100 protein-coding genes and 1 riboswitch (2 of these 101 only partly in view) are annotated in these 115,343 nt (G+C 50.7%); of the genes, 52 read left to right on the top strand and 48 right to left on the bottom strand.

Going from position 1 to position 115,343, the window contains the following annotated elements; genetic code table 11:
- Positions 1-631, top strand: partial view of a type IX secretion system membrane protein PorP/SprF gene (locus Q0577_RS09680; protein WP_298735432.1) — the 3' portion only. Its footprint begins 344 nt before the window's first position; only the last 631 of its 975 coding nucleotides appear in the window; its start codon lies off the left edge, out of view; it ends in the stop codon at positions 629-631.
- A 10-nt stretch (positions 632-641) separates the two neighbouring features.
- On the opposite strand, the gene Q0577_RS09675 is transcribed toward Q0577_RS09680, so the two are convergent.
- Positions 642-3,632: a gliding motility-associated C-terminal domain-containing protein gene (locus Q0577_RS09675; RefSeq protein ID WP_298735429.1), complete on the bottom strand. Its 2,991-nt coding sequence runs from the start codon at positions 3,630-3,632 to the stop codon at positions 642-644.
- A gap of 64 nt (positions 3,633-3,696) precedes the next feature.
- Positions 3,697-4,272, bottom strand: a complete 576-nt coding sequence (locus Q0577_RS09670; RefSeq protein ID WP_298735427.1) for an STM3941 family protein — start codon at positions 4,270-4,272, stop codon at positions 3,697-3,699.
- Positions 4,273-4,383: 111 nt separating this feature from the next.
- Between Q0577_RS09670 and Q0577_RS09665 the strand changes: the two genes are divergently transcribed.
- From Q0577_RS09665 to Q0577_RS09645, 5 genes are all read left to right on the top strand, one after another.
- Positions 4,384-5,376, top strand: coding sequence for a DUF2157 domain-containing protein (locus Q0577_RS09665; RefSeq protein ID WP_298735426.1), 993 nt, complete (start codon positions 4,384-4,386; stop codon positions 5,374-5,376).
- Positions 5,363-6,529 (top strand): hypothetical protein, encoded by a 1,167-nt coding sequence (locus Q0577_RS09660; protein WP_298735424.1) that lies wholly within the window; start codon positions 5,363-5,365, stop codon positions 6,527-6,529. The genes Q0577_RS09665 and Q0577_RS09660 overlap by 14 nt, the downstream gene beginning before the upstream one ends.
- 176 nt (positions 6,530-6,705) lie before the next feature.
- The gene (locus Q0577_RS09655; protein WP_298735422.1) at positions 6,706-8,292 is read left to right on the top strand and encodes a tetratricopeptide repeat protein; all 1,587 of its coding nucleotides are present in this window, start codon (positions 6,706-6,708) and stop codon (positions 8,290-8,292) included.
- 303 nt (positions 8,293-8,595) lie between these two features.
- Positions 8,596-11,412 carry a TonB-dependent receptor gene (locus tag Q0577_RS09650; RefSeq protein ID WP_298735420.1) on the top strand — a complete coding sequence of 939 codons (2,817 nt, stop codon included), beginning with the start codon at positions 8,596-8,598 and terminating at the stop codon, positions 11,410-11,412.
- Positions 11,413-11,423: 11 nt separating this feature from the next.
- Positions 11,424-12,473: a phytase gene (locus Q0577_RS09645; protein WP_298735418.1), complete on the top strand. Its 1,050-nt coding sequence runs from the start codon at positions 11,424-11,426 to the stop codon at positions 12,471-12,473.
- A 163-nt stretch (positions 12,474-12,636) separates the two neighbouring features.
- On the opposite strand, the gene Q0577_RS09640 is transcribed toward Q0577_RS09645, so the two are convergent.
- Both Q0577_RS09640 and Q0577_RS09635 read right to left on the bottom strand, forming a co-directional pair.
- Positions 12,637-13,236: a hydrolase gene (locus Q0577_RS09640; protein ID WP_298735415.1), complete on the bottom strand. Its 600-nt coding sequence runs from the start codon at positions 13,234-13,236 to the stop codon at positions 12,637-12,639.
- 18 nt (positions 13,237-13,254) lie between these two features.
- On the bottom strand, positions 13,255-14,073 hold the full coding sequence (locus Q0577_RS09635; protein WP_298735413.1) for an alpha/beta hydrolase: 819 nt from the start codon (positions 14,071-14,073) through the stop codon (positions 13,255-13,257).
- Positions 14,074-14,221: 148 nt separating this feature from the next.
- Between Q0577_RS09635 and Q0577_RS09630 the strand changes: the two genes are divergently transcribed.
- A complete protein-coding gene (locus tag Q0577_RS09630; protein ID WP_298735412.1) occupies positions 14,222-14,848 on the top strand; it encodes a DUF4142 domain-containing protein in 627 nt (208 codons plus the stop codon).
- 116 nt (positions 14,849-14,964) lie between these two features.
- Here the strand turns inward: Q0577_RS09630 and Q0577_RS09625 are convergent, their stop codons facing one another.
- A complete protein-coding gene (locus Q0577_RS09625) occupies positions 14,965-15,498 on the bottom strand; it encodes a YceI family protein (protein WP_298735407.1) in 534 nt (177 codons plus the stop codon).
- Between the two features lie 163 nt (positions 15,499-15,661).
- On the opposite strand from Q0577_RS09625, the gene Q0577_RS09620 reads away from it, so the two are divergent.
- Positions 15,662-17,035: an exonuclease domain-containing protein gene (locus Q0577_RS09620; protein WP_298735404.1), complete on the top strand. Its 1,374-nt coding sequence runs from the start codon at positions 15,662-15,664 to the stop codon at positions 17,033-17,035.
- A gap of 242 nt (positions 17,036-17,277) precedes the next feature.
- Here the strand turns inward: Q0577_RS09620 and Q0577_RS09615 are convergent, their stop codons facing one another.
- Both Q0577_RS09615 and Q0577_RS09610 read right to left on the bottom strand, forming a co-directional pair.
- On the bottom strand, positions 17,278-17,901 hold the full coding sequence (locus Q0577_RS09615) for a TonB family protein (protein WP_298735403.1): 624 nt from the start codon (positions 17,899-17,901) through the stop codon (positions 17,278-17,280).
- 85 nt (positions 17,902-17,986) lie between these two features.
- On the bottom strand, positions 17,987-19,117 hold the full coding sequence (locus Q0577_RS09610) for an amidohydrolase family protein (protein ID WP_298735402.1): 1,131 nt from the start codon (positions 19,115-19,117) through the stop codon (positions 17,987-17,989).
- A gap of 356 nt (positions 19,118-19,473) precedes the next feature.
- On the opposite strand from Q0577_RS09610, the gene Q0577_RS09605 reads away from it, so the two are divergent.
- The 3 genes from Q0577_RS09605 to Q0577_RS09595 all read left to right on the top strand — a co-directional run bounded on the left by Q0577_RS09605 (position 19,474) and on the right by Q0577_RS09595 (position 22,990).
- Positions 19,474-20,403, top strand: coding sequence for a phosphoribosylaminoimidazolesuccinocarboxamide synthase (locus Q0577_RS09605; protein ID WP_298735400.1), 930 nt, complete (start codon positions 19,474-19,476; stop codon positions 20,401-20,403).
- Between the two features lie 194 nt (positions 20,404-20,597).
- Positions 20,598-22,394, top strand: a complete 1,797-nt coding sequence (locus tag Q0577_RS09600; protein ID WP_298735398.1) for an ABC transporter ATP-binding protein — start codon at positions 20,598-20,600, stop codon at positions 22,392-22,394.
- Positions 22,395-22,552: 158 nt separating this feature from the next.
- Positions 22,553-22,990: a DUF3276 family protein gene (locus Q0577_RS09595; protein ID WP_298735396.1), complete on the top strand. Its 438-nt coding sequence runs from the start codon at positions 22,553-22,555 to the stop codon at positions 22,988-22,990.
- Positions 22,991-23,271: 281 nt separating this feature from the next.
- Here Q0577_RS09595 and pgi read toward each other — a convergent pair whose 3' ends face one another.
- Entirely contained in the window at positions 23,272-24,924 is a 1,653-nt protein-coding gene (gene pgi, locus Q0577_RS09590) for a glucose-6-phosphate isomerase (protein WP_298735393.1), read from the bottom strand.
- Positions 24,925-25,023: 99 nt separating this feature from the next.
- Complete coding sequence (locus tag Q0577_RS09585) at positions 25,024-25,836, bottom strand: hypothetical protein (protein WP_298735391.1); 813 nt, start codon at positions 25,834-25,836, stop codon at positions 25,024-25,026.
- A 168-nt stretch (positions 25,837-26,004) separates the two neighbouring features.
- Between Q0577_RS09585 and prfB the strand changes: the two genes are divergently transcribed.
- Both prfB and pruA read left to right on the top strand, forming a co-directional pair.
- Positions 26,005-27,094, top strand: a protein-coding gene (gene prfB / locus Q0577_RS09580) for a peptide chain release factor 2 (protein WP_298735388.1) whose coding sequence is annotated in 2 segments (ribosomal slippage) — positions 26,005-26,064 and positions 26,066-27,094 — 1,089 coding nt in all. Because the reading frame shifts where the segments join, the coding sequence is not laid out codon by codon here.
- Between the two features lie 133 nt (positions 27,095-27,227).
- On the top strand, positions 27,228-28,868 hold the full coding sequence (pruA, locus tag Q0577_RS09575) for an L-glutamate gamma-semialdehyde dehydrogenase (protein ID WP_298735385.1): 1,641 nt from the start codon (positions 27,228-27,230) through the stop codon (positions 28,866-28,868).
- Here the strand turns inward: pruA and Q0577_RS09570 are convergent.
- On the bottom strand, positions 28,810-29,661 hold the full coding sequence (locus tag Q0577_RS09570; RefSeq protein WP_298735382.1) for a phosphatase PAP2 family protein: 852 nt from the start codon (positions 29,659-29,661) through the stop codon (positions 28,810-28,812). The genes pruA and Q0577_RS09570 overlap by 59 nt on opposite strands.
- A gap of 167 nt (positions 29,662-29,828) precedes the next feature.
- Between Q0577_RS09570 and Q0577_RS09565 the strand changes: the two genes are divergently transcribed.
- Positions 29,829-30,518: a Sir2 family NAD-dependent protein deacetylase gene (locus Q0577_RS09565; RefSeq protein WP_298735379.1), complete on the top strand. Its 690-nt coding sequence runs from the start codon at positions 29,829-29,831 to the stop codon at positions 30,516-30,518.
- A gap of 19 nt (positions 30,519-30,537) precedes the next feature.
- Here the strand turns inward: Q0577_RS09565 and Q0577_RS09560 are convergent, their stop codons facing one another.
- Positions 30,538-31,863 (bottom strand): saccharopine dehydrogenase C-terminal domain-containing protein, encoded by a 1,326-nt coding sequence (locus Q0577_RS09560; RefSeq protein WP_298735376.1) that lies wholly within the window; start codon positions 31,861-31,863, stop codon positions 30,538-30,540.
- Positions 31,864-32,289: 426 nt separating this feature from the next.
- Here Q0577_RS09560 and gyrA point away from each other — a divergent pair, with 426 nt between their 5' ends.
- The gene (gene gyrA, locus Q0577_RS09555; protein WP_298735373.1) at positions 32,290-34,848 is read left to right on the top strand and encodes a DNA gyrase subunit A; all 2,559 of its coding nucleotides are present in this window, start codon (positions 32,290-32,292) and stop codon (positions 34,846-34,848) included.
- Between the two features lie 122 nt (positions 34,849-34,970).
- Complete coding sequence (locus Q0577_RS09550; protein ID WP_298735370.1) at positions 34,971-36,224, top strand: hypothetical protein; 1,254 nt, start codon at positions 34,971-34,973, stop codon at positions 36,222-36,224.
- Between the two features lie 81 nt (positions 36,225-36,305).
- On the opposite strand, the gene Q0577_RS09545 is transcribed toward Q0577_RS09550, so the two are convergent.
- From Q0577_RS09545 to Q0577_RS09505, 9 genes are all read right to left on the bottom strand, one after another.
- Positions 36,306-36,491 carry a hypothetical protein gene (locus tag Q0577_RS09545; protein WP_298735368.1) on the bottom strand — a complete coding sequence of 62 codons (186 nt, stop codon included), beginning with the start codon at positions 36,489-36,491 and terminating at the stop codon, positions 36,306-36,308.
- Positions 36,492-36,713: 222 nt separating this feature from the next.
- Positions 36,714-38,918: an ATP-binding protein gene (locus Q0577_RS09540; protein WP_298735365.1), complete on the bottom strand. Its 2,205-nt coding sequence runs from the start codon at positions 38,916-38,918 to the stop codon at positions 36,714-36,716.
- Positions 38,919-39,104: 186 nt separating this feature from the next.
- Positions 39,105-39,308, bottom strand: coding sequence for a hypothetical protein (locus tag Q0577_RS09535; RefSeq protein ID WP_298735363.1), 204 nt, complete (start codon positions 39,306-39,308; stop codon positions 39,105-39,107).
- A gap of 130 nt (positions 39,309-39,438) precedes the next feature.
- Positions 39,439-40,134 carry a LytTR family DNA-binding domain-containing protein gene (locus tag Q0577_RS09530; protein ID WP_298735362.1) on the bottom strand — a complete coding sequence of 232 codons (696 nt, stop codon included), beginning with the start codon at positions 40,132-40,134 and terminating at the stop codon, positions 39,439-39,441.
- A 120-nt stretch (positions 40,135-40,254) separates the two neighbouring features.
- A complete protein-coding gene (locus tag Q0577_RS09525; protein WP_298735360.1) occupies positions 40,255-40,896 on the bottom strand; it encodes a hypothetical protein in 642 nt (213 codons plus the stop codon).
- Between the two features lie 97 nt (positions 40,897-40,993).
- Positions 40,994-42,307, bottom strand: coding sequence for a DUF4302 domain-containing protein (locus Q0577_RS09520; protein ID WP_298735357.1), 1,314 nt, complete (start codon positions 42,305-42,307; stop codon positions 40,994-40,996).
- Positions 42,308-42,409: 102 nt separating this feature from the next.
- Complete coding sequence (locus Q0577_RS09515) at positions 42,410-43,312, bottom strand: putative zinc-binding metallopeptidase (RefSeq protein ID WP_298735354.1); 903 nt, start codon at positions 43,310-43,312, stop codon at positions 42,410-42,412.
- Positions 43,313-43,321: 9 nt separating this feature from the next.
- Positions 43,322-44,776, bottom strand: coding sequence for a RagB/SusD family nutrient uptake outer membrane protein (locus Q0577_RS09510; protein WP_366884133.1), 1,455 nt, complete (start codon positions 44,774-44,776; stop codon positions 43,322-43,324).
- Complete coding sequence (locus Q0577_RS09505) at positions 44,776-48,171, bottom strand: SusC/RagA family TonB-linked outer membrane protein (protein WP_298735351.1); 3,396 nt, start codon at positions 48,169-48,171, stop codon at positions 44,776-44,778. The genes Q0577_RS09510 and Q0577_RS09505 overlap by 1 nt, the downstream gene beginning before the upstream one ends.
- Positions 48,172-48,550: 379 nt before the next feature.
- On the opposite strand from Q0577_RS09505, the gene Q0577_RS09500 reads away from it, so the two are divergent.
- Positions 48,551-50,152 carry a hypothetical protein gene (locus Q0577_RS09500; RefSeq protein ID WP_298735348.1) on the top strand — a complete coding sequence of 534 codons (1,602 nt, stop codon included), beginning with the start codon at positions 48,551-48,553 and terminating at the stop codon, positions 50,150-50,152.
- Here the strand turns inward: Q0577_RS09500 and Q0577_RS09495 are convergent.
- On the bottom strand, positions 50,149-50,415 hold the full coding sequence (locus Q0577_RS09495) for a hypothetical protein (protein ID WP_298735345.1): 267 nt from the start codon (positions 50,413-50,415) through the stop codon (positions 50,149-50,151). The two genes, Q0577_RS09500 and Q0577_RS09495, sit on opposite strands and share 4 nt — an antisense overlap.
- 129 nt (positions 50,416-50,544) lie before the next feature.
- On the opposite strand from Q0577_RS09495, the gene Q0577_RS09490 reads away from it, so the two are divergent.
- Positions 50,545-50,736 carry a hypothetical protein gene (locus Q0577_RS09490; RefSeq protein WP_298735342.1) on the top strand — a complete coding sequence of 64 codons (192 nt, stop codon included), beginning with the start codon at positions 50,545-50,547 and terminating at the stop codon, positions 50,734-50,736.
- A gap of 320 nt (positions 50,737-51,056) precedes the next feature.
- Here the strand turns inward: Q0577_RS09490 and Q0577_RS09485 are convergent, their stop codons facing one another.
- On the bottom strand, positions 51,057-51,863 hold the full coding sequence (locus Q0577_RS09485) for a phosphatase PAP2 family protein (RefSeq protein ID WP_298735339.1): 807 nt from the start codon (positions 51,861-51,863) through the stop codon (positions 51,057-51,059).
- Positions 51,864-51,989: 126 nt separating this feature from the next.
- Here Q0577_RS09485 and ureA point away from each other — a divergent pair, with 126 nt between their 5' ends.
- The 9 genes from ureA to Q0577_RS09440 all read left to right on the top strand — a co-directional run bounded on the left by ureA (position 51,990) and on the right by Q0577_RS09440 (position 59,385).
- Positions 51,990-52,292, top strand: a complete 303-nt coding sequence (ureA, locus tag Q0577_RS09480; protein WP_298735336.1) for an urease subunit gamma — start codon at positions 51,990-51,992, stop codon at positions 52,290-52,292.
- An 11-nt stretch (positions 52,293-52,303) separates the two neighbouring features.
- On the top strand, positions 52,304-52,678 hold the full coding sequence (gene ureB / locus Q0577_RS09475) for an urease subunit beta (protein WP_298735333.1): 375 nt from the start codon (positions 52,304-52,306) through the stop codon (positions 52,676-52,678).
- Positions 52,675-54,396 (top strand): urease subunit alpha, encoded by a 1,722-nt coding sequence (gene ureC, locus Q0577_RS09470; protein WP_298735331.1) that lies wholly within the window; start codon positions 52,675-52,677, stop codon positions 54,394-54,396. Before ureB ends, ureC begins: the two co-directional genes overlap by 4 nt.
- A 122-nt stretch (positions 54,397-54,518) precedes the next feature.
- A complete protein-coding gene (ureE, locus tag Q0577_RS09465; protein WP_298735328.1) occupies positions 54,519-55,016 on the top strand; it encodes an urease accessory protein UreE in 498 nt (165 codons plus the stop codon).
- A gap of 103 nt (positions 55,017-55,119) precedes the next feature.
- Positions 55,120-55,800 (top strand): urease accessory protein UreF, encoded by a 681-nt coding sequence (locus Q0577_RS09460; RefSeq protein ID WP_298735325.1) that lies wholly within the window; start codon positions 55,120-55,122, stop codon positions 55,798-55,800.
- 12 nt (positions 55,801-55,812) lie between these two features.
- Positions 55,813-56,445, top strand: a complete 633-nt coding sequence (ureG, locus tag Q0577_RS09455; protein WP_298735322.1) for an urease accessory protein UreG — start codon at positions 55,813-55,815, stop codon at positions 56,443-56,445.
- Complete coding sequence (locus Q0577_RS09450; protein ID WP_298735317.1) at positions 56,442-57,254, top strand: urease accessory protein UreD; 813 nt, start codon at positions 56,442-56,444, stop codon at positions 57,252-57,254. The genes ureG and Q0577_RS09450 overlap by 4 nt, the downstream gene beginning before the upstream one ends.
- Complete coding sequence (locus Q0577_RS09445) at positions 57,251-57,955, top strand: sulfite exporter TauE/SafE family protein (protein WP_298735314.1); 705 nt, start codon at positions 57,251-57,253, stop codon at positions 57,953-57,955. The genes Q0577_RS09450 and Q0577_RS09445 overlap by 4 nt, the downstream gene beginning before the upstream one ends.
- A gap of 31 nt (positions 57,956-57,986) precedes the next feature.
- Positions 57,987-58,057, top strand: a riboswitch (Fluoride riboswitch).
- A gap of 41 nt (positions 58,058-58,098) precedes the next feature.
- Positions 58,099-59,385, top strand: a complete 1,287-nt coding sequence (locus tag Q0577_RS09440) for a voltage-gated chloride channel family protein (RefSeq protein WP_298735311.1) — start codon at positions 58,099-58,101, stop codon at positions 59,383-59,385.
- Here the strand turns inward: Q0577_RS09440 and Q0577_RS09435 are convergent.
- Together Q0577_RS09435 and Q0577_RS09430 are read right to left on the bottom strand one after the other, a co-directional pair.
- Positions 59,382-60,335: a nitrilase family protein gene (locus tag Q0577_RS09435; RefSeq protein WP_298735309.1), complete on the bottom strand. Its 954-nt coding sequence runs from the start codon at positions 60,333-60,335 to the stop codon at positions 59,382-59,384. The genes Q0577_RS09440 and Q0577_RS09435 overlap by 4 nt on opposite strands.
- Before the next feature lie 63 nt (positions 60,336-60,398).
- Positions 60,399-61,193 carry a helix-turn-helix domain-containing protein gene (locus tag Q0577_RS09430; RefSeq protein WP_298735306.1) on the bottom strand — a complete coding sequence of 265 codons (795 nt, stop codon included), beginning with the start codon at positions 61,191-61,193 and terminating at the stop codon, positions 60,399-60,401.
- A 122-nt stretch (positions 61,194-61,315) separates the two neighbouring features.
- On the opposite strand from Q0577_RS09430, the gene Q0577_RS09425 reads away from it, so the two are divergent.
- On the top strand, positions 61,316-62,272 hold the full coding sequence (locus Q0577_RS09425; protein ID WP_298735304.1) for an NADP-dependent oxidoreductase: 957 nt from the start codon (positions 61,316-61,318) through the stop codon (positions 62,270-62,272).
- Positions 62,273-62,301: 29 nt separating this feature from the next.
- On the opposite strand, the gene Q0577_RS09420 is transcribed toward Q0577_RS09425, so the two are convergent.
- Positions 62,302-63,249, bottom strand: a complete 948-nt coding sequence (locus tag Q0577_RS09420) for an aldo/keto reductase (RefSeq protein WP_298735301.1) — start codon at positions 63,247-63,249, stop codon at positions 62,302-62,304.
- Positions 63,250-63,603: 354 nt separating this feature from the next.
- Between Q0577_RS09420 and Q0577_RS09415 the strand changes: the two genes are divergently transcribed.
- Positions 63,604-65,775, top strand: a complete 2,172-nt coding sequence (locus Q0577_RS09415) for a bifunctional alpha,alpha-trehalose-phosphate synthase (UDP-forming)/trehalose-phosphatase (RefSeq protein ID WP_298735298.1) — start codon at positions 63,604-63,606, stop codon at positions 65,773-65,775.
- Between the two features lie 90 nt (positions 65,776-65,865).
- Here Q0577_RS09415 and Q0577_RS09410 read toward each other — a convergent pair whose 3' ends face one another.
- A complete protein-coding gene (locus Q0577_RS09410; RefSeq protein WP_298735295.1) occupies positions 65,866-67,647 on the bottom strand; it encodes a glycoside hydrolase family 15 protein in 1,782 nt (593 codons plus the stop codon).
- 183 nt (positions 67,648-67,830) lie between these two features.
- Here Q0577_RS09410 and glk point away from each other — a divergent pair, with 183 nt between their 5' ends.
- The 3 genes from glk (at position 67,831) to Q0577_RS09395 (ending at position 71,871) form a co-directional block, all read left to right on the top strand.
- On the top strand, positions 67,831-68,889 hold the full coding sequence (gene glk, locus Q0577_RS09405; protein WP_298735292.1) for a glucokinase: 1,059 nt from the start codon (positions 67,831-67,833) through the stop codon (positions 68,887-68,889).
- A 45-nt stretch (positions 68,890-68,934) separates the two neighbouring features.
- Positions 68,935-71,358: an AsmA-like C-terminal region-containing protein gene (locus Q0577_RS09400; protein WP_298735289.1), complete on the top strand. Its 2,424-nt coding sequence runs from the start codon at positions 68,935-68,937 to the stop codon at positions 71,356-71,358.
- A gap of 84 nt (positions 71,359-71,442) precedes the next feature.
- Complete coding sequence (locus Q0577_RS09395) at positions 71,443-71,871, top strand: hypothetical protein (protein WP_298735285.1); 429 nt, start codon at positions 71,443-71,445, stop codon at positions 71,869-71,871.
- Positions 71,872-72,304: 433 nt separating this feature from the next.
- Here the strand turns inward: Q0577_RS09395 and Q0577_RS09390 are convergent, their stop codons facing one another.
- The gene (locus Q0577_RS09390; protein WP_298735283.1) at positions 72,305-72,550 is read right to left on the bottom strand and encodes a hypothetical protein; all 246 of its coding nucleotides are present in this window, start codon (positions 72,548-72,550) and stop codon (positions 72,305-72,307) included.
- Between the two features lie 251 nt (positions 72,551-72,801).
- Here Q0577_RS09390 and Q0577_RS09385 point away from each other — a divergent pair, with 251 nt between their 5' ends.
- Together Q0577_RS09385 and Q0577_RS09380 are read left to right on the top strand one after the other, a co-directional pair.
- Entirely contained in the window at positions 72,802-74,991 is a 2,190-nt protein-coding gene (locus Q0577_RS09385; RefSeq protein WP_298735280.1) for a S9 family peptidase, read from the top strand.
- A gap of 299 nt (positions 74,992-75,290) precedes the next feature.
- Entirely contained in the window at positions 75,291-75,767 is a 477-nt protein-coding gene (locus Q0577_RS09380) for a DinB family protein (protein WP_298735277.1), read from the top strand.
- 17 nt (positions 75,768-75,784) lie between these two features.
- On the opposite strand, the gene Q0577_RS09375 is transcribed toward Q0577_RS09380, so the two are convergent.
- The 5 genes from Q0577_RS09375 to Q0577_RS09355 form a co-directional block, all read right to left on the bottom strand.
- The gene (locus Q0577_RS09375) at positions 75,785-76,783 is read right to left on the bottom strand and encodes an L-histidine N(alpha)-methyltransferase (RefSeq protein WP_298735274.1); all 999 of its coding nucleotides are present in this window, start codon (positions 76,781-76,783) and stop codon (positions 75,785-75,787) included.
- Positions 76,784-76,865: 82 nt separating this feature from the next.
- A complete protein-coding gene (gene egtB, locus Q0577_RS09370) occupies positions 76,866-78,026 on the bottom strand; it encodes an ergothioneine biosynthesis protein EgtB (protein WP_298735272.1) in 1,161 nt (386 codons plus the stop codon).
- Positions 78,027-78,083: 57 nt separating this feature from the next.
- Positions 78,084-79,649, bottom strand: coding sequence for an ABC transporter permease/substrate-binding protein (locus Q0577_RS09365; protein ID WP_298735270.1), 1,566 nt, complete (start codon positions 79,647-79,649; stop codon positions 78,084-78,086).
- Positions 79,627-80,613, bottom strand: coding sequence for an ABC transporter ATP-binding protein (locus Q0577_RS09360; protein WP_298735268.1), 987 nt, complete (start codon positions 80,611-80,613; stop codon positions 79,627-79,629). The genes Q0577_RS09365 and Q0577_RS09360 overlap by 23 nt, the downstream gene beginning before the upstream one ends.
- A 213-nt stretch (positions 80,614-80,826) precedes the next feature.
- The gene (locus Q0577_RS09355) at positions 80,827-82,206 is read right to left on the bottom strand and encodes a mercuric reductase (RefSeq protein ID WP_298735265.1); all 1,380 of its coding nucleotides are present in this window, start codon (positions 82,204-82,206) and stop codon (positions 80,827-80,829) included.
- 54 nt (positions 82,207-82,260) lie between these two features.
- On the opposite strand from Q0577_RS09355, the gene Q0577_RS09350 reads away from it, so the two are divergent.
- The gene (locus Q0577_RS09350) at positions 82,261-82,641 is read left to right on the top strand and encodes a hypothetical protein (protein ID WP_298735262.1); all 381 of its coding nucleotides are present in this window, start codon (positions 82,261-82,263) and stop codon (positions 82,639-82,641) included.
- Between the two features lie 75 nt (positions 82,642-82,716).
- Here the strand turns inward: Q0577_RS09350 and Q0577_RS09345 are convergent, their stop codons facing one another.
- From Q0577_RS09345 to Q0577_RS09335, 3 genes are all read right to left on the bottom strand, one after another.
- Positions 82,717-83,364, bottom strand: coding sequence for a VIT1/CCC1 transporter family protein (locus Q0577_RS09345; RefSeq protein ID WP_298735260.1), 648 nt, complete (start codon positions 83,362-83,364; stop codon positions 82,717-82,719).
- Positions 83,365-83,500: 136 nt separating this feature from the next.
- Positions 83,501-84,733, bottom strand: coding sequence for an ornithine--oxo-acid transaminase (gene rocD, locus Q0577_RS09340; RefSeq protein WP_298735257.1), 1,233 nt, complete (start codon positions 84,731-84,733; stop codon positions 83,501-83,503).
- Positions 84,734-84,794: 61 nt separating this feature from the next.
- The gene (locus tag Q0577_RS09335) at positions 84,795-85,055 is read right to left on the bottom strand and encodes an acyl-CoA-binding protein (protein WP_298735253.1); all 261 of its coding nucleotides are present in this window, start codon (positions 85,053-85,055) and stop codon (positions 84,795-84,797) included.
- A gap of 59 nt (positions 85,056-85,114) precedes the next feature.
- Between Q0577_RS09335 and lepA the strand changes: the two genes are divergently transcribed.
- Positions 85,115-86,902, top strand: coding sequence for a translation elongation factor 4 (lepA, locus tag Q0577_RS09330; RefSeq protein WP_298735250.1), 1,788 nt, complete (start codon positions 85,115-85,117; stop codon positions 86,900-86,902).
- Between the two features lie 61 nt (positions 86,903-86,963).
- Entirely contained in the window at positions 86,964-87,608 is a 645-nt protein-coding gene (locus tag Q0577_RS09325) for a diphthine--ammonia ligase (RefSeq protein ID WP_298735247.1), read from the top strand.
- A 138-nt stretch (positions 87,609-87,746) separates the two neighbouring features.
- Here Q0577_RS09325 and Q0577_RS09320 read toward each other — a convergent pair whose 3' ends face one another.
- On the bottom strand, positions 87,747-88,331 hold the full coding sequence (locus Q0577_RS09320; RefSeq protein WP_298735244.1) for a DUF6580 family putative transport protein: 585 nt from the start codon (positions 88,329-88,331) through the stop codon (positions 87,747-87,749).
- A gap of 79 nt (positions 88,332-88,410) precedes the next feature.
- Positions 88,411-89,622 carry a mannose-6-phosphate isomerase, class I gene (manA, locus tag Q0577_RS09315; RefSeq protein ID WP_298735242.1) on the bottom strand — a complete coding sequence of 404 codons (1,212 nt, stop codon included), beginning with the start codon at positions 89,620-89,622 and terminating at the stop codon, positions 88,411-88,413.
- A gap of 55 nt (positions 89,623-89,677) precedes the next feature.
- Between manA and Q0577_RS09310 the strand changes: the two genes are divergently transcribed.
- Positions 89,678-90,034, top strand: a complete 357-nt coding sequence (locus tag Q0577_RS09310; protein ID WP_298735239.1) for a YraN family protein — start codon at positions 89,678-89,680, stop codon at positions 90,032-90,034.
- A 50-nt stretch (positions 90,035-90,084) separates the two neighbouring features.
- Here Q0577_RS09310 and purB read toward each other — a convergent pair whose 3' ends face one another.
- Positions 90,085-91,425, bottom strand: a complete 1,341-nt coding sequence (purB, locus tag Q0577_RS09305) for an adenylosuccinate lyase (protein ID WP_298735238.1) — start codon at positions 91,423-91,425, stop codon at positions 90,085-90,087.
- Positions 91,426-91,573: 148 nt separating this feature from the next.
- Between purB and Q0577_RS09300 the strand changes: the two genes are divergently transcribed.
- The gene (locus Q0577_RS09300; protein WP_298735236.1) at positions 91,574-92,311 is read left to right on the top strand and encodes a menaquinone biosynthetic enzyme MqnA/MqnD family protein; all 738 of its coding nucleotides are present in this window, start codon (positions 91,574-91,576) and stop codon (positions 92,309-92,311) included.
- Between the two features lie 65 nt (positions 92,312-92,376).
- Positions 92,377-93,048: an NAD(P)-binding domain-containing protein gene (locus tag Q0577_RS09295; RefSeq protein WP_298735233.1), complete on the top strand. Its 672-nt coding sequence runs from the start codon at positions 92,377-92,379 to the stop codon at positions 93,046-93,048.
- A gap of 57 nt (positions 93,049-93,105) precedes the next feature.
- Here Q0577_RS09295 and Q0577_RS09290 read toward each other — a convergent pair whose 3' ends face one another.
- Both Q0577_RS09290 and Q0577_RS09285 read right to left on the bottom strand, forming a co-directional pair.
- The gene (locus Q0577_RS09290; protein ID WP_298735230.1) at positions 93,106-93,297 is read right to left on the bottom strand and encodes a hypothetical protein; all 192 of its coding nucleotides are present in this window, start codon (positions 93,295-93,297) and stop codon (positions 93,106-93,108) included.
- A 142-nt stretch (positions 93,298-93,439) separates the two neighbouring features.
- A complete protein-coding gene (locus Q0577_RS09285) occupies positions 93,440-95,179 on the bottom strand; it encodes a M1 family metallopeptidase (protein WP_298735227.1) in 1,740 nt (579 codons plus the stop codon).
- 68 nt (positions 95,180-95,247) lie between these two features.
- Here Q0577_RS09285 and Q0577_RS09280 point away from each other — a divergent pair, with 68 nt between their 5' ends.
- Both Q0577_RS09280 and Q0577_RS09275 read left to right on the top strand, forming a co-directional pair.
- Positions 95,248-96,921 (top strand): ABC transporter substrate-binding protein, encoded by a 1,674-nt coding sequence (locus Q0577_RS09280; RefSeq protein WP_298735224.1) that lies wholly within the window; start codon positions 95,248-95,250, stop codon positions 96,919-96,921.
- Positions 96,922-97,055: 134 nt separating this feature from the next.
- Positions 97,056-97,823: an acyl-CoA desaturase gene (locus Q0577_RS09275; protein WP_298735221.1), complete on the top strand. Its 768-nt coding sequence runs from the start codon at positions 97,056-97,058 to the stop codon at positions 97,821-97,823.
- Between the two features lie 379 nt (positions 97,824-98,202).
- Here the strand turns inward: Q0577_RS09275 and Q0577_RS09270 are convergent, their stop codons facing one another.
- The 4 genes from Q0577_RS09270 to Q0577_RS09255 all read right to left on the bottom strand — a co-directional run bounded on the left by Q0577_RS09270 (position 98,203) and on the right by Q0577_RS09255 (position 101,960).
- Positions 98,203-98,799 carry an HAD-IB family hydrolase gene (locus tag Q0577_RS09270; protein WP_298735218.1) on the bottom strand — a complete coding sequence of 199 codons (597 nt, stop codon included), beginning with the start codon at positions 98,797-98,799 and terminating at the stop codon, positions 98,203-98,205.
- 113 nt (positions 98,800-98,912) lie between these two features.
- Positions 98,913-99,644 (bottom strand): SDR family oxidoreductase, encoded by a 732-nt coding sequence (locus Q0577_RS09265; protein WP_298735216.1) that lies wholly within the window; start codon positions 99,642-99,644, stop codon positions 98,913-98,915.
- Positions 99,645-99,672: 28 nt separating this feature from the next.
- Positions 99,673-101,073 (bottom strand): FAD-binding oxidoreductase, encoded by a 1,401-nt coding sequence (locus tag Q0577_RS09260; RefSeq protein ID WP_298735214.1) that lies wholly within the window; start codon positions 101,071-101,073, stop codon positions 99,673-99,675.
- On the bottom strand, positions 101,073-101,960 hold the full coding sequence (locus Q0577_RS09255; protein ID WP_298735212.1) for a decaprenyl-phosphate phosphoribosyltransferase: 888 nt from the start codon (positions 101,958-101,960) through the stop codon (positions 101,073-101,075). The genes Q0577_RS09260 and Q0577_RS09255 overlap by 1 nt, the downstream gene beginning before the upstream one ends.
- Positions 101,961-102,105: 145 nt before the next feature.
- Here Q0577_RS09255 and Q0577_RS09250 point away from each other — a divergent pair, with 145 nt between their 5' ends.
- The 6 genes from Q0577_RS09250 (at position 102,106) to Q0577_RS09225 (ending at position 109,216) form a co-directional block, all read left to right on the top strand.
- Entirely contained in the window at positions 102,106-103,755 is a 1,650-nt protein-coding gene (locus Q0577_RS09250; protein ID WP_298735210.1) for a hypothetical protein, read from the top strand.
- Positions 103,756-103,953: 198 nt separating this feature from the next.
- A complete protein-coding gene (locus Q0577_RS09245) occupies positions 103,954-104,550 on the top strand; it encodes an RNA polymerase sigma factor (RefSeq protein WP_366884154.1) in 597 nt (198 codons plus the stop codon).
- Between the two features lie 4 nt (positions 104,551-104,554).
- Entirely contained in the window at positions 104,555-106,228 is a 1,674-nt protein-coding gene (locus Q0577_RS09240; protein ID WP_298735207.1) for a hypothetical protein, read from the top strand.
- Positions 106,229-106,296: 68 nt separating this feature from the next.
- Positions 106,297-106,635, top strand: coding sequence for a hypothetical protein (locus tag Q0577_RS09235; protein WP_298735205.1), 339 nt, complete (start codon positions 106,297-106,299; stop codon positions 106,633-106,635).
- Between the two features lie 144 nt (positions 106,636-106,779).
- Positions 106,780-107,499 carry a glycosyltransferase family 2 protein gene (locus Q0577_RS09230; protein WP_298735202.1) on the top strand — a complete coding sequence of 240 codons (720 nt, stop codon included), beginning with the start codon at positions 106,780-106,782 and terminating at the stop codon, positions 107,497-107,499.
- Positions 107,500-107,524: 25 nt separating this feature from the next.
- Complete coding sequence (locus Q0577_RS09225; RefSeq protein ID WP_298735199.1) at positions 107,525-109,216, top strand: hypothetical protein; 1,692 nt, start codon at positions 107,525-107,527, stop codon at positions 109,214-109,216.
- 6 nt (positions 109,217-109,222) lie between these two features.
- Here Q0577_RS09225 and Q0577_RS09220 read toward each other — a convergent pair whose 3' ends face one another.
- Positions 109,223-109,864 carry a MarR family winged helix-turn-helix transcriptional regulator gene (locus Q0577_RS09220; RefSeq protein WP_298735197.1) on the bottom strand — a complete coding sequence of 214 codons (642 nt, stop codon included), beginning with the start codon at positions 109,862-109,864 and terminating at the stop codon, positions 109,223-109,225.
- Positions 109,865-110,040: 176 nt separating this feature from the next.
- On the opposite strand from Q0577_RS09220, the gene Q0577_RS09215 reads away from it, so the two are divergent.
- Together Q0577_RS09215 and Q0577_RS09210 are read left to right on the top strand one after the other, a co-directional pair.
- Positions 110,041-110,163, top strand: coding sequence for a hypothetical protein (locus Q0577_RS09215; RefSeq protein WP_298735194.1), 123 nt, complete (start codon positions 110,041-110,043; stop codon positions 110,161-110,163).
- 17 nt (positions 110,164-110,180) lie between these two features.
- The gene (locus tag Q0577_RS09210; protein WP_298735182.1) at positions 110,181-110,663 is read left to right on the top strand and encodes a DUF2214 family protein; all 483 of its coding nucleotides are present in this window, start codon (positions 110,181-110,183) and stop codon (positions 110,661-110,663) included.
- Between the two features lie 174 nt (positions 110,664-110,837).
- Here Q0577_RS09210 and Q0577_RS09205 read toward each other — a convergent pair whose 3' ends face one another.
- From Q0577_RS09205 to Q0577_RS09195, 3 genes are all read right to left on the bottom strand, one after another.
- Positions 110,838-112,787: a M1 family metallopeptidase gene (locus Q0577_RS09205; protein ID WP_298735179.1), complete on the bottom strand. Its 1,950-nt coding sequence runs from the start codon at positions 112,785-112,787 to the stop codon at positions 110,838-110,840.
- Positions 112,788-112,850: 63 nt separating this feature from the next.
- Positions 112,851-113,351 carry an FUSC family protein gene (locus Q0577_RS09200; RefSeq protein WP_298735177.1) on the bottom strand — a complete coding sequence of 167 codons (501 nt, stop codon included), beginning with the start codon at positions 113,349-113,351 and terminating at the stop codon, positions 112,851-112,853.
- A 31-nt stretch (positions 113,352-113,382) separates the two neighbouring features.
- On the bottom strand, positions 113,383-114,180 hold the full coding sequence (locus Q0577_RS09195; protein WP_298735174.1) for a hypothetical protein: 798 nt from the start codon (positions 114,178-114,180) through the stop codon (positions 113,383-113,385).
- Between the two features lie 237 nt (positions 114,181-114,417).
- On the opposite strand from Q0577_RS09195, the gene Q0577_RS09190 reads away from it, so the two are divergent.
- Both Q0577_RS09190 and Q0577_RS09185 read left to right on the top strand, forming a co-directional pair.
- Complete coding sequence (locus tag Q0577_RS09190; RefSeq protein WP_298735171.1) at positions 114,418-114,888, top strand: (2Fe-2S)-binding protein; 471 nt, start codon at positions 114,418-114,420, stop codon at positions 114,886-114,888.
- Positions 114,885-115,343 carry the 5' end (the start) of a xanthine dehydrogenase family protein molybdopterin-binding subunit gene (locus tag Q0577_RS09185; protein ID WP_298735169.1) on the top strand. The gene runs 1,722 nt beyond the window's last position, so the window shows 459 of its 2,181 coding nt (coding positions 1-459); its start codon is at positions 114,885-114,887; the stop codon falls past the right edge of the window. Before Q0577_RS09190 ends, Q0577_RS09185 begins: the two co-directional genes overlap by 4 nt.

The following is a 115,343-nucleotide window of genomic DNA, read 5'->3' as shown; positions in this document are numbered from 1 at the left end:
CCGTTTGTCCTTCGGCCTCAGCGGCGGTCTGGTACAGCTGGGTGTTAACGGTACGCTGCTGGAAACACTGGATCCCGAACTGGACATGCCGGGTGGTAATCAAAGCACCATTGTGCCAGACGCCAGGGCAGGTGTTTACTATGCGGATGAGCTTTTTTATGCCGGTTTTTCGGTAGATAATCTTCTTACTCCGCATATCAATAAATCGCGTTACGTATACATTCCCCGCCCCAGGCCGCATTATTATGTCACAGCGGGGATGCTGCTGCCTATAGCAGCGGATATTCAGCTGAAACCATCCTTTCTCCTGAAAGATGACCGTGGCGGCCCCACCAGTCTGGACCTTACCGCCTTCCTGCTTTTTTCAGAGAAGATCTGGGTGGGCGGGTCTTACCGTACGGGTGTACGGTTATATCAGAAAGACAACCTGCAAAAATCACTGAAGAATCGCAACGCGGCCGTAGCTGCCGTACAGGTATTTCCTGCGGAAAATGTACGTATCGGTTATGCCTATGATTTTTCTGCAGGCCAGTTTGAAACTTACAGCCACGGATCACATGAACTATCCGTAGGCATTTCCTTCCCGTCATCAAAACGGGATTACCAGCTACCCTGTCCGAAGTTCTTTTAACAGCCGGTGTTTATCTTACCAGGGTCACAACGCCTCTTCTCACCTTTGCCTGGCCCTTGTAGTCGGTATACCTTACCATCCATACATAGGTGCCGCCGGACAGCTGCTTTCCTTTGAATGCACCGTCCCAGCCGCTTTCAGGGTCCCTGCCCGCAAATACCAGGTTCCCCCAGGCATTGAACACTTCCAGCTGGTATTGACTGATGTTGCCATACAATGCAGGGCGGAATATATCATTGCGCCCGTCTCCGTTGGGAGAAAAGCCGCTGGGCATGGTTAGCTCGCACCCTTCATCGCGCAGCTTAATATCAAATTGCTGGCTGGCAATACAGCCATTCTGATCTTTTACAACTGCCTGGTAGGCGCCGTTATCAAGACCCGGAATATTCAAAGAAGGGACGGCTTTGCCATTCAGCTCATACTGATAAGGCGCAATACCGCCCTTGGCTGTTAACATCACACTGCCTTTATGGATGCCGTCGCATTGCATATCTGTTTTGGCGTTCATGTTCAGGTACAGCGGAGGTGATACTATGATATCTACAGGGTCCAGCTGATCAACGCAGCCGTTCATATCTGTCACCATGATGGCGTAGCTGCCTGTCTGCAGTTCCGAAAAGCGTCCGTCTGTACTCCGGATACTGTCTGCTGTCGTGTACAGATAGGGCAGGGTGCCGCCTGTTGCTTTTACCTGTATTTGTCCGCCGGCGTAAGCGCAGCCATTGGCATAGCTCTCCAGGCGCATTTGCAGTAGCGCGGGTTCTGTTACCGCCACATCCGCCTGTCTTATACAACCATTAACATCCTGCACGGCGATTGCATACTTATCTGCGCGCAGGTGGTCAAAGGTGCCTGTTTCCTCCCATCCGTCCATGTTCATGCGATAACGGTAAGGCGCGGTACCGCCCTGTGCCCCAATGGTAATACGGCCATCATCGCCGCCATAACAGCTTACCTGGTGGGTGCCGGCGGTAAATGCAAGGGGCAGTGGCGATCTTACCTGGGTGCTGACGCTGTCGGTACAACCTTTGGCGTCTCTTATCAGTACAAAATGCCTGCCGGCGGATAGCCCGGAGAACAGGGCGCTGTTCTGCCAGTGTTGGCTGCCGTCTATGCTGTATTGGTAGGGTGAGGTACCGCCGGTAGTGCTAATGCGGATACTGCCGTCTGATCGGTCGTGACAGCTGACGCTGTCGCTTTGCACGGTGTTGGTCAGCGTTGCGGGTTCCTGTACTTCGGCAGATAAGCTGGTGCTGCAGCCGTAACTATCTTTTACCAGCACTATATAATTACCTCCGGGCAAACCATCAATGGCGGGCTTGCTTTGCCAGTTAGCTCCGTTGTTGATACTGTATTTGTAGGGAGGAGCGCCTCCGTTAGCCGTTACCGTTATCGTGCCGTTGGATGCGCCATGGCAGCTGACGTCTGTGCTTTGCACACTGGCGGTCAGCAGTGTGGGTTGTCCCAGTGTGACCGTTAATGTGCCCTGGTTCCCCGCCTTGTCTTCAACCAGCACTGTGTAAGTTCCTGCGGGCTGGCGAAAATTGTTCTGTGTCTGCCAGCTGGCCCCATTATTAATGCTGAACCGGTAAGGCGGGGTGCCTCCCTGCGCTTTGACATTGATGGCGCCGTTGGCAGCTCCATAGCAGGAAGCGCCCCAAATGTCGGCAAACAGTTCCAGTGGCCTGGAAACGGCCATTACCACTGTAAGTCCGCGGCTGCAACCATTACGATCCTTCATCGTTACATGCTGCGTTCCCGTTTTGATATGACGGAAAACACCGCTGTCCTGCCAGTTTTTGCCAGCGTCAATGCTGAAAGCATAAGCAGGAACTCCACCACTTACATAAATGCTAAGGCTGCAATCAGTAGCGCTGTCAAAGCTGGCTGCCGAACTTGCAATAGACAGTGCAGCCGGTTCAGTTAAAGTGATTGGTCTGCGGATCATACACCCGTTGCTGTCTTTTACTGCCAGCTGATACACGCCTGCAGAAATACCTGCAAATTCCGGGTGCTGCTGCCAGGTCAATCCTGCGTTGTTGCTGTACTGATAGGGAGCCGTGCCACCCCGGGGCTGTATAACAATGCGGCCATTACAGGCGCCGTAGCAGGGAATATCATTTTGCCGGGTGGTCATGTCTAAGGCCAGTGGCGCCGTAATATCAACGGTAGCGCTGGCCACGCAGCCATTACGGTCTCTGACCTGAACGAGGTGTTCTCCCGGTGCCAGTTGTGTAAAAGCGGGCGACGTCTGCCAGCTGACACCTTTATCAACACTGTACTGGTAAGGTGTTGTTCCGCCGGATGCTTCTACTGTGATACGGCCGTCTTTTCCCTGGCTGCAGGTAACATCTTCGTGTTTGGAGCTGAGGCTCAGCGGGGGCGGCGCAGTAATGCTGGCGTTTACCTGGATCATGCATTCACGCTGATCCCTGATGTAAACCGTGTGGTTGCCGCTTTGTAATTCGTTGAAGCGGGCATCGTACTGCCAGTTTGGGCCATTGTCCAGGAAGTATTGGTAGGGTGGTGTTCCGCCGGATGTTGCTATGCTGATGCTGCCATTACCGAGGTCATAACAGCTGGCTGCAAATGGTTGTGCCACGGCCTTCAGGGCTGCAGGCGCAGTGAGTGTAATGTTTGCATTGGCTTTAACGCCCTCATTATCTTTTACGATGATCGTGTAACGGCCCGGACCTAAGTGCTCAAAATACCGGTCTGCCTGCCAGCTTTTGCCATCGTCCTTGCTGAACAGGTAAGGAGCGGTACCGCCGCTGGCCTGTGCGCTGATACTGCCGTCTGTACCACCAAAGCAGGAGATGGATCTTTGCGAAAGAGTGAGCGTCAGCATGGAGTCCTGCGTGGCTGCATCGGCAATCAGCGACATGGTACTGGAGGCTTTAAGAGGTATTTGTATGGCTGGCAGTAAAAGCATCAATACCGATAATATCCCTGAAAATATGCTGCTGAACACCACTGGTCTTGGCATAGGATCGTTACACATGAGGGTTTTTCATAGGCTTTTCAAAAATAGATAAAGTGTTTACGGTGGCAATCACCCATTCGTATCAAATCGGGTACGCTGCACCTGCTCTTTTGTAAGCAGACAATTTTCTTTCAATCAACTGCTCCAGCTCTCCCGCAGTGCATTGCAGTCCGCTGGCGCTGATACAGACCGGTGATCCGTAATTTTTAAAGTTCATACGCATTCCTTTCCTCGCAATGATATTCTTCTGTTGCAGGATGTAAGCTTCTGCATTCCTGATGATCAGCAGGATCAGTTTCTGGTTTACAACCGTTGTGGTGGTAATGAGCTGAACATCGCTCCAGGGAATATATCCGGCGGCTACGGGGCTGGAATGATCCGTAATGCCCTCATCATCTATCATCAGAGCAGGTTGATGCTGCAATAGTTTTCTGATGGCGAGGCCTGTTCCCAGCAACCCGAGTAGCAAAGCGCACAAGGCAGATCCGTTCCTGATAATGGGATGGTTGAGCAGGCCGGTGCCTTCATTGATGGGCGTCAGCAATATCCAGCATCCCAATACGGCAAATACAGCTGAAATAATAAGTAACCGGGATAGTTTTTTCCTGCTGAAGGGGATGGCAATACGGCCGGAACCGGTGTTATTCACAGGGATCATAGGATAGGTTTATATACACTAAAATACGCGAACGGCTTTTTCCGTGCAAATTATTTTAGCTCCTTATTTTACATATTATTAATATTGCAGGGTATTAATCCCCGGTATACCATGAACCTGCAGATATTCAGGAAATTATACGAGGAAGGGCTGATCTCCGGCAGCGCCTTTGAAAAGGTGAAGACAGCAGAAGAGCACCGGCATTTTTCCGTTCACTGGGAGCTGAAGGCATTGCTGTACCTGGGAGTATTACTGCTCAGCGGCGGGCTCGGGATCCTCATCTACAAGAACATTGATACCATTGGCCACCAGGCCATACTGGCTTTCATGGCCCTTATCTGCGCCGGGTGTTTTTACTACTGCTACAGGAAGAAAGCGCCTTTTTCGCACGTTAGGGTGGCATCGCCCGATGCTTTTTTTGATTACCTGCTGTTGCTGGCCTGCCTCACATTTATCAGCTTTATAGCTTACCTGCAATACCAGTATACCATCTTTGGCGATCATCTCAAACTGGCCAGCTTTGTGCCTATGATAGTGCTTTTTTTCTGCGCCTACTACTTTGATCATCTCGGTGTACTGAGCATGGCCATCACCAACCTGGCCGCCTGGATGGGTATTGTGGTTACACCCACCCGTATATTGAAACAGAACGATTTTCACAGCGGCGATCTTATTTATACGGCACTTTTGCTGGGCCTGATCCTGGTAGCGGCAGGAGAGATCAGCAGGTGGAAGAACATCAAACAGCACTTCAGGTTCACCTATATTAATTTCGGTGCGCACGTTCTGTTCATCGCCGCGATAGCGGGAATGTTCCATTTCAGGAGCCTGTACCTGCTCTGGTTCCTGCTGCTGCTGGGTGTTGCCGCTTATTTTTACCGGCTTTCCAACCGGGAGCGCTCTTTCTATTTTCTATTGATACTTACCTTGTATTCGTATATCGGTATCGTTTATGTTGCATCAGACCTGCTATTTGTGCAGTTCAGGGCTTCCGATATGGGACCGTTATACCTGGCCCTTGGATTTTATATCTGTTCTGCCATCGCTATGATCCGTTTCCTCATTCACCACAACAAAAAGTTTAAAGCTGATGATCGCCTATAACAGGGAATGGCTGGATAATGCCGCATTACAGGAGGAAGCTGAATATGCTCATAAAGAAGGATGCATTTCTGCAGAAGAAAAAGCGCGTATTGCTGCGGCATATCCGTCGGGGTTTTACACACCCAATCCTTTTATCCGCAGTGGCCTTTTCCTCCTCACTGCTGTGATCGTACTGTTTTCGCTGGCTTTCTGTTGTCTCATTTTTATGGCGGGGATCGAGAAAGCCTGGCGTGTATTGGTGTTCATGTTCGGCCTCGGCGTTTACACGGTACTGGAAATTTTTATAAAAGATAAGCAACATCATCGATCCGGCGTAGACGATGGTTTATTGTGGATGAGCGCCATACTGCTGTTGGGTGTCTTCAACATTGATGTCGACATACCTGCCTGGATGCATTGCGGCATGATCTTCCTGGCAGCCGGATATGCTACCCTGCGCTTTGCCGATATGATGATGTCTGCCTGCGCCGTTCTCGCTTTCCTCGGCGTGCTGTTTTACCTCTATCTCGAAACCGGCAGCATAGCCCGCGTCACGGTACCTTTTGTTGTGATGATCGCCTCCCTGCTGATCTATCAACTGGCGCGGCGATGGTGCCGCAATGAAAAGTGGCGTCACTATACCAACTGTTTCGCTGCTGCTGAGATCAGCTCACTCATCACCCTTTACCTCGCCGGTAACTACTTTGTAGTCCGCGAAGTGTCCAACGAGATGTTCGGCCTTCACCTGCTTCCCGGTCAGTCTATTCCTGCCGGCTGGCTGTTCTGGACAACCACCATCCTCATTCCCATCATCTATCTGGTCCTGGGAATCCGTCAGAAGAACATCAGCCTCCTGCGTATAGGCCTGTTGCTCGCTGCCGCTTCCATCTATACCATCCGTTACTACTACAGCATTTTATCCATCGAAGCAGCTATGACCCTTTGCGGCGGACTGCTCATCGCCGTTGCCTATACGCTGATCCGCTATCTGCATACGCCTAAACACGGCTTCACCTATCAGCCGGTGAATCACGCACAACTCTTTGAACGCCTACAGGCAGAATCCCTTATCATCACAGAAACCTTTTCTACTCCGCAGGCGCCCGCCCGCAATACTGACTTTAAGTTTGGTGGCGGTACTGGTGGCGGCGGGGGAGCGGAAGGGGCGTGGTGAGGGCCAGCGGGGCGGATGCTTAATGCTTACTCTTACAGCCAGCCGCTCTGCCCGCTTTGAAATTCCGCTAAAAAACATTCAGCAAACAACAATAGCTAAGACAAGACAGCAGGAACGTTTACAACGCTAACCACGTAACAATAAGATAACATTAAACTGCTTCCTTTGCAGTCAATATGAACTTGTTACGTCTTTTCCTGATCATTGCCTGGTTTCCGCTGCCAGTGTTCGCGCAGCAGGAGCGCTCACTGAAACTTCGCCAGTTTGAGCCAGGTACTCATCTTCAGCAAACGCAATTCACCGATGCTGGTTTTTTGCAGCTGAAAGCGGCTTACAACAAAGCCATCGCGCAGCAAGACCTGGCGTCCGCGGCTGCCAGTCTGCAGCAGATGGGCCGCCGCTGTTTTCACCTGGGGCATTATCCCCAGTCGCTCGACTTTTACCTGCAGGCGGGCGAACTATTCCGCCAGACAGGCCGCATGAACGCCCTGGCCGGGAACCTGGACGACATCGGCACCTTGTATTACTACAACCGGCAACCCGCGATGGCCAAAAAGCAGTATGAAGGGGCCCTGCTGATTTACAGCCGTGAGAAGAACAAAGCAGGTATGGCCGCCACCCTTGGGAAGATCGGCCACCTGTATGAAAAACAGCAATCCTATGATAGCGCGTTCCTTTTTCAACGCCAGGCGCTGGCACAATACCTGCAGCTGGATGATCGGCAGGGCATGGCCAAGATCTATGAAAATATAGGCAGCATACACGAAGACCTGGCCCGTTATGATTCTGCAGGATATTACTTTCAACAGGCCCTGCAGTTGAACAGGGCTATTGCCGATGATACCGCCAGTATTGAAGTGCTCAACAACCTGGGCGATGTACTGCGTAAAACAGGCCGCTACCGCGAAGGGTTATATCAGACACAGCAGGCCCTGGTCCTGGCCCGGAAAGTGAATGAGCCCTACCAGGTGAGCGGCGCCTACCGCGACATGGCCAAAGCCTACCACCTGCTTGGCAGCCACGATAGCGCCTACTATTACCTGGAACTTAGCCGCAGTCACCTGCTGGACATCTATTCAAAGGAAAGCAGCAGGCAGGTGGCACTGCTGCAAACCATGTATGAACTGGAGAAAAAGAACCGCGAGATAGACGGGTTCACCAACACCCGCAGGGTTACCCGCATTACTACCCTGGCAGTGATCATTGTAGTTGTGCTGCTCATTGTGCTGGGCACCGTCATCATCAGCCGGCAGCGCCTGAAGATCAGGCATGCGGAGATACTGGCCCGGCAGGATAAACAGCAATTCGAATCGCAGAAAGAGAAGATGCAGACAGAGCTGGAACACCGGAAAATGGAGCTCTCCGCCCATACGCTGCACATCATACAGAAGAACCAGCTGCTGGAACAACTGCAGCAGCGCCTGGACGAACTGGTGAAAGATGACCGCCGCGACCAAAAAAAGCAACTGAGGCAATTACAGCAACAGATCAACCACAGCTTCCATCATGATCACTACTGGGAGGAGTTCAGCAACATGTTTGAACAGGTTCATCACGCCTTCTATAATAACCTGAAAAAATACTGCGATAAACTAACACCTGCAGATCTGCGCCTGGTAGCCCTGCTGAAAATGAACCTGCCTTCCGGAGACATTGCCACCCTGCTGAGCGTTTCGCAGGACAGCCTCCGGGTAATGCGCTACCGCCTCAGGAAAAAACTGAATATAGATGAGAACCTCACTGCGTTTATTCAGTCGCTTTAAAGTTAGTTTGAGGTTTGAGGTTTGAGGTTTGATGCAGGTTACAGGTTCTCAGCAGGTCAACAGCCTGAACATCTAATTTCTAACAAACCTCAAGCCTCATATTTTCAGACGCTTAACAATTCCTTAATGGCTTTTTTGTTACGGAACCCTGAATTGATAATCAGATAATTATGGCTTATTTGTTCACGTTGTTGCCACTATGTATATGCTTACTGTAACGCTGTTTCCTTTTTGTTACGCCCCGGATCTTGGCAGTGGGTCCGCAGCTTTGCACTTTTGCCCGGGATAAAAAACATACAAGCAATGAAACGATTATTACTATTGTCTGTAATGACCCTGTTATTAAAGACGCTCACCTTTGCGCAGGATGCAGGCCTGGTAACAGGTACGGTGACAGATAAGAACCAGGGGCTTTCACTGCCGGGCGCTACGCTCAAGCTCAGCCCCGGTAATCATTATACGGTATCCAACCAGTTCGGGAGATATGAGTTCCTGGATGTACCGGCGGGCAGCTATACCATTACGATCACTTACCTGGGTTATCAGCAGGCCAGCCAGCAGGTTACAGTAAGCGCCGGTAAAACATCGGAAGTGGATTTCCGGCTGGCAGACCGCCAGATTGCAGGTAAGGAAGTGGTGATCATGGGTGACCGTCTTCGCGGCCAGGCACGCGCCCTGAACCAGCAGAAGAATAACCCGAATATTACCAATATCGTTTCTGCCGACCAGATAGGCCGTTTCCCGGATGCCAATATCGGCGATGCAATAAAACGTATTCCCGGTATCACCATGCAGAATGACCAGGGTGAAGCAAGGAATATCATTATCCGCGGACTGGCCCCGGAGCTCAATTCCGTTACCATGAACGGAGACCGTATCCCTTCTGCAGAAGGGGACAACCGCCGCGTACAGATGGACCTTATTCCCTCAGACATGATCCAGACCATTGAAGTAAATAAAACGCTTACGCCCGATATGGATGCTGATGCCATTGGTGGATCCGTGAACCTGGTTACCCGCGCCGCGCCTAATGGTCCTCGCCTGTCGGCTACTCTGTCTGGCGGCTTCAATCCCATTCGCAGCAAACCGCTGTATACCGGCTCCCTGGTGCTGGGCAACCGTTTCTTTAACAGCAAGCTGGGCGCAGTGCTCAGCGCCTCTTACAATAACAATGATTACGGTTCTGACAATATCGAGGGGGCCTGGCTGAAGGATGATCACGGCAATGTGTACCTGGAAGAAATGGAAATACGCAAATATGATGTACAGCGCATCCGCAGAAGCGCTGCTGCTGCACTGGATTATAAGATCAACTCCCGTCATACGCTTTACCTCAACGGGATGTACTCCTGGCGGGATGATCGTGAGAACCGCTTTGCCTATCGCCTGAAAGATATTGAGCCCGTGTATGACGATAATGAGCAGCTAACTGCTTATACCGGTTCGCTCAGCCGCCAGAACAAGGGAGGCATCAACGGTGGCCGTAATAAGGGCCGGCGACTGGAAGACCAGCGCGTGCAGAATTATTCTCTCAGGGGAGAACACCTGCTGAGTCCCAAGGTAGACCTCGACTGGGCAGTGTCTTACTCCATAGCAGGAGAGCGCCGTCCGCATGAACGGTATATGGAATTTGTGGCGGAAGATGTGCCCATCACCCTGCAGCTGGCAGACTCCCGTCATCCCTTTGCTTCATCCAATGCTAATACGCCTGAGAACTTTGCGTTTGACGGTCTTACAGAGAACAATGATGATACGAAGGACAAAGAGCTGGGTATGAAACTGAACCTGCGCTTCCCTTTCAGCGTGATCGGCGGACAGAAAGGCCGTTTCCGTTCGGGCGTCCGCGTTCGTATCAAAGACAAGGAAAGGAACAACAATTTCTTCGAATACGATCCGCTGTCGCCTGTCGGCAATTTATCCACCCTGCCCGGTGTAACCTGGGATGGTCAGCATTTCCAGCCGGGATCGCAGTATGTACCCGGGGCCTTTGTCAGTAAGGATTACCTGGGCGGCCTTGACCTGAAAAATCCCGCCGTGTTTGAAGAAAAGGAGGAACCTTCCGAATACCTGGCCGTTAACTATCACGCAAGAGAAACCATAACGGCAGGGTATATACGCTGGGATCAGGACTTCTCAGCGAAGCTGTCGATGATTGCCGGTGTGCGGCTTGAGAACACCCATACGGATTATACAGGTAACGTGGTGCAGGAAGAAGAAGAGCTGGCAGGCGAGCGCAGTATAAAGAACAGTTATCTGAACGTGTTGCCCGGACTAACCTTCAGGTATAAGGCTTCCAATGATCTTGTGCTCAGGGCGGCTGTTACCACGTCTATTGCCCGTCCCAACTATTACGATCTTGCACCTTATGTAAGCAGCGTGGCAGACGATGAGCAGCTCAATGCCGGTAACCCGCAGTTAAAGGCGGCTTATGCCTGGAACTTTGACTGGATGGGCGAATACTACTTCAGATCCGTTGGCATCCTTTCCGGTGGTGTTTTCTATAAGCGTATTAATGATTTCATCTACGTGTTCCGGGATCAGCAATACACTACGGAGAAATTCGCGGCAGACTATCCCAAACTGGCTAATCCCGTGCCCGGTGGATCAAATTGGGTGTATATCCAGTCCCGCAATGGTGATAACGTGAACGTATATGGTTTTGAACTGGCCCTGCAGCGTCAGCTGGATTTTCTGCCCGGCCTGCTGAAAGGCATTGGGGTGTATCTTAACTATACTTACACCAAATCCAGCGCGGACGGTATCTATAACGGGGACGGTGAAAAGCGCAGTGGAACAGCCCTCCCGGGTACTGCGCCTCATATGTTTAACGCATCTCTCTCTTATGAGAACCCGCGTTTTACAATCAGGCTCTCAGGCAACTATACTGCTGCCTACCTGGATGAACTGGGCGGTGATGATTTCGCCGACCGTTACTACGACCAGCAGTTCTTTCTTGATGCCAATGCATCGTACAGGATAGTGCAGCGTTTGCGCATTTTCGGGGAAGCGAACAACCTTACTAACCAGCCCTTACGTTACTACCAGGGTGTTGCTTCGCGTACGGCTCAATTGGAGTACTACCGGCCCAGGTATAATTTCGGACTTAAGTTTGACCTTTAATCAGCGGGGATATGAATAACAAACATGTAAAATGTGCGGCCGCATGGTGGATGTGCGCAGCCGCTGCAGCTTGTAATCCAGGCCATACCGCGCCCCAGGCAGATGCACTTAAACCCGTGGTGGTTACGGCAGCGGTGCGACACGACAGCGATGATCCGGCTATCTGGATCAACCCCGCAGATACGGCCGCCAGCCTGGTGCTGGGTACCGACAAAGATTCAGATGGTGCATTGTATGTATTTGACCTCCAGGGAAAAGTGCTGCGTAAAGTAAGCGGGCTTAAACGCCCGAATAACGTAGATGTAGCCTACGGTTTAAGGGTCAATGGCCAGTTTCTTGATATCGCCGTTACCACGGAGCGTGAGACCAACAGTCTGCGTGTTTTCCGCCTGCCGGATATGCAGCCGCTGGATGCCGGTGGCATACCTGTGTTCGAAGGCGAGCAGGATCGTTTGCCGATGGGCGTTGCATTATACACGCGTCCTGCTGATACAGCGATCTTTGCCATCGTAAGCCGTAAAACCGGCCCGGCGGATGGATACCTCTTCCAATACCGTTTGCAGGACAATGGTAAAGGAGGTGTAACGGCAATGCTTGTACGGAAATTCGGACAATACAGCGGTAAAAAGGAAATAGAAAGTATTGCGGTAGATAATGAGCTGGGCTTTGTCTATTATTCTGATGAACAGGCAGGCGTTCGCAAGTATTATGCAGACCCGGACAGGGGAGGGGCGCAGCTGGCTTTTTTTGGCCGCCAGGATTTTATGCTGGACAATGAAGGGATCAGCATCTATAAAACAAGCGATAGCAGCGGTTATATTCTGGTATCAGACCAGGAGGCCAACGCTTTCAATGTATATCGCCGTGAAGGCGATTCCGGCGCTCCTCACCAGCATACCTTGCTGAAGAAGATACCTGTATCTGCCATCAACAGCGATGGATCTGAGGTAACGAATATTCCCCTGGGAACTGATTTTCCCAGCGGCCTGTTTGTGGCCATGAGTACGGACCATACCTTTCATTACTATGACTGGAGACAGTTGGAACGCCTGATCAGATAAAGCGCTGGCACTGGTCCTTGTCTTACTGATTAAAAAAGCCGTTTGCCCTGGTTATGGCCAGCAGGCAAACGGCTCTTTGGCGGTTTCGATAGTATTTTTAGCAGCGCTCTCTTTGCGCGCTCTATGCTTTCGGTATGCTTCTGGCGTATTTGTTAAAAAAGTATCAGCCCTGCAACTGGTTGGCGATGATGAAGTTGATCAGCTCATCCTGCTGAATGGCCGCCCGCTGGCAGGCATCCTGGATATCCTCGCGGGATACGTTGGCTGCAAAGGATTTTTCCTTCAGCCTTTTTTTAACGCCCTTGAGGTCCATGCCATCATAGCCACCCGGCCGCATAAGAGAGTAGGCGTGTATCAGGCCCGATAGCTCATCAAAGGCATAGAGCATCTTATCCATCTTGCTGACGGGTTCCACCCCGAAATACCGGGGGCCATGGGAGGCAATGGCGCGGATCACTTCGGGGCAAACGGCGCGTGCTTCCAGCTCTTTAATGATCTTGTGGCAATGCTGTTCGGGCCAGAGGTCCCAGTCGGCATCGTGGAGCAGTCCTGCCAGCTCCCATCGCCACTGTGCGGCAGCGTCCAGACCTTCTTTCTCTGCTGCCCAGCGGCCCATGAGCCGGGCCACCTGCCGCATGTGCAGCTGCAGCCTTTCATTTTTCACCCAATCCTGTAACAGGGCTTCCGCTTCTTCCCGGCTGAGGGAATTGCCTGAATTGGCCGGGCTGCCGAATTCAGTCCTTCCTAAAGGTATTATTTCCATGACATATGTTTTATGCGCTTAATGTTTTTTCAGCCATTTTTCGAGTAGTCCCGGCCAGGCTTCTGCGGCAGCATTACCGGACCGGAGCCCATATCCATGTCCGCCCTGGGCGTAAAAATGCAGCTCTACCGGTACTTTAGCGTCCCTAAGGGCGCCCGCCATTACCAATGCACTGTTGCCATAGGGATCATCTGCTGTGGCAAACAGGAACATAGGCGGCGTTTGGGCATTCACCTTCAGTTCAGGAGTGAGACTGCGTGAGGGCCCCTGGTCCAGGTAGGCAGGATAGATCAGTACGGCAAAAGCAGGTTTGCAGGACAGCTTATCCGCGTCATCTACCGGTGGATAGGTGTTTTGATCGTATAGCGTGCTTACTCTCGCGCTCAGGCTGCCGCCGGCAGAAAAGCCCATTACCCCTGTGCGTTCCGGCTGCAGCTGCCATTGCGCAGCCCGCTGGCGTACCAGCCGTATGGCCCGTTGTACGTCCTGCAGGGCGCCTGCCTCTTTCTTAGGCACGCGGTATTGCAGCACAAAGGCTGTATAACCCAGGCTGCAGAGCCATTGCGCTATTTCTTCACCTTCCAGGTTAATGGCCAGGATATTATAACCGCCGCCCGGGCATACCACGATACCGGTATGCAGGTTAGCAACACCGGCCTTTGGCGTATATACACTGAGGATAGGATCCGTTACATCGCTCAGGCGCGTAACGCCCCGGCTGCTATCGGGCGTTTGTACTGCGGGGTGTTTAGGCGCCGTTTCTCCGGGAACGCTTCCCGGCCATAAATGAATGGTAGAGGATGCTGTGGGTGTCTGTGCGAATGCTGACAGGTTCATTATGATGCAAAATAGCCATAAAGGGTGTTTCATAAAGTGGAATTTTTTCCATGCCTAAAATACAAATAAAGGTGAAACATGCTCCCGGTACCCTTTTTGTTCTACATCTGCTGTAAACATTATTACAGGACCAAAACAAACAACGGTTATGAAATTACCAATGGCAAGTTTCGTAAATACAGCAGGCAGGCTGTGCCTGGTAGCACTCACGGCGTGGACACTCCAGGCCTGTGGCAGTGGCGCCGGTACACGGGATGCTGTAGACAGCGCTCAGGATGTTAACGACACCACCGCTGCGGTGGATGATGAGTCAGCAGATTTTGCTGTGAAAGCAGCCAGTGGCGGATTAATGGAAGTACAGCTGGGCGATATTGCACAACAGCAGGCAGCTGGTACCCGCGTAAAAGACTTCGGCAACATGATGGTGCGCGATCACTCTAAAGCCAATGACGAGCTGAAATCGCTGGCAGTCACTAAAAATATTACCCTTCCTGACAGCGTAGGTGCTGAGCATAAACAACATATAGACGACCTGAAGAAGAAGAAACGCGGTGAATTTGACCAGGCTTATATCGACATGATGGTTAACGACCACAAGGAAGACGTAGACATGTTTGAAAAGGCCGCCAACAACCTGAAAGACCCGGATCTGAAGGCCTTTGCTGCCCGCACCTTACCCATTCTGAGGGGACACCTTGACTCTGCCAGAGCCATCCAGGAGACACAGAAAAAGCAGATGAACAATAGCAACCGGCCGGAGGCACTCGGCAAATAAATGAATAATGAATAATTAGTAAAGTTTCCGCTTATTAATAATGAATAGTTAATAATTAAAGCCACCAGTATCTCTCTGGCCCCGCCCTTAATTATTAATTATTCATTATTAATTAATTACTGTTTGACCAGTTCAATCTCACAACTCACCCTTACATCCTCCGCCACCACCAGACCCCCGGCTTCAGTGAGGGCGCTCCAATTGAGACCAAAATCTTTACGGTTGATCTTGCCGTTGACGGTGAATCCTGCACGGGTATTGCCCCAGGGATCCTTGATGACGCCGCCGAATTCCACACCGAAGGTGACAGACCTGGTAGTATTGCGAATGGTAAGGTCGCCTGTTACATTGTAGGAGCCATCATTATCTACCGATTCATATTGTTTTGGCACAAACCGGATCCTGGGAAAGGCATGATCATCAAAGAAATCAGGAGAGCGCAGGTGGCGGTCTCGCTCGTCATTACCTGTATAGACGCTGGCGGTATCTGCCGTGAAAACACCTTTGGCTGTGGTAAAATCTTCGCCTTCAGTTTCCACCTGCAGGTCAAACTTCCCGAAGTGGCCGGAAACATTGGTGATCATAAGATGTTTCACCTTAAAACCAATAGTGCTGTGTGCAGGGTCGATAATCCATTTATTGGTTGCCATACAATTACTTTTTAATGAATTTACTTATCAAATCCCACATACCAAATTCCAAATACCAGATTCCAAAGTGGAAAAAGCGTGTAACTCCATTGGGTAGCGTAAAACCTGAGTTTTGGATTTTGGAATTTGGTATTTGGATTTTCATAAGTAATTTCATTTCCGAATGTATGCCATCGTTGATATCGAGACTACCGGCGGACATGCCAGTGCCAATGCCATTACTGAGGTTGCCATATTTGTGTATGATGGTGCAGAAGTGGTAGAGGAGTACCATACACTGGTGAATCCCGGCAGGTCTATCCCGTATTATATTCAGTCGCTCACCGGCATTACGGATGAAATGGTAGCAACAGCGCCGGATTTCGGGTCGGTAGCTCCGGAGATCTACCGGCTGTTGCATGATAAGATCTTCGTTGCGCATAATGTCAATTTTGACTACTCTTTTCTTCAGTATCACCTGGCTGCCTGCGGTTATGAGATGCGGTGTAAGAAGCTGTGTACGGTAAGGCTGGGACGTAAGATCGTACCCGGACTGCCATCTTACAGCCTGGGTAATCTTTGCCGCTCGCTGGAGATACCGGTGCAGCAACGTCACCGGGCGGCGGGGGACGCCGCCGCAACTGTACGCCTGTTTGCCTTGCTATTACAGCGCGATACGAAAGACGCCATTGCAAACGCCCTGAAGGTCGGTTCCAAGGAGCAGTTTCTGCCGCCTAATTTACCACCGGAGCAGGTGATCCAGTTGCCAGGCACTCCGGGCGTATATTATTTTCATGACCAGAAGGGAAAGGTGGTATATGTAGGCAAGGCCCGTAACCTGCGTAAACGGGTGAACAGCCATTTTACCGGTAATAATGCCGGGCCTAAACGGCAGGAGTTCCTGCGTAATATTTATAGCATTTCCTACGAAGTAACGGCTACAGAGTTGATGGCCAATATACTGGAGTCTGTGGAGATAAAACGGCTATGGCCCATATATAACTACGCCCAGAAACATGTGGAGTTCAGTTATGGGTTTTATTGTTTTGAAGACCAGGAGGGGTATCTGCGCCTGGCAATAGAGAAGAAAAGAAAGTACACCACGCCGATGCATGTGTTTAAGCTGCTGGTAGAAGGGCACCAGCTGCTGCGTAACCTGATCAGGCGTTTTGAGCTGTGTCCGCGCCTGTGTTTTTTACAGAAAGGTAACGGGCCATGTATCCCGCTGCAGGAACATACCTGCCATGGTGCATGCGAAAAGAAGGAAGCCCCTGACCTGTATAATCAACGGGTACAGGAAGCAGTGGTTTGGTTGCAGGAACAACAGCCCTCTTTTGTGATCCTGGATCACGGAAGGGATGCAGATGAGCAAAGTTGTATCCTTATGGAAAAAGGGCGGTTCTACGGCATGGGATACGTTCCCCGGGACATTGCCGTTACAGGCAGCCATCAACTGAAAGAATGGCTTACCCCTTATCCCGAAAATGAATACATTCTAAACCTGCTCCGGCAATATGCTGCCGGTAAAACCACCCGTTTAATGTCTTTGGATACTTAACGTTGCACGTTGAACGCTCAATGCGTAACGCTTAACACGCTGATAGCGTTCAGCGTTTAGCTTTCAGCCTTCAGCGTAAAAAAGGTTAAAGGCAATGCGGTTTGACCGTATCTACATTCCTTTCATGCCTCGCTTTCACAAATAGGTTGCCTCGCTATAATAATATGATTGTCCCTTACTTAGTGAAAAACCGCAATGCCTTACTTACCTGTTTGTTTGGCCAAGCGCCTGATGTTAACCGATTACTGTTGCTGTAAAAGGAACTTCACAGGCAGCTCATAGTACACGTTTACAACGCGGCCTTCGTACTCTACCGGGGAGAATTTCAGCTGAGCAGCTGCATCGAGTGCGGCTTCTTCCAGTCCGTAACCCAGTTTGGTCAGGGCCTGCAGTTCGCTGATCTTACCTTTGGTGTCAACGATAAAGGATACATACACCGTACCGGTGATACCGTTCTCTTTCGCTTTGAAGGGATACTTCAGGTTAGCGTACAGGGAAGCGGTAGCATCCGCCAGTTGCTGTCTCTGTGCAGAAGTGTAGGTTACTACACTGAACACAGTGTCAGGCTTGCTGTTGCGTGAACGGATGTAGTAAGCGTCGGCAACGATGTTGTCCTGGATGGTGTAGCCATGTTGTACCTGCTTTGAATCGAAGTAGGTATAAGACCACCGGCCGGGTTTCAACAGGTTTTCGCCGCCTTCACCGTTCAGTTGCAGGAAGGTGTTGGTTCCGTTTTCAGCCTTGTTGATAATAAAACGAATCGCACCGTTCTTGTAATAAACGGTATCATTAGACGCCTTCAATTGTAGGGAGCAGCAAAGCGTCATAATAAATAAAACGGCTGCTCCTGAAAATTGCTTCTTCATAGGTCGTTTGTTTTATTGATAAAGGATTTGTTATACATACATAAACAATCAATTAAAGTGCGTTTTCTCTGATACCGTGCTGTTGCTATTCCGGGAAAGCGCTTTTATCAATCCCCGGTATGATCCTCAACGCATTCTTATAGTATATCTTTTTTAAGATCCCATCTGGCAACTCCATCCCGTACAACCGCCAAAAGGCATGGTATTTCTTGTGGTATGGAAAATATTCGTCCCCTGTTTCGAGCACCCGGAAATACGTGGCATATTCCGAGGGCACCCATGAATCTTTCCCGAACAGGATGCGGTCCTGGTATTTTTCGAAGAACTGACGGGCCATTTTGGGTTGTCTTCCCAGTTCTGCTATGATAGCCCCGAATTCTACATACATGTTCGGTATCTCCTCCATCAACGAGCTCAGTTTGGACAGGTCATTTGCATACCAGCCAAAATGTGCATTTATATAAGTTGTGCGCGGATGTTTTTTAAACATCCTGTGCTGTTCTTCAATGATCTGTTCCCAGGGCGCGGGGTTATCTGCACCGCGCTGTCTGCCGGGATGTGTAGCCAGCTCCAGCCACCTTTCATTATGCTCATCCATAGCGTCCCAGAAAGGAGCGGGGTCTGCTGCATGGATCAGTACGGGTATGCCGAGCGCACCGCATTTGTCCCATATAGCGTCCAGCCGTGGGTCATCTATAGCTACCCGTTTACCGGTATTATCCTTAACGCTCAGCCCAAGGTTCTTAAAGATCTTCAATCCGCCGGCGCCATTCTTCACATCCTCTTCCAGCTGCTGTACGGCTTTTTCGGTCCAGCCATTGCTCCCGATGCCTTTGAAGTCAATATTGGCAAACACAATGAAGCGTTTGGGTGCATGGGCCTTAATATTGTCGGTCATCTTTTTGAGCGAGCTGCCGTTGCCGCCGCTCAGATTGACCATCACCTGCATGTGCAGTTGATCCATTTCTTTTGTCAGCGAGGACAGGTCCTGGGAGCTCATGCCCCATTGGTGGTTGTGAACATCTATAAACGGGTACCTGGCTCTGCTGAGCGGATGTTCCGGCACCTTTAAGGTGGAAACCGGCTCATATTTTTCAAAGTCCATGTGGGCGTTATTGCCCGCCTGTCCTTGAGCGCAGCCTGCAGCGACCATACCCGCCCATACCAATAATGTCTGCCTTCGCATCATCCGGTTGAATACAAATTCACGTCTCAAATTACAAATATTTAATGAATAAGAATAATTTATATACTTTTTTTTCATTTTTTATTTATTTATGCCATATGAAAACCTGCCGTTTATGGAGGTAAGTGACTTGTAATCATATATTTTTGTATGTAATATATCATGCGTAAAAATTTTTTTTAGGGCTTCAAGTGAAAAAGTAATCCCCATTCCATAATAATATAGGTTCCTGCGTTATTTTTGCGCTTCATCGCAGTCATTAGTTATTAGCTGTCAGTCATTAATAAATGATCCTGGAGGGGTCTCCACTATAATCAGCTAAGGGCTATTAATTGACGATTAACGATTTACAACTTATTTTACTTAATTCATAATTTTTCTAACTGATGTTGACATCCGATTTCAAATTTCCGGGACAAACCGCCTTTTATAAGGGGAAAGTACGCGACGTGTACACCATCGATGATAAGTGGATGGTAATGCTGGTAAGCGACCGTATCTCAGCATTTGATGTGGTGCTGCCGAGACCCATCCCTTACAAGGGGCAGGTACTGAACCAGGTGGCTGCTATTATGCTGGAAGCTACGAAGGACATTGTGCCTAACTGGGTAAAGTCTGTACCCTTACCAAATGTAACCATAGGGGTGAAATGTGAAACCTTCCCCGTGGAAATGGTAGTACGTGGCAACCTTACCGGCCATGCCTGGAGAACTTACAAGAGTGGTAAACGGGAACTTTGCGGTGTACCGCTGCCCGAAGGCATGAAAGAGAACGACTTTTTCCCTTCTCCTATCATTACGCCAACTACCAAAGCGCATGAAGGCCATGATGAGGATATCAGCCGGGAAGAGATCATCAAACAAGGCCTGGTAAGCGAAGCGGATTACAGCAGGCTGGAAAAATATACCCTGGCGCTGTTTGAACGTGGCAAGCAACTGGCCGCAGAACGCGGACTGATACTGGTAGATACCAAGTATGAATTTGGCAAGATCGGAGATACCATCTACGTGATAGACGAAGTGCATACCCCGGATTCTTCCCGCTACTTCTACGCCGAAGGGTATGAAGAGAACCAGCGCGCCGGCAAACAACAACGCCAGCTGAGCAAGGAGTTCGTACGGGAATGGCTGATGGAAAATGGTTTCCAGGGTAAAGACGGCCAGCAGGTACCCGAGATGACCGACGAGTTCGTCAACAGCGTGAGCGAACGCTATATCGAGCTGTTCGAGAACATCACCGGCCGGAAATTTGTGAAGGAGAATGTGACGAAGGAAGAAACGGAGCAGAAGATCATTGAGACCTTAAAGACGTTGTAGTGGCTTATTGCCGCAAGTACCCCGGCCTTAAGTCTCCCATGACTTAATCAGGGGCGTGGCACAATAAGCTATTCACAGTGCGGGGCTATGGGGTAATCTTCCGGCATCATCTTTCGGGAGATCGCATCATCGCCCCGCTCTTTTTTCCCTACCTTTGCTGCTGTAATTATACATGTAATTAAACCTGTAATCCATTGAGGCATCTCGCAGCGCTTAATATATATTTTGTAAAATATAAATGGCTTTTTACACTGGGGCTGTTATTTACGTCGATCTCCATTGTATTCAGTGTATTCCAGCCTGTTATGGTAAGGCAGATCTTTGACCTGCTGGCCCAGAACTTAGACAACTACCGTATCATCGGGGATACCGGTATCAAAGGTATTTTCCGTGCGGATTTCTCCCGTGTACTGGCCTTTTACGGCATCACCATCCTGCTTTCCGCCCTGCTCAGTGGCTTTTTTATGTTCCTGCAGCGGCAAACACTTATCGTGATGAGCCGCCATATAGAATACGACCTTAAGAACGATATTTATCAGCATTACCAGATTCTGGACCTTAATTTCTTTAAAATGCACCGTACCGGCGACCTGATGAGCCGGATCACGGAAGACGTGTCACGCGTACGGATGTACGTAGGACCTGCCATCATGTACGCCGCCCGTACCGTTATCATGATGGTCATCATTATTTACCTGATGGTGAAGGTGAATCTTACCCTTACCTTATATACATTGTCGCCGCTGCCCTTGCTTGCGCTCACCATTTATTATGTAAATCACATCATACATCGCAAAAGCGAGCGGATCCAGGCCCAGCTTTCCAACCTGACCTCCATTGCCCAGGAATCCTACTCCGGTATCCGGGTGATTAAGTCCTACGTACAGGAAGAATCTACCACCCGGCATTTTGAACAGGCCAGCGAAGAATACAAGCGCAGCACTGTCAGCCTGGCAAAAACAGACGCCCTGTATCAGCCCGCCATGTCGCTCATGATCGGGCTCAGTGTGATCCTTACCATTTTTATTGGCGGCTGGCAGGTAATCCGCGGAAATATCACCGTGGGCAACCTGGCTGAGTTCGTGATCTATGTGAACATGCTCATCTTTCCCTTCTTTTCTATTGGATGGGTGGCTTCCATGATCCAGCGTGCGGCGGCCTCACAGCAGCGCCTGAATGAATTCCTGCAAACCAGGCCGGAGATCAGGGACAGTGCAGATGCCAGGGAAATCAGCCTGCAGGGGGATATCCGTTTTGAGCACGTGTCTTTTACCTACCCGCATACAGGTATACAGGCCATTAAGGATTTTAATCTGAGTATCAGGCCGGGGCAGAAAGTGGCGGTGATAGGCCGTACCGGTTCCGGGAAATCCACGCTGGCGCAGCTACTATTGCGCATGTACGACCCGCAGGAGGGAAGGGTATTGCTGGATGGGCACAATATCCGCGAACTGAAGCTGGAAAACCTTCGCAGCCAGATCAGCTATGTACCGCAGGATGTATTCCTGTTCTCAGATAATGTTGCCAATAATATCAGTTTCGGAGCGCCTGCCGCCACCCGTGAAATGGTGCAGAAGGCTGCCCGCCAGGCTTCTGTGGAAAAAGACATCCTTGGTTTCCGGGAAGGTTTTGACACAGTAATAGGGGAGCGGGGAGTAACTTTGAGCGGTGGCCAGAAACAGCGTATCTCCATTGCCAGGGCGCTGATCATGGATCCGAACATTTTGGTGTTCGACGATTGCCTGTCTGCCGTAGACGCCCGTACTGAAAAAGAGATTATCGGTAACCTGTACGCCTATCTGAAGGATAAGACGGCTATTATTATTACGCACCGCATATTTGCACTGTTTGAATTTGACAAGATCATTGTGCTGGATGATGGCAGGATCGTGGAAACGGGTACGCATGAAGAATTAATGTCATTGAACGGATATTATGCAGAGCTGTATACACGCCAGCAATCGGGAGAAGAAGAATCTGTAAGTGAATAGTACTCATTTTTTTATATATACCGGTAACCCCTTATCGCCCAGAGTTTTCCATCTGTTGATAAAATCATTTAAAATTATTTTGATATTTGTAAAACAATAGTATATTTGTTGCTTATTGAATAACAGGATTGATTCGTTAACACTTAAATCTATCAACTGTGGCGTACGAAAACAACAATCAACAGGAAAGAAACAACGACAGCATCTTTTCTAAACGATTGAAAGCGGGTAAAAGAAGAACGTACTTCTTTGATGTAAAGACCACTCGGGGGAACGACTACTTTCTGACGATCACAGAAAGTAAGAAGCGTTTCAATGACAACGGTTACGACAGGCATAAAGTATTCCTGTACAAGGAAGACTTTAACAAATTCCTGAACGCATTGACAGAAACCATCAACTACGTAAAGACCGAGTTGATGCCCGATTTCGACTTTGATGCTTACAACCACGATTATGTGAGAGAAGACGGAGAGGATGACAACGAGGTAGTAGTAGACAGCGCTGCCGCTGAAAGCACGCCGGTAGTAGAAGCTGCTGTTACAACGCCCGCTGCAGCCGCCGCATCTCACAGCGATGATGTAGACAAATGGTAAGATTTTTACGTTTTTTTTCACGGATAGGACCTCCGGATTTTTCCGGGGGTTTTTTGTTTTTATAGGGGTCTTCATCCCCGTCATTGCGGGGAGCCGCGACGAAGCAATCTTTTTAACCAGTAAACGAGTTTTCTTTGAGGAGCCGTGTAGAAAAAGCGTGCGGGGCGACAAAGCAATCCTTTAAATGTCAAACGGTAACCAATAAACGTTATTACCATTTGTTATTTAAAGGATTGCTTCGTCGCCCCGCGCACATTAAGCTTGGCTGCTCCTCTGTAACCTTACTCTTTCATCTTCTTCCACTCATTGATCAATCCATTCGTGCTCGCATCATGCCCTGTCACTTTATCTGCGTTTTGCAGCTCGGGTAATATCTTATTGGCCAGCTGTTTACCTAACTCCACACCCCACTGGTCAAACGTGTATATATTCCAGATCACTCCCTGCACAAATATCTTGTGTTCGTACAGGGCTGTCAGTGAGCCCAGTGAACGGGGTGTGATCTCTTTTACCAGGAAAGAGTTGGTAGGGCGGTTGCCGGTAAATACTTTATACGGCGTTAATTTTGCTATTTCATCAGCAGTCAGCCCTGACTTTTCGAGTTCGGCCTTTACCTCTTCCGCTGTTTTGCCGTTCATCAGCGCCTCCGTTTGTGCGAAGAAGTTAGAGAGCAGTTTTACATGATGATCGCTGGTAGGATTGTGGCTGATGGCAGGTGCAATAAAATCACAGGGGATCAGTTTGGTGCCCTGGTGGATCAGCTGGTAGAAGGCGTGCTGTCCGTTGGTACCAGGCTCGCCCCATACGATCGGACCAGTCTGGTAGCTGACCGGCTGTCCGTTACGGTCTACATATTTACCATTGCTTTCCATATTTCCCTGCTGGAAATAAGCGGCAAAGCGGTGCATGTATTGATCATATGGCAGAATGGCTTCTGTATGTGCATCAAAGAAATTACCGTACCACAGGCCAACCAGTGCCATAATAACCGGTATATTCTTTTCCAGCGGCGTTTCCCTGAAGTGTTTATCAACCGCATGTGCACCTTCTAACAATTGTTTGAAGTTGTCAAAGCCGATGGTAAGGGCAATGCTCAGGCCGATGGCAGACCACAGCGAGTAGCGGCCGCCTACCCAGTCCCAAAACTCAAACATGTTCTTCGGGTTGATGCCAAATGCCGTTACTGCTTTCTCATTGGTAGAAAGCGCTGCAAAGTGCAGGGCAATATGCGCCTCGTCTTTGGCATGCTCCAGGAACCACTGTCTGGCCGTAAGCGCATTAGTCATGGTCTCCTGGGTGGTAAAGGTCTTGGAAGCTATCAGGAACAACGTTTCATCCGGTGTTACTTTCTTCAGGGTCTCAGCAATGTGGGTGCCATCCACATTGGAAACAAAGTAAGGCTGCATGCCTTTTACCCAGTAGGGACGGAGGGCTTCCGTTACCATTACGGGGCCAAGATCGGAGCCGCCGATACCGATGTTAACGATATAACGTATAGGCTTGCCGGTATATCCTTTCAGCTCGCCGGTATGGATCTGTTTGCAGTATTGTTCCATCTTCTGCAGTACGGCATTCACATCTTCCATTACATTCTTTCCATCCAGCACCACCGGTTCGTTGCTCACATTGCGCAGGGCAGTATGCAGCACGGCCCTGTTCTCGGTAGCATTGATCTTTTCCGCCCCGAACATGGCCTCCCTGCCTGCTTCCACCTGGCATTCGCGTGCAAGGTCCAGCAGCAGTCCGATCGTTTCCTTTGTTATCAGATTCTTGGAGTAGTCGAACAGTATATCTTCAAAACGCAGGGAAAATTGCTCGAAACGTTGCGCATCTTCGGCAAAGAGCTTGCGCATATGTACCTGCTTCATGCCGGCGGCATGCTGTTGCAGTTGCTGCCAGGCTTTCGTGGTGGTAGGATTCGTCGATGGGAACATATAGCTTGTGTATTTATGCTGACCAAAAATAATCGATACAATCCAGATTTGCCAGATAAGATTAAGCTAATACGGAAACCATACATGTAAAACCGTAAATTATACATCTGGGCGCCGCACCCGGTACAGCTTCCAGGAAATAGCCACGGCGATGAGCCCGATAGCAATGATGGCCGCTTGTATGACCAGGTGCTCGGAGATTACATCCGTCTGTTTTCGTTTCATGATGATGCCGTAAAAGGCCCAGGCGTTTACCAGTCCGTAGGTGATGCTGTGATGCTGCAGGATCATGTACGCCGATACGCCGGCGCTGAGGCCGATCATCAGAACCGCCCATACCACCTGCGAAACGCCCTGTCCATTCCATCCCCAATATACCATCAGGGCGGTGATATTAACAACAGTGGCAATGCTGATCCAGCCCAGGTACAGGCTGAAGGGAAAGTGTACGAACAATTTTTCGCGCAGCGGCGCCGCAGGATTGCCGATGGAGAAATTGTGCCGGATGGCGATGAGGGAGATCAGCAACAGCAGCATAATGAACACGGACAGTGGTACAAGTTCATAATGCCAGGCAAAAAGCCAGCAGGCATTGGCTACGCAGCTGATCATCCACCAATATCGCATGCGGGTCATCAACCTGCTCAGTTCCTGAGGATGTTTTCCCCAGAATGCCAGCCAGAGTTGGTAAATAGTAAAGGTCAGCAGGGCCAGGTAAATCAATGTCCAGATAATGCTGAAAGTAAAGCCCGCAGGCACCAGCAGATTAGGATATTTATCAGCAACCATTCCGGTTTGCTGCCCGTTGATAGGCAGCCATACCGCCATGATATTTACTGCGATTACCAGCACAAACCCGATGACGTGGAAGACCGACTGGTTTTTGTAATGGAGCGTCTCATCGGTAATCATGGCAATAGTTAGGTTTGGACAGTACTGTTAAAAAACTGCAAATATTATGCTAAAGCGTCCATGCGCAATGGCCCATGGTCCACTGCATGCCGGGATCAGTAAGTAAGGGGGAATGGAGAAGGACTACCGGCTATGGACTATCGACTTTTTTCCATACATTTGCGCCCTATGACAGCAGAGCAACTTAAAGCTATGAGGGACCGTCTCCACGTCCTGGGAGGTTTTCTTTAACGTCCCTGACCGCATAGCCAAAATGGAAAATGACAAACAGCTTACCCTTGCGCCCGGTTTTTGGGACGATAATGCCCGGGCAACTTCCATTCTGAAAGAGATCAAGGTTAACAAATTCTGGGTAGACCTCTACGAGCAGGTGCAAACCGCTATTGAGGACAGCGCAGTGTTAAACGATTTCCAGAAAGAAGGCGAAGCCTCTGAACAGGAAGTGCAGGAAGCGTATGAAAAAGCGCTGAACGCCCTGGATGAGCTGGAATTTAAATCCACCCTGAACCAGCCGGAAGACGAAATGCCGGCAGTATTGACCATCAATTCCGGCGCCGGTGGCACCGAAAGCCAGGATTGGGCAGAAATGCTGCTGCGTATGTATCGCATGTACGGCGAAAAGCAGGGCTGGAAAGTATCAGAAATTGATGTACAGTACGGCGACGGCGCAGGTATTAAATCTGCTACGCTGGAGTTTGACGGCGAATTTGCCTATGGACTGCTTAAGGCAGAGAGCGGTGTGCACCGCCTGGTGCGTATCTCGCCTTTTGATGCCAATGCGCGGCGTCATACCTCTTTCGCCTCCGTATTTGTTTACCCGCTGGTAGACGACACCATCGAAATTGCGGTCAACCCGGCCGATCTGGAATGGGAATTCTACCGTTCCGGTGGCAAGGGCGGACAAAACGTAAACAAGGTGGAAACCGCCGTACGTTTAAAGCATATCCCTTCCGGCATCATCATCGAATGCCAGCAGGCCCGGACACAAGGGGAGAACCGCGAAAAGGCCCTCACCATGTTAAAATCCCGCCTGTACGAAGAAGAGATACGCAAACGCGAAGAACTGAAGAATGCGGCCAACGCCAACAAACGCAAGATTGAATGGGGCTCCCAGATCCGCTCTTATGTATTCCATCCCTACAAGATGATCAAAGACCACCGCACAGATTTTGAGGTGGGCAACGTACAACCCGTAATGGATGGTGAACTGGGCGGCTTTATAAAGGCCTATTTGATGATGGCGAAGGAAGAAGCATAGTACACAGTCCATGGTTAATGGTCTGTAGTCCATAGCAGCTCCGGTCGATCCGGGTTTACTATGGACTACGGATCATGGACTATAGACTCCGAACGCTCCAACAACAAAATCGTAAACCAAAACTTACTTGAGGATGCATAACGCTTATTTTCAATTTGCAGCACCCCAGAACGAGCCGGTATACAGCTACGCGCCAGGCTCTCCCGAAAGGGCAGCATTAAAAAAACAACTGGCTGCTTTCAAATCCGAAACTGCAGATATTCCCATGTACATTGGCGGTAAAGAGGTACGTACCGGTAAAACGGTAGATATCCATCCCCCGCACGAAATAAAACACAAGCTGGGGCATTTCCACATGGGAGATGACAGCCATGTAAAATCAGCCATTGATGCGGCGCTGGCAGCTCAGGCGCAATGGGCCGCCACCCCCTGGGAACAGCGTGCCGCCATTTTCCTGCGTGCAGCCGAGCTCATTGCCACCAAGTACCGCTACCACATGAACGCGGCTACCATGCTGGGCCAGAGCAAGAACGCCTACCAGGCCGAAATAGACAGCGCCTGTGAGCTGATAGACTTCCTGCGGTTTAACGTGCATTACCTGAGCGATATCTATAAACAACAGCCTTACAGCCCCGCCGGCATCCATAACAGAACGGAATACCGCCCCCTGGAAGGTTTTGTACTGGCAGTAACGCCTTTCAACTTCACCGCCATTGGTGGCAACCTGCCTACGGCGCCTGCCATGTGCGGCAACGTAGTGGTATGGAAACCTGCCAATACGCAGGTGTATTCCGCCAGTATGTTTATGAAGATCCTGCTAGAAGCAGGTCTGCCTGACGGCGTAATCAACCTGGTATATGCAGATGGCCCCGTATTAGGCGATGTTTGTTTTGCGCACCGCGATTTTGCCGGTATCCACTTCACCGGTTCTACCGGGGTGTTCCAGCAGATGTGGAAGACCATTGGTACTAACATCAGCAAATACAGGTCTTACCCGCGCATTGTTGGTGAAACCGGTGGTAAAGACTTTGTGGTAGCACACCCATCTGCCCAGGTAGATGTTGTGGTGACTGCCCTGGCCCGTGGTGCATTTGAATACCAGGGGCAAAAATGTTCCGCAGCTTCCCGTGCCTACCTGCCTTCCAACCTGGCAGAAGAGGTACTGTCTAAACTGACGGCTACATTGGGTACGATGAAAATGGGTACTGTAGAGGATTTTGGCAACTTCGTCAACGCGGTGATCGATGAGCGTTCATTCGACAAGATCGCTGCGTATATAGACCAGGCTAAAAAGGACCATAGCACAAAGATCATTGCCGGTGGCGGTTACAGTAAAACAGAGGGTTACTTTGTTGAACCTACCGTGATCGTTACCACAGACGCTAAGTACCGGAGTATGTGTGAAGAGATCTTCGGCCCGGTGCTGACCATCTTCGTATACGATGCGGAGAAATTTGAAGAGATCCTGGAACTGGTAGACAGTACTTCCGATTATGCACTTACCGGTTCTATCCTTTCCCAGGACCGTTACGCTATTGAACTGGCTACCCGGAAACTGGTAAACAGTGCAGGCAATTTTTACATCAACGATAAACCGACCGGTGCAGTAGTAGGCCAGCAGCCTTTTGGCGGCGCCAGGGCTTCCGGTACCAACGACAAGGCCGGCTCCATGCTGAACCTCTATCGCTGGTTAAATGCAAGGACCATCAAAGAAACTATGGTACCGCCGGTAGATTATAGGTACCCCTTTTTGAGCGCTGACGCTGGTGCTTGAAAACCGTCTTGGTAACAAAATAGCCAAGGGATGCGCCGATCCAGACGTCGCTTGACCAGTGGCGGTTATGATATAGCCTTGACAGGCCTGTAAGCCCGGCAACGCTGTATGCAACCCAGGGCACCCAGGGATGGTCTTCCCCATAAATTTCTGAAAGGGCAGTGGCCACCGTAGTAACCGTAAGCATATGTCCGGATGGAAAGGAGGTATGCTTACGGTCTGCCGTAAAGGGCGGATCATAATTGGCGGTGTTATCGGTAAAGGAAGGCCTTTCCCTTCGAATGATCACTTTAGCGGTAGTATAGAGCAGGGTAGAAATGAGCAGGGATTTGGTGGTCATCAGCGAAGCATGTTCCAGGTTGCGGTTCTTTGTTACCACCCCAACAGCGTACATGCCCAGTATCAGGTAAGGGGAGTAAGCATTGCCGAAAGGTTCTATCTCATGCGCAACACTGTTCAGGAATTTAGTCTGATTCAGCTGAAAGGCCCGTTTGATCTCATAGTCAGCCAGCATTAAGCCCCCGGTAACCCCAAATACAATTCCCAGGCGTGTAAAATCTTTTTTATGCCAGTGCGCCGGACGGCTCACCGTATAACCCAGGTCTTCGAAAATACTTTTCAGGTAAGTACCATTAATACGGTATCTGATCATGCTGTCCGTTGGGGCATGTGTGGTGTCTGTAGAACTCAGTTGCAGGCTGTCACTGTTTACGCGGCTGCTGTCTGTTTGTGCGCTGGCAAGCATGGGAATCAGCAGTGTCAGGCAGTAGCTGAGATATCGGGATGTACGCAAAAGGATATTAGTTTTCTGTAAACAATTTTTTGACAAATATAAAAGAAAAGTCGATAGCCGATAGTCCATCGTCCATAGCACGTTAAGTGTCCAGTTGTGTTTTTTGTGGTAACTTGATTGGCGGAACAGGCTATGGATTATCGACCATAGACTAAAACATCAACCGTATGAAACCTCGTTTAGTTGTTCTTTCAGGTGCGGGCATCAGCGCTGAAAGCGGATTAAAGACCTTCAGGGATAGTAATGGCCTTTGGGAAGAACATGATATTTATGAAGTGGCGTCTCCGCAGGGTTGGCAGAAGAACCCCGGCCTGGTGCTGGAGTTTTATAACATGCGCCGCAGGGATGCCAGAACGGCGCAGCCAAATGCTGCCCATATCGGCCTGGCTAAGTTGCAGGAGCATTTTGATGTACGCATCATCACCCAGAACATAGATGACCTGCATGAACGCGCCGGATCAGAAAAGGTGATCCACCTGCATGGTGAAATATTCAAGATGCGCAGCGTATTGGACGAGCACCTTATTTACCCGGCGGATGGAGATATCAAACTAGGCGACCTGGCGGCAGACGGTGGGCAGTTACGTCCGCATATCGTTTGGTTCGGAGAGGCGGTGCCTATGATAGAGGTGGCACTGGCCGAAGTACTGGAAGCAGACATCTTTGTAGTAATAGGCACCTCCCTTAACGTATACCCTGCAGCCGGCCTCCTGAATTACGTAGGGGAAACCGTACCTAAGTATGTCATTGATAAAAACATCCCTCTTGTTGGAGATATAAAAGGACTACACCTGATAGAGAAACCCGCTACTGAAGGAGTAGCTGAACTGATAAAGCTGCTAGTTGCCGGCTTCTAGCAGCCGTTGGCTAACAACTCTACTCAAAACTCTCTTCAAATCTTATATCGTGTTCTTCCAGTTCTTTCAGCACGGGGTTGTATACTTCGGGCATGACGGGTATGTGTAAACCGGTGAGGGTGATCTTTTCCTGCAGCAGCAGCTTGGCGGTAATGCCCAGGGGCAGGCCAACGGTTTTAGCCATGGCGGTACGCAGGTTATCTTCGCCCTGTACGATCATGTAACTATGCATGCGGGTGGCGATATTCCGTCTTTCAAACTCTATTTCATGCATCATGACGATCATGTCTTTGTCGTTGGGCGACATACCCAGGCGGGATTCCATCACCTGTTGCAGCACGGCGGCATTGGTTTGTTCGCCCTGGTTGATCACTTCGCCGTTTAAGAGCCCCAGGTATTTCAGTTGCCGGATCACTTTCGACTTGCTGCTGACGCCCAGGAACAGGGCCACGTTCTCTTCATTGCTCAGTTGCTTGTCTGTTTTCACATGCTGGGTAGCCCACTTAAAATAGCTCAGATTATCCGTCTGTATCTTACGGCTGTCGTCTGTAAGTCCCAGCCGTATAACGGCGCTCCATCCCTCACAGAAATCCGGGTAACGCAGGGTGGCCCGCATGAAAGTGGGAATGTTGTCCAGGTTATAGGAAGACATGTAGGTCAATGAGTCGCGGTTGGGATAAAAGGCCAGTTTGCCCAGCCCGGGAATGACAATGGTTTTGGACTGGTCAAACAGCTGCTCATGGTTCAGTTCCTTCACTTTGCCTTTATCCTTGTAGGTAGCGCCTGACTGGCCCGCGAGTACAACATTTCGGGCATTCCAGGTGATCTTGTATTGCCAGGGATTATCATTGCTTTCAGGGGAGATCAGTCCGCCGCAGTAAGATTTAAAAGAGTAGATCAGCCCGCCCTTCTTTTCGATGGAATGGATCACCTTCATGGCAGACATATGGTCAATGCCGGGGTCCAGTCCCATTTCGTACATAAACAGCAAGCCGGCTTGCCGGATGTCTTTTTCCAGCTTTTTTACATCCGGGTCTGTATAAGAAGCAGTGAGCAGGTGCCTGCGGTATTGAAGGCAGTCTTTAGCCACCAGTATATGCAGGGAGGGAGGAAGCAGTGAAATGACCAGGTCTGTTTCTTCTACCAGGGTCTGCCGCGCCTGCTGATCACGTATGTCAATAGCTACCGGGGTCACATAATAGGATTTTCCGGTCTTGGATTTTATTAACATTAAGTCGCTGTCCACCACAGTCACATGCCATTTCTGTCGCGGTGCATTGGTCAACAGATAATCAATCAGGCAGGTAGCTGATCTTCCGGCGCCAAACAACAGGATGTTTTTCATATTTGCTTTACAACTTTAGATTTAACTGGTTAATAGTTAGGGGAAATAACAGCGGTAATCTTAGATATGTTCGGAAATTCCCGGAAATCCGATTCAAATGTCCCAAAATTATTTGACTCTTTCCCGTGAATCTTTGATTATCATTTCGTTAGGAACAAATACTTTGCCAATAATTTATTTATTCTATATGGGAATATTTAAATATAACAACAAATTTGAAATTCCAAATGCCAATTTCCAAATCACAAACAGGGAATAATAATTGAAACCTAATGGACACGACAGCAATTCCGGCAACCGGGAATGTGCATCCGGTATTTGGAGTTTAGGTTCCTGATTTTGGTATTTAGCCTCGGAATAACGGCTGAAAAAGCGTATATTTGCGCTTCTGTGTTTTTAACAGAAAAAACTGTAAACCAATAACTAATGGCAGAAAATACGGAAAATCAGCAGGACGGCAGGATTATCCAGATCAACATCGAGGAGCAGATGAAAACGGCGTACATAGACTACTCCATGTCTGTGATTGTGGGCCGTGCCTTACCCGATGTACGGGACGGTTTAAAGCCGGTGCACCGCCGTGTTTTATTCGGAATGAATGAGCTGGGCAATAACAGTAATAAGCCCTACAAGAAATCGGCCCGTGTGGTGGGTGAGGTAATGGGTAAATTCCATCCCCACGGCGATAAGGCCATCTATGACACCATTGCACGCCTGGTGCAGCCGTGGACCATGCGTTATCCCCTGGTAGACGGTCAGGGTAACTTCGGTTCTGTGGATGGTGACGATCCGGCAGCCATGCGTTATACGGAGGTGCGTATGCAGCGTATAGCGGAAGCCATGCTGGAAGATATTGAAAAAGAAACGGTAGACTTCACCCTCAACTTTGACGATACCCTGGAAGAGCCTACGGTATTGCCCACCCGGATACCTAACCTCCTGGTGAACGGCGCCTCCGGTATCGCGGTAGGTATGGCCACCAACATCATGCCCCACAACCTCAGCGAGGTGGTAGATGGCCTGGTGGCATATATCGACGACCGTGAGATCACGATAGAAGACCTGATCAAACATGTAAAAGCCCCTGATTTTCCCACCGGCGGTATCATTTACGGCTACGAAGGCGTAAAGCAAGGTTTTGAAACCGGCCGCGGAAGGGTAGTGGTGCGCGGTAAAATCAACGTAGAAACCACTAAAGCCGGACGTGAAAGGCTGGTGATCTATGAGCTGCCTTACCAGATCAATAAGGCAGTATTACACCAGAAAATAGCCCAGCTGGCAGACGATAAGATCATTGAAGGCATTTCCGAAGTGCGCGACGAAAGCGACCGCGAAGGGATGCGCCTGGTGATCGACCTGAAACGCGAAGCCATTGCCAACGTGGTGGTGAACCAGCTGTATAAATACTCTGAGCTGCAAACCTCTTATGGTATCAATAACGTGGCCCTTGTAAAAGGCAGACCCCGTATCCTGAACCTGAAAGAGCTGCTGTCTGAATTCGTAGAGTTCCGCCATGAAGTAGTACTTCGCAGAACCCGCTACGACCTCCGTAAGGCAGAAGAGAAAGCACACATACTGGAAGGCTACCTCATCGCCCTTGATCACCTGGACGAAGTGATTGCGCTGATCCGCGCATCCCGTACGCCGGATGAAGCAAAAGAAGGCCTGATGTCGAAATTCGGCCTTACAGAGATACAGTCCAAAGCCATCCTCGAACTGCGCCTGCAACGCCTTACCGGCATGGAGCGCGATAAGATCAAGGAAGAATACGATGAGATCATGAAACTGATCGCTTACCTGAAAGATGTTCTGGCGGATGAAGGCCTGCGCTTCAAGATCATTAAGGATGAGCTGCTGGAAGTGAAGAAGAAGTTCGGTGACGAGCGCAAGACCGAGATCCAGTATCTGGCCAGCGAAATGCGAATTGAAGATATCATCGCAGAAGAAGACGTGGTGATCACCATTTCCCACCTGGGTTATATCAAACGTACTTCTGCGTACGATTATCGCCAGCAGAAACGCGGCGGCCGCGGCGCTATCGGGGGGAAGACCCGCGAGGAGGACTATATCGAGCACCTCTTCGTCGCATCCACGCACCACACCATGCTGTTCTTTACTGAAAAAGGCCGCTGTTTCTGGCTGAAGGTGTACGAGATCCCCGAAGGCGAAAAACAGAGCAAGGGCCGCGCTATACAGAACCTGATCACTCTGCCTACAGACGATAAGATCCGGGCAATTATCGATATCAAGGACCTGGGAGATAAAGATTTTATCAATTCCCATTATATTGTGCTCTGCACCAAGAATGGTATCATTAAGAAAACTTTGCTGGAAGAGTTCTCCCGCCCCCGACAGAACGGTGTGAACGCCATCACGATCAATGAAGGCGACCAACTGCTGGAGGCCAGGCTCACAGACGGCAACAGCGAAATAATGATGGCCATCCAGAGTGGCAGGGCCATCCGCTTCCCCGAAAATACCGTACGCGACACAGGCCGTGGCGCCATCGGTGTGCGCGGCATCGAGGTGGATAACGCGAATGATGAGGTGGTTGGTATGATTTGTGTTAATAAGGATGATGAGTCCCGAACCGTACTTGTTGTATCTGAAAAAGGTTTTGGAAAGCGAACCAGCATAGAAGAGTACCGTATCACCAACCGGGGGGGAAAAGGGGTAAAAACCATCAACATTACGGAGAAAACAGGTAACTTGATCGCTGTTCTGGATGTGACCGAGAAAGATGACCTGATGATCACCTGTAAATCCGGTATAACCATCCGCATGGCAGTAGCAGATATCCGCGAAGCCGGCCGGGCCACCCAGGGTGTACGCCTGATCCGCTTGGATGATAACGACGAGATAGCAGCCGTAGCCAGACTGGATGAACAGGAGGAAGAGGAAACTGCCAACGGAGCCGACTCAGAGAGCACAAGCGGTGAGGCCGCCGACACCACCGGGACTACTGAACAAGGAAATAATGAATAATTAATAATTAACCGTTAACAATGCCTGCTCCGGTTGATGTCAGGCTGGACAGAAGTCGTGGTAATTGTTAATTATTAATTAAACCATATTTATATTGTTATCAGCAACTAAAAATTGAGCTCATGAAAAAACTATTGGTATCTTTTCTTTTTTGCAGTGCCGGATTTGCTGCTGTAGCGCAACGAGGTAAGGTGAACAGCGCCGAAGACGCGCTGAAAAACCAGGATCTTGCTAAAGCAAAGGCAGACATAGACGAGGCCCTGCAACATGAGAAAACGAAGGACGATGCCAAAACCTGGTTTGTAAAAGGCAAGGTGCTGGAAGCCATGGCCACCAAGGATAAAAGCGCCGCACTGGCACAGGAAGCATTCCAGGCCTACAAAACCGCGCTGGACAAAAACGCCAAAATGCCCGAGGCGCTGCTGACCATGAACCAGAGCATGTATAACCTTTATGCCACCATTGGTAATGCCGGTTATGCCAACCTGAATGATCAGAAATGGGATTCTGCATACACCAATTTCAAATCCGCATTTGAAGTAGCAGATTACTACAACAGCAAAGATCTGGGTGGTAAACTGCCTACCGATACTTCCATGACATTCTACCTGGGATACGCTGCCCAGCAGGCTGGCCAGAAAGAAGCTGCCCTGCAGTACCTGCAAAAAGCTGCTGACCTTCAGTTCAAAGGCGAACCCGCCCTCTACGTGATCCTGGCACAGGCTTACGAAGAAAAAGGCGATAACGCCGGCTGGCTGAAAACCATTGAAGAAGGCAAAAAAGTATTCCCGAAAGATAAGCGCTTCAATGACATGGAGATGATCTATTACTCCAAAACGGGTAAAACAGCAGAACTCCTGACCATGCTGGAAAAGAAAGTTGAGGAAAATCCGAACGATTTCCAAACACAGCTGGACTATGCCATCCGTGTAGACAATATGGCCAATCCCCGTGATGAGCAGGGTAATGATCTGCCCAAACCGGATAACTACGAAGAGCTGATGAACAAAGCGGAAGCTGCCTACAAGAAATCTGTTGAACTGAATGCAACAGATCCTACCGCCAACTTCCAGCTGGGTGCTTTATATTTTAACCGCGCCGTAGGTTTCAACAAACAGCTGAACGAACTGCCCAGCAAGGAGCAGAGCTCTCCTAAAGCAAAAGAACTGCAAACCAAAGTAGAAGGCCTGATGAACACAGCGCTGCCTTACTTTGAAAAAGCAGATGCCAGCTTTACAGCTAAAGGCGCCGGCCTGGAAGCAGGAGACAAGCAGACTTTCGAAAGCTGCCTATACGCCCTGCAGAAAATATACGCCATCAAGAACCAGAACGATAAAGTAGAAGAAGTGAAGAAGAAACTGGACGGCTTGAAATAATTGATGTCAGGCATCATAAGCAAATCCCTCCCGGAATACCCGGGAGGGATTTTTGTTTGAATCCAATCCTATCTGATGTTATTAACCTTTTTTAGCGCCTTCTTTCATCTTCTTTACATGGTGGTGGTGTGCAGCTTTCATGGAAGTATCTGCGGTAGCTTTTGCTTCCTTAGTGGCTTTGGCCGGTTTAGCGGGCTGTTGCGCAAAAGTAATTGCGCTTACGCTCATAAAAACGGCGGCTACGATCAGGCTTTTCTTGATGTTCATGATGTTTGTCATTTTGAATTGAGTGAATAATAGGATAAACTGCTTTTAGCTTTGCTGATTCAAAATTACGTGCTGTATCAAGGGATCTGGACCCGCTTTCGGTGAATGGGGTTGAACTGTCGTTGAAAACAAAAACCTGATAGTTTAAGCGATTGAGGGTTTGAATGCTGGAGGGCGGCATACCCCTGTAGGACCCCCTCAAACTTTCAAATCCTTAAACTATCAAACTATCAGGTCTATTGCCTCTTTCAGCGCCTGCAGGGAGATCTGTTTCAGGTTATCAAACTGCCCGGCGGTGCGCTGTGGGTTGTAATGATCTGCCTGTAGCTGTTCCATAGGATCAAGGTAGGTATACAGCGGATCTTCCAGGCCGATAAAGGAGATAGTAGTTTTAATATTATGGGCGGTGCTGCGTATGGCGGCGATGTCTTCTGTGGTAATGGCATCCTTCAGACGGTTAAGGTCTTCCGGCAGCTGTGCAACGAACTGCTGCAGCATGGTACGTTCAAAGTCTTTGTCACCTTTGGAGAGCTCATGCAGGTATTGCAGCCGGATTAATTGCTGAGAGGAGGATTCTTCCCGGGCAGGTGTATGTACCGTCAGCCACTCCGGCAGCCCTGTCTTGCCCGTGAATACCTGTATAATGCGGTACAGCTCTTCTTCCCGTATCGGTTTGGCTATATACTCATTCATGCCATAGCCCAGGCATTTTTCCCGCTCTCCGGCCATGGCGTGGGCCGTCATGGCCACAATAGGAATATTTGAATGCAATTCCTGCCTGATTTTCTGAGCGGCCGTATATCCGTCCATTTCAGGCATCTGTATATCCATCAGCACCAGGTCAAAATGTTGCTTTTCCAGTGCTGACAGTACTTCGCGGCCATTATTCACCATCTGGAAGCGCAGGTGCCAGTTCTTCAGCAGATGACGCAGCAGATCCTGGTTCATGCGATTATCTTCTGCCACCAGCAGGTGAGCGTCTTCGTGCAGCGCATGGCCGTTATGCCCATTACTATAGCTTTCCGTTACGGTTTCCGGTATAACTTCGCCTGGCAGGTAGGGCAGTGTTACCTTAAACGCAGTCCCTTTACCGGGCTGGCTTTCTACCGTAATAGTGCCGTGCTGCATTTCCACCAGCTGCTTTACAATGGCCAGTCCAAGGCCGGTGCCGCCGTATTTCCGCGTAGTATTGGCTTCTGCCTGGTTAAAACGGTCAAAGATATACGGTAATTTATCAGGAGAGATACCGATGCCGGTATCTTTAACTATGAACTGCAGCAGCACGTTGTTATCCGTTGCGGGCAGCTGGTTAATCCGGATACTTACTGAGCCGGTGTTAGTAAACTTAATGGCATTGTTGGTAAGGTTTACCAGCACCTGGGTAAGGCGCAGTACATCACCGTAAAGTAAGTCGGGAATATGCTCTTCTATCTGAACAGACAGGCCCAGGTGTTTTTCCGCTGTTTTGTGCTGGAACATGGTCTGCAGGGAATGCAGGGTGCTACGCAGGCTGAAAGACACTGGTTCCAGGCGCATCATGCCTGATTCTATCTTGGAAATATCCAGTATATCGTTGATGATATCCAGCAGGTTCTCGCCGGCGCTCTGGATGGCCCCCACGTATTCCTTTGACTTTTCGGTGAGGGGTTGCCCCTGCAGCAGGCGGGTAAATCCCAGTACAGCGTTCATTGGTGTACGTATCTCGTGGCTCATGTTGGCCAGGAACTGCTCTTTAATGGCAGACAGTTTGCGCTCCTTTTGTTGTGACTCGTCCAGTGCATCTATCAGCTGTTCCTGCCGGTGAATACGGCTGATGATATATAAGAATCCCAGCAGGCTGGCCAGGCAGGCGCAGCATACCAGGATGGTGCCCCAGTTCTGGGCTTTTTGGCCGCTGCTGTCTATCACATGCACTGCCCGGTTCACCGCTGCTTCCCGGGTGCTGTCCAGCGAGTGTAAGATGATATTGATCGCTTCTGTTAAGCGCCGTCCCTTCTGATTGTTGATCATCCTTTCTGCGGCATGCTTGCCCTGTCCGTAGAAAGTATCCAGCACCTGCACGTTGAAGTTATTCTTTTCATCCACCAGGTAGCCCAGCTGGGTCAGCAGCTTTTCTGTGCTGTCATCCAGCATCATCTTGCTGATAGTGTTCAGGTCAGAACGTATAGTGGCAATTTCTCCCTCTATGCCCGTTATGTGCAGCGTATCCTGTGAGATAACTGTACCTCTTACCTTGCTGTCGGTACGGGCCATGTCGGTCTGCAGTTTCTGCAGCTCGTTCTTGACATTCAGTTCCTGCAGCAGCTGTTCATTGCCGGAAATCAGGATGCGGATATGTTTGGAGGAGTTGAACTGCAGTACGATGAACAGGATCATACCCGTCAGGAAAAGGCCCAGTAAGTAGTATTTGATCCGTTTTGACTGCATGACTTGTAAGTAACACCTTTGCTGAAAGGCGATTCTAAATTACGACTTTAACAGCATGATCTGATGCCTGGCAGCATCCTGTCTTTGCCGGGAAAAATAAAATCCGGTCCGATACGAACATCGGACCAGATGGTTTCCGTTTAACGTACTAGTACATTAAACTTATGGTGCTTACCTCAACGAGCCTTACGCTTTGGGAGCTGTTGCTGATTTACTTTTTGCCTGGGCAGCGTGATGTTTGCCATGAGCCTTATGGGTGCTTTTCTTCTGTGTGGCACTGGCTTCTTTCTTGGTTTCCTGTTTTACTGATTTAGCGGGTGTGCTGTTGGCAAATGCCCTTGCTCCAACGAATAACATTGCTGCGGCCATCAGTATTCCTAATTTTTTCATTGTTTTAATTTTTGATAAGTGATCAAATGATTAACAACCCAAAGGTAGGGCGGGCAGGCAGGCGCTTACGGTGTAAATGGCCCAAAAGGCGGTAGCTGTCGTTGGAAAAGGTAAAAGTGTAGGTGAAGGGTCAGAGCAGGTTCAGGCGGTTGTTCAGCTGGCCCCTGTAGGCGTCTGCAACCGGGATGGCGTTGTGCTGCATGGCAATGGTGCCGTCCTCTATAGATTCTATTTTGTCCAGTGCAACAATATAGGATCGGTGTACGCGCATGAAACGGCTGGCGGGTAGTTTTTCTTCTACCGATTTCAGCGTGGTATGTATGGCGTGGAACTTCTGCGCGGTGTGCAGCTTCACATAATCGCCCATGGCTTCCAGGAAAAGGATCTCATCCATCCGGATGCGTTTCAGTACGCCGCTGTCGCGGATAAATACAAACTCGTTATCACCTACCTGCAGTTCACGTCCGTTGCTGTCCTGTATTTCTTTTACTTTCTCCACGGCCTGTATAAAACGGGCGGGACTTACAGGTTTAATGAGATAGTCGGCTACATTCAGCTCAAAGGCTTCTACCGCATAGTCTTTCTTAACGGTGGTGAAAATGATCAGCGGCCGTTTTTTGCCCAGGTTTTTGGTCAGTTCAATACCGCTCATGCCGGGCATTTCTATGTCCAGCAGCAAAAGGTCTATTTTTTCTTTCTGGAGAACGTTGTAGGCTTCAATGGCGCTGCTGCATTCGGCGACAACCTGCAGGCCGTTCACATGACTGGTCAGTTGTTTCATGGCCGTACGGGCCAGCTTGTTGTCGTCTACGATCAGGCAGTTCATGGCTGCTAAGGTAGAAAAAAAAGTCCATGATTAATGGTCCATAGTCCATAGCCTGTCAGGCCTGATAAGCCAGCCAAACCAGCCTGACATGCTATGGACCATCGGCCATGAACTTCCCAACTAATCCTTCAGTTTCAGGAATGCTTTCACTTCGTTATAGTTGTTCCAGTTGACGGTCTGTTTTGTACGCGCTGCCACGCCGCCGGGTATCAGTACATACCGGTATTGCTGGTATTTAAGCCCGTCACCATCGTCTATATAAGTGCCTACATTAACATTGGAGGTCAGGAATATGGAGCCTGCGGCAAAGTCCACATTGATATTGATACCATTATACACGGAGAAATAGGGTAGTGGCACAATATTAGGATCCGCAGCGTTGTTCAGGTTAATGTATACTTTAATTTCGCCGGTATTCAGGATCTCATTGGTAAGCTTGGGCGCGTCAATGCCGCCGAAGGAGATAAAGGTGGTGTCGGTGATATCATTGGGGTTCACGCTGAATGTGTCCAGGTAGGCTACATCCAGCCACTCTGAATAGATCACGTTGGCAACGCCGGTATCCCCTTTTTCACCTGCCGGTCCTCCCGGACCTGCGGGGCCTGCCGGTCCTGCCGGTCCTGCCGGGCCCTGATCACCCGCGGGGCCCTGGGAGCCATCTTTACCGCAGGATGCAATAAGCAGGGCGGCTGCCATTACCAGTAGATACAAATAACCTGCACCATTGCGAAAGAGCTTTGAGCTGTTGAGAAGTTGTTTCATATAGTTTTCGGTTTTTATAATTAATAATGACTAATTACAGTTTACGCATTACAGGTTCCGCATACTACCAGGACACCTGTGCACTAATTATTAATTATCATCGCTCCCACGTGATCCACGACCTCGCGTCCCTGGCGCTTACCATATCATAGCGGCTGTTGCCAGTCTGTACCAGGTAAAAGCCATTGGCATCGGCCAATACAGTATTGGTGTTATTGAATGCAGTGGTGGCAGCTACCGGAACATCGCCCAGCGTACCATAGATCCGGAAGATGATCCGCCCGTCTGTTGTGAACAGCGGCGGCATCCAGGCAGAACCAAAGTCCAGCGAAAGTCCGCCTTGTGCCTGGGATACATAACCCTGCAGGTCATAGGTTACGCCTGCCTGGCTGCCGAAAGCCGGCCAGAACAGCAGAAAGGCAAAGCCTGGAATGCTCCTTACATGAAAGGCATCGTCCACGCCGTTCACATGAAAGCCTTCGAGCGATACCCAATAGCTGTCCTGCTGGTACACGGTCTGCCACCAGCGTGTGGGCGCGTCCAGGTCTGGCTTTACCGGTTTGGTGGCGCCGCTGATCGTAGCAGGGAGGTCATCGTTCACGCTTACACGCATCACGCCATTAGTGGCATCCCAGCCATTGCTGCTGATAGTGTTAATACCGGCGTTACCGTTATTCAGCGGTCTTGCCAGTACCAACCCTTTGCTGTCATAATAATAGGCGCTGGTAAAGCTGTGCATGGCGCCTGCGCCGTCTGTCCATAAAAAGGTAATGCTGCGGGCCAACTGGTTAAAATGGATCTCATAGGTAGTGCCATTCACCGGCAGACGCTTAAAATATTCCAGGATGCGGCTCATGTACTGGAAGGACAGCGCATTACGCCATTCGCCGTTTTGCCAGGCGCCAGCATCTGCCTGCGTGGCTTTGTACAGCGTTACCCGGGTGTTGTTAAAGCGGCCGGTCAGCAGGATGCTGTCTGCCGCTACGGTATCAATGGAGTATTCAAAATCCCCTTTTAAACCTTCTCCGTATTCGCCGCCGTTCACAACTGCATCAGGGTCTGACAGTATGTGCAGGTAGGAATAGGTGTCAAAAATTAGTGCAGGCTGTTGCAGGGCTTTCAGGCGGTAGCTGCTTTCACGCGCCGTACCGGCAGTAGTTGTATCAATATCTGCGTACATGCTTACCCGGTTGCCTTCATTGAACCTGAAATGGAACTGGAAGATGCTGCCCGTGCTCGTCACTATCCTGGCATTCCATCCGTATGCGGCTCCCTTTAAGGCTGTGTCAGCCTTAGCGATCGCCTCGTTGATCCGCACATCGGGCGCCTGGTCAAAGACGCTGTCATCATCTTTGCTGCAGCCGGAGAAAATAAGCAGCGCGAGTATAAAAAATATAAGTGTGTTCCTCATTTGTTTCATTTTTTGTTTGAAGGTTAGCGCGTTTGAATGTTTCAGCTGCTCATGGAGTGTTGAAGTTGTGCGCTTATACCTTCAGGCGTTTTAACTTTCTAATCACCTGATCAGTTGTACAATGGACGCCCTCGTACGGGCCTGCAGGTTATAGAAATCAATGTTCCAGGTATCCTTGAAATAATTGACAACGATGGTCTCTTTCTGCCGCAGCCTGTTTTTGGCTTCTTCCGCAGTAATGCCATTGGGACTGGTGCCGGTGATGCTGTTCACGATCACGTCAAAACCGCCTTTGCCTTCAGTCAGCATCATCGATATCATCTCAACAAAATCCTCGTCTGGCGCCGCCATTGCGTAGGCGGTTACAAAGCCATCTGCCCGTGCTTCCGCATCTGATACGTTGTTCCAGTTGGAGGTATACATCCCTACAGAGATCCGTTTGAAATCAGGCGTATAGAGCACCGTCTGGTGCAGGATGTGGCCAAACTCATGTTCAATTGTATGGAACATCTCTTTTACATTCAGGGAATCCTGCGGCACATAATCGCTCATGCCCCTGATCCGGAAATCATTCAGCACGTATAAGAGTATCCTGCGCCCGCCTTCCGCGGTGCCCAGCGTAATAGTGCCGTCAGGGTTGTAGCTGGCGCTACCCACCAGCACAAAGAATTTAGGACTGTAGCGTTTCATGAACAGGTCTCCTGCTACAGCTACATAGTTATCGATCCAAACCTTTTTGATGGCGCTCAGCACAGGGATGATCTTTTCCTCTTTGGGGGGAACAAGTGTCCGGTTAAATTCCAGCTCGCCCTGGTCCCATTTGTATTTGGCGGTGATGTTAAAGGGTGTGGTAAGGCTGTCACGTATCCAGAAATCGATCGGGCCGGGTTCCCATGTATCCCCGCCAAGGCCGGGAATATTGTCTACATTTTCCGGCTGGTCTTTGCTGCAGGAACCGAGTATCGCCAGCAAACAAATGAAGATGTATATTTTCAGTCTGTTCATAATGCGTTGTTATCTTGGGTTTAGTTGTAATCCTGCCTGCTGTGCGCTTTGCGGCAGCTGGAACACCCTTCTGGGATCGTCGCCGGCCAGGTCCAGTACATTGCCTTCGGCGGTAAAGTGCACCACAGGCACGTTGTAACGGATCAGATCAAGCCAGCGCATCCCTTCCTGCACAAACTCAGCCCTTTTGAAAGAGAACAGGGTGGTGAGAATGGCGGTACGCAGGTCATTGGTGCCGTAGAAGTTCCTGAGCCGGCTGGCAGTAATGGTATGCTGGGCGGCATCGTAATTCATGATGCGCGTACTGGCATAGGTATTCAAATCTGCAATGGCGGCGGTGGTGTTATTCAGGAAAGCATTGGCCTCTATTCTGTTAAAGAGTACTTCTTCTGTAGTAAGCAGCGGTACTACAACATATCCCACTCCGATATCTGAATTGATAGAGTTGCGTACGACATACTCATTCACCTTTGGAATCAGGTAATTATCCGTACCGGTGGTGAAGGTCTGGAACTCAAAAGCCCATCTGCCACCGGTAACATTGTTGCTGAAGATCTGGTTGCGTATGCCGGCCGTTAAGCCATAGCGCAGCCGGAAATAGTTGCGGCCCCACCAGGAAGCCGTTTCTACCAGCAGCAGGTTGGCCGGCTCTGTGGCCCTTGCATAGCGCGCAAACAATTCCAGGTAGGTAATATTCAGGTAAGTGGTGTTCCATGGGCGCAGCACGGATACCACATTGCCGGAAGCGAATACCTGGTTGGCATGTTCCACTACTTTTGCATACTCCTGCTTAAAAAGGTAATAGCGGGCAGCAAAGGCGTGTGCGGCAGACCTGGTAAAGTGGTAGCGGGGTATTGTATAACGTTTGTCGTCCAGCAGCGGCAGGCCTTCGGTAAGATCTTTTTCTATCATATCGTATACATAGGCTACCGTTTTTCTTTCATATTGCTTTTCCACTACATTTTCGGGCTCGGTCACGTATGGAATGCCGGGGTCATTACCGGCGCTGGAGGGGTTGTACACTTTAGAGAAAACATTTACCAGCATAAAATGCGCGTATGCCCGTGCCAGTAATGCCTCGCCGCGCTGTGAGCTGTAGGCTGATCTGGGCGTGGCGGTGTTGCATACCTGTAAGGCCTGGTTGGCGGCAGCAATGGCGGCATAGCAGGCCTGCCAGTAGTATTCGGGAGAGTCCTGGTACTGATCCTGCACATCCTCGAAGTGGTAGGGATCCCTGTTGGTGCGTTCAAGAACGCCCGCCCCTTTGTCGGCCACGTTATCAGAAATAGACTCAAAGAACGACATATAATTGGCCTGGGGGTAAGCGGTGCCCAGGAGTTGGGAAACCTGCTCCGGTGTGTTCAGTTCTGCCCGGTTATCAGGCGGCTGGTCAAGGAATTTCTTACAAGCGCTGATACCCAGCAGGACGCCAAGTGATAAGTATATCAATCCTTGCTTTATCATCAGATACCTACTTTAAGTGAGAGTGTAAATTGTTTCTGAACCGGTTGTGCTACACCGCCCGCATTGTAGAACTCGGGATCCTGCCCCTTCAGCTTACTGTCAGAATAGATCAGCCAGGGGTTGATGGCGGCGCCGGTTACGTTGATGTTGCTGAGCCGCAGCCGTTGGGTCAGCGCCTGTGGCAATTGCCAGCTGAGCGAAACCGTTTTCAGCCGGACAAAATCGCCGCGCGCTACCCGTTCTGTTGAGTAGTTGTAGTTATTATACGGACTGGCGCCATTCAGCCGGGTCTGTTCAAAGGCGCCCAGTATGGAAGGTACCCTGGTGGTGCGTTCATCGCCGGGTAGTACCCAGCGGTCCAGGAACTCTTTCGGAGTAGCGTCCAGGTCTGAATATTCCGTTTTAAAGGCGGGGTAGAGGCGTATCTTATTGCCTGCCTGGTAAGTTAGAAATATATTCAGCGAAAAGGCCTTGTAATTAAAGGTGTTAGAGAGGCCCCCGGTAAATACAGGGTCTACGGGGCCTTCATACACCAGGTAATCGGTGCTGAGGTCCTGCAGGTAAACGTCTTTATTGGTTTTGCCTGTCTGGTCGGTAAACTGTGGCGTTCCTTCCCGCGTGTCCAGTCCCTGGAACCTTAGCGAGAACAGGCTGCGCACGGGGTAGCCCTGTTTATTACCACCTTCTGCTACAACCAGTGAGAAGATGTCGGGCATGTTCCGTGCGTTGGTAATTTTGTTCTTGTTGTAGCCAAAGGTGAAGTTGGCGCTCCATCCCCAGTTCTTGCGGCGGATGATCCGCCCGCCGATCAGCACATCTGTACCCCAGGAATCCATATCGGCATAGTTGGCTGCCTTGAGCATTTCCCCCCCAATGCCGGATGTTTTGATCACGCTGATCAGGTCAAAGCTCCGGCGGCTGTATACGTCCACGCTCATGTTCATGCGGTTGTCAAACAGGCTGGCGTCAAAGCCGGCGTTGGCGGTGTATAGTTTTTCCCAGGTAAGATCAACATTTTCCAGGTTTGCCAGCTGTATCACAGATTCTACTTCTGTGAGATAGGGGCGGCTGGTATTGATATTCCTCAGCACGATGGTGGAATTGGTGGCGGGCCCCATACTGGCAGTAAGGCCGTAGCTGGCGCGTATGGTGAGCAGGTTAAGCCAGTTCAGGTTTTGCAGAAAACGCTCCCGGTCTGCATTCCAGGCGGCGCCTACACTCCAGGTAGGCAGCCATCGGGCCCTGTTGGATCGGCCCAGGCGGTTGGAGCCATCGTAACGGCCGGTAGCGGTCAGGTTGTATTTAGATTTGTAGGAGTAGGTGCCGGTGCCATAAAAGGCCACGAAACGGTCATAATCTTTGCTCATGCCGTAGTAAGGGAAATTAGACTCGATCGATTCTTTGAGGATGCGATAATCATAAAGCGGTACGCCGCCATTGGCATACTGGTAGCCGTAACCGGTATTGGAGAAGTTCTGGCGGTCGGCAGATTTTACCTGCATGCCGCCCAGCAAATTCAGTGCGTGTACATCGTTAAAGGTCTGGCTGAACACCAGGGTATTGCGCACATCATAACTCAGCAGCTGGTCTTCGGTGCGGTTATAGAAGCCGCCGTAGGGCAGCACTACAACGGGTTCGGCTTCAGGATCATCCGGGTCCCTGTACAGGAAGCGGTTATTCTGCCGGATGGTGGAGTTGCCGGCTGCGCGATAGGCTTCTGCCATGTTGGAGCTTTCCCTGATCTGGTGTTCGCGGGTAGAGCGTACATACCGTAATGCCCCTACGAACTCATACCGCAGCGCTTTGGTCAGCTGGAAAGAAAGATCGCCCTGGAGACGGAGGTCTACCACATTAATATCGATGTAATTATTATCCAGCTCATGCAGGATATTGAAGGGTGCAAAATTGCGCCGGAAGAATTCCAGTTGCCCCTTTTCATCATAAGCGGTAAGGGTGCGGCTGCTGTTAAGGGCATAGTTAAAGGGGTTGATATCAAAATCACGGTCGTATTGGCCGGTTACCGGGTTAGGATTGCGTGATAAGGTGCCGGGTGCTTTCTGCTGGCGAACGGAGGCCAGTGTAGAGAAGCCCGCCATGAGCCGGTCTGAGAATTTATAGTTGTTGCGGAAATTAAGCGTGTAGCGGTGTACGCGGTCGGCCACCGTCCAGCCATTGTCTCCGTAATAACTGGTGGAGAAATAAGATTGTGACCTGTCTGTACCGAAGGAAATGGCCAGTGAATGTTCCTGCATAAAGTTATTGCGGAACAGTAAGCCGAACCAATCCGTATTGGCCAGTGCATAACGCCGCAGGAAAGCGGCTTTTGCTTCAGGCGTATTGGGCAGCGGGAAATTGCCATTGGCATCGGCGCTCATCAGCTCATACATTTTCCCGTAAACGCCATTATTGGCGCGGTCAAGAATGTCGGGGTTCAGGCCGCCTTTGCGCTCTACTTCTGCCAGTACAGACATCTGCTGGCCGGAGTTCATAATATTGTATTCCCGGTAATTGGGTTTTAGCTGGGTGCTGTAATTACCGGTATAGGTTACCTGCGGTTTGCCTGCCCTTCCTTTTTTGGTGGTGATCACTACCACGCCGTTCATGGCCCTGGCGCCATAGAGGGCAGCGGCGGCAGCATCTTTCAGGATGTCGAAGCTCTCAATGTCATTGGCGTTCAGACCTGCCACGGCAGATCCGAGCAGGGTAGTGGGGTCGCCGCTGGACAGCTGTTCGTTGGAAATGTTGATGATGTCTTCCAGCACCACGCCGTCTACCACCCAGAGGGGTTTATTATCCCCGTTGATGGAGGTCGCGCCGCGTACACGTACTTTGGGCGCAGCGCCAAAAGTGCCGGACACGTTCTGCACCGATACACCGGCGGCTCTCCCTTCCAGCATACGGCTCACATCAGCTACGCCGTTTAGCTTGATGTCATCTGCCTTGAGCGTTACGGCAGCACCGGCAAACTTTCGTTTCTCAACGTTCTGGTAACCGGTAACGATCACCTCCGAGAGCACGCCTTCCAACGCGCCTAAGGCCACGTTTAGCCGTTGTCCGTAAAATACCTGCACCTGAGAAGCCTTGCCGATGAAAGAAAAGCGCAGGCTGTCGCCCCTGCGGGCATCCAGCGAGAATTCACCCGCTGCATTCGTTAAGGTGCCCCGGTGGGTCACCAGGTTCTCTACCGTAACACCGGGCAGGGAAGTGCCGTCTGTGGCATCTGTTACTTTACCATTAGCCCTGGTATGGGGTATTGTGTCCTGGAAAAAGTTGGGGGCCATGGAACGGGCTGGGGCATAAGTTAGCAATAACGACGGTATGCTCAACGCCAGGATCATAAGCCGGAACCTTTTCATCAATCCGTAGATGTGACAATAGCTGTCCGATAAAATCATAAATGATCTCGATTTTGGTTCGTATAGTGGTCGACGATAAGCGCCGACAATAAGTTGCTTACATCACTTTGGGGGGAGTGGCTATGCTCTTAAACGGCTAATGAAATATCTCCGGAAATGCTGATCATTATTGCTTCCTGTGCTCAACGTTGTAGGCAATTTGTCCCGGTATAGATGCATATTTGAGGCCCCTTCACAGATTAGTTGATTTATTGGTGTGCTGATAACTCCATCTGCACGTTCGCTTTAATCATTCTCTATTGAAGTTAATAATTATTTGGCAGGTTTCGTTATGAATTTTTGTGTGATCGGTCGCTGCTAATGATGTGATAAATAACAAATTATTATATATTTGATATTTATAATCTATTAGGAGCATATGATGCGTTACGTTTACAGGCTGATGATGTGTTTTTTATGCGGCCCGCTGGCTGCCGGCGCGCAAACTCCTCAGGTAACCCTGAGCGAGGCCTTTCCTGAGCCTTCTGCGGATGGCTGGGATAAACTGGTATTACTACCCAGCGGTAACACCTGTTATCTTCATCTTGATAAGAATGATGGGATCACTGTAACCCTCTATAATGAGAAGAAGGAACGGGTGGTATCAGAAAAGATCAGCGGCAAGCAATGGGATACCCGGAATATGAACGATACGGAAGTTGATGGGGTATATGAGATCAACGGACAGGTGGTTGTCTTCCTGCAGCAGCTTATTAAATATAAGCCCACCCTGTTTCGTATAGTCATAGACGGCGCCACCGGCCAACTGGTGCAGGAAGATAAGCTGGGGGAACTGCCAACTGTATTGCACCGCGACGCCTTTGCCCTGGAAAACCTGGCCTCACACGATTGTTATGTGGCCAAAGATCCTGCCAGCGGCCACTATGCCGTAGCCCTTTTTGCAGGAGGCGAATTGTCTCGCAAAGAGAACGCGGCCGAAAGGGTGCAGGTTATGCACTTTTCGCCCAAACACGAACTGCTGAACCAGGCCTATTATAATCTGCCGGACAACGCCTATTCTTATTTCAACTTCCTGGATATGGCCGTGAATGGCGCGGGCAGCGTGTACCTGTGCACGGTAGGTTTCAACACCAAACGCTCGGGCGACGCGCCACAATCGCAGGTGCTGGTGTCTGTGCTCCGGGCGGGTCAACAGGCTTTTACCCACCAGACGCTGGACTATACCGCTAATTTTGGCGGGGCCTATGCCGACCTGCAATGGGCGCCGGCCGCCAACCGCCTGCAGCTGTTCCTGGCAGCGGCACCGGAGCCGAAGTCCAAACCGGAGGAGCGCCACCTCTTTATGAACTACCTGGATCCGGTAAGCTGCAGCCTGCAGCACCAACGGCCCCTGGCCCCGGAGCTGACGGCCAATAATGCGCAGCCGCAGCTGCTCACCATGGCGGCAGACGGTAGCTTGTTGCTGCAGTTAGAACAGATGCAGCAGTTCACCCAGGGTAAGAACGTGTATAATATGCTGCATACCAACCTGAATGACATCCGCGTTTGTAACATAGACCCGCAGGGCAATGCCGATACCGGGTATGTGATCCCCAAAATGCAGATCGCCAACGGCGCTTTTGGGCCGCTCTACCTGCAGCGCAAGAACAGGGGCACCTGGGTGTTCCGTAACCGGGTACCTGCGCTGAACACCACGCCTTACCTCTCATTTGATCTGATACATACCAGCCATGGCGACTATACGCTGTTCAATGATTATATTCAGCACCTTGACAGGGGCGGTACTTTTGAGAATAAAAAGCCCCTGCGCTACCTGGTAGAAGCGAATACCGTGTGTTATTATTTTGACAAGGGGAAAGGGGAGCGGCTCTTCCTTTTTGGGACACCACAGACCGATAAGGCCTATTATTGTATGCTGGGGGCCTCTGACCGCAACAGCGGCGGCGGGCAGTATGCTACCATCCTGATCACCCGTACCGGTACGGATAAAAAAGCGCAGATTGCCTGGATCAGTTTCTAATTGCTGGAAAAAGACTCTTCGATGGTGTGCTGCAGGGCATTTCTTACTTCCCTGCCAGTTGCGTTGGTACTGTTGTGATGCTCTTTCAAAGTAAGCACCAGCCGGGGTGCGGCCGTTCGCCTGGGATCCGGTGCCGCTTTCCCTTTAGGGCGTTTGTTCTTTTTGTTCAAAACAGTATAGTATGCCAGTATTACTGACACGATCACCATCTTACAGGCCAGGTAAATTGCTATTGCGTTAACGACCGGGTCTTTGAGGAACATTTCCGGGTACTTTGTGGTTAAAATAGGGCAAGCACAGCAACATCAGTTCTTCATACAACCTAAGTTACAAATAATATTAAATTAAGGCAACGTTTTTGCTGCGTATTTCCAGTATCAAATACATGCATTATGACTACCAGGAAAACAACGCAGCAGCAACGTGACATCAAGCAGGTAAAACGCAGGAATGCCGCCGCCCCGGTAAATAAAAAGGCGCCTAAAAAGGAGTTCAATGACGATAAGAACAACCAGCTGGAAGGCTACGATGAAAATGAGTATGATGAGAAAGACAAGGCGGATGCAAGGCGGCGTAAGGCCTAGCTTGTTATCGTAGGTAATTAAATAATATTAATATCGTATAGCCGGCAGAGGTATTGTTAAAGTACCTTTACCGGCTTATTCTTTCCTGGGAATCCGAAATTTGGATACAGCCGGGCACTATTACGACCAATTGCCTGGATACTTTCGACACGCTGATCTTTAATGTAGTGGAAGGACAAATATCCATCCCGGAGTTCCTGCATCTTTGCACGCCCTGAGGAACATTTACCTGAAAGTAAACGGTAAGGCCACCTGCAGGCCTTACCATTTTTATTACATGGCATTGCTGCCCGGAGGTCTCCGGTTCGGGTACACTATCCTCACTTACTGATCAGCAACAACTTAAAACCGGCCGTTTTCCACTCCGGATCGTAATATGGCATCAGCATAGTGTTATTATACTCCCTGGAAGAAGACAGGTGGCGTTTTATCACAGGGTAAAGCGCATACGCCGCCTGTGTGCTCATAATACCCACACCGGCGCCGCCAATAATATCACTCAGCCAGTGACGGTTATTATACATCCGCAGGGCGCCGGTAGCGGCAGCGGCTATATACCCCGTCATGCTCAGCAATGGTTGCTTGTGCTGGTATTCAATGCGCATGAATTCCGCGGCGGCAAAAGCGGTGGCGGTATGCCCACTGGGAAATGACTCGTGATTGCTGCCATCCGGCCTTTGGGAATGCATCAGCTTTTTCATGATCTTTACACTGGAAGCCATGATCAAAGTGGAAGTACCGTAAATAAGCGTTCGGTCCGCAAAATTGTGCTCTCCTTTTGCGCCCAGGGCATTCAGGGCATACACTGCGATTGCCGGCGACCATTGCAGGTAATTGTCGACCGTGGTGGAAAAGTGAGGATGCTCTTCCATCAGCTCTTTCCTGGTGCTGTAATTAAGATCCCTTAATGTGTGATTATCCAGCGCCAGCAAGCCGTAGGTCAGCATAGCGCCGGGAACCAGGAGACCACAAAGTGTGGGACGAAAATCAGCGGCCCTTTCAGCGGGCTGTTGCAGATAGCCTGCAGTGGTAGGTAGGGTATCCAGTCTTTCGGGTAAACGCTGCGCACCTGCAAGGGTGTAGCAGCATACTCCGGCTGTTACCAACAGTAGGTGGAAGTATTTCATACAGTTGTAGGTAATAAATAAGACGGCCGTTCAGGACGCTATCTAAAGTCTCCATCTGACCACTAACAAATAACGACTTTTTATTGTATTTTTCTGATCCATAACACGAAAATCAACAAGATATATATGCACCTGACAGCAAGAGAAACGGAAAAGCTGCTGCTTCACGTGGCAGGCGAACTGGCGGAAAAAAGAAAAGCCCGGGGCCTGAAGCTCAATTACCCGGAAGCCATTGCCCTCATCAGCAGCCGTTTACAGGAGGCCGCACGCGACGGGCGTAGCGTGGCTGAACTGATGCAGTTCGGGGCAACCATCCTTACCCGGGACGACGTCATGGAAGGTATCCCTGAAATGATCCATGAGATCCAGATAGAAGCTACCTTTCCTGACGGTACCAAGCTGGTAACCGTACATCATCCCATCCGTTAAAATTTTACCGTATGATACCCGGAGAATATTTCCTGAAGCATGAACCGGTGGAAGCCAATAAAGGCCGCCGCACCGTCTCCATCAAAGTGGTGAACACCGGCGACCGCCCGGTACAGATAGGCTCTCATTGCCATTTCTTTGAAGTGAACCGGCAAATGGCCTTTGACCGTGCAGCCGCTTTCGGTATGCGCCTCAATGTGCCCTCCGGCAATGCGGTCCGTTTTGAGCCCGGCGAAGTTAAAGTAGTGGAGCTGGTAGAGCTGGGCGGCGCCAAAAGGGTGATCGGCATCAACAACCTGGCCCAGGGCATTACCACAGATGCCGCGGTAAAGCAGGCCGCCATTGAAAAAGCACAACAGCAACAATTTAAAACCCAGTTACCGTGAGCCTCAGTATAGACAGACATAAATATGTAAGCATGTACGGCCCCACCACGGGCGACCGTATACGGCTGGCAGATACAGACCTGGTCATCGAGATCGAGAAAGACTATAACGTGTATGGCGATGAATGCAAGTTCGGCGGCGGCAAAAGCGTACGCGATGGGATGGCCCAGTCAGCCACCGCCCTGCGCAGTGAAGGCGTGCTGGACTTCCTCATCACCAACGTGATCATCATTGATCACTGGGGCATCGTTAAAGCGGATATCGGTATTAAAGATGGCCGGATCGTGGCCATTGGCCAGGCGGGTAATCCCGATACCATGGACGGTGTTCATCCGGAGATGATCATTGGCGCTGCCACTGAAGTGCACAATGGCAGTAATCTCATAGCCACCGCTGGCGGTATCGATACGCATATCCATTTTATTTGTCCGCAGCTCGTAGATCATGCCCTCTTCAGTGGCATCACCACCATGATCGGGGGGGGCACCGGTCCGGCAGACGGCACCAGCGCTACCACCGTAACGCCGGGCAAATGGAACATAGCACGTATGCTGCAGGCGGCTGAAGGTTATCCTATGAACCTGGGCTTCTTTGGTAAAGGTAACTGCGCCACTACCGCCCCGCTGGAAGAACAGGTGGAAGCGGGTGCCCTGGGACTAAAGATCCACGAAGACTGGGGCGCAACCCCTGCCGTGATAGATGCCTCTTTGCAGGTGGCCGACAAGCTGGATGTGCAGATCGCCATTCATACAGATACGCTTAACGAGGCCGGTTTCCTGGAAGATACCATGAACGCCATTAACGGCCGCGTTATCCATACCTTCCACACAGAAGGTGCAGGGGGTGGTCATGCACCGGACATCATCCGCGCAGCGTCCTTCCCGAACGTATTACCCGCATCCACCAATCCTACCCGTCCCTACACCGTCAATACCATAGATGAGCACCTGGATATGCTGATGGTATGCCATCACCTTGATAAACGTGTGCCCGAAGACGTAGCTTTTGCCGATTCGCGCATCCGTCCTGAAACTATTGCTGCAGAAGACATCCTGCATGATATGGGCGTGTTCAGCATCATGAGCTCCGACTCCCAGGCTATGGGCCGCGTGGGAGAGGTGATCACCCGCACCTGGCAAACGGCTGATAAGATGAAGAAACAACGCGGCGCCCTCACTGAAGACCAGGCAAAAGAGAACGATAACTTCCGTGTAAAACGTTACGTGGCCAAGTATACCATCAACCCGGCTATTGCGCATGGTATTGCGCAGTACGTAGGCTCTATTGAGCCAGGCAAGATAGCCGACCTGGTATTGTGGAAGCCGGCTCTTTTCGGCGCCAAACCGGAAATGATCATCAAAGGCGGAATGATCGTGGCCAGCAAGATGGGCGATCCCAATGCATCCATTCCTACACCGCAGCCTGTGATCTACCGGCATATGTTCGGCGCGCATGGGAAGGCACTTACGCATACCAGCGTTACTTTTGTTTCCCAGGTCTCCCTGCAGAAAGGCATTGCCCGGGAATATGGCCTGCAGAAACAACTGCTGCCTGTAACAGGATGCCGCAATATTTCCAAGAAAGATCTGATCCATAACGATCAGACACCCGATATTACCGTCAACCCGGAAACATACGAAGTAAAGGTAGACGGCCAACCCGTTACCTGCGAACCGCTGAAAGAGCTGGCGCTGGCGCAACGGTATTTTCTTTTTTAGTTTGAGTTTTGAGGTTTGAAGTTTGTGGTTCAGGGCAGGTGTGCCAACCAGGTTCACAGGTTTTGAACCGCTAACTTCTCACCCACCTCAAACCTTAAACTGCAATTTTCAAACATGTGTTGATGATCATCGAAGACGTTCTGGGCAATATTGATATTGGCGATCGCCAGGCAGACCTGCTGCAGATGGAGTGGTACGAAACCACCCGCCGCATACAGCGCCGGCATACTGCCAGCGGTCGTGAAGTGGCATTACGCCTGCTGAAACAGGGACAGCGCCTGCAGCAGGGCGATGTGGTGTATATGGATGATACCACTGCCGTAGTGGTAGATATACTGCCCTGCGAAGCCATCGTAGTAAAGCCGGCCACCATGCTGGAAATGGGTACCGTATGCTACGAGATAGGGAATAAACATTTACCCATCTTCATCCAGGATAATGAAGTGCTGATCCCCTGGGAAGAACCGCTGTTTAAATGGCTGGAAGCCGCCGGCTACCAGCCGCAAAAAAACATGCGCAAGCTCACCAATATGCTTCGCTCCAATGTGGCGCCGCATCAGCATGGCAGCAGCGGCAGTACACTTTTCCAGAAGATCATGAACTTAACAAAATCAGTTTAAGCGTTTGAAAGTTTGAATGTTTGGTTGTGACCTGCATTATCAGACATCTTCAGATCCACAAACATTCAAACGCTCAAATCCTCAAACTTTCAAACTTTCCAACATGCATTTGTTGTCCTTACTGCACCTTTCTGATCCTACTTTGCCGATAGGCGGCTATACCCATTCCAATGGGCTGGAAACCTATGTGCAGCAGGGGCTCGTACATAATGCCGCAACTGCAGCGGCTTATATACAAAGCATGCTGGCAAGTAATCTCCGTTACAACGATGCTGCTTTTGCCAGCCTGGCCTATGATGCTGCTGCCAGGAATGATCTGGACGCCTTGCTGCTGCTGGATGAGGAATGCAGCGCGCTCAAGATACCGCGCGAGATCCGCCAGGCCAGCCAGAAGCTGGGCGTTCGCCTGCTGAAGATATTCAGCCGTTACCTGCGGCCTGCATTTGTGCAGGGGTATGAGCAGGCCATACAGCAGGGGAATGCCAGCGGACACTATTGTCTTATGTATGGCATTTACGCCTGCCTGTTAGCCACGCCCAAGCTGGATGCTTTGAAAGCTTTTTACTACAATGCCGCCGTGGGGATGGTCACCAACAGTGTAAAACTCGTACCGCTCGGCCAGTTGGACGGCCAGGATATCCTGTTCCGCCTGCAGCCTTTACTGAGAGAGCTGGCATCGCTCACTATGGAGCCGGATCCCGCCTGGCTGGGCTGCTGTAACCCGGGTTTTGATATCCGCTGTATGCAGCATGAAAGATTATATTCACGTTTATACATGTCCTGAGTCTGGAATATTATGAGAAAGTATGTCAAAATAGGTATTGCAGGCCCTGTGGGTTCAGGTAAAACAGCCCTGATAGAAAGGCTGTCGCGCAATATGGCTCACCAGTACGATCTGGGAGTGATCACCAATGATATTTATACAAAAGAGGATGCTGAGTTCCTTACAAAAAACAGCCTGCTGCCGGCAGAACGTATTATCGGTGTGGAAACCGGCGGTTGTCCCCATACCGCCATCCGGGAAGACGCCAGCATGAACCTGGAGGCCGTGGATGAAATGGCGGCCCGTTTTCCAGCCATACAACTCATCTTTATAGAAAGCGGCGGCGATAATCTTTCTGCTACTTTCAGTCCCGACCTGGCAGATGTCACCATCTTTGTGATCGATGTGGCCGAAGGCGACAAGATACCCCGAAAAGGCGGCCCGGGTATTACCCGTTCCGACCTGCTGGTGATCAACAAGATAGACCTGGCACCCTATGTAGGCGCCAGCCTGGAAGTGATGGAACGTGATGCCCGGCTGATGCGCAAAGGCCAGCCCTTTGTATTTACGGACCTGATGAAAGGGGTAGGAGTGGAAGATGTGATCAGCTGGATCAGAAAATACGCCCTGCTGGAAGATATTGCAGAACCTAAGCTGCACCGATGATCAGCGAACTGAAAATAGCAACAGGCGTTCGCAAGGGTATTACCTACCTGAAGGAGAGCTATTATACCAAACCCTTCAAGCTGGCGGATATAGGGGCCTACCGGGCTGACAAAGCCCTTTGCCTGATGCTGATGACGGCCTCGCCCGGCATGCTGAACGGTGACGATTACCGTATAACGATAGACGTTAGTACAGGTGCACGTTTGCAATTACAAACACAGGCCTACCAGCGGTTGTATAGTATGCAGACGGGGGCCCGCCAGCAGATGGACCTGAGCATCGGAGAGGGTGCATTCTTCAGTTATGTGCCGCATCCCATAGTACCACATACGGATGCAGTATTTGAAGGGCATAACCGAATCAACCTCGCAGCAGGCAGCCGGCTGGTATGGGGAGAGATCCTTACCTGCGGCAGAAAACTGAACGGGGAGGTGTTTAAATTCCGCCTGTTCCATAATATTACGGAGCTGCGTTACAAAGGGAAATTGATCCTGAAGGATAACCTGATCATACAACCATCCAGGTTAAACGTAGCTGAACCTGGACAAATGGAAGGCTTCACCCACCAGGCTACGTTCATTTATGCCGATACCCGGCCCGATGCGCCGCCGGTGGCAGACTGCCTGCTGGAACTGCTGGCCCATGAACCCGATATTGCTTTCGGTGTTACTCAAAGCGCCGGTCCGGCTATTGTGCTGCGAATACTGGGGCACGGCGCTGAACAGTTGTTCAATTGCCTCCGCAGTATGGAAGAAACGTTATGGTCTGGAGCGATCTTCAAACGGCAAAATAAATTAAACGAAGTATGACCACAGAGATAGGCGCTTTACTACTTACTGCCATTACCATCGCCTGTATACACACTGCCACAGGCCCGGATCATTATATGCCTTTTATAGCCTTATCCCAGTCCCGCAACTGGTCTGTTACCAGAACCATTTTCTGGACGGTGCTCTGTGGCATCGGGCACGTAGGCAGTTCTGTACTATTAGGACTATTGGGCGTTTTCCTTGGATGGGAGTTATCTAAGATTACCTGGCTGGAAGGTATACGTGGCGGCATTGCCGGCTGGGCTTTACTTTTCTTTGGCCTGGCTTACCTGGTATGGGGGCTTCGCCGTGCTTACCTTAACCGGCCACATAAACATTTTGACCGCTATGACGATGGCTCGGTGTACGTGTATGAGCATCAGCATGGCGAAGGTCCGGTATACCCGCAGCAACGCACCAGGGTAACACCCTGGATCATGTTTATCATTTTCGTGCTGGGCCCGTGCGAGCCGCTGATCCCTTTGCTTACCTATCCTGCTGCACGGAAATCCACTTTCGGTATCGCAGCGCTGATCATCACCTTTACCGTGTTCACGCTGATCACCATGGTAACGATGGTGCTGCTGGGATACTACGGCTATTCTTTCCTGAGAACGGATAAGCTGGAAAGATATATCCACGCGATAGGCGGCGCTACGGTAACGATATGTGGGATAGGGATGGTGTTTATGGGATGGTAGGATTATTCCCGATTAATCGCTAATTTCGTCCTCCAAACCAGGAAATGGTGTCTTCCTGCACAAGAACCGTCCATTTACCGGACTGATGGCGCCTACAAATATCAAATGGCTTAATAAAGCCGTCGTCATTTATTTGTAGGACTATGATCAAAAAAATCAAATCTTCTTTCGAACAATTCGCAATCGCTTACCACCTCATTCGCTGGACCATCCTGGCTATTCCCGTATCCATTATCACCGGATCGCTGGTAGCCTTGTTCCTCTGGCTGCTGGATAAAGCTACGCATACACGCTGGCAGCATGAATGGCTCTTATACCTGCTGCCCCTGGCAGGTATCGGTATTTATTTTTTATACAAGAGACTGGGGAAGAACGCTGAAGGAGGAAATAACCTCATTATGGAAGAGATCCATCAGCCGGGAGGGGGTGTTCCTGCCCGTATGGCGCCGCTGGTGCTGCTTACCACGGTGGCAACCCATCTTTTTGGTGGCTCCGCCGGTCGTGAGGGCACAGCAGTACAGATAGGCGGCAGTATGGCCAATATGCTGGGCCGCTGGATGAAGCTAAGCGAAAAGGATCTTCGCATGCTCCTGATGAGCGGTATCGCAGCCGGTTTTGGCGCCGTATTCGGCACCCCATTGGCGGGCGCTGTATTTGCCCTGGAAGTGCTGGCCATCGGCGTGATCCGCTATGATGCGCTGCTGCCTTGCCTCATCTCCGCTGTATTTGCAGATATTATCTGCAGCGCCTGGGGCATACAGCATACACATTACGCTATCCACTACATACACGGCAATGCGCTGCCTTTTCTTCCCTTCTTACATATTGATCTCTGGCTGCTGGCCCGGGTGATCCTGGCAGGCGTGGCCTTCGGACTGGCCAGCTACGCTTTTGCCAATTCCATGCATCTTATTAAACATACAGCCCAACGGTACATCCGGCCGGCCTGGCTGATACCCGCCCTCGGCGGAGTGATCATCATTGTTTTTGCCTGGGCCCTTGGCAGCGAAGATTACCTGGGCCTGGGTGTTTACAGTAAAGACCCTTCCGGCGTAAGTATCGTCAATGCATTTCACGCCGGTGGCGCTGACACCTGGAGCTGGTTATGGAAATTATTGTTTACCGCGATCACCCTGGGCATGGGTTTTAAAGGAGGAGAGGTAACACCATTGTTCTTCATCGGTGCTACCCTGGGCAACACCCTGGCTTTACTTTTGGGGGCGCCGGTAGACCTTTTCGCCGGACTTGGATTCATCGCGGTGTTTGCCGGTGCCACCAATACACCTATCGCCTGTACACTGATGGGCGCAGAGCTTTTCGGCACAGAGCATATATTATACTTCGCCGTAGCCTGCTTCACAGCGTACTATTTTAGTGGTCATAGCGGCATCTATAAGGCGCAAAAGCTGGCAGTACCAAAACAGCCCTAGCGCTGTTTATTTAACCATACCACCTGCTGTTCCGCCTTATGTGCCTGCCCGATTATATCTGCATACAGCTCGGGCCTCCTGGCCTTCCGGTAACGGAAACCGCCTGCCTGTTCCAGCTTTTCAGGGGTACAGTTAGCTATGGCGATATCATTGCCCAGCTGCCGGCATTCTGCCAGTATATCTCCAAACGGATCCAGGATCATTGCGCACCCGTTCTTCAGCTGATCATCATCCATGCCGATGGCATTGGAAAATACTACGTAAACGCCATTATCGTAGGCACGTGCAGGCAGCCATTTCATCAGCCATGCGCGCCCTTTTAAACCGTCAAACTCAATACGGAGGGAGGTAGGATCATTTTCCCGGTTCTGCCAGAGCTGTTTGTCTACAAAGCCGGCGCCCGGCCGGGTAGACGGTGTGCACATGGTTACATGGGGCATGAAGATAATGTCTGCACCCAGCAGGGCGGTAGCTCTTACGTTTTCGATGATGTTATTGTCGTAGCAGATCAGGATACCACATTTCCAGCCATGCAGGTCAAATACTACGTATTGGTTGCCCGGTATCAGGTGCGGGTTAATGAACGGATGCAGTTTCCTGAATCTGGCCACCAGGCCCTGGGCGTTTACGCAGACATAGGCTTTATAGAGATGGTCTTCCGCATCTTTCTCAAACAGTCCGGCAAGGATCGTGATATTGGCTTCGGCGGCAATGTCAGTCAGTGTCTGAATACTGGGGCCTTCTGGAATGCGCTCTGCTACTTCCAGCAGCTGCACTTTGGAGAGTTGACGGGCAAAGGTATAGCCGCTGACAGAACATTCATGGAAGGCGATCACCTGTGCGCCTGCCTGGGAAGCATCCAGCGCCATCCGGCGGATGATTTCCAGGTTATAGGCTTTATCGGCACTGCGATGCTCAAACTGTGCGGTAGCTATTTTTAAGGCTTGCATGTGAATGGATTATGACTGCAAAGGTAGGCCATGCTGCGAGTGCAAACTTGTAAAAATCCGACCTTATGCAGGGAGCTGTATATAATTGAGCGCCAGCAGTCGTGCGCTTTGATACGCTTTGGGAGTGATACCCGCCAGCATACGGAATTCACGGTTAAAATGCGGCTGGTCATAATACCCGGCATCAAATGCCAGTTGGGTTAGGGCGGGAGAGGGGCGCTGCTGCAATGCTTTTAACAGCTGACGGAAACGGATGGTACGCAGGAACTGCTTCGGACTCAGCCCGATCTGTTCACGGAATTTACGCTCCAGCTGTCTTTCTGAGATATGCAGCCCCGTACAGAGCGATGTTATCTGCATCCATCCCTTGCTTTGATATATTAGCGGTAGTGCCTGCCGGATCATGTTATCAGCATGCGCATGCCGCTGCTGCAACTGTTGGATAAGGAAATGGATCACCAGCTTCAGTCTGACATGGTGGTCTGCCGCCCGGATCAGGCTATCCTCCAGGTCCTGCCAGGCAGGCCCGAATATCAGCGGCATGCTGATCAGCTGGTCTGTCAGCTCCTGTGCAGGAATGCCGGTGAGCAAATGCAGTGTATAAGGTTGCAGTACCACCACCAGCATACCGGTATGAACACCGGACAGCAGGTCATGAAACCTGCTGATCTGTCCGTATACAAAGCTGCGGGGTAACAACGCTTCATCGCTTTTCGCAAATGGTTCACGGTAGCAGCATACGATGCCCGCATGCCCGTCGGGCGACAACCGGTGATGACGCAACACGGCCTCATCCTGTTCCAGCACCAGGAAATGTTTCACTACATCACTCAGTATCTGCGGAGGTGCGATTTGCATACTATAAAAGTAATTATCTTTATTGACTAAAATTTTAAGGTTTGCAGTTGTTTGTTGTATGTTCATAACTTCCAACATCCAACGAACCTCGAACCTCAAACCTCAAACTTCAAACTCAGACTATGAAAGCTGTTGCCATTTCTGCGTTCCGTGCTACTCCCGAAGTAATGGATCTCCCCAAACCGGGGCTTCGTCCCGGTACTTTGCTGGTGCGTGTATCCGCCGCCGGTATGAACCCTTTTGACTGGAAAATGATTGATGGAATACTGGATGGACATATGCCCCATCAATTCCCGATGATCATTGGCGTGGATGGCGCCGGTGTTGTGGAGGCTGTAGGAGAAGGCGTTACGCGCTTCAAGACGGGAGACAGGATCTACGGTCAATTCATTCACAGCCCCATAGGAGAAGGCGCCTACGCAGAATATGCGATCGTCCCGGAAAAGGCAGCTATTACGCACGCTCCTTCGTCCATATCACTTGCAACAGCTGCGGCGGTGCCCACCTCGGGCATGACTGCCCTGCAGCTGCTGGAGCACGCAGGGTTGCAGAAGGGGCAAACGTTGCTGATCATAGGCGCTACCGGCGGGGTAGGTTCATTTGCCGTACAAATGGCCGCCGCTGCAGGATTAAAAGTGATTGCTACTGCCGGCAGCACTACCGCTGCAGAACATATCCGCGGGCTTGGTGCAACAGCAGTAATAGATTATAAGAAAGCTCCCGTGCCGGCGCAGATACAAAGCGCTTATTCCAATGGTATTGACGGATTAATAGATCTGATGAGCGATCAGGAAGGCTTCAATGCTAACAGCGCCCTCGTAAAAGAAGGTGGTGTTGCATTTACTACGGCTTTTGTTGCAGATGATGATGTACTGAAAGCGCGGCGCCTCAAAGGTGGTAATTTTGAAACGAAGAGCACTCCCGCATCATTGGATGATCTGACTGCGCTGATAGAAGCCGGAAAATTAAAAGTGCCTGTTGAAACTACCATTTCACTGGAAGATGTAGCCGCTGCACTCGCTAAAAGCAGAACAGGCAGGGCCAGAGGCAAAACGGTGATAAAAATTGCGGATGCGTGATCCCAGTGATCCTGCCATTCCACGGACGCCTATTTACTGGCCTCATCCAACACCGCCACTGCCTCCTTATCCAATTTCAGCCTCGCCGCCTGCATCAGTTCTTCCAGCTGCTCCACACTGGTTGCGCTGGCAATCGGTGCAGCTACACCAGGCCTTTGTGCCAGCCATGCAATTGCAATACTGGCAGGCTGTGTGTGATAGCGAGCCGCCACTTCATCCAGTGCCGCTAATATCCGCAAACCGCGTTCATCCAGGTAGCTCAGGGCTTTTTCTCCACGGGGACTTTTAGCCGCATCTTCCTCTGTTCGGTATTTACCCGTGAGGAAACCGCTGGCCAGCGAATAATAAGGGATTACGCTCAGCTCATGTTCTGTGCAGACAGGCGCATAATCGTGTTCATATCGTTGGCGGCTATAGAGATTATATTCCGGCTGCAGGGTTTCATAACGCGGATAGCCATACTGTTCACTGTTATGCAGCGATAGTGTCAACCTTTCCGGACTCATATTTGAAGCGCCGATCACTCTTATTTTTCCTTCCTGTATCAATGATGCATAAGTGGATAATGTTTCTTCCACCGGTGTGCTCTCATCATCGTAATGCGTTTGATAAAGGTCAATATAGTCTGTTTGCAGCCTGCGTAGCGATGCCTCTACTGCTTGTGTGATATATGCCTTTGAAACGCCTTTCTGTTGTGGTCCCATTTCCGCACCTACTTTAGTGGCGATCACTACCTGCTCTCTTTTACCGCTTTGTTTCAGCCATTTACCGATCAGGGTTTCTGATTCTCCGCCCTGGTTGCCGTCAACCCATTTTGAATACACATCCGCCGTATCTATCAGGTTAAACCCGCCTGCCACAAAGGCATCCAGCAACCTGAAACAGTCTCGTTCGTCTACCGTCCAGCCAAACACATTGCCGCCAAAAGCCAGGGGCGCTACAGTGAGAGCCGATCTTCCCAATTTGCGTTGCTCCATTTTATATTATTTTATAAATATATAATTGCCGCAAAAAAAATACCAGCATGGTGGTTTATAGTTTAAATGTGTGTTTCTGATGACAAATTACACCGGCCTCATATTTGCAGTACTAACCGTCATGCCTATATTAAAAAGAATTGCTATTTTGTGCCGCTATATGCTGCTTTAGTAGTATTCGTCAATACTGTCCATCATCTGCATGAGACCTGAAACATCCCCGTAGCAGCCGGTTTGAGACGTTTTGAAGCATGAATTTTAATTAATTAGGCGTGTTGCTGACAGGTGTCCCTGCAGGAAGAGATGCTTTTAACACAAGAGAACAGATTTTGATAAACGACATATGACAGCGCTATGAGTAAGACCATTATAGTATCTAACAGGCTCCCTGTGAAGATCGCAGAAAAGGACGGAGAATTTGTGCTGGCGCCCAGTGAAGGTGGTTTGGCCACTGGCCTGGGTTCCATCTACAGGAACGGCAATAATGTATGGATAGGCTGGCCCGGGCTTGTAGTGCCGGAACAAAAAGACCAGGACGATATCCGGCAACAGATGGCCGGTATGAACCTCATGCCGGTGTACCTGGAACAGGAAGAGATCAATAACTTCTATGAAGGCTTCTCCAACGAAACATTATGGCCGGTATTCCATTACATGGCCGTGTACGCCCGCTATGAGCAGGGCTATTGGGATGCTTACTATCGCGTGAACGAAAAGTTCCGCGATCTGATTCTGTCTGTGGCTGAGCCCGATGATGTGATATGGATCCACGATTACCAGTTATTGCTGCTGCCCGGCATGATTCGCCAGGCACTGCCTGATGTATCCATCGGCTTCTTTTTACACATACCGTTTCCTTCTTTCGAACTGTTCCGCCTTATACCCTGGCGGGCAGAGCTGCTGGAGGGAATGCTGGGAGCTGACCTGCTGGGCTTTCATACTTTTGATGATAGCCGGCATTTCATCAATGCAGTTACCCGCATATTGCCCATTAACGCCTCCGCCAATCAGCTGATGGTGAACGACCGCGCCGTTGTTGCGGAAACTTTTCCCATGGGCATCGATTATGACAAGTATGCCTCCATGGGCACGGATGCGGAAGTGCAGCAACAGTTGCGACAGCTGGAAGAGAATTTCCACGGCATTAAAATGATCCTTACCATCGACCGCCTGGATTACAGCAAAGGGATCCTGCAGCGCCTGCAGGCTTTTGAACTCTTCCTGCAATTATACCCTGAGTATGCAGAGAAGGTGGTATTATACATGATCGTTGTGCCGTCCCGCGATACGGTGCCGCAGTACGTGGCCCTGCGCGACGAGATCGATAAGCTGGTAGGGGGCATCAATGCCCGCTTCCGTACCATTAACTGGCACCCTGTCCATTATTTTTACCGCTCTTTCCCGATAGAGACACTGTCTGCACTGTATAATTTTGCTGATATATGCCTGGTAACACCCATGCGCGATGGTATGAACCTGGTGAGCAAGGAATACGTGGCCAGCCGCACACAGAATAACGGCGTGCTCATACTCAGTGAAATGGCGGGCGCATCCAAAGAACTGATAGATGCACTGATCGTAAACCCCAATAACATCGGGGCTATTACCCGTGCACTGGAAGAAGCGCTTATTATGCCGCTGCCGGAGCAATACCGGCGCATGAAGCAGATGCGGCAGGTGGTTGCCAAATTCAACGTCAACCACTGGGTGAAACTATTTATGGACCGCCTGCAGGAAGTGAAGCAGATCCAGCAATCCATGCTGGCCCGCCGTCTCAGTACCGATATGCAGCTGCATGTACAGCAGGCCTACAAAAAGGCCGGCCGCCGCGCTATCTTCCTGGATTATGACGGTACATTAGTGGGCTTTAACGTGAATGTTGACCTGGCCTCGCCAGACCAGGAGCTGTATCACCTGCTGCGCTCACTGACCGCAGATCCGTCCAACGAAGTAGTGATGATCAGCGGACGCAAGCATGAAACGCTTTCTGAATGGCTGGGCCACCTGCGTTTGCACCTGATAGCAGAACATGGCGCCTGGCAAAGGAGACAGGGAGGCAAATGGCATAAGCTGCCCGGCCTGAACGATCAATGGAAACAGGAGATCTATACCATACTGGACACTTATACAGACCGTACCCCGGGCTCTTTTATTGAAGAAAAAAGCTATTCCCTGGTATGGCACTACCGCAAGGTAGAGGCAGGATTGGGTGAACTGCGCGCCAATGAATTAGTGGGTACCCTCCGGTACTATACGTCGGATAAAGGACTGATGGTATTGCCGGGCGATAAAGTGATTGAGGTGAAGAACGCGGAGATCAATAAGGGTAGGGCTACGCTCAACTGGTTGCATGACGATCACTTCGATTTCGTGATGGCCATCGGCGATGATCATACCGATGAGGATATTTTCAAAGCTCTTCCGGAAGATGCCATCACTATCAAAGTGGGCAGCCAGGTATCCGCTGCCAGATATTACCTGCGTAATTTCAAGGAGGTAAGACAGTTTCTGACAACCTTAGTATAGGCGGATTTTCCGCCGCCGCCATTGGGAGGAGCACCGGAGCTCATGTGCACAGGCTCCCGGGGCTCCTCACAATGACCAAGGCGGCGTCTCTTACAAAAATATCGGCTTATCCAGTTTCATCGCTATCCTGTACGCAGCATTCATCAATCCCACATGGCTGTAAGCCTGCGGGAAATTGCCCCACTGGCTGCCATTCTCTTCATCTATATCTTCACTGAACAGCAATAAGTGATTCGAATACTGCAGCAGGTTCTCAAACTCCCTGATGGCATCATCCAGCCGTCCTACACAGGCCAATGCTTCCACATACCAGAAGGCACATACCAGGAATGTGGTTTTGGGTTTACCAAAATCATCCGCATGCAGGTAACGGTAGAATAAGCCCTGCGGCGTTTTTAGCTCTTTTTCCAATGCTTCCAGGTGATCGCGTGCCCTGTCAGATTCAGGATCCAGGTAGTACATCATGATCAGCTGCAATGTGCTGGCATCCAGGTGGCGGCTGCCGGCAGCATTGGTGTATACCCGGCGTTCAGGATCAAAGCAGCTCTCAATATGCTGAGCTGCCTTTTCCTTCAGGGCAGTAGCTTTTTCTACCAGGGGCTGGTGACCAATGGTACGCGCCATCTTTTCAGCGGCCGAGCAGCCCGCCCACTGGAATAGGTTGGAATAGCAATGTATATTGGCAAAATTGCGGAACTCCCATATGCCTGCATCCTTCTCGTCTATTGTACGTTCTATCTTGTTCAGCAGATATTCTATCCACCAGGCAGAGTCCTTGCGTTCTGAAAATATAAAGCGGTGGTCGGTATACAGGGGCAGCATGGAGATGAGCACCTGTCCGTAAATATCGTTCTGTATATGTTCATAGGCCTGGTTGCCGATGCGTACCGGCTGGTTGCCCTGGTAACCGCTCAGGTGCGGGAGGATCTCTTCTACCAGGTTCTTCTGGCCTGTAATACCGTAAAGCGGCTGGTAACGGTAGTCGCCTGAGAATGAAATATCTGTTACATAATTGAAGTAGCGTTCCATCTCCTCGAAATGCCCGATGTGGTTCAGCGCGGTAATCACATAATAGGTATCGCGCAACCAGCAATACCGGTAGTCCCAGTTGCGGCCACTGTTCGGGAACTCGGGCAAACTGGTGGTACTGGCCGCAATAATAGCGCCGGTATCCTCATACTGGTGGATCTTGAGGGTGAGGGCAGAACGTATTACATATGGCTGGTAGAAGTTGGCAATATTGGAATGTTTGATCCAGGTACGCCAGTAATTGATGGTTTCCCGCAGAAAATTCTCTGCAGTGCTCACCAAAGAGGCCTCCAGCGGACTGCCATAAGTTAGTAACAGGTAGCGGGTATCGTTCAGTACGAAATACTGTTCGTCCAGCAGGTAGTTCACCGGTATGTTGGTGGTCAGACGCATGCGTCCATCGGCGCCCAGGAACTCTACGTGATTGCTGCCAAACTGCGCCTGCAGCTTACGCGCGCCATAATCAGTTGCCGGGTGGCATTTTACCTGTATGCGGGGAGAGCCTTCCAGCGGTTCTATTTTCCTGACCAGCATGAGCGGTTTGAAATAACGTTCATACTGGTAAAAACGCGGTGCAAAATCTGTAACCTTGTACTTTCCGTTGGCAGAAGTGATCTCCGTGCAAAGTACATTGGTATTCTCCATGTAGTATTGCCTGGAAGTAAATTCTCCCTCGGGCAGAATAGAAAAGCAGCCGCCTTTCTCTTTATCCAGTAATCCTCCGAAAACAAAAGTGCTGTCCATACGGGGCCAGCAAAGCCATTCAATGTTGGTGTTGCGGTGTACATGCGCCAGGAAGGCGCAGTTGCCAATTAATCCGGTCTGATAGGTATGTCTTTCCATAGCTAAGTCGTACTGAACAAAAGATACGCCAAAATAAGAAAGTTTAAAGGATTGAGGGTTTGAAAGTTTGAAGGTGCCCCAACAATGCAGGCCACGCTCAAGCCATCAAATGTTTAAACGCTCAAACGCTCAATCTCCAAACGTTCAATCGTTTAAACCGTCTTTTTTGCTTATTTTTAATACATGCAATTGGTCAACGAACAGCAATTCCTGCCGCGCTTTGCCCGTATGGGCAGAAAACCCGGTGATGGAATCATGTATGTCCTGGCAGGAGACCTGGGTGGCACCAAAACCAGGCTGGCACTCTTTGAGGTGAGCAATGGGGAGACACAGCTGGTGCATGAAAAGAGTTACCCCTCACAGGATTATACTTCCTTTACAGACCTGGCGCAGGAATTTATCAGCCTGCAGCCGGCCCAAAAACCGCAACGTATATGTATCGGCGTAGCGGGGCCTGTAATAAAAGGCAGGGTAGAGCTCACCAACCTGTCAAGAGAGCTCACGGTAGCAGAGATACAGCAAACCACCGGTGTTGAAGAAACTTTCCTGATCAATGACCTCGAAGCTACGGCATACGGACTGGCCACCCTGCAGCCCGACAGCCTGCTCACCCTGCACTCCGGCGAACCGGAAACCGGCGGCAATATGGCCATCATCGCCCCGGGCACCGGGCTGGGAGAGGCGGGCCTCTTCTGGGACGGTGAACTGTATTCACCTTTTGCCACAGAAGGCGGTCACTGCGACTTTGCCCCGCGCAATGAGCTGGATATGGAACTGCTGGAATTCCTACAGGAAAAATACCAGATCGTTAGCTGGGAGCGCCTCGTCTCCGGACCCGGCATCTATGATACCTTCCAGTTCCTGCGGGACGTACGGCATATGCACGTGCCCGACTGGCTGGAACATGCCCTGCAGGAAAAAGACCCCGCCGCCGTCATCAGCGGTAATGCTATTGAACAAAAGGTATCTATCTGCATCAAAACCATGGAAATGTTTGTGCGCTACCTGGCCCGGGAAAGCGCTAACCTGGTGTTTAAAATGAAATCTACCGGCGGGCTCTTTATCGGGGGCGGTATCCCTCCCCGCATCATCCCCCTGCTGCAGAATAATAATTTCTACCATCATTACCTGCAGGGCGACCGCCTGATAGAGCTGCTGGCAGCCGTTCCCCTGCACGTTATCAGCAACGATAAGGCCGCCTTAAGAGGTGCTGCCTATTATGCCATACACCGCGAACAATAAAGTGGATAATAGTGTTAATTCTATATTCATTTTAATTTTTAACGTTTGCCTTTCAATTTTATTCAAGCCAGGTGGTTACGTATATGTGTAATAGCCGGATGCGCTTTATTGGGACTTGTGATTGTATTGTGGCTGGCACTGGCCCTCTATATCCATCTTAACAGGGAGACCTTTCTTCGCCAGATCACTGATCGCCTGAACCAGCGCCTGCACGGCACATTGACCATACAGGAAATGAACCCATCCCTGTTGCGCAGCTTTCCCCATGTATCTATAGAGCTCGAAACCCTGCAGCTGAAAGACAGCCTCTGGCAACAGCATCGCCACCTGCTGCTGGATGTCAAGCGTATATTCGTTAAAGTGAATACCTTCACATTATTGCGCCGCCGCATGGATATCAGGGAGATAACAATGGAAGACGGTACCATTTACCTCTATACTAACGCATCCGGTTACACGAATGCCACAGTGTTCTCCGGCAAGGAACAAAAGAAAGAAGGCAGCTCCGGTAAAGACGCAGACATCGGTAAGCTCTCACTTCGTAACATGGAGCTGGTGCTGGATAACCAGCAGAAAAATAAACGTTTCCACTTTACCATACGCAGGATGGATGGCCGCGTGGACGCCTCTGACAAGGCCTTGCAATTCGATGTGCAAACCCGGCTGCTCGTGAACAGCTTCTCCTTTAATACCCTTCGGGGCAGTTACCTGAGGAACCAGGAACTGGAAACTACCCTGACATTTAATTTCAATAAGCAGCAGAAAAAGCTGTCAATACCAGCCCAGCGTTTCAGCATCGGTGGTCAATCTGTGACCCTCAGTGCTACATTCGACTTCGGGCACGACCCCGCTGCGTTCGCAATTAATATCGGTGCGGTCAATATGCCCTATCATCACGCTACATCCCTGCTGCTGCCGCATCTGCAGCAAAAGCTGGATAGCATAGACCTGCAGCAACCACTGGATGTGCAGGCCATGATCAAGGGGCATATGCGCCCGCATGATACTCCTGATGTCAGGGTGAAATGGCACACAGAAAATAATATACTTGTTACCAAAGCCGGCCAGTGGGACAGTTGCGGTTTTAATGGAAATTTCACCAATGAGCTGATTCCCGGTTATGGTCATCATGACGCCAATTCTGCTGTACGCATTTACCAGCTGCATGCCAGGTGGAGCGGCGTGCCGCTGAATGCGGATACCATACAGGTGCTCAACCTGAAACACCCGGAGCTTATGGGGCGCTTTCGTTCCGCTTTCCCGCTGCAACAGCTGAACGAACTGACCGGCAATACCTACGAATTTCAAGGCGGCACCGCTACCGCCAACCTCTTCTATAAAGGCAGTATCCTGGCAGGCGACAGCCTTACGCCTTACCTGGATGGCGACATTGCCATCAGGAATGGCAGCTTCACTTATTTACCCCGCAACCTGCAGTTCCGCGATTGCAATGCCACCATACAGTTCTCCGGGCAGGATCTCTTCTTTCACCAGGTGATGGTGAAAAGCGTAAAGAGCACCTTGCAGATGGAGGGCAGTATGCGCAACATCGTGGGACTGTTCTTCAAAGCGCCTGAAAAGATCCAGCTGGACTGGGATATCCGCAGTCCGATGATAGACCTGGACGAGTTCCGCTTTTTCCTGGCGCCCCGTAAAACCAGCAGGCACAAAACCAGTAAGGCGGCTGCCGGCGCAGCTTCCCGTAAAGCCCGGCGCCTGGCCCGCCAGCTGGAGATAGTGATGGAGTCCTGCAATGTGAATATGCGCATTGCTGTTGACAAGCTGAACTACCGCCGTTTTGATGCAGCGCAGGTAATGGCCGCCGTCAGCCTCACCCAGTCAGACATCCTGTTGCAGCAGGTTTCCCTGGCACACGCAGGGGGCAGCCTCCGGCTGAATGGCGCTGTTCATCCCCAGGGCAATAATAACCGTTTCAAACTGAATGGGTCGATCAATAATGTTCATATCGATCAGTTGTTCTATGCCTTTGAGAATTTCGGTATGCAATCCTTAACATCCCGTAACCTCAAAGGCATATTATCTGCTCGCGCCAATATCAATGGTAACCTGCACGACAACGGCCAACTGGCCCCCGGCTCCATGTACGGAGAACTGAGCTTTGACCTGAAACAGGGAGCCCTGGTACATTTTGCCCCCCTGGAAGACATTGGCACCTTCTTCTTCCGGAAACGGAACCTGTCCAATATCACTTTTGATAACCTCAGCAATACCCTGCAGCTGAAGGGGAATAAGATAATCATCCCGCCCATGCAAATTTCTTCCAGCGCCATTATGATGGACGTTAGCGGGGTATACGGTATGCCCCGTGGCACAGATATCTACCTGGAAGTACCCCTGCGTAACCCGGAGAAGATCGCTAAAAAAGGAAAACGGGGCTTCACACTACACCTGCGCGCCACTGACGATAATAAGGAGGGAAAGGTGAAAATAAAGCTGGGAAAGCAGTAACCTGCGCCTGTTCACACACGTTTAACGGGGAAATCCTGCATTTTTACTAATTTTGCGCCCGTTAAACCGTTAACAGTGAATATTATGCGTAAGGTTCTGCCGATAGTGACAGCAATGGTGCTGGTAGTGTTATCCGCCTGTAAGAAGGAAGATAACGCAACCCCGCATCGTAATTTCTATGGAAAATGGTACTACGAATCAGCCGTTTTTAAAGAATATACCGTCACTGCCGGGGATACTTCCTACTCACGGCTGGATACACTGCGCTACAATGGAGCTGAATATATTGATTTTACCCAGAGCGGTATAGCCCTGCGTTTCTATTCTGATGCGCATAGTGTAGATACGTTCCGCTTTGAAGAGATCACACCTGTATTCTTCCACCTCGATTCACTGCTCTGTGAAGCTACCGCTGTTACCGACACCGCACTGCGCTATAATACCCTTGATTTCAGCTATGATGAAACGCCAAAGGTGAAGATCTCCCAGACTTTCTATACACTGAAAAAATAGCAGCCATCCCGCGACCAGGACGGCTGTTACGGTAACTGTTCCGTCTATTTGCTTTATGTGTCGGCTCGATAACCGGCACCATTCATCCACGTTATAGAAAAAGAAAGTACAGTGCTATTGGTGAATAGTCTATGTACCCGTTATAGATTTAACAGTGATAACTGGAATGCCCGGTATGCAGCTGACTATTTTAAGGGTGTTAATTTGATGCCGTATAGTTTGGTCCATGGACCGATGGACTACGTCCGTGAACTACACCAATCTAACAACAAGGGTTAAAGAAAAGTTTAAATGCTTTGGAGATATGAAGCTATGCGAAAGTCGGGCTGCAGGATACCCGGTAATAGAAGTGTACAAACGTGCAAAACCCCGTTGCGGGGTTTGTTATGCAGATCCGCTATACAGGCGGTCATATCAGTAAAACGGCCCTTCATCAGGCTTCACCCCGTAAGGTCATCTCTATCTGCTCTTTAACATCCACGCTAAAACCTTCCAGCTCTATTTGGGGATGTTCATCCAGCTTGATTCTTATCCGCCCGTTCTCTTTGGAAAGGGCATCATGCATTGGCTCTAACAGTGCATATATCAGGGTTTTGCCATTCTGGGCAAGGTGGTTCAGCAGGGCGTCCTCCAACTGAAGAAACTCCCGGTTTTTGTAGGAATAACAGATTTGTATCATAACTCAAAGAAACTCAAAGGATAGTTCAGGAACAGGATATTAATTTCTTAAAAGTATAAAAATAATTCATATAAAAAAAATTGTGCTAAGAAGCAAGGGGGGCGATGCGATATCTGGTAATTCCCGGTAATTCCCGGTCTTTACCGTTCGTCAAAATTTTGGGAAATGCCTGATATTCTATAGACTAGGGATCATCGACCATGGATTAAAAAGTCCTATATTGCCGTCCTTATATCATTATCACTTCGAAAATGCAACCATTACGATTTAGCTTATTCATTTGTATCTGCCTGTGGGCCTTTACGGCGCAGGCACAGCCGGGAAAATCCACCAGGTGGAGCAGCAACGGGCAATCTATTTACAGCGTAGAGCGTGGCAGTATCGTAGCCACAGCACTGAAAAACGGGCAGCAGCAGGTAAAGATCACCACTGCCCAGCTAACACCCGCCGGCGCTAACCAGCCCCTGGAGGTAAAAGATTTTTCCTTTTCTGCAGATGAGCAACACCTGCTGATCTACACCAATTCTAAAAAGGTATGGCGTTATGAAACCCGGGGCGATTACTGGGTGCTCGATATTGCCGCCGGCCAGCTGAAACAGCTGGGCAAAACCTTACCGCCATCTTCACTGATGTTCGCCAAGCTTTCACCAGACGGCACCAAAGCAGCCTATGTGAGCGATCATAACCTGTACGTGGAAGACCTTGCCTCCGGCAACATCAAGGCACTTACAAAGGATGGCACCCGCCGTTTTATCAACGGTACCTTCGACTGGGCATATGAAGAGGAATTCAGCTGCCGGGACGGCTTCCGCTGGAGCCCTGATGGCCGCTCCATTGCCTACTGGCAGATAGATGCCACCAGGATCAGGGACTTCCTGATGATCAATAATACTGATTCCATCTACTCCTTCACCGTACCCGTAGAGTACCCGGTAGCCGGACAATTACCTTCCGCCTGCCGCATCGGCGTAGTGGATATTGACAAAGGCAATACCACCTGGCTGCCCGTACCCGGCGATCCGCAACAGCACTATATTCCCCGCATGGAATGGGTGCCCGGCAAAAACCTGGTGATCCTGCAGCAGCTGAACCGCAAGCAGAACCATAGTAAAATAATGCTCTGCAACCCGGCCAATGGCTCCGTAAAAACGGTGTTCGAAGAAACTGATCCGGCTTTTATAGACGTGAAAGCCCGCTGGGACAATGATGATATTACCGGCTGGGACTGGATCCGCAACGGCGCCGCATTTATCTGGGTAACGGAGAAAGACGGCTGGCGTCATCTCTATGATATTGATCTGAACAGCGGTAAAGCCACCCTGATCACCCCGGGCAACTACGATGTGATCAATCTCTGCAAGATAGATGAAGCGCGCCGCCTGGCCTATGTACTGGCTTCTCCCGAAAAACCTACGCAGCAGTACCTGTACAAAGTATCGCTGGATGGGAAGGGCAAACCGGAACGTATTACACCTGCAGACCAGCCCGGCACGCATAATTATGAAATATCTCCGGATGGCCAGTACGCTATTCACGAGTTCTCTAATTACTACATTTATCCTACCAGTGAGATCGTACACCTGCCAGACCATAAGAATCCTACCGGCGGTGATTTGTCTGCTGAAATAAAGGCCAAATCAGCCGCATCCCAAAGGCTGGAATTTTTCAACATCACTACTGCCGATGGCGTTAACATGGACGGCTGGATGAGAAAGCCCGCCAATTTCGACTCTACCAAGAAGTATCCCGTGGTATTCTATGTATACGGAGAGCCCGGCGGCGCCACTGCAAAAGACCAGTTCGGGGCAGGCCATGCCTGGCTTTACAAAGGCGATATCAGTGCAGATGGCTACATCTACGTCTCTATGGATAACCGCGGTTCTCCGCTGCCCAAAGGCAGGGAATGGCGGAAATGTATTTACCGCCGCATAGGTGAGATCAATACCCGCGACCAGGCGCAGGGCGCTTTGGCGCTGTTCAAGGACCGCCCTTATATGGATACTTCCCGCGTAGCCGTATGGGGCTGGAGCGGCGGTGGTTCCATGACGCTGAACCTGTTGTTCCAGTACCCGGAGATTTACAAAACAGGTATTGCCATTGCTGCAGTAGGCAACCAGCTCACCTATGACAATATCTACCAGGAACGCTATATGGGCCTGCCGGAAGAAGGCAACGATGCCTTTGTGAAAGGTTCGCCTATTACATACGCCAAAAACCTTCGCGGCAACCTGCTGTACATTCATGGTACCGGGGATGATAACGTGCATTACCAGAACGCAGAAATGCTGCTGAATGAACTGATCAAATACAATAAGCTGTTCCAGTTCATGGCTTATCCCAACCGCACGCACAGTATCAGCGAAGGAGCGGGAACGCATGAGCACCTGGTTAATTTATATACACATTATCTGAAGCAATATTGCCCTCCGGGTGCGAGGTAAGGAGGGCCTTCATCCAACGTCATTGCGAGGAGCAATAGGCCCCGCAGGTGCCGCGACGAAGCAATCCTTTTAACGACAAACGTAATCAATAAACGTAATGACCATTTGCCGTTAAAAGGATTGCTTTGCCCCCGGCTTCCCGCAAAGGCTTTGCACCGCCTCGCAATGACGTAGGATGTAATGCCCCTTACTCACTCCCATGATGGCAATGAAGCTCCTCTGCCTTAAAAAGAAACCCCATTTCCCATTAAAAATACCGGCCTGTTTCTTGCAGCTGTTCCTCCTCAAAACACCTCGCCATGCCCAAATCCAATCCTCTCATCGTTGCGCTCAAAGAGCTCCTTCACGGCGGCCATGCCCATGTTACTTTTGAAGACGCTGTAAAAGACCTTCCCCCGGACCTCCAGGGTGTTGTTCCTCCAGGTATGCCCTATAGCATCTGGCAGCTGGTGGAGCACATCCGCATTACCCAATGGGATATTCTCGAATTTTCCAGAAGCGAAAAACATGTGTCGCCTGAGTGGCCTTCCGGCTATTGGCCAAAAGAAAAAGCCCCGGCAGATGCCGCGGCCTGGAAACATAGCCTCGGGCAGATCCACCGGGACCTTAAAGCCTTCATTGCATTATTAGAACAGCCGGATGCCGACCTGTATGCGCCCTTTCCCTGGGGTAACGGCCAGCACCTCCTGCGCGAAGCCATGCTGATCGCAGATCATACCAGCTACCATACCGGTGAAATCATTGTGTTAAGACGCATGCTGCATGCATGGGAGTGACAACCGGCTACCGCCGGTTAGACTCTCTTCCACAAACAATCTGCAAACCACTGCCGCTGATCACTGAACTCCGTCACCGGCTCAAAGCCCGACTGTGCTGCCAGCTGGGCAATATCTTCATGGCTGTATTTCTGTGAGATCTCCATGTATATCGGTTCGTGCAGGTCAAAATGCACTTCCACCTCATCGCCTATATGCACTACCTGCTTTTGCAGGCTCACCAGGTAGCTTTTACAAGCGCCGGTGCCGGGATCATATACCGGATAGTGCTCAAACAAGGCCGGATCAAAATCTGCATGCAGCTCACGGTTGATGCGGCGCAGCAGGTTCAGGTTAAACTCACGGGTATAGCCTGCACTGTCGTTATAGGCGTTTAAGATGATCTGCGGATGTTTCTTCAGATCGAAGCCCACCAGTATCATATCCCCGGGATGCATGCTGTGGTAGAGGTGCCGACAAAACTTCCCGGCTGCCAATGGCGTAAAATTGCCGATGTTGGCGCCCATGAACAGCAGCACTTTAGGATGTTGGCTTTGCGCGTTTACCTGCAGCAGCATGTCGAAGTATTCGCCGTTCATTCCCTGCATCTGCAGACCGGGCAACTGGGCCGGCAGCGCTTTTTCCAGTTGCGAGATCACATTGGCAGATATATCGATAGGGTAGTAAGTAAAGTCTGCACCCGTCTGCAGCAATTGCCGCAGCAGGTGGATGGATTTGGTGGCGTCTCCCGGTCCAAGTTCCACCAGGTCAAAGTGCCCTGACTGGCTGCTCAGCGCCGCAGCGATGGCGGCCGCCTGTTCCTGCATAATCTCCATTTCGCAATCCGTCAGGTAATATTCCTTGCAATGCATGATCTCCTGGAAAAGCCGGTCGCCCTCCGCATCATAGAAATACTTGGAGTCCAGGTGCTTAGGCATGGCGCTCAAACCACGTACAACATCCTGGAAAAAGGCGCCGGCCGGCGTGCCGGGAGCAGCGCAGGGCCGCAACGTTTGAATTACAGTGGTGGTATACATAATTTCCGTGATTGTTGAATTAAAGCTGCCAGCAACCAGCTGTTAGCTGCTGGCTTTTTTCTCCGTCGCTAACTGCCGGGAGCTAGCTGCCTGCCGCTAACCTGATCCCCATAAACTGCCAGCGCAGCTGTGGGTGGAAGAAGTTCCGGTAAGTGATACGGCTATGTCCCGGGGGCGTTACTTCAGAGCCGCCGCGCAGCACCATCTGGCTCACCATGAATTTACCATTGTACTCCCCGATAGCGCCGGGCGCTTTAACAAAGCCGGGGTAGGGCAGGTAGGCGCTTTCCGTCCATTCCCAGCGTTGGCCCCACTGTAGTTGCGGAGCGGCGGCTTCCCATTCAAATTCAGTGGGCAGCCGCAAGCCCTTCCAGGCGGCATATGCCGCGGCTTCGTAAAAGCTGACATGGCACACCGGTTCGTCCGGCGCCAGGGGCTGTAGTCCCTGCCAGGTGTAATGCATCCACTGTCCGTCTATATAATGCCAGTATAATGGAGAGGATACCTGCTGCGTCTTCACCCAGTCCCAGCCTTCCGCATGCCAGTGCCTGAAATCGCGGTAGCCGCCTGCGTCCATAAAGGCCAGGTATTCACGGTTACTCACCAGCTGCGTGCTGATAGCATACGGCTGCAGGAGAACGGGGTGGCGTTGCAGTTCATTGTCAAAGCAGAAGCCATCGCCCTGGTAACCTATTTCGTATATGCCACCCGGTATGGACAGCATCTCCGCCTGGCCGCTTACCGGCTTCGTAATACCTGCCGGCTTCTCTTTACAGTAGGGCGGGAACAGGGGATTGTGTCCCAGTATATACTTGATATCTGTATACAGCAGCTCCTGGTGTTGCTCCTCATGGTTCAGCCCCAGGATCACCAGCTCTTCCAAAGCAGGTGTAAGCTGCTGGTCAAGAAAGTGTTGCATGGCCTTATCTACATACGCACGGTAACGCATAATGTCTTCTACGGCAGGACGGCTGAGGTTCCCGCGGTTGGTACGTATCACCCTGGCTCCCACAGACTCATAGTAGCTGTTGAAAACAAAATTGTAGTCCGGATCAAATTCCGTATAACCCGGCACGTTAGGCCTGAGCAGGAAAGTCTCGAAGAACCAGGTGGTATGCCCTAAGTGCCATTTAGGCGGACTTACATCCACAACGGGCTGCACTACATAGTCTTCAGTTTTCAGGGGCGCGCATATTGTTTCGGATCTTTTTCGTACCGTTTCATAGTTGTTCCATAATTGCATATAAACTTCGTTTTGCGCTTAACACTGAACGCTTATTCATCATACAGCGTTCCGCCTTCAGCGTTCTAAATACTCCTTCAGATCAGAAATGCTTCGGATATTCAATGTTGCAGCCTGTTGCCTGCGCATCATAAGGGCGTATGTGTTGTTGAAGCCGATGGGATTCAGCCACTTTATGCCATATTGCTGCAGGAAAGCGCGGCTCACATGATCGTATACTTTTTGTTTGTAACCGATCAGCGAATCTATCGTTGGCTGTGGGGCCTGCAATATTACCAGCAGGCCGGTACCGGTATATTCTGGGTAAAGGTCTATCTGGTCATTCAGCAATGCATCAAAACAGATCTTGGTGCCGCCCAGCCCTGTTTTGGTAATAGCTTGCAGGTCTGTATATCCGTCTACCAGCATCTTATACATATTCGCCAGGATATACCCATCTCCGAAAATTTTGGAGCCTATGCGGATGGTACCTTTCGTGCCTCCGCGGGCCGGTTTCCATAACTGCTTTGCTACGAGGAAATCTTTGGCCACCCTTGCCGGATCCTGCTTCAGATGATCAACCCGGTAGTTGAGCTCCGTCATAATGCTATCATTAATGGTGCCAGACAATTTGTTCAGCGCTGGCTCCAGTTCGGGGTATTTATCCAGCGTAGACTGCCTTACAATGGGCGCTGCATAGTATGGCGGAAATATATGTTTGTCATCATCCAGCACTGCCAGGTCAAATGCTTTTACCCGTCCGTCAGTACTGCTGCCGCTGATCACATCTATCTTTTTTTCGTAGGCTGCTTTGTACATGATCATGTCATTGATCACAACTGTACGTATCTGCAGACCGTATACCGCTCGCAGCCCAAGGTCGCCGTCGCGCCGCCCCATAAATTCCGGGGTAAAGCCCGCCAGCAGCCGGGAGCCATAGGCCGGTGGCAACAGGTAGAAAGAGGAGAGGAGCAGCAGCGCAACAGGCAATACATACACGGCTTTGCGCGCTTTGCGTAATTGTATCCGCTGCAACAGCGACAGCAGGCCGTCAAATAAAACGGCCAGCAGGGCAGCCGGTATGGCGCCTGCCAGGATCATGTTCGTATTGTTCAGGGCAATGCCGCCAAAAATGAATTCTCCCAGTCCGCCGGCCGCAATATAAGCCGCCAGTGTAGCCACGCCCACATTGATCACCGTGGCGGTGCGGATGCCCGCCAGTATGACCGGCATGGCCAGCGGCAATTGTATCCTGTACAAAAGCTGTTTACGGTTCATGCCCATACCAACAGCGGCATCGGTGACCGATGGATTTACTTCATTGATGCCGGTATACGTATTGCGGATGATGGGCAGCAGCGCATACAGGAACAGGGCCACAATTGCAGGCTTTGCGCCGATGCCCAGCAGCGGGATCATAAAGCCCAGCAAGGCAATGCTGGGGATCGTCTGTAAAATACCGGCGATGCCCAGTACCAGGCCTGCCAGTTTTTTCCTGCGGGTAATAAGGATGCCCAGGGGCAGGCCGATGAGCACCGCTATCAGCAGTGAAATAAAGGTAAGGCCAATATGTTGCAGCGTTTGTTCCAGCAGTTTACCGGACTCCTGCTGCAGGAAATCGCTAAAGCTTTGTTGTGGTTCCATGTGCCTGGGCAGTTTGCTTATATACGGAGAGGGCGGTCATCAGGGACCTGCTGTCCATGGTGTACACCTCTGTCCTGAAGTCTACAGAGATCACGCCCTCTATTCCCATTGTCCGCTGCAGTGCATCCCAGGCAGAGATCGTGCCCGGCAATACATGCGGCTGGTAATGATCTGTTTCTGCCGTTGGCGGCAGGTAAGGTTTAAGGTCTGCCAGGCTGAGCGACTTCAGTTCCAGCAGCAGGTGCTGATCTTTGAAGAAGGCCCGCACAAAATCGTTGGCGGGCGTGAACAGCAGCTCCGCGGGAGTGCCCAGCTGTTGCAGTACGCCCTGGTCCATCAGCCCGATACGGTCGCCCAGTTCAAAAGCTTCTGTTACATCATGTGTAACGAGGATCACCGTTTTGTTGTTCAGTTCATCCAGCGCCCTGAATTCATTACGTACGCTGGCGCGGGTAACAGGGTCCAGCGCGCCGAAAGGCTCGTCCATCAGCAGAATGGGTGGATCTGCTGCCAGCGCCCTTGCCAGGCCTACCCGCTGCTGTTGCCCGCCGCTTAAGCGGTTGGGATAGGCATCCCGGTACTCTGCCGGGGGCAGATGCAGCTTTTCCATCAGTATGTTGGTTCGCTGGTCAATGCGTTCCTCCTCCCATTCCAGCAGCCTGGGTACTACCGCTATGTTTTCCGCTACGGTATAGTGGGGAAAAAGCCCGTTATCCTGCAGCACGTAACCAATGCCGCGGCGCAGCTGCTCGGGAGACTGGTCCCTGGTTAATTTACCATTTACGTAGATATTGCCTTTATCCGGCTCTTCCAGCCGGTTGATCATGCGCAGGGTGGTAGTTTTACCGCTGCCGCTGGTGCCCAGCAGCACCAGTATCTCGCCCGGACGCACCTCGAACGATACATCGGCCACCGCCGCCTTGTTCTGAGAGAAGTATTTGTAAACGTGCTCCAGCTTTATCATGATCAGCTTACCGGTTTAAATAGTTTGAGGTTGGAAGTTCGTTGAAAGTTTAAAGGTTAAGAACAGATCTGCCATGCTGGCTTACAGGCCCTGAAATAATAAACCGCCAACAAACCTCCCGCCTTAAACTTCAAACCCGTCACAATTAAGTTAGGCAATCATCGGAAACCGGTGGGGAAAAAGTTACCCACATTGTCCGTTATCCACAATTGCTTATTTATCAAGCGACAGGAAAAGATTATTCAAAGCTTCTGCATACAAGGGATGCGCAAATACCATCTCTTTCATCTGCTGTGCCGTAATGCCGCCCAGCATGGCCATCTGCAGTAAGGACATCAGTTCGCCGCCCTCGGCGCCGAATATCGCTGCACCGAGTATTTTACCGCTGCCGGGCGCTATGAGCACTTTCATGAAACCTTCCGTATTGCCGGTTTCAATAGCCCTGGCCACATTGTTCATGGGCAGACTGGCTACCTGGTACCGCAGCCCCTGTTGCGTGGCTTCTTTTTCAGACAGTCCTATACGCCCCAGCTGCGGATCGGTGAACATACAGTAAGGCACCTGTCTCTCTGCAGTAGTGATATTGGCTTTCTCTATCAGGTTCTTATACACGATCAGGTGATCGTGGTAAGCGATGTGTGTAAACGCCGGACCACCCTTTACATCTCCCAGGGCATAGATACCGGGCTCGCTGGTTTCCAGCCGGTCGTTTACGATGATATAGCCATGCGCATCTGTTTTTACCCCGGTTTGTTCCAGGCGCAGGGCCGCTGTTTGCGGCGCCCTGCCGGTGGCCACCAGCAGATGGGAACCCTCTACCGTATGGGTCTGGCCACCGGTGCCGATGGTGAGTACAATATGGCGGCTGGTCTGCTCCACCTGCTGCGCCTCCGCACCGGTAAATATGCCGATGCCTTCGCCTTCCAGCATTTTACGGATGGCGGTGGTAACATCGTCATCCTCGCGCGACAATAATTGCGGCGCCCGTTCAATGATGGTCACCTCACTGCCGAAGCGGCGGAACATCTGCCCGAACTCCAGGGCAATATAGCTGCCCCCCAGGATCAGCAGATGGGAGGGAAGCGTAGTTAGATCCAACAGGGTGGTGCTGGTGAACCAGGGAATATTGCTTAGTCCGGGTATATCGGGTATCCGCGGCCAGCTGCCGGTATCAATGAAGATATGTTCTGCAGTGATCAGTTCCGATCCGCCATTGTTCAGGGCAACGTGAAGGGTTTTTCGCCCCGTAAAGGAAGCCTCGCCGTAAAAAAGTGTCTGGCGCTCGCCTTGCAGCCTTTTTTCATTGCCGGCCCGGAAACCGGATACGATCTTGTTCTTTCGTTCCACCACAGCCTCCAGATTGGTGGCGTAACCATCTACCCGGACGCCCCAGCGGTCACTGTTGGCCGCTTCATAGGCCACCCGGGCGCTGGCTACCATGGTTTTGGTGGGCGTACAACCATCATTGATGCAGGTGCCGCCCGCCCAGCGTTTTTCTACCAGGGCGGTATTCCATCCCGCCTGGGCCAGTTTACGGGCAAGCGGAGTGCCGCCCTGTCCTGAGCCAATGATAATTGCGTCAAAATGTTGCATAACACGGAACGGCCCAAATATTATACCACCCGGTTTTTCTTACCTTTGCGTCCTATGTCCAAAAGTACACTTACAGGTATAGCCGCTGCCGTTATTGTCATTGTCAGCGCTTTCCTGCCATGGCTCACGATAGAAAGCAAGCACCTGGTATTCACCGGCCTTCAGACAAAAGGTTCCAATTTCGGTGAACCGGGAAAACTGAATATTATACTTGCAATCATTGCCGGGTTATTATTTATTGCGCAGAAACAATGGGCGCAGCGGGTAAATGTATTCATCTCCGGCTTTCTCATAGCCTGGACCTTCCGTAATATGATCCTGTTTGCACGTTGCGAAATGGGAGAGTGCCCGCATAAGGAGATCGGCCTTTATTTATCGCTCCTGGGCGCTATCGTTGCATTTATAAGTGTCGTTACACAAAAAAGAAAAGTTTGAAGTTTGAGGTTAGTTAGATGTTAGCGGTTTAACTAGTGTTCCCTCCGATCATAAACCTGTAACTTTCAACGAACCTCAAACCTCTATTAATACTTGTCTCACCAGGTACACCGCCAGCCATATCCCCGCTGTCAGCAAGAGGTACCTGAATATCACGATCCATAGCCGCTGTCCTGTTATCCTGGCTTTGATGAAGCCGAACAGGGTAGCGCTCAGAAAAACAAGCAGGCTGCTAAGGCGGGAAGAAGCGCTGAAATTCTCATTCGCAAAGTAAGGCCAGCAGGGAATAAGAGCGCCTGCCAGGAAACATATGCCCGCTACCAGGGAGCTGCGTACGGCGCGTAACGGGTGCCAGCTCACAGTCTGTACTTTTTCCTGTTGAAGGGTGTTTGCCCAGCGGCTGGCATCCTGGGCTATTTCCTGCTCCATATGTTCAATGGTTTCCCGGGTAATATCCAGTTGATGCAGCTTCTTTCTTTCTTGGGGAGAGAGGGTGGATTCGTCATGCGGGTCGCCACGGTTCGCCAGCCAGGAGGTGATCATCACCAATACGGCGCCTGCCAGCGAAACCCAGATGATCAGGTCATAGAACTGCTGTACGCTCACCTGCAATGCCTGAATCAGCAGGGTGGCAAAGAACAGCAGGAATAATCCATCGGGAAACCCGATCAGGAAGTCGGTTTTCCACCCGGTGCTTCGTATGGCCTTTTCTTTTGTTGGCACTTTATACAATTAATAATTAAGAATGGATGTTCCGGTGATGCATGTGTCACAATTTAATGCACATGGATGTATTGACTGTCTACTAACGCTGTCAGGCCTCCAATATTATTAATTCTTAATTATTAATTACCAGTTATTAAAGGGTGTCCAGGCTTTTCCCGATGATGGAGATACAATCCCTGATCTGGTTTGCATTGATCAGGAGTGGAGGTGCAAACCGGATTTTGTCGCCATGGGTGGGTTTTGCCAGCAGTCCGTTTTCTTTCAGGGCCAGGCAAAGGTCCCAGGCGGCTTCCGGGTTGGCGTGTTTGATGACAATGGCATTCAACAGGCCTTTACCACGGACAATCTTAACATGGGGCGACTGCAGGTTTTCAAGGCCTTCACGCAGTAATTGTCCCATGGCCAGGGCATTTTCCGCCATCTTTTCTTCCTTCAGTACGGTGAGGGCAGTAAGGGCCACTTTACAGGCCAGGGGGTTGCCACCGTAGGTAGAGCCATGTTCGCCGGGTTTGATGGTGAGCATGATCTCATCATCAGCCAGTACGGCTGATACGGGCAGGGTACCACCGGAAAGGGCTTTACCCAAAATCAGTATATCGGGGCGTACGTGCTCCAGGTCGCAGCACAGCATGGCCCCGGTACGGGCAAGGCCCGTCTGGATCTCATCTGCCATGAACAGCACATTGGCGTCTGTACAGTACTGCCGGGCTTTAGCAAGATAGCCGTCTGCAGGTACCATTACCCCGGCTTCGCCCTGGATGGGCTCTACCAGGAAGCCGGCTACATGCGGGTCCTGCAGGGCCTTTTCAAGGGCCGGAAGGTCGTTATAGGGAATTACTTCATAACCGGGCATATAGGGCCCGAATTCCTTACGGGCAGACGGATCTGTACTGAACGAGATCACGTTCAGGGTACGGCCGTGAAAGTTATTGGCGCAGGTAATGATCTTCGCCTTTCCTTCAGGGATGCCTTTTACGGCATAACCCCAGCGGCGGCAAAGTTTCAGGGCGGTTTCCACCGCTTCCACGCCGGTGTTCATGGGCAGCACCTTGTCGTACCCGAAGAACCGGGTAATGAAGGCCGCATACTCTCCGAGCAGGTCGCTATGAAAGGCCCGGGAGGTAAGAGTGAGGCGCCGGGCCTGCTCTACCAGTGTGGCAATAATACGGGGATGGCAATGTCCCTGGTTCACTGCAGAATATCCGGAAAGGAAATCGTAGTAACGTTTATCATCTACATCCCATACAAAAACGCCTTCGCCCCGGCTCAGCACTACAGGCAGCGGATGGTAGTTATGGGCGCCGTATTGCTCTTCCAGCGCGAGGTAATGTTGTGTTTTTTCAGAGAGTGTAAAAGCGGGTACCATAGAGGCAAAGGTAGGTAAAAGTTTGAGGTTAAAGCTCCTCCGCAGTACAGCTAAGCCCCGGCTACGCGTTTTTCAGCCGCTCCACCAGTTGTATATACTCCTGCGCTGCCTGCTCCTTTGTCTTTCCCTTCAACCCGGCCCAGGCCTCATATTTGGCTTTCCCTACTATATCAAAGGGATTGGCCGGTGGTTCGGTATTCACATCTCCTTCAGACGCCTGCTTGTACAGGGAGTACAGCTGCAGGAGGGTCTCATTGTCTGGTTTTTCGGCCAGCGTCTTGCTGGCCGCTACGGCTGCTTCAAATTGCTGTTGTAAGTCCATAATGGTGATTTAGAACGAAAATATAGTCAAAATTTGAATACCTTTGTGGTTTCAGATTTATGAAGAACATTAGGAATTTCTGCATTATTGCGCATATAGATCACGGCAAAAGCACACTGGCCGACAGGCTGCTGGAAAGTACCAAAACCATCTCTGAAAGGGATATGCAGGCCCAGGTGCTGGACGATATGGACCTCGAAAGAGAGAAGGGCATCACCATTAAGAGCCATGCCATCCAGATGAACTATACCTACCAGGGCGAAAAGTATACCTTTAACCTGATAGATACCCCCGGGCACGTTGACTTTTCCTACGAAGTATCCCGTGCGCTGGCTGCCTGTGAAGGCGCCCTGCTGCTGGTAGACGCTACCCAGGGTATACAGGCCCAGACCATCTCCAACCTGTACCTTGCGGTAGATAACGACCTGGAGATTATCCCCGTTATTAACAAGATCGATATGGACGGCGCCATGATCCCCGAAGTAAAGGACCAGATCGTGGAGCTGATCGGCTGCAAGGAGGACGAGATCCTGCTGGCATCCGGTAAAACGGGTATCGGCATTGAAGATATCCTGGAGGCCATCGTAAAACGCATTCCCGCTCCCAAGGGAGAACCGGAAGCGCCCCTCCAGGCACTGATATTTGACAGCGTATTCAACTCCTTCCGTGGCATCATCGCCTATTTCCGTGTCTACAACGGCTCGATCAAAAAAGGAGATAAGGTGAAGTTTGTGAACACCGGCCAGGAATACTTTGCTGATGAAGTAGGCATCCTCAAACTGGGACTGGAGCCCAAAAATGAGGTAAAGACCGGCGACGTTGGCTATATTATTACCGGTATCAAGAACGCCAAGGAAGTGAAAGTGGGCGATACCATCACCCTCAGCGCCAACCCCGGCGCCGGCATCAAAGGCTTCGAGGAAGTAAAACCCATGGTATTTGCCGGTATCTTCCCGGTGAATACCGACGACTTCGAAGAGCTGCGCGACTGTATGGACAAGCTCCAGCTGAACGACGCCTCGCTTACCTACGAACTGGAAACGTCTCAGGCCCTCGGCTTCGGTTTCCGCTGCGGCTTCCTTGGGATGCTGCACATGGAGATCATCCAGGAAAGGCTGGAACGCGAGTTCAACCAGACGGTGATCACCACTGTGCCCAACGTAGGCTTCATTGCCTATACTACCAAAAAGGAAGTGCTGACCGTGAATAACCCCTCCGAAATGCCGGACCCCAGCAGGCTGGAACGTATTGAGGAGCCGTTTATCCGCGCACAGATCATTACCAAACCGGAGTACATCGGCAATATCATGACCCTCTGCCTGGGCAAACGCGGTATCCTCATCAACCAGAGCTACCTCACCACCACCCGGGTGGAACTGATCTTCGAAATACCCTTAACGGAAATAGTATTCGACTTCTACGATAAACTGAAAAGTCAGACCCGCGGCTACGCATCATTCGACTATTCTCCCATTGGCCGCCGCGAGAGCGACATCGTGAAAATGGACATTCTCCTGAACGGCGATAAAGTGGATGCCCTCAGTGCACTGATCCACCGCAGCCGCGCGCAGGATTTTGGCCGCAAACTCTGCGAAAAGCTCAAAGAACTGCTGCCCCGCCAGCAATTCATGATCGCCATCCAGGCCGCTATCGGCGCCAAGATCGTTGCCCGCGAAACCATCAGCGCCATGCGTAAAGATGTAACCGCCAAATGTTATGGCGGCGACATTTCCCGTAAACGTAAACTGCTCGAAAAACAGAAGGAAGGTAAGAAACGCATGCGCCAGATCGGTAACGTTGAGGTGCCCCAGGAGGCGTTCCTGGCAGTACTCAAGCTGGACGACTAGGGAATTAGGTTAGCACATCATCGTGCCGGCATTATTAATGCTTCATTATTAATTAAAAAGGGTGCAAACGGTAATCTCCTGGAGTGGCGGCAAAGATAGTTGCTATGCAATGATGCAGGCAAAGGCCGCCGGCCATCATCCCCTCGTTTTATTAAGCATGATGAATGAGAACGGAAAGATATCCCGTTCCCATGGTTTGCCGCATGCGCTGATCCTGCGTCAGGCTGAGGCGATGGGGCTGCCCGTTGCCACCATCCCTACCACCTGGGAGGCTTATGAGGTGCGTTTCATAGCGGCGCTGCAGCAAACGGTAGCGCTCTACGGTGTGGAAGCAGCGGTGTTCGGGGATATTGACCTGCAGGCGCATCGCGACTGGGAAGAAAAAGTGTGCGCCGCCGCAGGTATTGAAGCCCTCCTGCCGCTCTGGCAGCAGTCCCGCCGGGAACTGGTAACCGCCATGCTTGAAAGCGGTATCCGCACCATGATCGTATCCTGTAACACACACCTGGGGCCTGATTTCCTGGGCAGGATCATGGATGAACAACTACTGGCAGACCTGGAAGCAAAAGGCGTGGATATAGCCGGAGAGAACGGTGAGTATCATACCCTGGTGTTGGATTGCCCCCTGTTTAAAGCACCGCTGGAGGTGGGGCCTTATACCAAAGTGCAGCATGAGCAGTATCATTTTCTGCAGTTTGAAGTTTAACCATTTATAAGGCAAATGGGTCTTCCTTACTACTACCATACGCTGTTTAAAAGATTGCTTCCTTCCATCACACATAACAAAAAGGTCCCGTTCTACACCGAACGGGACCTTCTCGTTTTTATACAAGAATTGAAATGACTATGCCAGTTGTTGTTGCTGTCCGAACGCATAACGTTTGATCAGCGCATACGCTCCAAACAGCAGGGCGCTATAAAATACGCTGCCCATGATCGTATTCAGGAAGAAATTGCCAAACATATCGTTACGGAAGAATGGAATGGCCGCCGCATAGCAGGTGATCAAACCGCTGAACGTGCGCGGGTACATACCACTCAGCATCCATACTCCTGCATTGGATATCAGGAAGAACAGGATACCGGTACCGATGGAAGCCAGCAGGATGGTCAGCGCATTCACTTTCTTTATACGCGTGCCTATCAGCGTGATCAGCAGGAAGGCGCCGTATACAAAGAACATCTGGGACCCGTAGAAACCATTGATGTTAGTGAACAGCTCAAAGAAAAGATCAGTAAGGAACAGGGTGGCCAGGGGTAAGATATAAGCCAGGCGCTTGTCTTTGATCACTACGCCGCCAAACAGGGCGCTGGCCCCTATGGCAGTAAAGTTCCACAGCTGTAATTCATTGGAAACCAGGCGGCCTAATCCGGCCAGTAAAATCAAGCCTGCGATCAGCAGTATTTCGGAGATAGCTGTTTTCTTCATATGTCGAAATTACGAAAAACGGTTTATTTAATTAATAATTAAGAATGAATAATATTAATTCCTAATTATTCATTACTCCTCAGAGCGGGACTGTCGCCTTGTATAAAAGGCCCTCGCCTTCAATGCGATAGGTTTCGCCAGCGGCCACAAAAACAGACTGGCCCTGTTGCAGGTCCAGTGTATCGCTGCCGCTGATCACAACGCTGCCGTTCAGCAGCAGCATGATCTCGGCTGCTTTGGCGGTATTTTCGTATATAGTACCGGGTTGCACTTTGATCTGGCTCACCACGAAATCGGGTGCAGGGGAGGAGTAGATCCTTTCTGCGCCATTGGCAGCGGTTTCGCCTTTCAGTATCCGTGGATGTACCGCTTCAAAACGGGTATGTTTCAACAATTCGGGCACATCAATATGCTTGGGGGTAAGGCCGCCGCGCAGCACGTTGTCAGAATTGGCCATCAGCTCCACGTTCTGTCCTTCGAGGTAAGCGTGCGGAATGCCGGCGTCCTGGAATACGGCATCGCCGGGCTGGGTTTGCACGATATTGAAGAAGTAGATGGAGAAGATGCCCCTGTCCAGGCGGTTCAGTCCCTGCGGATCATTGTCTATTGCACGTCCGGCCCAGAAAGCGGGATCGGATTTCTGCAGCTTGCCTTCTTTGTAGGCGGGCAGTACCCTTTCTGCCAGGGGGCGCAGGAAAGTGTTTACCTGTTCCTGCGGCATTTCCATTACCGTTTTGTATAAGCCGTAATAACCTTCACTTTCGTATGTACTTTTCAGTGAGCTGAACTCGGGTACGGAATCCAGCACTTTGGCAAGTTTATCTTCGGGCAAAAAGCCATGTAAGAGCCAGAATTCGCTGAGGGCCACCATGATCTCCGGTTTATGGTTGGCGTCTTTGTAATTGCGGTGCGGCGCATTGAGCGGAATGCCGGCGGCATTCTCCCGGTCAAAACCTTTCTCGGCCTCCGCTTTGGTGGGGTGTACCTGGATGGACAGCATCTCTCTTACATCCAGCACCTTGAAGAGGTAAGGCAGTTCCCTGAAGCGTTCCCATACGGGTGCGCCGATCACTTCAGCGGGTTGCCGGCTGATGAGCTGGTCCAGCGTAAGGCTGTCTCCATTGAGATGTATGGCTGAAGGTGCGCTGGGATGTGCGCCCATCCAGTATTCCGCCGAAGGTTCTTTACCTGCGGGGATGCCCAGTAATTGCGGTATATAATTATAACCGCCCCATGCGTAGTGCTGTATCTTGCCAGCCAGCCGGAATAACTTTTTATCAACTGCAGCCATTTGTGTAGATTTATTGATTTTCAGGTTGAAACCGGTCCCAAAATTAGTTGAAAAAATGGCTTCCCATAATGACCTGGGCAAAAAAGGGGAACAGATTGCCCGGATGTACTTACAGCAGCAGGCTTATGAAATTATGCACACTAACTGGAAATGGGGGCGCAAAGAAATTGATATCATCGCCCGTAAAGGGAACGACCTCATTTTCATCGAAGTAAAAACGCGGACTGATAATTTATTTGGCTGGCCCGAAGAGGCGGTGCATCATAAAAAAAGACAGTACCTGCAGGGCGCCGCAGAGGTATACCTGGAACGCAGCGAAGATACTCCCGCGGCTATACGTTTTGACATTGTTGCCATTACGTTTACGCAGGGAGAACAGTATGAGCTGGAACATTTTGAAGATGCGTTTTGAGGGGGCGGCCCCTCCTCATTAAGCGCCTGCTAACAGCCAACAACTATTACTCATCTCCACACCCCTGTATAATTCAGCGGCGTAATCGCTTTCAGCTCTTTCTTCAACGCTGCACTGATTTTCAATCCGTCAATGAATTTGTGCATGGTCTTTTGTGTGATCTGCTCTCCGCCGCGGGTCAGTTCTTTCAGGGCCTCATATGGTTGCGGGTAATTCTCGCGGCGCAGTACGGTCTGAATAGCTTCTGCTACAACGGCCCAGTTATTTTCCAGGTCTTCGTTCAGTTTCGCTTCATTCAGGATCAGTTTGTCCAGCCCTTTCTGGATGGAGCGCAGGGCCAGCAGGCTGTGACCAAAAGGTACGCCGATGTTGCGCAGCACGGTAGAATCCGTAAGGTCGCGCTGCAGGCGGGAGATGGGCAGTTTGGCGCTCAGGTGCTCAAACAGGGCATTGCCAAGGCCCAGGTTGCCCTCTGCATTTTCAAAGTCGATCGGGTTCACTTTGTGTGGCATGGCGCTGGAGCCTACTTCGTTCTTCTTCACTTTCTGCTTGAAGTAATCCATGGAGATGTAGGTCCATATATCGCGGCAGAGGTCTGTCAATATGTTGTTGATACGTTTCAGGGAGTCGAACTGGGCGGAGAGATTGTCGTAATGCTCTATCTGGGTGGTATAGCGCATACGTTGCAGTCCCAGGGCGCCGTTCACGAACTTGTCGGCAAATTTTTCCCAGTTCACTTTCGGGAAGGCTACGTGATGGGCGTTGAAGTTGCCGGTAGCGCCGCCGAATTTGGCCGCAAAAGGCACATCGCCCAGCAGTTTCACCTGGCCTTCCAGTCTTTCCACGAACACCAGTATCTCTTTTCCGAGGATGGTGGGCGATGCAGGCTGTCCGTGCGTGCGCGCCAGCATGGGGATCTTCATCCAGCCTTTGGCCAGTTTCTTCAGTTCCAGCACCATGTTGGCGATGGCGGGCATATATACCTGCTCAATGGCTTCTTTCCAGAGCAGGGGAGTGGCGGTATTATTAATGTCCTGTGAGGTAAGTCCAAAATGTACCCATTCCAGCTTGTCTTCCAGGTCAAGACGTTTCAGCTCGTTCTTTACGAAGTACTCCACCGCTTTTACGTCGTGGTTGGTGATCTTTTCCGTCTCTTTGATCAGCTGTGCGTTCTCGATGCTGAAATCCTGGTAGATCTTGCGCAGGGCGGGCACTCTAGCTTTGGGCAGGGTAAATACCTTTTGTTCTGCCAGCGCTATGAAGTACTCAATCTCCACGAGTACACGGTAACGTATCAACGCAAATTCAGAGAAATAGGCAGACAGTTCTTCAAGTTGTTTACGATAGCGTCCGTCCAGGGGAGAAATGGCAGTTAAAGGCTGTAGTATCATAAGTTGCAAGATCCAGGTTCCAGATTCCAAATCCCAGATTTCAAATTCCAAATGATTGTCGCGGATATCTCCGCGTTTGGAATCCGGGATTTGGAATTTGGGATTTAGGATGTGTAATTTTGTTAGTTTTGGCGCAAAAATACAGAAATTGGAACGGAAAGTAAAAGTAGCGGCAGTAAGTTATTTGAATACCAAGCCTTTGTTATATGGTTTCAGGGGACATGCTGTAATGAAAATGACGGAGCTCAGCATGGATTACCCGGCAGCAGTGGCCCGGCAGCTGATTGAAGGTAGTGTGGATGTTGCACTGGTACCGGTTGCAGTGATCCCTAAACTGGAAGAATCACATATCATATCTGATTTTTGCATAGGAGCGGAAGGTCCTGTAGCCTCCGTATGCCTGTTCAGCGATGTGCCCTTAAAACAGATCAAACGTATTTACCTCGATTACCAGAGCCGTACTTCTGTGGCCCTGCTGAAATTACTGGTGCGCGACTACTGGCGGCTGGACGCAGAGCTGGTGGAAACCAGCGGCGATTACCAGCAGCTGATCCAGGGCACCGATGCCGGACTCGTAATAGGCGACCGGGCACTGGAACAACGTAAAATATCTCCCTACATCTATGACCTGGCCGAAGCATGGATGCGCTATACCAGCCTTCCATTTGTATTTGCCGCCTGGGTCAGCAACAAACCGCTTCCCATCGAATTCATACAGGAGTTCAATAATGCCAACAGCATCGGCATACACAACATCCCTGCCGTAGTTGCCGAAAACCCTTACCCGGTCTTTGACCTGACGGCTTACTACACCAAGTATATCAGCTACCCGCTAACGCCCTCAAAACGTCAGGGTATGCAGCGATTCCTGTCATACCTGCGCTGAGGATAATTAATAATTAAGATTTAAGAATTCTTAATTTTTCTTAACTTCCTGCAAATACTGCATTTATGAAGATCGGTATCCTTGGTAGTGGGGCGGTAGGGCTCACTTTGGGCGCCGGGTTTGTAGGGATGGGCCACCATGTCATTATCGGAACGCGTAATCCTGCCAAGGAAGCGCTGCAGCAATGGGCAAAACGCCAGGGCCCCCTGGCTGCCATCAGCACATTCCGGGAAGCTGCGGCAGGCGGGGAGCTGATTGTTATCTGCGTGAGCTGGACCGGCGCCAAAAGCGCAATAGAACAAGCCGGCATCTGGAACTTCAAAGGCAAAACAGTAGTGGATGTTACCAACCCGCTGGATGGAAAAGGTCCTGATGAGGATGGACGGCTTTCATTCGTAAACGGCCTCCATTCCGCCGGAGAACAGATCCAGGCATGGCTGCCGCCGGATGCCTATGTAGTGAAAGCCCTCAGCTGCGTAGGTCATGAGATCATGTTCCAGCACCAGCAGGAAGGAGAGAAGCCCACCATGTTCATTTGCGGTAATAACCCACAGGCCAAGAAAGAAGTAAGCGCCATCCTCCACCAGATGGGCTGGGAAGATGTAGCCGATATGGGAAAGATCATCATGAGCCGGAATATAGAACCACTCTGCATATTATGGAGCGCCATCGGCTTCCGCACCGGCCGGTGGGACCATGCCTTTAAGATAGTAAGACCGCAGCAGAAGAAGGCATAAAAGCGGAGGCGCAAAGCATATAGCCTTGCGCCTTCGCTGCAGGATAATTATCAAACCTTAGATTAAAAACGTCAGCAGGTTGTTAACAGTGCCCCGAACCGTTCCCAGGGCGCCGCTGCCGCTCACCAGCAAGCCCGCAACAGTAGCGCCCGCAGTAGCAGTAAGGGTAGTCAATAATCCACCGCCTTTGATGGTGGTCAGTTCGTTGTCAGTAAGCGGGGTTAGCTGAACATTCACTAATGTTTCCATAGTCAGGTGTTTTTTTTAGGGGTAAAAAAAAGCTTTGTGATCATAAAATTGTTACAATCACAAAGCTCTTATAGTATCCGTTTTTTACCTAATCCTCACCGCTCTAAATTATCCTTACATGTTGTAAAACAGTAAGGAAACGCTATTTCTTCAACGCATCCTTCATTTCTTTCACCGTCTTCATCTCTCTTACCTTCACATAGAAATTCGGATCTACCTTGAACAGGCTGGGGTCCATATAGCTCAGGTTAGCAGTGGCCCAGCGATGGCCGGGGTGAATGAACTGGAAGTTGTTCTCGCCCACGGTAACCTTAACGGGCATATCAAAATCCGGAATGGAGGAAGACCAGCGGAAGTACAGCACCTGTCCTACAATGCGGTATTGCAGTTCGGGCAGGGTAGTATCGCGCAGGTACTGGTCAAATGTTTTCTGGAAATTAATGCCGCTCTTCTGGCTGATATAGCGTTCCACCTGTGCACCGGTAACGGTCTGGTGCATGAAATCAGTGTTCAGTCCGCGCAGGATCTGCCTGAACTTCTCATCATCATTCACGATCAGGCGGATCATGTGCAGCATGGTGCCGCCTTTATAATACATATCGCCGGAGCCTTCGGTGTTCACATTATACGGACCGATGATCGGGATATCGTTCTTGATGTTCTTACGGCAGCCGATAAGGTATTCGCTACCCGCCGCCTGGCCAAACTCACATTCTGTGAACAGTGTTTCCGAGTAGTTGGTAAAGCTTTCATGCACCCACATATCAGCGATGTCTTTGGTGGTGATATTGTTACCGAACCATTCATGGCCGCTTTCGTGCACAATAATAAAATCCCATTTAAGTCCCTGCCCGGTGCCGGAGAGATCTTTACCTTTATAACCCATCTGGTAACCATTACCATAGGCCACGGCGCTCTGATGCTCCATGCCCAGGTGAGGCGCGTCTACCAGCTTGTAGCTGTCCTTATAGAAAGGGTATTTACCAAACCAGAACTCAAAGCAGTGCAGCATGGGCTTTACAACGGCAAAATGCTTTTTGGCCTTTTCCACGTTGTAGTCCAGCACCCAGTAGCTGAGGTCCAGCTTACCGGCTACTCCCGCGTAAGTATCTTTGATCTCTTTGTAATTTCCGATATTGAGGGCTACGTCGTAGTTGTTGATCGGACTGCTCACATACCAGGTATAGGTAACGGTGCCGTCTTTATTATCCGTACGCAGCTTAAGGCGGCCGTTGGAAACATCCGTCAGGTCTTCCGGCACGGTAACGCTGATGGTCATATATTGCGGTTCATCGCTCTGGTGATCCTTATTAGGCCACCAAACGCTGGCGCCCAGTCCCTGGCAGGCGGTAGCGATCCAGGGACGTCCCTGCTCATCGCGGGTCCACACCACACCGCCATCCCAGGGTGCATTCACCGCCCGTTTAGGTTTACCATGATAGTAGACGGTGATCTGGCGGGTAGTGCCTTTTTTATCAGCTTTGGGCAGCTGGATAAACCAGGCGTTGCAGCTAACGGAGTCCCGGGTAAAGGTCAGTTTGGACTGGGTAGTGATCTTAAAGCTGTCGATGTCCATGATCACGCTGTCAATCAGCATCGGGTCCTGCAGGTCTATCTGCATGATGCTGTCTGGCGTCAGCACCTGGTACGTGATGGTGTTATAACCGCTGAAGGTGCTGTCTTTCAGTTCTACCTTTACGTTAAGATCATAAGATACTACATCCCACCAGGCGCGCTGGGGGGTGATGCTGCCCCTGAGGGTGTCTGCCCGTGTAAACCTGGATGGCTGGGGTCCTTTTAAGGGCGACTGCTTCTGCTGTTGGGCCTGTACGCCCAAAGCCGCCATCAACATCATCAAAAATAACATAGGTACGCCACGCATAATTCCGTAAGTATTTTGGGCGGCAAGATATTAATTTGCAGCGTAAAATGTAAAATGGTCATAGTAAAATGATAGATAATAAATATAAGCGGTTTTACGTTTGGCAGATCCCCGCTGCCTTTTCAGCTGCTGCCGTCAGCCTCTTTTTATTGCTGTCATTACTGTACCTGGGGGCCTGTCAGCCTGGACAAAGCGTCGGCAAAAAGGTGTTCCGCGTTAACCGGGACGATGGCATCGCCTCCCTGGACCCCGCTTTTGCCAGGAACCAGTCTGTAATGTGGGCCGTGCACCAGCTGTACGGTACCCTGGTGGAGCCGGACAGCCAGATGGTGATCCGCCCGTGGCTGGCCAGCCGCTGGGAAGAATCTGCCGATCATCTTACCTATACCTTTTACCTCCGGCCGGATGTATATTTTCATGACGATGAAGCCTTTCCCGGCGGAAAGGGCAGGAAACTCACCGCCGGCGATGTGGTTTACAGTTTCCGCCGCCTGATGGACCCCGCCACCGCCTCGCCGGGGGCATGGGTGTTTAACGGCAAGGTAGACCCGGACAATGGGTTCAAGGCCCTCAGCGATTCCGTTTTCCAGCTTACCCTGCTGGAGCCCTTCCACCCGATACTGGGCATCCTGAGCATGCAGTACTGCTCTATCGTCCCGCACGAGGCCGTGGAAAAATACGGGAAGGATTTCCGCAGGCACCCCGTGGGCACGGGGCCTTTCCGGTTCCACGACTGGGATGAGGGCCAGGCGCTGATCCTCCACCGCAACCCGCATTATTTTGAGAAAGACGCCCGGGGACGGCAGCTCCCTTACCTGGACGCCGTGAAATTCAGCTTCCTGGACAGCAAAGCCACCGAGTTCCTTTTGTTCAGGCAGGGCCAGCTGGATTTTATGAATGATATTGACGCCTCTTTTAAGGATGAAGTGCTGACCAAGACAGGGCAGCTGAAAAAGGAATGGAACGGCAAGATGGTGCTGGACAAAAGTCCTTTCCTGAACGTGGAATACCTGGGTTTCCTGGTGGATAGCAGCAAAACGGCGGTGGAACAGTCGCCCACCCGTCTTAAAAACATACGCCTGGCCATTAACCACGGCTTTGACCGGGTTAAACTGATGACCTACCTGCGTAACAGCATCGGCACACCGGCCAACAGCGGTTTTGTGCCCAGGGGACTGCCGTCTTTTGACCCGGATAAAGTAAAAGGCTATACCTACAACCCGGCTTTGGCGCGGCAGCTGCTGCAGGAAGCCGGTTATCCGGAAGGAAAGGGCCTGCCGCTTATCAGGCTGCTCACCATCCCCATGTATGCAGACCTGGCCAATTACATTGCCAACCAGCTGCAGGAAATTGGCCTGCGCATCCAGGTAGAGGTGGTGCAGAAAAGCCTGCTGCTGGAGCAGACGGCCAAATCGGCCGCCGTGTTCTTCCGGGGCACCTGGATAGCCGACTACCCCGACGCGGAAAGCTACCTGGCCTTCTTCTACGGCAAAAATCCCGCTCCGCCCAACTACACCCGCTACCAGAACCCGGTGTATGACCGCCTCTATGAAAAGGCCCTGCGGGAAACCGATGATTCCCTCCGGTACGCGCTGTACCGCGAAATGGACCGTATCATCGTGGAAGATGCCCCCGTGGTGCCGGTATTCTATGACGAGGCCATCCATTTCCTGCAGCCAAATGTAAAGGGCCTGCGCAACAATGGGCTGAACCTGCTGGAGTTACGCTGGGCAGAGCTGTGATTTTAACAAACAATTTTGAAAACGATCCGGTTATTTTAACATACCTTTGCCCCTTAGTATTCAATTTTTTCATGCAGGTTAGCAGGTGGCTTTTTTTACGGATCCGACTGGTAACTAACCACTAACAACTTATAATGGTAGCGATCTTGATCTTCTTCGGTGTGCATTGGTTCTTTTCACTGTTCTTTCACACTTTCTTCTTACACAGGTATGCTTCTCACCAGATGTATACCGCCAGCAAAGGCTGGGAGCGTGTTTTCTATTTCAGTACCTGGTTTTTCCAGGGCTCTTCCTACCTGGTTCCAAGAGCCTATGGTGTAATGCACCGTATGCATCACGAATATAGCGACACCGAACATGACCCGCATTCTCCCCACTTCTTTAAAGACGTGTGGTCTATGATGGTGCAGACCCGCAAATTGTATAACAGTTTCCTGACCCGCAAGAACGTGCCGGATGCCAAGTTCACGGCAGAACCTTTACCGGAGTGGCATGCACTGGATCGTTTTGGCGACCATATGCTGACCCGCCTGACCTTCGGACTGGGTTACATTGCTTTTTACGTAGCTTTTGCCCCCAGCTGGATCTGGTTCCTGCTGCTGCCCATTCACTTCCTGATGGGACCTGTACAGGGCGCTATCGTAAACTGGTGCGGTCACAAATACGGCTACAGCAACTTTAACAATAATGATCACTCCCGCAACACTTCCCCCTGGGGTATCCTGCTGCTGGGTGAGCTGTTCCAGAATAATCACCATATGTACAAAGACAGCCCGAATTTTGCCAAGAAATGGTTCGAATTCGATCCTACCTACCCGGTAATGAAGCTGATGAACTTTGTAGGTATTATCAAGCTGAAGAGCGCAAAAGTGAAGAAAGCCGAATATAAAGCGGCTGCCTGAGCCTGATCAAATATCTTCTGTAAATAACGAGAGATCGTCTGCTGTTCGGCAGACGATCTCTTTTTCTTTATATCCCACCCGTATTCCACCCGTATTCCACCCGTGTTAACCCAAGAGATAAAGTAGACATATAGTAGAGATATAGTAGCGATAACGTAGCCCCTATAGAGATACTACACCAATACGTTATCGATACGATATCCCGGGAGCAGACACGGGTCCTGCTGCAATTCAACAGCAATACTTCACGGTAAGCACCGGCTAATGTCACTAACTGATAACGTCTTTTCCTGGTTGTGTACCATTTACACAGCAGGGTATTGCCTGGAGTAGCTGAATGGAGAGAAAAAGTTTAATATTAAATGTGAAAACCGGATACTTAAGCATTCGTCCTGAATGGTTTATAAACCGCCGTTCCTGCCAGGGCCAACATCGCTTTGTCCCCATTACTATCGCCATAGGCGTAAATATCCTCGTATTGATCCAGCTGGTACTCCGCCTGAATGCGGCACACTTTCTCGTCTCCATTACAGTTAAGGCCCAATATGTTACCAGTGAGGTGTTGATCTTTTACTTCCAGCTGGGTAGCAATACAGCTGATACCCATAGTTGCACACCAGGGGGCCACCCAGTCACGGGCGGAGGCGGTTACCACGGCTACCAGGTGTCCTTTGGACTGGTGATCTTTGATAGCGGCAATAGCCTGGGGCCGCAGCAGGGAAGGCAGGCGGTGTTTGCAGAAGGCCTCGCACATGGTACGGAACTGTGCCGCCGGTGTGCCGCGGAAGAACCAGCGCAATACGATCTCCTTGGTACGGTGGCTGGACAGCAGCTTTAAACGGAACAATACCAGTACCGGGGAAAGCAGCAGCATGCCTGCATACATGGCAATGGCTCCTTTCTGATACCGGATGATCTCGAAAAGGGTATCCCGCCGTGTAATGGTGCCGTCAAAGTCAAAAAAAGCTATTTTCATAGACTAAATAGTTAGCTGTCAGTCATACACCGTTAATGATTGGCATTTATTGTTAAGAGTGTGTAGTGCACACACCGGAAAGTGTTATGTACCAATGGTTTATGTCCCTTATTTCACAATTTTAATTTTTTGAAGATAAACTCCGGTACTGACTTGATTATGAGCATAATATAGCGCCAGAACCATTTCACATACAATACATTCTTACGGCCTTTTAGTCCCTTTACCATCGCCGCTGCTACATCTGCCGGCTGGGCGGTCAGGAGCGGCGGCAGGGTGAGTCCTTCGGTCATACGGGTATACACAAAACCCGGTTGTACGCTCATTACATGAACACCCTGGTGGAACAGGCGGTTACGGAGTCCGCTAAGGTAAGCCGTAAAGCCAGCTTTTGCGCTGCCGTACAGGTAATTGCTCTGGCGGCCCCGTTCACCGGCCACAGAGCTGATGCCGATAATGGCGCCCTGGCGGCGGGCCGCATAATCATCTGCCACTATATTAAGTACGGAAACCGCCCCGGTATAGTTGGTATGGATGATGCGCTCCGCTTCCTGCCAGTTGGATTGCCCTTGCTGCTGATCGCCCAGGTAGCCAAATACACAGACGGTGATGTCTGGCTTCGGCTGCAGGCTGTTGTAGAAGGCAGCATGGCTGTCAAAGTCCAGCGCGTCAAAGGCATGCGTAGTGGCCTGGATACTGTAACGGATCTCCAGGTCCTGTTGTTGTGCCTGTAAAGCGGAAACATTGCGTGCAGCCAGTTGAATATCATACTTTTCTGCGGCAAACTGCCGGGCAATGGCGACGGCCATGTCTGAGGCGGCACCGAGGATGAGAACGGTAGGCATTTATTATAGATGAAGTAAGTATTAATAATTAAAAATCGTGATGGCGGAACAGGTGTATTATAGTTTGTGTTGATTCATGACGAGGTGGATGAGTTGATTGTGCGGGCGTCAGCAGGAGCCTGTCTGATTGAAGGGACCTGAACTGAGCGTTGCTGTTGTAATGCTTAACGATGTCCGCAAAGCGCTGGATATGAGGATAGCTTTGCCAGAAGACTTCCTGTTTCATGCGGGCATCCTTTGAAAGGTATATGCGGCCGCCGTATTGCAGTACGAGGGCATCCAGCTCGTCGAGGAAAGGGAAGAGTCCTTTTCTCACAGGGAAATCAAGCGCCAGGGTATAGCCTTCCATGGGGAAGGAGATGAGGCTGTCCTGGTGGCCAAATACTTTCAGAACGGCCAGGAAAGAGCCCCAGCCCTTATCGCTGATGCGTTGAAGGATGGCCACCAGGCCTTCTTTCTGATCCAGGGGCAGTACAAACTGGTACTGTACAAAGCCTGCTTTACCATAACCGCGGTTCCAGTGGAGGAAAGCGTCCAGGGGGTAGAAGAAGGGCTCGTAGGACACCACGTTATTGATTTCCCGTGCTGTATTTTTTGCGTAATACAGCCAGTTGAAGGCCTTCACGGTCAGTTTGTTCAGCACAAAAGACGGCAGGTTGAAGGGAAGGGTCAGCTTTTTCTTGGCAGGCAGCTGCAGGGGAGCATTGCGTTGCTCTGCAGGGAGCTCTTCCGGCGTGGCGTGCTCGCCCAGTATCAGGATGCTGCGGCCAAATGACTCGCCTTTCTGCAGGCAGTCTATCCAGGCCACGGAGTAGGTGTAGTGCTTGTTCTCTTCAAAGAGGCGGATCACTTCTTCCAGGTTGCGGGCCTTGATCTGCCGTTGCCGTATATACGAAGTGCTCACCTTTTTGAGGCGGAACTTCACCCGGGTAATGATGCCGGTGAGCCCCATGCCGCCGCAGGTAGCCTGGAAAAGATCTGTTTCCCTGTCGGGACCGCAGGTGATAGGCCCCAGGGAGGTGATCACCTCCATCTCTGTAATATGGCTGGAGAAAGCGCCGTCCACATGATGGTTCTTACCATGCACATCAGAGGCCACGGCCCCGCCCACGGTAATGAACTTGGTGCCGGGGGTAACGGGCAGGAACCATCCTTTGGGGACGATGATCTCCAGGATCTGGTCCAGCGTAACGCCGGACTGGCATTCAAAGATGCCTTCCGCGGTGTTGAAGCTGAGGACTTTATCGTATTTAAGGGTGGAAATGCTATAGTCGCCAAGGGAGGCATCGCCATAACAGCGGCCGTTGCCTCTCGCTATCAGCGAAGTTTGTGTATCCAGTATCTCCTGTAGCTGGTCTTCCCTGGAAAAGGAGCGCTCTTCGCAGGAAACGACCGGGTAATTGCCCCAATTTGCTAAGCGTTTTTGCATTAGTCAAAGAAACTTTTGTTTGCCGGTAAATAAATGATCACATAAAAGCTCAGGATCCACAGGGCTATGGTTACTTGGATAAAACGGTCTTTGTACAGGATTTTGGTAGGGGAGCCGGTATTATTCTCCACATAGGTTATTTGCAAATATCGTAATAATCCGGCAATTACAAAAAGAGTGGTATAATAGAGGCGATAGGTCTGGAAACGGAGTTGTGTGCTGGGGTCCAGGGTGTACATGAGGTAACACACGATGATCACGGCAGACAGCAGGGCCAGCATTGCGTTCATGAAGTCCATATTATACCCGCTGGCAGCTTTCCGCATTTCCGCGCCGGATACCTGTTTGATGATCACATCATCGCGGCGTTTGGCCACGGCCATAAAAAGGGCCAGCAGGAACACCATCACGATCAGCCAGGAGGAAACGGCGGTATTGGAAACAATGCCCCCGGCCTTGATGCGAAGCACGAAACCGGTGGAGAGTATGATAATATCCAGGATGGAAATATTCTTTAAGCCAAGGGAGTATAAGAGGTTCAGTACAAAGTAGATGCCTACAACAAACAGGAATTTTGGTTTTACATACCAGGCCAGGCCGATGCCGATGGCCAGGCAGATCACAAAGAGAACGAGACCGGCTGCCGGCGAAACTGCTCCGGATGCCATCGGTCGTTTACGCTTTACCGGATGCCGGCGGTCTGCCTCAATATCCTTATAGTCATTAATAATATAGATACTGCTGGCCGTAAGGCTGAACGCAAAGAACGACAGTATCAGGTCTGATACCATGGACAAGTGAAAAAGCTCTCCTGCAAAAAAGAGGGGCACGAACAGAAATAAGTTTTTAACCCAATGATGGGGCCTGAGTAGTTTTAGATATTGCACCGGGATAGCGAACTGATTGATCAGGGGGCAAGATACAAAAAAAGCCGATAGCTGTTAGCTATTAGCAATTCGCTAACAGCCAGGGGCTAGCAGCTAACTGCTTTTTTAATTACTTTTGGGGCACTAAAAAAAATCGTTCCCCCATATGTCGATGTCCGGGTCTTCCCTTTACCAAAAACGTAGCATCTTTACCGTAATTGAGGCAGTGATCATTATTGGCCTGGCCCTGGTACCGCTTTTTGCCACCTTTCCCTACCGGGTGAACATCTTCCTTTCCTGGGAGGGCGCTTACCGTATGTCACAGGGGCAGATGCCCTATAAGGATTTCGGTTTGCCGCTGGGATATGGCTACTGGATCATCCCCTCGATATTCTTCCGGCTGTTTGGTCCCCAGCTCATTTCGCTGGTAAAGGCCCAGGTGTTTATTAATATAATGGCCGGGTTTTCGTTCAGGCATATACTGCAGCGCCTGGAACTGGCGCCGGGTATCCGGGCATTGTCTGTACTGGTGTTCGTACTGTCTTACTCGTTCTTTAATTTCTGGCCCTGGTATAACCATACGGTGATCGTTTATGAGCTGGCGGGACTGGCGTTCCTGTTCCAGTATCTCACGGGGCCGCAAACACGTAAACGCTTATTATGGTTACTGCCGGCAGCCCTGTTTGTATTCCTGTCTATCTTTACCAAGCAGGATGGCGGCGGACTGGCCCTGTTGTTATGCCTGGCCCTTTTATTATATAACAGCCTGCATGAAAAAAGCTGGCTGGGTATACCGGTATTCCTGGGCTTCCTGGCCCTGGTGGCGGCCATCTTTATCCTGCCGCTGACCCGTTACGGCTTTGGCTACTGGTTTAACCATGGACAACCGCCGCATAATTCCCGCCTGGCAGTCAGTGATTTTGCAGAGGAGATCCTCGGGGGCTCCCAGTGGATCAAATTCTACCTGGTGTTGATGGTAGTGAGCCTGGTACCGGCGTTTCGGAAATTTAAAGCTTTCTGGGAGAATAAACGGGCCATGTTGTTTACGCTGCTCACCCTGGGTATATTGGCAGAAGCGGCCCTTTTCCAGGTAACCAGCTATACGCCGCCGGACAATAATATCTTCTTCCACAGTTTCGCCTTTGCTTTCTTGTGTGCGCAGTTCAGCTCCTTACAGCAGGTAGACCTGGGGCGTTTCAGGGCATTTACCGCTGCAGCCCTGCTGGTGCTTTTGTGGTGGTCTGGCGTATTCTGGAAATATATTGACCGGGTGTTTGCCCGGGTGTTTCCCACCACGGAGGTGGCAGCCAGCGCACCGGGTGCGGAGAACGTGGTATCCCGCCGCAATTTTATGCTGAGCACTGATACCGGGGTGAATGTGCCGACTTCGGAATGGGTGTTCAGCCGCCTGCCCGGGTTTAAAAAGGTCTATATGCCGCCTTCCACCGTAGAAGGTATGGAACGGCTGCTGCAGCTGCCTGTTGTAAAAGAAAAGAAGGATAGCATTAAAGTGCTGAACATGACGGAGTTAACCCCCCTGGCGCATGCGATGCCTTTCCGGCTTGAAACCGGGCAGGATTACCCCTTGTGGTATCACCTGGGTGTGGGTATGTTTAACCGGCAGCTGGATGCTTTCACCCAAAAGGTGAGGGGCCATCATTACGATCTTATATTGTATGAATATGCGCCGGGATTGAATAATTTCTTCCCTTTTGCGCTCCGTAAAGAGCTACAGGAGCATTACCGCCTGGCCGATACGTTCCTGGCGCCCCGGCGGCCTACGAACGCCACCATCGAGGTATATGTAAAACCTTAAAAAAATATTGCTGCAAACACCCAACCTTTTGGTAGCAGGGACCTGTCATAGTCTAAATGTTTGGGGTCTGAAAGTTTAACGGTTTGAAAGTTTAAAAGTTTGATCTCGTTCGCGAACGTTTTTAACTTTCAAACCCGCAGACTTTTAAACTTTCCGACGTGAAACCGTTCGGCTTTTAAACAATCAAAATTAACTAAGCTGCCACCGAAGGTATCTGAACATACCGCACCCTCTGATAATGGACACGACAGCCTGGACCAGATACTGGAAGGCTGCCGCAGGAATGACCGTTTGAGCCAGGAAAAGCTCTATAACCTGTTCTTTGACCGGCAGTTGTCTATGATCAGGAGGTATACCAGCGACCGTGACAAAGCGGTGGATATCCTGAACAACGGTTTCCTGAGGGCATTTAAAAAGATAGGAGATTATAGCCATACCGGCAGCTTTGAGGGCTGGTTGCGCAGGATCATGATACATGCCATTGCCGACTACTTCAGAAGCGCCCAGGCACAGATAAAAGCGCAGGCGGTGGGAGAGATCCCTGAATATGCACATTATACCGATGATAATAACCAGCTGGAATATAAGGAACTGTTGCTGGTGCTGCAACAATTGCCACCCACTACAAGGGTGGTGATCAACCTGTTTATTATTGAGGGGTATGCACATAAGGAAATTGCATCGCTGCTGAATATCAGCAGCGGCACTTCCAAATGGCATGTTGCGGAAGGCAAACGGATATTGAAGGAGCAACTTTTGGCACAGCGGTCTTTTGATAATAACAAGCCCGTATGAACGAATGGATGACAAGCACTCACATATTGAAGATTGGCTGAGAAAGGCCGCTGCCCGGCAAGACGCCCCGGAAGATTCCGGAGCGGAGCTGAAGCGCCAGTCCTGGTCAAAAATGGCAGCCCTGCTGGATGAGGAAGACGCCGCTAAGCCAAAGCCGCGCATTCTTCGCTTCCGGTTTAACAGGGCTGCCATTATCATTCCCTTCGTTGCCACGGGGCTGTTCGCCGCTGCTATGTGGGTGGCGCCGCATTTCCTGCGGGAAACAAAACCGGGAGGAGCGTCATCCGGCACCCAAACGCATTCACCACATAAGCACAAGCCGCTGCAAACGCCGGAAACACTGAACACTAATAACATAGCGGCTGACAGCTCTTTCATTCCTGCAAATAGCAACGTGCTGCCGGGCATACCTGCTGCAGACAGCAGCGGGGTGGTACCGGCAACCATTACCGGTACACCCGGGGCAGGAGACCCTGCGCTGCCAATTAACCCTGCGTTGACAGCGGCGGAAAAAAGGCGGGGAGATGCGGCCCGTACCAGGGCAGCAGCGAACGATCAACTGAATAATAGTGTTCCGCCGGCAACCATTGCCCGCGCGGCAGCAGGTAGCATGGCCGCACCAGCAGCCGGGCATACAAATACACCTGCAAACAACCATTCTGACAGGCCGGTTAAAAGCGCCGGTCATCAGCTGACGGCTGCAAAGAAAGGCAATGTAATTGCCAAAGAAGGGAAGGGGCAGGATCGCGCAGCCGCTCCCGGCGCTATGGACGGCAATCATGTAACGGCCGCAAAAGGATATCAGCAAAGCCTGCTTCATAATAAAGTAAATAACACATCCGTACCCGGTACTGCAGATGATAATGAACCTGTTGCAGGTGTACCCACTGTGAAGGATAAACGTTTTTCATGGCTGAATCCCCTTGTTACACCTAACGTATTTGCGTCGCCGTTAGCTACGCTGTCGGCAGGCAGCCGCCATGCAGGGGTACCGGTATCCGCTTCCGGAAGCGGCGGATTAAGCATGGGCGCAACAGCAAGCCGCTGGGGTTTGCAGCTGGGTGTACTATCGCCTTTAAGCAGTGCCTTAGGTCTTCGTGTGGGCGTGTTATATATATACCCGCTGGGTAATAACTGGTTCCTGCAGCCGCAGTTGAGCGCCAGTTATATTACCGGCTATAATAAAGTTTTCTCGCACGTAGCCGTCAGCAAATATCGCATTGATACCACGGGCGGCGGTATACAGGATCGTTACAACGTGGATACTACCCGCACACCCTATACTTTCAGGCGCGCCTTTGCAGGATCTGCCGGTATCAATGTTGGATATCACCGCAATAAGCTGGCAGTGAGCAGCGGCCTGGTATACAGCATGGCTGCGGCTTCGGGCACGAAAGACAGCGCGACTGTCAGCTCCCGCATAATACGCGATACTACGCTAAACCCCGGATCATTTACAGACCCTGCGTTCAGTCCGGGCCGTTTACCCGGCAGGAACCAACTCAGCTGGAACCTGGATCTCTCCTGGTATGTAAGTCCACGGCTGCAGGCCGGCTTCAATTACCGGGTAGTACTGTGGCGTTCTGCCGGTGATAAGGGTTTCCAGGCGCCGCTGCAACGGATCCAGGACAACAGCCTGCTGGAGCTGTATATCCGTATACCCATCGGCAAAAAATAACATCGTCTTTTTACCCAACCTTTTCTATTGCTGTGCCTGTCTTCAATGGTATATAAACCATATTTTGTATGCACAAACTTCATGTTTTTGTAATGCTGACAGGCGCGTTCATTGTTGGGAACACCGCCTGTCAGAAAGAGGAATCCATCAAGGCAGTAGAAAAGCTGAAAGGCCTGAAAGCTGCGGCATTCAGTGACAGCACCGGGTATGATACCCTCTGGCCGCCGTATGACAGCTTTCCGCACGATTCTTTCCCGCATGATACATTTCCGCACGACACTTTTCCATGGCCGCCGCACGATACTATTCACTGGCCTCCCCATGACACCTTTCCATGGCCGCCGCACGACACACTTCCGCATGATACCTTTCCCTGGCCGGATAGCCTGCGCCGCAGGCATTCATGAGCGTAGGGATCAGTCACTTGGTAGCTTTCAATTAATATTTTGATTGTTTAGATAGGGCAACGGCTTTAGTATTCCTGTTAAGGCCTGATTATTAGTCTTTACCTTTTTATCCATTACGAATTGGCTTTAGTCAACAGCTGAATTATGCATTTAAAATTGTCAGTGATCGTTCCGGCATATAACGAAGCAGCATATATCTATAACATCCTGTTACGCATACACGAAGTAAAGCTGCTGCACAACATGCAGCAGGAAATAGTAGTAGTAGATGATCATTCTACCGACGATACGGGACTGCAGGTACAATTATTCCGGGAACATTATCCAGCGGCACAGCTCCGGTATATCCGCCATGATGTTAACCGCGGAAAAGGGGCGGCGCTGCGTACCGGTATCCATGCCGCCAGCGGTGATTTTATCGTGATCCAGGATGCCGACCTGGAATACGACCCCGAAGAGTTTAACCTGCTGCTGGCGCCCGCCCTCGCGGGAAAGGCAGACGTAGTATATGGCAGCCGTTTCAGGGGGCACCAGCCGCATCGCATCCTTTTCTTCTGGCACACCATCGGCAACAAGTTCCTGACCTTTGTTTCCAATATGTGTACTAACCTGAACCTTACGGATATGGAAACCTGCTACAAACTGTTCCGCAGTAATGTGATCAAAGGCGTGCAGCTGAAAGAGAACCGCTTTGGTTTTGAACCGGAGGTAACGGCTAAGATCAGCCGTATACCCGGCATACGCATCTATGAAGTAGGGATCTCTTATTATGGCCGTACTTACCGCGAGGGCAAGAAGATCAACTATAAAGATGGTTTCCGGGCTATTTACTGCATCCTGAAATACAATTTCCTGAACGGATGAAAATTGTTAACTGCTAACAAGTGTCATGGTTTTTCTTTTATTGAAGTTCGCGGGCATTGTCTTACTGTCAATTCCTTATGGCATCGGCGTCTATACGGCCTGGTACAGGTATGCCTGCCGGCAGCCAGGCGGTGCATATTCTTTTTCATTGATCACCCTGAGCGGTTTGATGACCTGCGGGGTGGTTGCTTCCTGGCTGTCTTTACTGATGCCGCTGGCAGAACTTGCCAATATGCTAATATTGGCGGGTGGTCTTTTGTTGTGGTGGCTGCAGCGCAAAACTGTACATGCCGCGGTAAAACGCTGGCGGCAGCAAATAAGAGCGGAACCAGTGATTGTCAGGGCGGTATTCCTGGTATTGCTGGTGTTTGCCCTTTATCTTTCATCGCGGCAATCACTGGCTTATGATGAGGGGCTGTATTATATACAGTTCATTAAATGGATGCAGCAATATCCCGTGGTACCCGGCCTGGCCAACCTGCATGAGCGCTTTGGTTTCAATTCGCACTGGCATGTGATCAGCGCACTGTTTAACTGGCATTTCATTACGGGGCAGGCGGTGAACCAGCTGAACGGTTTGCTGTACCTGCTGGTGGCTTTGTACCTGTTACCCGCTTTAGGCGCCGCCCCGCGCGGTATCAGCTGGTGGATGAAAGCCGGCCTTTTGGCAGGAATGCATTTACCGGTGGTACTGGTATACAATATGACGGCCCCCGCACCGGATATGGCGGTGTTCTATCTCTGTGCACTGCTGCTGGTATTGTGGATGGAAGCTATTGCGGATCGTAACGGCGAAGCGGGAGAGGAGGATCTTTTCTTCATTTTTCTTTGCGCGGTTTTCCTGGTAACGGTAAAGATATCGGCAATAACGGTGCTGTTGTTACCTGCCTGTCACCTGATACGTGTTGTACGTTCAGGCGCCTGGCGGCAGGCAAAGCTGCTGGTGGTGATAGCGGTATGGATACTGCTGCCCTGGTTGATCCGCAATGTGATCCTCAGCGGTTACCTGGTATTTCCATTTGAAAAGGCGGACCTGTTTTCATTTGACTGGAAATATCCTGCGCCGGGTGTTGGTAAGGTGCGGGAACTCATTAAGATGTGGGCCTTTTACCTGGTCAGGGATCCCGCTGTGCTGAGCGCCGCTACTTTCCAGGAACGGGTACGCATCTGGTTTCTGCACAACCTGCGCATATATGATCAATGTATGCTGCTGGTTATGATCCTGTTGCCCTTTGCATTATGGTGGAGAAGATGTGTATTGCCCGCTGGCTTGCGGTATTGGGTATTGTTCCTGTATGCTGGCGCTGGTTGCTGGTTTTTCTCCGCGCCTGATCCGCGCTTTGCCTATGGTTTCCTGGTGCCTGCCTGTATACTGATGGGGTACCTGCTTTTGATGAACCTGCGTTCTTTTCGTTATTTACAGCTGGCCATTATTGTATTGCTGCTGGCCATGCAGGCTGCTACACTGCTGCTGTACGGCCACCTGCACCGGCAGTTCATGCAGCTGGGCGCCATTGCGCCGGTGGCGGCGAATGGATGGTGGATGCCGCCGCCCTGTTTCCAGCAGAAGGTGGTCCGGCATACAGTTCCATTCATTTACTATACGCCGGATCAATCAGACCGTTGCTGGGATGCGCCATTACCCTGTACATGGCAGTTGCCGGAAGGAGTGGAGCTGCGGGGAAAAACCCTGGAAGAAGGGTTCAGGGTAAGGTAAGGAAATTTAAATGTCAGACATCACACTTGTATAGATCTCGTCAAACGATTTTCCTTTATCTTCCGGCCAGCGTTCAGAAAATTTTATTTCTACATTTTTCATCAGCTGGATGCACAGCATGATATTGTCCTGCCCCATTTCACCAAACAGCATATTTACGAGCTGTGTAAGCCGTTTAAAGCTGGCCTGTAATACTTTTTCACCCCTGGCGGTAATTTTTACACGCTTGGAGCGGCCGTCGGCAGGGTCGGGCAGTTCGGTGATAAAGCCGTTTTTCCGCAGGCGGTTCAGCAGGTCGGTACCGGTAGACATTTCGTAGATGGTGGCATAGATAACGTCTGATTTACGGGGCTCTTTCATCTGCAGGATGGTGTTCAGCAGTGCAAACTCCTCAAACTGGCTGATGCCGGTACCTTCGAGGGCAATGCGGCCATACAGCTGGTGCAGCCTTACAATGCGGCCCATGAGCTTAGCCAGCAGGGCTTCCGGTTTCTTTGGCTGTAGTCCGCCGGTTAACGCCCTGGGCAGGGACTGTTCTTCCTCCTGCTGCGTGGAAAGATAATAACGGCAAAATTCTGCAATGCTGCTGTCCGGATGTTTTTCTTCAAAAGCGCCCCAGGCGTTTACCAGCTCTACTGTTTTGTTCATATTACTACGGATATGGAACAAAATAATAAAAATTATTACAATCCCCTTTGTTATTACAACGGGGTTGTAGTATATTTGGAGTAATTACTTCGAGTACGTACAAATTAATCGCTGTTTACCTACACCCATCTTACATTGCTGCTAATGCATTAGCTGAGGTTTAAAAACATCAGACTATGAACAATCCGTTTATTTCCTTTATGCGGGAGGCGAGGCTGTTTATTTATACGCCGGGTATTATACACCTGGGTATTGTGCAGCTGCTGGTTCGTTTACTGTTGAGAAAGAGGCTTTTGTAAGCATTAAACTTCAATATATGGGTACCATTAATCTATTCCCGCTGGGGATTGTACTGCACATTACCGGTATTGCCCTGCTGACCGCCGGCCTGCTGGGCAGCTATGTAACTTTGAGACAGCTCTGGAAATATTACCCGGAGGATGAACGTCAGGCAGCTGCCGTGTTCAAAACATCACAGGCTTATAACATTTTCTTCGGCCTTGGGGGAGCGCTCATCCTTATCAGCGGCTTCCTGTTGCTAAGGGCGTTCCAGTTTGCTGTTACCAAACAGCTCTGGTTTGAGGTTAAAATGGGGCTGGTGATCTTTCTTGTGCTGAATGCCAGGATCTTCGGCGCGCCGGTGATCAAAAAGCTGAAGCAACTGTTGTCATCATCCAATGGCGTAGCAGATGTGGTACAGCATGGTATGCTCAGACGCAGACTGCGAGTTTTTCATGCCTTACAGCTATTGGTGCTGCTGATCATCTTTGTATTGGCCGTTTATAAGTTCCAGGGCTAGCAATGCAAATTCCAAATACCAAATTCCAAATGCCAAATACCAAATACCAAATACCAATTTGAAATGCTCCATGCTGTATTACGGGTGTTCTTTGAAAAGTGCTCCGCATTTTTGGATTTTGGAATTTGGAATTTGGTATTTGGTATTTGGTATTTGGATTTCGGTATTTGTCCCCTACTGGGGCCTCCATTCGTTGTTGTGACGGTTCATATCAGGGAAAGCCTGATCAGGATCTATCAGTACCTGGCTGAGCGGAGTGGTGGAAGGATAGCGGAATGTCCAGGTACCGCCGCGTTGCCAGATCTCAGCGGGCAGACGGACAGTGTCTGTTTTGCCGTTGCTTTCTTTCATGGCGATAATCGCCGGCATCACCATCTGATCCAGGTTTTCTATGGTGATCAATGCGCCCTTTGCAGGATCATTGTCCTGGTATTTCACTTCTTTCACTGCCTGATCCAGTTTCCAGGTATTCAGGAACCAGCCCCGCCAGAACCAGCTGAGGTCTTCACCACTTACATTTTCCATGGTGCGGAAGAAGTCCCAGGGTGTAGGGTGTTTAAAGGCCCAGCGGTGTATATAGGCCCGGAATGCTTCATCAAACCTTTCCGGTCCCAGTACATAATCGCGTAGCAGCATGAGGGCCAGGCCGGGTTTAAGGTAGGCCAGGTTGCCCAGCTGCCGTGCCTGTATTACATCGGGAATGTTCAGTATGCCTTCTGATCCGGGACCGAACAGATTGGTGGCCAGTCTGCCGCCTGTTAAAGGTTGATAGTATTCTCCTTTATTAAATGCTTTGGAATTGAGCTGGTTAATGAAGGTATTGAAGCCCTCATCCATCCACGCATACTTTCGTTCATTGGAGCCAACGATCATTGGGAACCAGTTGTGTCCGAATTCATGATCCGTAACACCCCACAACCCGTTGCCGGCGCTTCTGGCAGAGCAGAAAACAATGCCGGGGTATTCCATGCCGCTTACAATGCCTGCTACATTGGTTGCTACCGGGTAGGTATACTCCAGCCATTTTTCTGAGTAGAGCTCGATAGCGTTTTTCACATATTCAGTAGAGCGGCTCCAGGCGGTATGTCCTGCACTTTCCACGGGGTATACGGATTGGGCAAGCGCCTTTTTGCCGCCGGGCAGGTTAATGCGGGCGGCATCCCAGATAAATGCATGAGAGGCTGCCCAGGCCACATCGCGGGTGTTCTTACAGCTGAAGCGCCAGGTAAGCTGCCCGTTGCGTGCATCCGTACGCGTGATGATCTCGGTGCTGTCGCGGATCATCACGGTATGATCGCTTACGCGTGCGCGGCCAAGGCGGCTGATCTGATCGGCGGTCAGCACCTGTGCGGGGTTCAGCAGCTCGCCGGAGCCAGCTATGATCATACCCGCCGGTGCGGTGATGTTGTAACTGATGTTACCATATTCCAGGTAAAATTCAGCAGCACCCAGGTAAGGAGCAGTGTTCCAGCCCAGTACATCATCATATACAGCCATGCGGGGATACCATTGTGCCACTTCATAGATCCAGCCATAGCGGGTGGGCAGCCTGCCTAAACGGTCGGTACCGTAGAGAGGTATTTCAAAGGCGTAGTCCACTTTTACCTGTACCGTGCCGCCTTGGGCTTTCAATGCCTGCGGCAGTTCCAGTTTCATTCGGGTATCGTTTACCCGGTACCGTGCCTCACGGCTTTTTCCCGCCTGGGTAATACTTACTTTGCTGATCTCAAAGCCCTGGGTCACGCTGCGATTGTTAAAGCGTCCGCCGGTCACCACTGCGGTGGCAACGGAGCGGGAGTCTGCCCGGTAAATGTTCTGGTCCAGCTGCAGCCAGAGGAATGACAGCGTATCCGGGCTGTTATTGGTATAAGTGATCAGCACCGATCCGCTGATACGGTGCCGGGTGGTATCCAGTGTAACGTTGATCGTATAGTCTGCCCGGTTCTGCCAGTATTTTGGTCCCGGTGCTCCGCCTGCGCTGCGGTACTCATTGCCGTTGTGGGTATAGAAGAGCGGGTTAAAGGCAGCATGCTGGTCATACCCGCCAGGCGTTTGGGCCATCAGGGTGTGCAGGCAGCTGATGAGGATGCAGGCATGCAGTAGGAAGAATTTACTGATTCTCATAAACAATTGTTGTCTTAACGGTGATATAACATGAAAGAAGATAGTGATTAATTTGAAAGGAAGCTATGCTTCCTGGTGGGCATGTCCTTCAGCAGGGCGGTTTGTGAAACGGGAATGAAAAATGAAGGTAACGAGCAGTCCCAGCAGGCAACCGGCCAGTACAGACAATACTCTTTCCAGGGCCGTATCCCAGATATGCCTGCCGGCTTCATGCAGTGTTACGATAATGGTGGCGGCCAGCGCTGAACGTGTAGAGGGTTCCAGTTTCAGCAGGGTACAAACGGCAACGGTGATGGCTATACCACCGCTGACCATTACTACCGTTGGCGGGTGTACGACCAGCATGAGCAAACCTGCGCCCGCACCAACCAGGTTAGCCTTTATACGGCTCATTGCCAGGGATACCGCATCTGTACCATCCGGGGAGAGTACCAGCATTACGGAGATCAGGCACCAGATATAATCGTGATAGTTAATTAAATACGCGATGAAGAATACCAATAGGGCGCCGGCAACACATTTAGCCATGTATACCAGCAGTCTTTTAACAGGAAAGGTTGTCATGCCTGTAAATTACAAAAAAGATGGGTGGGGCTTATTTGTATTCCACCTCCAGCGTGCCATAGCTGATCAGCAGAAAGGCCGGGTCTGTTCCCGCTTTGGCCGCGCTGATCTTCAGGGGTAATACCTGCGCATGGTATGCGTCGGCGGTAAAGGGATTGTTGCGGCTGTAGTCCTGGTCAATGAACTGCCAGATGGGATGGGTGCGGTGCATGTTCACCTTGTTATCATAGGGCCCGAAAACAGTGGTATAGTTCAGATCAGGCGATCCGCTGAAAGCGGTATAACGTTTTTCAAGATTGCCTGCGGTATCATAGGTGTACAGGATGTTCATCTCAGTGCCCTCACTAAAGCTGCGGGATACTTTAATGATCCTGTTCTCCCTATCATATTCATAGCGGTCTGTTTGTGCAACAGGCAGGCCGTTGTAGGGTTTTGCCGCGTCGGGATCGGGGAGCGGGCCATCCTCACCTACGCGGCCAAAATAATAGACCGTATCTCCTGCAATCCTGTTGCTGTTATCGTAATAGTAACGATACCATCTTTCAAAGAGGCCCTGCTGGCAAGGGCCTGCATAATCGGTAAGGCGTTGCTGTGCGTCGTAACGGAAGAGATAAGTGGCGGCACTGCCGGCATCCGTCTTGCGGGTAATGCTGACAGGGTTGCCGTAGCTGTTATATTCAAAAACAACAACATCACCACTGCCGGATTCTCCCGGGTAAGGTTTTATGGCGCTGATCTGCAGGCCTTCATGCCTGTTATTTACATTAATCGTTCCATTGCTGCTCAGTAACAGCATAAAGGCAGGAAAGAGCAGGACAATCCTATGCATAGACAGTCACTTTTAAAGATGGCGTTGGGGTGATAGCTGGGGTACATTTCAAAGGCGCAGGTCAAAATAAGACTGGATTAAAGATAAGGAAAATATTGGCCTGACGCGCCTTATTTGAATTATGCAAGTTTTTCTTTGATTCATACAACAAAAACATCCAGTACTTTAACTAATTTTATTAAACTACTGTTTAATAGAAGGAAGTATTGGTCAACTCTTTAAGGAAAAAAAAGTATTATGATAAAGCTTACTATCAACCAGAAGGAGCATACAGTTGACGCCCCCGCTGATATGCCGCTCTTATGGGTACTCCGTGATATAGTTGGGCTGACAGGCACCAAATTCGGCTGCGGTATGGCGCAGTGCGGGGCCTGTACTGTTCACCTGAACGGTGAGGCTGTACGATCCTGTGTTACACAACTGGGAAGGGCAGCCGGGCAGCAGGTGGTTACCATAGAAGGGCTTTCGCCCGATACCAGCCATCCGCTGCAGAAGGCCTGGCTGCAGGAAGATGTGCCGCAATGCGGCTACTGCCAGTCTGGCCAGATCATGTCTGCCGCCGTGTTGCTGCGCGAGAATCCGAACCCCAGTGATGATGATATTGACAGGGCCATGAGTGGTAACATTTGCCGTTGCGGTACTTATCCGCGTATACGAAAAGCCATTCATCTTGCAGCGCAACTTCAAAAAGAGGGAGGTAAATCATGAAAAGCGAACTTACAACCAGCCGTCGCGGCTTCCTGAAGGCAGGCGCCTTGCTGGGCGGCGGGTTAATGATATCCTTTACCGTGCCGGCAGCCAAACGCCTGGCTGCTATTGGCGCCGCAGCCAGTGAAGATGCGGTGGCCTATTTTGCACCCAATGCTTACCTGAGCATCGGGGCAGACGATACCATCCGTATCCTGCTGGCGCATGCGGAAATGGGGCAAGGCATATGGACCACCCTGTCTATGCTGATAGCAGAAGAGCTGGATGCAGACTGGAATAAGTTCAAGATCGAGCATGCGCCTCCCGGAACACCGTACATACATACGGTTTACGGTTTGCAGATCACCGGCGGCTCCAGCTCTACCTGGTCCGAATTTGACCGTTACCGGCAGGCGGGCGCCCTGGCACGTTCCATGCTGGTGGAAGCAGCTGCCCGGAAGCTGGGTGTGAACCCC

The organism is uncultured Chitinophaga sp., assembly GCF_937898475.1.
Taxonomy (GTDB): domain Bacteria; phylum Bacteroidota; class Bacteroidia; order Chitinophagales; family Chitinophagaceae; genus Chitinophaga.
The sequence above is the reverse complement of the archived record's forward strand: the minus strand, read 5'-3'. Positions and strand labels throughout refer to the sequence as shown.

Bases quoted from the DNA above. Each gene is read 5' to 3' on its own strand.
- Q0577_RS09675 (WP_298735429.1), bottom strand. From the start codon at position 3,632: ATGTGTAACGATCCTATGCCAAGACCAGTGGTGTTCAGCAGCATATTT.
- Q0577_RS09670 (WP_298735427.1), bottom strand. From the start codon at position 4,272: ATGATCCCTGTGAATAACACCGGTTCCGGCCGTATTGCCATCCCCTTC.
- Q0577_RS09665 (WP_298735426.1), top strand. From the start codon at position 4,384: ATGAACCTGCAGATATTCAGGAAATTATACGAGGAAGGGCTGATCTCC.
- Q0577_RS09660 (WP_298735424.1), top strand. From the start codon at position 5,363: ATGATCGCCTATAACAGGGAATGGCTGGATAATGCCGCATTACAGGAG.
- Q0577_RS09655 (WP_298735422.1), top strand. From the start codon at position 6,706: ATGAACTTGTTACGTCTTTTCCTGATCATTGCCTGGTTTCCGCTGCCA.
- Q0577_RS09650 (WP_298735420.1), top strand. From the start codon at position 8,596: ATGAAACGATTATTACTATTGTCTGTAATGACCCTGTTATTAAAGACG.
- Q0577_RS09645 (WP_298735418.1), top strand. From the start codon at position 11,424: ATGAATAACAAACATGTAAAATGTGCGGCCGCATGGTGGATGTGCGCA.
- Q0577_RS09640 (WP_298735415.1), bottom strand. From the start codon at position 13,236: ATGGAAATAATACCTTTAGGAAGGACTGAATTCGGCAGCCCGGCCAAT.
- Q0577_RS09635 (WP_298735413.1), bottom strand. From the start codon at position 14,073: ATGAACCTGTCAGCATTCGCACAGACACCCACAGCATCCTCTACCATT.
- Q0577_RS09630 (WP_298735412.1), top strand. From the start codon at position 14,222: ATGAAATTACCAATGGCAAGTTTCGTAAATACAGCAGGCAGGCTGTGC.
- Q0577_RS09625 (WP_298735407.1), bottom strand. From the start codon at position 15,498: ATGGCAACCAATAAATGGATTATCGACCCTGCACACAGCACTATTGGT.
- Q0577_RS09620 (WP_298735404.1), top strand. From the start codon at position 15,662: ATGTATGCCATCGTTGATATCGAGACTACCGGCGGACATGCCAGTGCC.
- Q0577_RS09615 (WP_298735403.1), bottom strand. From the start codon at position 17,901: ATGAAGAAGCAATTTTCAGGAGCAGCCGTTTTATTTATTATGACGCTT.
- Q0577_RS09605 (WP_298735400.1), top strand. From the start codon at position 19,474: ATGTTGACATCCGATTTCAAATTTCCGGGACAAACCGCCTTTTATAAG.
- pgi (WP_298735393.1), bottom strand. From the start codon at position 24,924: ATGTTCCCATCGACGAATCCTACCACCACGAAAGCCTGGCAGCAACTG.
- Q0577_RS09585 (WP_298735391.1), bottom strand. From the start codon at position 25,836: ATGATTACCGATGAGACGCTCCATTACAAAAACCAGTCGGTCTTCCAC.
- pruA (WP_298735385.1), top strand. From the start codon at position 27,228: ATGCATAACGCTTATTTTCAATTTGCAGCACCCCAGAACGAGCCGGTA.
- Q0577_RS09565 (WP_298735379.1), top strand. From the start codon at position 29,829: ATGAAACCTCGTTTAGTTGTTCTTTCAGGTGCGGGCATCAGCGCTGAA.
- Q0577_RS09560 (WP_298735376.1), bottom strand. From the start codon at position 31,863: ATGAAAAACATCCTGTTGTTTGGCGCCGGAAGATCAGCTACCTGCCTG.
- gyrA (WP_298735373.1), top strand. From the start codon at position 32,290: ATGGCAGAAAATACGGAAAATCAGCAGGACGGCAGGATTATCCAGATC.
- Q0577_RS09550 (WP_298735370.1), top strand. From the start codon at position 34,971: ATGAAAAAACTATTGGTATCTTTTCTTTTTTGCAGTGCCGGATTTGCT.
- Q0577_RS09545 (WP_298735368.1), bottom strand. From the start codon at position 36,491: ATGAACATCAAGAAAAGCCTGATCGTAGCCGCCGTTTTTATGAGCGTA.
- Q0577_RS09540 (WP_298735365.1), bottom strand. From the start codon at position 38,918: ATGCAGTCAAAACGGATCAAATACTACTTACTGGGCCTTTTCCTGACG.
- Q0577_RS09535 (WP_298735363.1), bottom strand. From the start codon at position 39,308: ATGAAAAAATTAGGAATACTGATGGCCGCAGCAATGTTATTCGTTGGA.
- Q0577_RS09530 (WP_298735362.1), bottom strand. From the start codon at position 40,134: ATGAACTGCCTGATCGTAGACGACAACAAGCTGGCCCGTACGGCCATG.
- Q0577_RS09525 (WP_298735360.1), bottom strand. From the start codon at position 40,896: ATGAAACAACTTCTCAACAGCTCAAAGCTCTTTCGCAATGGTGCAGGT.
- Q0577_RS09520 (WP_298735357.1), bottom strand. From the start codon at position 42,307: ATGAGGAACACACTTATATTTTTTATACTCGCGCTGCTTATTTTCTCC.
- Q0577_RS09515 (WP_298735354.1), bottom strand. From the start codon at position 43,312: ATGAACAGACTGAAAATATACATCTTCATTTGTTTGCTGGCGATACTC.
- Q0577_RS09510 (WP_366884133.1), bottom strand. From the start codon at position 44,776: ATGATAAAGCAAGGATTGATATACTTATCACTTGGCGTCCTGCTGGGT.
- Q0577_RS09505 (WP_298735351.1), bottom strand. From the start codon at position 48,171: ATGATTTTATCGGACAGCTATTGTCACATCTACGGATTGATGAAAAGG.
- Q0577_RS09500 (WP_298735348.1), top strand. From the start codon at position 48,551: ATGATGCGTTACGTTTACAGGCTGATGATGTGTTTTTTATGCGGCCCG.
- Q0577_RS09495 (WP_298735345.1), bottom strand. From the start codon at position 50,415: ATGTTCCTCAAAGACCCGGTCGTTAACGCAATAGCAATTTACCTGGCC.
- Q0577_RS09490 (WP_298735342.1), top strand. From the start codon at position 50,545: ATGACTACCAGGAAAACAACGCAGCAGCAACGTGACATCAAGCAGGTA.
- Q0577_RS09485 (WP_298735339.1), bottom strand. From the start codon at position 51,863: ATGAAATACTTCCACCTACTGTTGGTAACAGCCGGAGTATGCTGCTAC.
- ureA (WP_298735336.1), top strand. From the start codon at position 51,990: ATGCACCTGACAGCAAGAGAAACGGAAAAGCTGCTGCTTCACGTGGCA.
- ureB (WP_298735333.1), top strand. From the start codon at position 52,304: ATGATACCCGGAGAATATTTCCTGAAGCATGAACCGGTGGAAGCCAAT.
- ureE (WP_298735328.1), top strand. From the start codon at position 54,519: ATGATCATCGAAGACGTTCTGGGCAATATTGATATTGGCGATCGCCAG.
- Q0577_RS09460 (WP_298735325.1), top strand. From the start codon at position 55,120: ATGCATTTGTTGTCCTTACTGCACCTTTCTGATCCTACTTTGCCGATA.
- ureG (WP_298735322.1), top strand. From the start codon at position 55,813: ATGAGAAAGTATGTCAAAATAGGTATTGCAGGCCCTGTGGGTTCAGGT.
- Q0577_RS09450 (WP_298735317.1), top strand. From the start codon at position 56,442: ATGATCAGCGAACTGAAAATAGCAACAGGCGTTCGCAAGGGTATTACC.
- Q0577_RS09445 (WP_298735314.1), top strand. From the start codon at position 57,251: ATGACCACAGAGATAGGCGCTTTACTACTTACTGCCATTACCATCGCC.
- Q0577_RS09440 (WP_298735311.1), top strand. From the start codon at position 58,099: ATGATCAAAAAAATCAAATCTTCTTTCGAACAATTCGCAATCGCTTAC.
- Q0577_RS09435 (WP_298735309.1), bottom strand. From the start codon at position 60,335: ATGCAAGCCTTAAAAATAGCTACCGCACAGTTTGAGCATCGCAGTGCC.
- Q0577_RS09430 (WP_298735306.1), bottom strand. From the start codon at position 61,193: ATGCAAATCGCACCTCCGCAGATACTGAGTGATGTAGTGAAACATTTC.
- Q0577_RS09425 (WP_298735304.1), top strand. From the start codon at position 61,316: ATGAAAGCTGTTGCCATTTCTGCGTTCCGTGCTACTCCCGAAGTAATG.
- Q0577_RS09420 (WP_298735301.1), bottom strand. From the start codon at position 63,249: ATGGAGCAACGCAAATTGGGAAGATCGGCTCTCACTGTAGCGCCCCTG.
- Q0577_RS09415 (WP_298735298.1), top strand. From the start codon at position 63,604: ATGAGTAAGACCATTATAGTATCTAACAGGCTCCCTGTGAAGATCGCA.
- Q0577_RS09410 (WP_298735295.1), bottom strand. From the start codon at position 67,647: ATGGAAAGACATACCTATCAGACCGGATTAATTGGCAACTGCGCCTTC.
- glk (WP_298735292.1), top strand. From the start codon at position 67,831: ATGCAATTGGTCAACGAACAGCAATTCCTGCCGCGCTTTGCCCGTATG.
- Q0577_RS09395 (WP_298735285.1), top strand. From the start codon at position 71,443: ATGCGTAAGGTTCTGCCGATAGTGACAGCAATGGTGCTGGTAGTGTTA.
- Q0577_RS09390 (WP_298735283.1), bottom strand. From the start codon at position 72,550: ATGATACAAATCTGTTATTCCTACAAAAACCGGGAGTTTCTTCAGTTG.
- Q0577_RS09385 (WP_298735280.1), top strand. From the start codon at position 72,802: ATGCAACCATTACGATTTAGCTTATTCATTTGTATCTGCCTGTGGGCC.
- Q0577_RS09380 (WP_298735277.1), top strand. From the start codon at position 75,291: ATGCCCAAATCCAATCCTCTCATCGTTGCGCTCAAAGAGCTCCTTCAC.
- Q0577_RS09375 (WP_298735274.1), bottom strand. From the start codon at position 76,783: ATGTATACCACCACTGTAATTCAAACGTTGCGGCCCTGCGCTGCTCCC.
- egtB (WP_298735272.1), bottom strand. From the start codon at position 78,026: ATGCAATTATGGAACAACTATGAAACGGTACGAAAAAGATCCGAAACA.
- Q0577_RS09365 (WP_298735270.1), bottom strand. From the start codon at position 79,649: ATGGAACCACAACAAAGCTTTAGCGATTTCCTGCAGCAGGAGTCCGGT.
- Q0577_RS09360 (WP_298735268.1), bottom strand. From the start codon at position 80,613: ATGATAAAGCTGGAGCACGTTTACAAATACTTCTCTCAGAACAAGGCG.
- Q0577_RS09355 (WP_298735265.1), bottom strand. From the start codon at position 82,206: ATGCAACATTTTGACGCAATTATCATTGGCTCAGGACAGGGCGGCACT.
- Q0577_RS09350 (WP_298735262.1), top strand. From the start codon at position 82,261: ATGTCCAAAAGTACACTTACAGGTATAGCCGCTGCCGTTATTGTCATT.
- rocD (WP_298735257.1), bottom strand. From the start codon at position 84,733: ATGGTACCCGCTTTTACACTCTCTGAAAAAACACAACATTACCTCGCG.
- Q0577_RS09335 (WP_298735253.1), bottom strand. From the start codon at position 85,055: ATGGACTTACAACAGCAATTTGAAGCAGCCGTAGCGGCCAGCAAGACG.
- lepA (WP_298735250.1), top strand. From the start codon at position 85,115: ATGAAGAACATTAGGAATTTCTGCATTATTGCGCATATAGATCACGGC.
- Q0577_RS09320 (WP_298735244.1), bottom strand. From the start codon at position 88,331: ATGAAGAAAACAGCTATCTCCGAAATACTGCTGATCGCAGGCTTGATT.
- manA (WP_298735242.1), bottom strand. From the start codon at position 89,622: ATGGCTGCAGTTGATAAAAAGTTATTCCGGCTGGCTGGCAAGATACAG.
- Q0577_RS09310 (WP_298735239.1), top strand. From the start codon at position 89,678: ATGGCTTCCCATAATGACCTGGGCAAAAAAGGGGAACAGATTGCCCGG.
- purB (WP_298735238.1), bottom strand. From the start codon at position 91,425: ATGATACTACAGCCTTTAACTGCCATTTCTCCCCTGGACGGACGCTAT.
- Q0577_RS09295 (WP_298735233.1), top strand. From the start codon at position 92,377: ATGAAGATCGGTATCCTTGGTAGTGGGGCGGTAGGGCTCACTTTGGGC.
- Q0577_RS09290 (WP_298735230.1), bottom strand. From the start codon at position 93,297: ATGGAAACATTAGTGAATGTTCAGCTAACCCCGCTTACTGACAACGAA.
- Q0577_RS09285 (WP_298735227.1), bottom strand. From the start codon at position 95,179: ATGCGTGGCGTACCTATGTTATTTTTGATGATGTTGATGGCGGCTTTG.
- Q0577_RS09280 (WP_298735224.1), top strand. From the start codon at position 95,248: ATGATAGATAATAAATATAAGCGGTTTTACGTTTGGCAGATCCCCGCT.
- Q0577_RS09275 (WP_298735221.1), top strand. From the start codon at position 97,056: ATGGTAGCGATCTTGATCTTCTTCGGTGTGCATTGGTTCTTTTCACTG.
- Q0577_RS09270 (WP_298735218.1), bottom strand. From the start codon at position 98,799: ATGAAAATAGCTTTTTTTGACTTTGACGGCACCATTACACGGCGGGAT.
- Q0577_RS09265 (WP_298735216.1), bottom strand. From the start codon at position 99,644: ATGCCTACCGTTCTCATCCTCGGTGCCGCCTCAGACATGGCCGTCGCC.
- Q0577_RS09260 (WP_298735214.1), bottom strand. From the start codon at position 101,073: ATGCAAAAACGCTTAGCAAATTGGGGCAATTACCCGGTCGTTTCCTGC.
- Q0577_RS09250 (WP_298735210.1), top strand. From the start codon at position 102,106: ATGTCGATGTCCGGGTCTTCCCTTTACCAAAAACGTAGCATCTTTACC.
- Q0577_RS09240 (WP_298735207.1), top strand. From the start codon at position 104,555: ATGGATGACAAGCACTCACATATTGAAGATTGGCTGAGAAAGGCCGCT.
- Q0577_RS09235 (WP_298735205.1), top strand. From the start codon at position 106,297: ATGCACAAACTTCATGTTTTTGTAATGCTGACAGGCGCGTTCATTGTT.
- Q0577_RS09230 (WP_298735202.1), top strand. From the start codon at position 106,780: ATGCATTTAAAATTGTCAGTGATCGTTCCGGCATATAACGAAGCAGCA.
- Q0577_RS09225 (WP_298735199.1), top strand. From the start codon at position 107,525: ATGGTTTTTCTTTTATTGAAGTTCGCGGGCATTGTCTTACTGTCAATT.
- Q0577_RS09220 (WP_298735197.1), bottom strand. From the start codon at position 109,864: ATGAACAAAACAGTAGAGCTGGTAAACGCCTGGGGCGCTTTTGAAGAA.
- Q0577_RS09215 (WP_298735194.1), top strand. From the start codon at position 110,041: ATGAACAATCCGTTTATTTCCTTTATGCGGGAGGCGAGGCTGTTTATT.
- Q0577_RS09210 (WP_298735182.1), top strand. From the start codon at position 110,181: ATGGGTACCATTAATCTATTCCCGCTGGGGATTGTACTGCACATTACC.
- Q0577_RS09205 (WP_298735179.1), bottom strand. From the start codon at position 112,787: ATGAGAATCAGTAAATTCTTCCTACTGCATGCCTGCATCCTCATCAGC.
- Q0577_RS09200 (WP_298735177.1), bottom strand. From the start codon at position 113,351: ATGACAACCTTTCCTGTTAAAAGACTGCTGGTATACATGGCTAAATGT.
- Q0577_RS09195 (WP_298735174.1), bottom strand. From the start codon at position 114,180: ATGCATAGGATTGTCCTGCTCTTTCCTGCCTTTATGCTGTTACTGAGC.
- Q0577_RS09190 (WP_298735171.1), top strand. From the start codon at position 114,418: ATGATAAAGCTTACTATCAACCAGAAGGAGCATACAGTTGACGCCCCC.